Here is a 115,343-nt window from a genome sequence, read left to right as displayed (position 1 = left end):
TCGTCAGGCAATACAGGCATCGCATACTCGATGATATGTGCTGTCAGGGGATTCAGGTCAGCCATTGTAGTCCCGGGAAATGTCGGCAAGGAAAAACTTGAAATGCTGAGAGCATACGGATCCGAGGTGATACTCAGCGATCCAATGGAAGGAACGGATGGGGCTCAGCGGCTTGCGAAAAAGATGTATTCAGAAAATCCCGAACTCTATTATTATGCAGACCAGTATAACAACAGGAACAACTGGCTTGCACATTACAGGGGTACAGGGCAGGAAATAATCAGGCAGACAGGAGGGCATGTCGATTATTTTGTCGCTGGCTTGGGAACCGGAGGCACCTTTACCGGAACGAGCAGGATTCTCAAAGAGCGCATCCCTGGTGTAAAGACAATAGCGGTGGAACCGGACAGCCCTCTCCATGGAATAGAGGGTCTGAAGAGAATGGACTCGTCGATTAAACCGGGTATTTATGATGAAAGACTTGCAGACGAGCATATTTTCGTCAGAACAGAAGACGCGCAGAAAACAGTTATTGAGGCAGCAAGGAAGGAAGGACTCCTGATTGGTGTCAGTTCCGGAGCCGTCCTTAAGGCATGCATGGAACTGTCCGAGAGGGAAGGGCCGAGCAGCATTGTTACAATCTTTCCCGACAGCGGTCAGCGCTATCTGGCCGAGAGATTCTGGGAGGCGAGTTTATGAAAGTCAGGGTAATGATACCAACACCGCTCAGGCAGTACGTCGGAAACTCCGAATCAGTGGAGGTCGAGGGGTCAAATGTTGATGAAGTGCTGCAGAAGCTGGCAGGATCTAGCCCGCAGCTCAGGCATCACATTTTTGACGAAAACGGAAAGATGCGGAATTTCGTCAACGTGTATCTCAATGAAGAGGACATACGTTATCTGGAAAGAGGCAGGACGTCCGTCAAGGAAGGAGACATCGTTTCAATAATCCCCTCGATCGCGGGCGGCTCGAGCAGCGTGGCGAGCGAATTTACATATGAAGATATACAGCGATACAGCAGACACCTGCTTCTGCCGGAAGTAGGACTCGAAGGTCAGCTAAAACTGAAACGGGCTAAGGTTCTTGTTATAGGAGCTGGCGGCTTGGGTTCCCCGCTGCTGCTTTATCTCGCTGCGGCCGGCGTCGGAACACTGGGAATAGTGGATTTCGACACGGTTGATTTCAGCAATCTGCAGAGGCAGATTATTCATTCCCAGAAGGACGTCGGAAGAAAGAAGATTGACTCTGCCGAAGAGAAGATCAAGGGAATAAACCCAGGCATTAAAGTTGTGAAGCATGAGGTTCAGCTTAATTCACTGAATGCCATAGACATAATAGGCAAATACGACATCGTTATTGATGGAACCGATAATTTTCCAACCCGCTATCTCGTAAATGACGCATGTGTTCTGCTGGGAAAGCCAAATGTATACGGTTCAATTTACAGGTTTGAGGGGCAGGTATCTGTTTTTGATGCAAAGCAGGGGCCTTGCTACAGGTGCCTTTACGAAAGTCCACCGCCCCCGGGTCTCGTTCCGTCATGCGCAGAAGGCGGAGTTGTCGGCGTCCTTCCGGGGACCATCGGGACACTCCAAGCCATGGAGGCAATAAAACTCATACTGGGTGAAGGGGAACCTCTCATTGGCCGGCTTCTCCTGTTCGACGCAATGAAGATGCGCTTCAAGGAGCTCAAGCTCAGAAAAAATCCAGGCTGCCCCGTGTGCGGCGAAAATCCGACCATCAGAGAACTCATCGATTATGAACAATTCTGCGGTATTAGGCACGACGAACAGAACGAGCAGGACAGTATTTCCCCCGAAGAGCTGAGCAGAAGGATGAGGGAAGGAGAGCATATTGTGCTTGTCGATGTCAGGGAGCCGCAGGAATGGGAGATATGCCGCATCGAAGGGTCTAGACTGATTCCACTCAACGATATACCCACAAGGGTCAGCGAGCTTAGCACGGCCGATGAGATTGTTCTGTACTGCAAGGTGGGGCAGAGAAGTGCATATGCACTGAACTTCATGAAGGATATAGGGTTCCGAAAGGTAAAGAACTTGAAGGGAGGGATTAACGCATGGGCGGAGAAGGTGGACCCTGCGATGCCGCGTTATTAGGATCACTGTTTCAATTGTGTGACGATGAATGCTGAGGAGAAGAGATAAAATGGTAATAAATGAACAGGGAATGGATCGTGACTACAGCAGATACGGCTTCCATGATGAGGACGCAAAGTACGTATTTCAGACGCAGAAGGGCCTTAACAGAGAGGTAGTGGAGGCCATCTCCAGATTTAAAAAGGAACCTGAATGGATGAAAAATTTCAGGCTCAGATCTCTTGACATTTTCTACAAGAAACCGCTACCCCCCTGGGGCGAGGATCTAAAGGAGATTGATTTCAACGACATCTACTACTACATGGCACCGTCAGGGAAGAACAGTGACAGCTGGGACGACGTGCCCGACTATGTGAAGAGGACATTCGACAAGCTGGGAATACCCGAAGCTGAAAAGAAGTTTCTTGGCGGCGTCGGCGCTCAATATGACAGCGAAGTCGTCTATCACAAGATCAGGGAGGATTTAAGCAAGAAGGGCGTCATTTTTCTGGGCACGGACGAAGGACTCAGGGAATACCCGGAAATATTCAGAGAACATTTCGGAACGATAATACCGCCTGAGGATAATAAATTTGCAGCGCTGAACAGCGCAGTCTGGAGTGGAGGCAGTTTCATATATGTCCCTGAAGGAGTGGAAGTTGATATACCGCTGCAGGCATATTTCAGGATAAACGCGAAGAGCGTCGGTCAGTTTGAAAGAACGCTCATTATTGCGGAGAAGAACAGCCGGGTGCACTACATAGAGGGATGCACTGCGCCTGTATATTCCAAGGACTCGCTGCATTCTGCAGTTGTGGAGATCATAGCAAAGAAGGGTGCCTATGTACGCTACACAACGATACAGAACTGGTCCAACAACGTATATAATCTGGTGACAAAGAGGGCATTCGCACATGAGGATGCCACCGTGGAATGGATTGACGGTAACCTCGGGTCAAAACTTACGATGAAATATCCGTCTGTCTACCTTCTCGGCCCGAGGGCCAAGGGGGAAGTGATATCAGTCGCATTTGCAGGCAGGGATCAGCACCAGGATGCGGGCGCGAAGATACTGCATTTTGCACCTGAGACAACTTCAAGAATAACATCTAAGAGCGTCAGCAAGGACGGAGGAAGAACAACCTACCGCGGTCTCCTTCATATAGAGAAGGGCTCTACAAATGCAAAGAGCAGCGTAAGATGCGATGCACTCCTGCTTGATGAGAAGTCCAGGACAGATACCTACCCGTACAACACCATCAATGAGGAGACGGCTTCGACAACACATGAAGCAACCGTCGGAAAGATCAGCGAAGAGCAACTCTTCTATCTCATGTCAAGGGGGCTGAGCGAAGCAGATGCGCTTAATATGATTGTCATGGGATTCCTCGATGTGTTTTCAAAGGAGCTACCGATGGAATATGCTGTTGAGCTCAACAGGCTAATACAGCTTGAGATGACGGGATCAGTCGGGTGAATAACTCCCGCGGGTGAATCGTGCATGACCACAATCACACAGAATATACTGCAGACGGGAGAGGCGGATCTTCCCTCTCTGGCACATGAACCGGGCTGGCTATCAAACTACAGGAAGGAGGCAATTTCCGTATTCCGGAGTTCCAGAGCCGAGCCCAATCCGCTTTACACCAAATATGAGCAGCTGACAAAATTTGATCCGTCAGGCATTTCGCTCGCCCGCAATCCTGAACTTTCAGACAGGATCCCGGACAGATATGCCGAGATGGGTGACAGCAGCCTGTTCATGCTTCACTCAGGGGGTTCCGTCTTCAAAACAGGTTCAGTTCCTAACGGAGTAATATTCGAGGAACTTGGTGAAGCAGCCAGAAAATATCCTGATATTTTTGAGCGATATTTTAAGAGTAAGGGTCTGAGACCTCAGGACGACATATATGTGGCACTGAACAATTCGCTTTTCACCTCCGGCTTTTTCCTGAAGGTGGAAAAGAATACAGTACTTGACACTCCTGTTCACATAGTGCACATAGAGGATTCCCCCGGCAAAGCCCAGTTTCAGCAGAACATTATAATGATGAACGAGGGAAGCAGTGCAAACGTAACAGAGGAAATACTTTCGGTCGAAAATTTCAATGAAAAGTCGCTTTTCTCCACGGTGACCGATGTCATACTGTCCCAGGGAGCAGTGCTGCATCACGCATCTCTTGAAAATTTGTCTGCGGGCTCGATTTTCCTGAGCAATAAACGCGCTGTTGCGGGCAGAGACAGCAGAATACACTGGGTTTCAAGCTATATGGGAGCGGATATAACCAGGGCAAGGGCAGACACAGATTTTGCCGGCCAGGGAGCTTCAACGGAAGACTATGAAATACTGTTCGGCAACGGGAGCCAGAAGTTTGACGTCGTTACCGATCTGCATCACAATGTCGAATCAACGAGCGGAAGAATAACTGTCAGAAGTGTCCTGAAGGGAAAATCGCGAGCCCTGCTAAGGGGCATGATACGTATCGGCGAGAAGGCGGGCAATACAAGCGCCTATCTTGCCGAGCACGGAATGCTTCTCAGCAAAGATGCAAAATGCGATGCCATTCCCGGTCTGGAGATACTCACAAACGGTGTCAAGGCGACCCATTCGGCATCTGTTTCGCAGATGGACGAACAGCAGTTATATTATCTTCAGACAAGAGGTCTTGACAGAAATGAAGCTGAAAAGCTGCTTGTCCTTGGATTCTTTGATCCTGTAATCTCAAGGATACCCATCGACACTGTCAGGGACAAGATGCGATTTCAGATCGAGGACAAGTGGAACAATGTCATCTCCCTCCAGGCTTCCAGGCATCTTGATGAGCTGGAGTTTGAGAAGTATGTGAAGGACCAGATCAAGGGACCCGGAGAAAGCATATTCGAGGGCCACTACAAGTACAGGTGATTTACCGATGCCGTTTAAGCGCACTCTCTCTTTAAAGGATATGGATTCGGCGAAGATAATGAAGGTAGAGCTTGACGGCAACGATATAATGATAATTCGTCTGGGGGACAATTATCATGCTCTGGATGCTACCTGCACACATGAGGATGCAGACCTGTCAAGGGGTATACTTATGGGCAACGCAGTTGTATGCCCGCTTCACCTGTCTCGCTTCAATCTGGAAACAGGGGCAGTGGAAAGTCCTCCTGCGACGGAGCCGCTGAAAAAATATAATGTCAAGATTGAAGACGGGTATATCTATGTTGAAGTTTGAGGCTTTATCATGAAGCTCCCGGAAACACTTGGAGACGTGTCCCCTCTGATTGGTGATTTTCCTATATTCTCCGAAAGAAGGGAGAAGCTCATCTACCTGGACAGTGCCGCAACGAGCCAGAGGCCATTTCAGGTGATAGATGCGGTAAGTTCATTCGAAAGAATGCATAATGCGAATGTCCATAGGGGAATTTATCCGCTCGGGGAAGAAGCGACTGAGTTCTATGAAAATGCAAGAGGCAAGGTTGCCGGCTTCCTCCATGCAGGCTCTCCTGATGAAATAATCTTTCTTCGTGGAACGACTGAAGCGATAAACGTACTGGCATTGAGTCTTGGCATATGGAAACTCAAGCCGGGTGATGAAGTCCTCACGACCGTCATGGAGCATCATTCAAACGTTGTGCCATGGCAGATGCTCGCATGGAGGGGAATAAGGCTGAAGTTCGCGGATATTGACAGTGAGGGGCGCCTTGATATGGAGGATTTCAGGGCAAAGCTCACAGATAGGACGAAAGTAGTCTCGGTTGCACAGGTATCGAATGTTCTCGGAACCGTGAATCCTGTCAGAGAAATAGCCGATCTCGCTCATGATAATTCCTCTTTACTTATTGTAGACGGAGCGCAGTCTGCACCTCACATGCCAGTGGATGTAGAAAAACTGGACTGTGATTTTTTTGCGCTGTCCGGTCATAAAATGCTCGCACCAACCGGGATTGGCGCCCTATACGGGAAGTCGGAGCATCTCAGGGCAATTGAACCAGCCTTTGGCGGAGGTGAAATGATAAGCGAAGTACATCAGAACAGCTGCAGCTGGAATGTCCCGCCATATAAGTTTGAGGCCGGAACCCCTAATATCAGCGGTGCCGTCGGGCTCGGTGCCGCAGTGGACTATCTCAACTCCATTGGAATGGAAAATGTGGAGAAATACGACAAACTGTTGCTTTCTTATGCGCTGTCTAGACTCTCTGAAAGAAACGACATCGAAATTTACGGTCCGAAGGATGTCGAGGAGAGGAGCGGTGTCATAGCGTTCAACATCAATGGCATTCATGGTCATGACACAGCAGAGATACTTGGCAGACAGGGGGTATCCATCCGCTCCGGCCATCACTGCGCTCAGCCGCTGATGGACAGGCTCAATATATCTTCTGCCTCCCGTGCATCATTCTATCTTTACAATGGCAGGAAAGACATAGACGCCCTTGCAGAAGCACTCGACACGGTCAGAAAAGTTTTTGCATGATAGTGCATCCACCTTTACATGGGGGATAGATGATGACGCTCCGCATCAGGCAAAATCTTCTGGAAGAGGTATATGCACATGCGGTCCAGACATATCCCGAGGAGTGCTGCGGGTTCCTTTTAGGCAGAGGGGATCAGGACAGAATAATTTCTGCAACTCTTCCGGCAAAAAACTCATCGCATAATTCACGGAAAACCAGGTATGTAATAGATCCGGCGGAGATTATGAAATGCGAAAGGGACGCAAATGCAAAAGGTCTCAGTATTCTCGGCTATTACCATTCACATCCGGATCATCCGGCTGTTCCGTCGGAATTTGACAGGAAAAATGCGTGGCCTTCTTATTCATACCTTATAGTCAGTGTCATGCTCGGCAGCATAGCAGGAGTACGTTCCTGGCGCCTCTCCGAAGATGCTGCAAAATTCGTTAATGAGACTGTGGAGAATGAAGCCTGAAACTCAGTGGAACAGATATACCGAACTGCCCTTGTTCTTTCTCCTGTTTCGTCTTCTCCATATGATAAAAGAAAGTATTAGCAGCAGCACAATTATTGAAATAATCACCCCATCAAGCGGCGTAAGAGCAATAACAGATGCAACAGCATAGCCGGAATGATCAGAGCCTGGGCGCCTGCCATTTGCGGACCAGTACGTTGAAACAGACAATTTACTTCCCCTTCTTTGCCTCCACTCCGTAGTGGTACTTTCCGATCTGGAAGATCTTCTCGACCGTGAAACGTGATGAAGTGAGTATTTTTTCGGAGTCTTCCTGCGAAAGCCTTTCAGGAAGCGGAGGACCTATCGGCGACTTAATCTTTTCCCACTCAACCAGGGCTACTTTTCCGCCTTGCCTGAGTATTCTATGAACCTCCTTGAGAGTGCCCTCCCCCTCAAACTCATGAAGACTGGTCACTATTAGAGCTATATCTACAGAGTTATTGTCCAGCGGTATGTGATTTTCCCTGGAAATAAGGAATGAGACGTTTGAAAGATTTTTCTCCTCGGCGAGTCTCTTTGCCATATTTATGAACGGTTCCTGAATGTCAATCGCCATGACTTTGCCTTTCGAGCCAACACGCTCTGAAGCTGCCTGAAGAAACGCTCCCGGCCCGCAACCTATATCGGCAATTGTATTTCCGCTGCGGACACCGAATGAATCAAGGACGGATACAGGATCAATCAGCTTCAGCCTTTCCTCGCTCAACAGCGTGTCCCCTATTCCGACGGGGAATTTTCTCTTTCTCTTGCTGGACAAAAATTATACCCTCTCAGTAGGATGCATTGCGCAACTCTTTCATATTCATTCCCACTGCGGACATTATTACCAGAACAATTGCGAAAAGAATGTAGACAGCTTTGACCCCGACAAGTGATACCAGGAAGCCGCTTGATATCATTGAAAGCGATGCGCTCCCCAGCAGCAGCATTGATAGCGCTGCAAGAACGCTTCCAAGTCTGTCGTTCGGTGTCTTTGCCTGGATGAGAGTGACGAAAGGCACTATCGATATGCCTTCGACAAAACCAATCGCAGCTGCGGCTGCAGTTGCGAAAAGCGGTGAGGGAGAATAAGCAAACAATACATACAAAAGCGCATCAATCGCATTCGTTGCTATCAGTATCTTTCCGGCGACAAGACCTATCCTGAATCGTGTCACTGCGTAGTTGCCGGCAACTGTTCCAATGGCAAGAGAAACGAGAATGGAGACAAAGAGACTCGAACCGGAACTGAATACCGTTCTCGACATTATTGCCGGAAGGACTGTCATGCCTGCGCCGGTAAAATTTACAATTGAAAGAAAAATCACTATCTCAAAGAAGAGTTTCTCATTCCTGATGTAACGAAAACCGTCAAGGCTGCTTTTTCTGCGGTTGTTTTCCGGACTGCTTCTTATCTTCATCATACTCAGTATAAGTGAACTGAACAGGAAAATCGCGATCTCTATTGCTATTATGCCCTTAATGGAAACCAGAAGAAGGAGTACGCCTCCGGCAGCATAGCCGAATATCCTTGTAAGCTGGGTTGTAGCCTGTTGCAGGGAGTTGGCTGCAGTCAACTCCTCTCTGGGGACTGCAAGAGGAATGCTGCTGCTTCTGGATATGGAAACAAGCATGCCGAAGGTTGCTATTGCGAAAACAGATATAAATGAAAAATCGAGGATCATAAATTTCAGGGCAACTGAAGCGTAGAGCATTATGGCAAAAATGAACTGCATGAGTGTCGCAACGATCATGACTTTCTTCCTGCTGTATGTATCGACAATCCTGCCGAAATACGGTGCAAATATGAAATTTGGAATGTAGTAGAAGGCCGTTATCAGCCCGGCATAAAGAGGGTTGTGTGTCAGTATGCCGTAGACGAACCAGATCATTGCTATAGACAGCAGATAGTCGCCTGTTCTGGAAATCAGGGTTGCAGACCAGAGGAAGAAAAATCCCCTGTTTCCAAGGACTCTGATGTAACCAACTCTCTGGCTCATACTTTCAGAAGCCAAGTTATTATCAACCCACCGCGGACCATTACTTAATTGCCTATCGATATTAAACTGTGTTCCCTTTTTAATCGATATTCCTGGATCAGACATGGCAGCGCACTTTACGCTCGGTTAAGCAAGTTTTGGTTCAGGACGAGGAACTGTATATGATTGGATCATTCGGGCTTTTGCTTCATGCCTTTCATCTGTATGCAGCTGTCTGGATGGCGGAAAGGTTCAGTTACACAAGTTCCATCCCCTCCGGGGTAATATGGTGGTCACTGCAATTAGTTGACAAATTTTTGATGGTGTCTCGGATGAGATATTTGAAAGCACGATGATCGTCGATTCTTCTTCTGGTCTTATAGAAGCAATCGAGAAAGGAGGGTATGTGCAGTCCGGCAGCCGAGAGAATCCTATCGTAAAGAAAACAGAGGAACTCATGATGCCGGGATTAATCGATGCTCACATACACTTCACAAGAGCGAGAAAGTACGATCTGCTGGAATAGGTTGAACCTATCCGGTTATGTCAGCATTGAGATGCGTGAGAGACATGCTGAATCTTCTCAACGCCGGTATCACAAATGACAGAGATATGTGTTCGAACGCAGGCATATTCCTTCTCCAGTTTGTGGATGAGGATGATTTGGATGGTCAGGAGATTGTGACAGCGGTCGCTCTCTGTCTGAAACAGGCGTTAATGACGATCCGCATATTTTTTCCAAAGACATTGCCGAAAGACTGTCCTATTTAATTCATTGCGACAGCCCCTGGGAATGCCGAAAGGCTGTGAGGGAAGTTGGTCAGAGATGGAGCCAACGTAATCAAAGTCTATCCTCCGGCGGTTTCATACGGGTAGAAAAATCAGGCCCAGCTGTCTGAGGATGAGCCGAAGGCAATAGTCGCTGAACCGCATAAAATGGGAATCAGGATGGCCGCTCAAGCGTACGGTGAAGAAGCAATAGCAGCAGCTGTGGACCGTGATGTCGATTCCATAGAGCATGGAATTATGCGGTAAGGCACCGCCTGGATGTACTGAAATCAGCCACGTTTGAAGGCTCCAAATGCCTTGGCATCGAATATACCGGAATCCTAAAGGAGGGAGCGGTGGCAGACGTAATTACAGTAAGGGAGAGGGCTGAGAGAAATCCGTCCATGCTGGCTCCAGAAAATGTTGAGAGTGTCATACGGCATGGAAAGCTTATAAAGGATCATTTCAGAACATTTGGTGCCATCGATTCATAACCTCCAAAAGATTGACACCTTAAGTGATGAGCGTAAAACTGTCTTGTACTCCAATTTTTCTCATTAGTGTTTTTTCCGCAGGGCAGTACTTAAATTACTAAGCTGTAATACACCACTAAGCTGGCATATTTTACGGCATACGGGGCATGTGAGCTGTAGAGTGGATGTTCGATTGGCGTTCCGGAAGAAGGAAAGACAATCGTTTAAACAGCAGTCTGTAATACTGTGTCGGTGAATCAATCTGAAGGAAGTGGATTAATTGAAGGTTGAACTTGTAAGTTACACACCGAATCCGGTGGAGTCCTGTGGCAGGGCGGCTGGAATTTGTTATGACAAGGAGCAAAAGGAAGATTACGGCTCATTCATAAAAAGAATAATCAGTTACGGGCACATGGATGTCATTGAACATGCAAATTTTACGTTCAGGGTGGAGGGAATAAGCCGGGCATGCTCTCATCAACTTGTCCGGCACAGGCACAGCTCTTTCAGCCAGAGGAGCCAGAGGTATGTATCCGAGAAGGAAAGCAGTTTTATCTTACCTTCCCTTGAGTATGTAAGTCCGGAAAAAAGGGAAGAAGCTTCCTCTGTCATGAGAGAATACATCAAAAGGAGCTATGAAGTATACGCTTCTCTTATAAAACTCGGAGTAAAGAAGGAAGATGCCAGGTTTGTTCTCACAAATGCTGCTGAAACACGACTTTTCTGGACAACGAATGCAAGATCTCTCAGACATTTTTTTGTAATGCGGCTGGACATAAGTGCTCAGTGGGAAATCAGAGATCTGGCACGACTTGCATTTGACGAGGTCATAAAAGTGGCACCTGCCTTATTTGATGATCTGCTGGAGTTAAGGAACACTGGACATCTCGGCCATCCCATCTATGAGTAAGGCGAGCGTAATTCAACACATCAGGCCGATCAGGTTCGTGCAGCATTAGCTCAGCTGCTCACTGCGCCTCCTGCAGATGAAGCCGGATAAGCAGAGAATATGCCGGCAAGACGATACTGGAGGCGTGCTACTGTGCCGTATATGTTTTGTCAACAAATCCTGACCGCCCAGCTGCCTTAAGCCTAACCTGTCAGCTAAACACCAGCCCATCAAAAGTTCGAGTGTGAAGCGGTTATTTTTGCCCATTGTTAGCCGTCCCTCAATTAGGAATGTATTTTAATTCATCACATTTTCACACTCCATTATGTCTTCCTATAATCATGCCACCGAAGAGCCTAAATGGCAGCGAAGCTGGAAGGATTGGAAAATATATCATTTCGATCCATCAAGTGATGCAGAGATATACAGTATCGACAACCCGCCTCGTTACACGTCCGGCTCCCTTCACCTGGGTCACGCGACCGGCTATCCTATAATCGATTTTGCCGCAAGATACAGGAGGATGAGAGGATACAACGTTTTCTTTCCGCTCTGTTTCGACACGAACGGTATGCCGGTTGAGACAGCAACAGAGAAGAAATATGGCATTACGAAGTTCAGCGTCGACAGGAAGACCTATCTGCGACTCTGCTCCGAATATGCGAACCAGTTCATAGGAACGATGACACAGCAGTTCGAAATGCTTGGAATGAGCCTTGATTCCTCAATTTACTATCAAACTGACTCCCCCGACTATAGAAGGCTCACTCAGATAACATTTCTGAGAATGCTGAAGGGGGGTCTTGCCTACAGAGGAACATTTCCTGTCAACTGGTGTCCGCATTGTAATACTTCCCTTGCAGACGCCGAAGTTGAGAGGGAAGACAGGAAGTCGAAGCTGTATTATGTCGAATTTCCTGTCAGAGAGCGGGACAAAATAACAATCGCTACAAGCCGGCCTGAACTGATCGGTGCATGCCAGGCCATACTTTTCAAGACAGGAGATAAGAGGTACAGTGAACTGGAGGGAAGAAATGCAGTCCTCCCCATGTATTCCAGGGAGGTGCCTATAATTGCAGACGATGGTGTGGATGCGGCCTATGGAAGCGGCGCTGTCATGGTATGCTCATATGGGGACAAGGAGGATGTTGAATGGATACTCAGACACAGGCTCCCGGCAGTCGTTATAGTTGATGAATTTGGAAAGTTGAATTCCTATGCGGATTTCCTATCCGGACTTTCAGCAGAGGAAGCAAGGGAGAAAATGATCTCATTGCTGAAGGAAAGAGGTCTAATTACCCGGGAGGAGGAGATAGAGCAAAGCGTCGGAGTTTGCTGGCGCTGTTCCAATCCGGTAGAAATAATTGAAAAGAAGCAGTGGTTTCTGAAGAGTGTTGAATTCAGGAAACAGATTCTCCAGAAGGCAGACAGGCTGAACTGGTTTCCTGAATTCATGAAACAGAGACTTAAGGATTGGACAGAATCACTCAACTGGGACTGGGTCATTTCAAGACAGAGATTATTTGCAACTCCCATACCTGTCTGGGAATGTACGAAGTGCGACGATGTTGTAGCTGCTGATGAGAATGAATGCTATGTTGACCCGCAGGAGACCGAGACCGGGCGCATCTGTCCTCGCTGCAATTCAGAACTGAAGGGAAGCAGGGATGTGTTCGACACCTGGATGGATTCGAGCATAAGCGTGCTTTACAATACTTTCTGGGAAAGGAACAATAGCCTGTTCCACCGTCTCTTTCCGATGAGCCTGAGAGCCCAGGCGCACGAGATAATACGAACATGGACATATTACACACTTCTCAGAGTCTTTCTGCTTCTGGATGATATTCCATGGAAAGACATCATGATTACGGGTTTCATTATGGCCCCAGACAGGACGCCGATGCACACACACCTCGGTAACGTGATAGATCCTGTTCCTCTGATTAGGAAGTACGGCTCAGACGCTCTGCGCTATTATGCTGCCACCTGCAGCCTTGGAACGGATCAGGCATTCAGGGAGAGGGACGTCGTCCATGGGCAGAGGCTGTGCAACAAAATCTGGAACATTGCACTCTTCTCCTCATCGTTCAAAATTGCAGCACAATCCAGAAGACCCAGGCTTAGACAGACGGACATGTGGATTCTTTCCCTCTACAGTAAATCAGTCAAAGACGCAACCGGGCATATGGAGAAATATGAATTTGACAAAGCAATGAAAGTTATTGAGCAGTTTGCCTGGCATGATTTTGCCGATGACTACATCGAGATGGTCAAAAAAAGAGCAAGGGAAGGTGATGAAGCAGCAGCCTGGACGCTCAGGACTGTTTCAATCGGAATTGTAAAACTGCTCGCGCCATTCCTGCCGCATGTGACAGAAGCGGTATATCAGCAGTTATTCAAGTCCGTTGAAAGGAGTATACATGTTTCAGGATGGCCAATGCCTGTCAGGATCAAAAAAATGGACAGCAGCGGCGTCCAGAAGGCTGTGAACATAATACACGCTGTCAGGGACTGGCGTGCAAGGAACAATTTCAACGGCCCTCTGGCGAGCATAATTATTCCACTCGATTCGAATGAGACGGCAGATTCCGCCTCTGAAATCGCCTCTGCATGCAGGGCGTCTGAGGTAAATTTTGCACAAAAAGGGGATTACAGAAAGGTTATTTCCGCAATCAGGCCGAACTACCAGTACATAGGTCCGAGATACAGGGAGAAGGCAAAAGAAATCGTGGATGTTATCAAATCACTTCAGCCTTCAGCGGTTACCCTCAATGACGATGGAAGCATTTCATGCGGAGATATGATTATTGAGAAGGAGGCTTTCTTCCTCACTTATTCATATATGGCCGGAGGAGCTGAAGCCGATGCCGTCCAGTCCGGGGATGTATTGTTATTCATAAGAAAGTGAAGCCTGTGGAAGAAGCGGTTATTTCCAGGAAGACTGGTTCTTGTCATTTTGTGCAAAAACATCCTGTCGTTGAGAAATGGGCAAATGTTTATTCGAGCGGTATGGAAATTGGCGGCTGTCCCTTGAACGATTTTGCATCACGTGTCCTTCAAGCATACCTGGAGGACGGTATGAGCGTGCTTGACGTCGGATGCGGAACCGGCAGAACAATCCGGCATCTGCACTCCATGAAATTCTTCGCTGAAAGGAATATTCCTGAAGTAACCGGAGTGGACATCTGCATGGAAGCACTTCTTAGGTGCAAGAAGGGTATGCAGATCATATGTTCAGACATGTTTTCTCTACCCTTCCCATCAGGCAGCTTTAACGTGATTCTTACAAGGCAGATTATGGAAGGTTACATGAAGGAGGAGATTCAACAGCTCTCGCTGTCTTTCTCTGCAGTTTTAAGGGAAGGCGGTTTCCTCATAATCGAAGAAAGGGGCCCAATGGACTCAAGAGCGCGACATTCGTTCAGCGCATCTGAAACGGGCGACCTTTCCGCCTGCCGGTTTCTATCAAGACAGGATCTGACGGAACTTTTCGCTCCTTTTGCTTTGGTGGATTGGGAAGAGTGCCTGAGGCGCAGGAATACACCGGCCGGGAATAAGCTCGTGTCACACACGGTGTCGCTGCTCCTGAGGAAGCCCTCTTCTTCTGGTGTATTGTAAATGCCAGCGATAAAGAACATTGCTACTGGACAGATCCTTGCCTTAAATTGCAAAGTTTCTGTTTTGTGATGCTGGCTTTGACAAGTATCGAAGGACGCAAATGACAGCTGTTGTCTTATATATGGGTTTGAAGAAAATTAAGCCGAGAATTATGAAGAGCTTAAGCACCTCCATTAAGGCAGGATTATTGACGGCGCTGATTATTGTTTCAGCTTTAATTGTGACCCAGGGCGCGGTAACAACAGCATTCGCATCTCCGTATGCAGGCAACCCTCCAACGCCAACCAACCTTACCGTTTATTTCCACAATCTCTCCTCGCCCGTTACTGTGGGAGGTGCCCCGCATCTTCATATTGCGAACACACTCAATGACACTGTTGCCAAGTATGCCAATTCTGGAGACAATATTTCAGCGGTACATTACCTGTCTCTTAACTTCACGCTATATCCGCAACTGTCAGGTCCACTGCAGTTGAACGGCACAATGTTCACTTATTTGTATATGACGCAGAACGGTTCAGCCCCCACATCCGGGCATATAACAATGTCTCTTTACCTGGACGCTCCCAACGGAACATCTCAATTAGTAGCTACGGGGCCTGCAACTTCGACATCAGTCACCTATCCCGGCACGGCACCAACACTGATCAGAATAACCGGTCCCACTGTAAACATGACAGTTAAGACAAACTTCAGCCTCTCCTTCGTTATAGTGGTGAACGGCGGTACAAGCCAGACTTACAATGCGTTGTGGGGGCATGTAAAAAATACATACTATTATTCAGAAACGGTAGTTTCTGCCTCATCCTATCTTGAAGTCAGCAACATGTATGCGGTCAACAGCGCCGGCACACAAGTATATTCTCTGCCCAGCAATGCGACAAATAAGAATATTACTGTCTATGCAAACCTGACAGACCCTCTCGGGGCGTACGATTTCTACTCATGGCCCGTGGATTACACAATCAGCAATTCCACTGCCACCGTCGTAAGAGGTTTTATGACTGCAGTTACCGTTTTTTCAGTCAACAGCTACTACGAGTTGTATAAATTCGAATTCAATTACAGTGGCTTCGCCCTCGGTATTTACACGATAACCGTAAATGGCACCGACAACACAATGCACAATTATCTGGCCTCGCTTGGCGTGATCTATGGAAGGAACGCACACGGGAGCCTGCAACTGTCTGTCGGACTGCCACCGGTTAAGGCGGTTTTCACTGTTCAGGACACTCTTGGAAAAACACTGAACGGGGCTGTTGTCAGGGCATACTATTCAGCCTCCTTCATCGCATCCAATCGCACCAATGGCACCGGCGTGGCAGGTCTATTCCTGTTTGGTGGCAATTACACCGTTGAAGTATACTGGCAGCAAGTAAATGTAGGCGCATTTGCTGTTGCTGTCAACAACACCAGTTATGCTTTCACACTGAAGGCAAAGGTGTATTCGCCTACATACATATTTGAGGATCAGTCCGGAATGCCTCTCACGGATGCTTTCGTATATCTGACATCGCCAAACGGAACTGCCCTGCCTCTCCTTGTCACTTCAAGCAACGGTTCTTATCCGCTCGACGAAATGGCAGGCGGAAACTACTCCACGGTTGTCTACTGGCACAGCTCCCTTGTATTCAGCGGTTCTATTGACTTCAATGCCAACGGAAACATACCTGTGAATGTAAATGCATTCAGCCAGACATTCAAAGTAGTCAGTGCTTCGGGAACTGCGGTTCCGACAGCAAACGTGCTCGTTGTTAATACGACGACGGGAACCGACATAGGCTTCAACACTACAAACGCCTCAGGCCTTGCATCATCGGTGATACCTTACGGTTCATACTCCGTCTTTGTTTACTGGAAGGGCATTCTTGTCTACCAGAACAGACAGGTTCTGCTCAACAACCCGACTGCACCTGCTATGGTTCTCAACGCTTCAATATACACGGTGACTGTCAGAGCAGTCACGGCCGCCGGACAGCCTCTCGGGAATGTCGTTGTTAATATATACAGCAACGAAACAGGAACCATCCTGTCTGCAGTTACATCAAGCAGCGGCTATGCCACATTCGAAGTCGCCGGAGGCAGTTATGCAGTAACGGCATCGTTCTACACAACTTACGACCTTACACCGGTATCGCAGAAACTGGTGCAGTCACTGACTGTAACTGGTGCAACAACACTCACTATGAAATTCACGCAGGTTTATCCTCCAGTCACTGCCACGAATCTGTTCTACCTCATCATCGCGCTTGTTGTCATAATTGTCGTTGCAATAGCGGCTGTTGCATATATCGCAAAGAAATCCGGTCTGTTCGGCAAGTCAATAGAGAAGAAAAAGGAAGGGCAGTGAAAAACAGCTTCACTTCCCCTAAATTTATTTAATTTTTTCACATTTCCTCATTTTCTTTATACTGATCCTGGCTGATGCAAGCAATCCTGTCCCCTTCACCACAATTCCTTTTCCGTTCAAATCAATTTTCAATTCACCGTAGCCGCCAAAGGACAGTACTCTCTCTCTTATATCACCATAAATGGTGATTTTCAACGTTCCGAAAATGGTCTCATCCGTAAACTGCGGATAGCCTTCAGATGTCACAAGTATCGCACCGTCCCTTACGAAAACGGGAATCGTCTCCAGCGGTGCAAAATAGTCTATCACTGAAGGGCCTTCAATGCATCTACCTGTCCAGAAATCAAACCATTTGCCATCCGGCAGATAGACTTTTCTCTCCTTCCCGGAAACTATGGGCGCGACAAGCATGTAGTCGCCCAGCATGTATTCATCCTGTATATCTCTTGTAAAGGGATCGTCTACAAATTCAGAAACGATTGCCCTGACAAGCGTCTTGCCTTCGTTAAGTGACTTTGCCGATTGCCAGTAAAGATAAGGAATGAGGGAGTATCTCAATCTGTCATACTTGGTGAATATCTCCTGAGCCTTCTTTCCGAAATGCCAGGGCTCTCTCGGAGTGTTTCCATGTGCTCTGGAATGCGAAAAGAGAAGTCCCATCTCAGCCCATCTGATATAGAGTTCAGGCGATGGTTTTCCTGCGAAGCCGCCAATATCAAAGCTCATGAACGCACCCCCAGAGAGAGCATAGGACAGTGCACCTCTGAGAGATGCCAGCATGTCCCTCTCAAAACAACGTGGATCTCCTCCCCACTGCACTGGATACTGATGTATTCCCAGGCCGCCGCTTCTCCCCCATACCATCCCAACACCCTTCCTCCTGCTCACTGCTTCGAATACAGTCTCGTTGTAAAGCGTGGGATATATGTTATGCGCATCCTCTGCCTCCATTCCATTATATTTTCCGAAATACGGTGCCCCTTCGCCGTAATCTGTTTTCAATACGTCAACGCCAAGATCGAGGAGTTTGTCAATTTCATTTGCAAACCACTTCTTTGCATCCGGATTCGTGAAGTCTACAGCCCCGAAATCATGTGTTATGTGGTCAAACATCGTTATAGGAACCCCTCCTTCATCGCTTACCATGAGTCCATTGACGAGCAGTTCGTCAAATGCCTTCGATCCCCTGGGAATATACGGATTTATCCAGAGAGAGAGCTTGAAAGACAGTTTATGCAGTTCTTCGATCGTTTTGGATGGATTCGGAAATTTATCAGGGTCCCATTCAAAAGTGCATCCTTCTCCAGGATATCCCATCTCCTTGATCTCATCCGGATAGTCTGCCGCAATCCTGCTGAGCAGCACATCTTGGTTGCCGTAGTAATCTCCATATGCCGCATTATTGCCCCCTTTTTTCCTCATCATCTCCTTGATCGAATAAGGCACCGGTCTTCTGAGCCAGTCCGGATCGAGATGAATTACGTCACAGGGAATTTTCCTCCTTCTCATTTCCCTGGCTACTGAAACCAGTTCCCTGTGATTCTTATATGAGCAGCGGCTCATCCAGAGTCCGTAAGACCAGAGTGGGGGGAGTTTCGGTTTTCCTGTTGTTTTCCAGTACGCTGCGATAATTTCATTGGGTCTGCCGGCGTACAGAAAAAGTTCTGCAGTCTTTTGTCTGACACTAATCTCACCGATACCTTTGAAATTATGACCGAAATCAAAGTCAACAATCCTGGTCGAATTAACGAAAAGACCATACCCTCCTGTGCTCCAGAAGAACGGATACGTTACATAGGTTTCGTCATTCGGTAGTCCGAAAGCATCCTTGACATTCACGCTTAAATTCTGTCCATTTTTATTCAGGTCGCCAAAAAATTCACCCAGTCCATATATACCTTCGTTATCTGAAATTTCGAAAGGAATCTTAATGCTGTTTTCAGACGCGGAAAGATTTTCAGGGAAACCTCTCTTGCCGGGCGGGAGATTGCCAGGTATAATGAAAATCAACTTTCCTTCATAGGCTATCTGAAGCGAGCGATCGCCTGTTTCTTTGATCAGGAATTTGCCAAGTGTGGCTTTTACGGTTCTACCGCGTCTGGTAAAATTCTTTCGCCTTCCTATGCTCAACCTCAGTATGTTACTTCCGCCATGCCGGAATGCGAGGAATGTCATATTCCCGTCCGAATTTTCAAAATGAAATGTGGCTTCCGTGGAAATTTCGCTTCTTGCCAACAATTACCACCTCCGATTATCGACCTTCATGGTGTCCATCTATTTTGGGCGGTCTAATGCACTAAAATCCTTAAAGCTGCGTATTGGAAATTGTGGTTTTACATCATCAATTTTATCATTCTTGTTCACTGGGCACTGTATCGCCGAACTTGCTGTCAGTCAACGATTTGAAGGGATGAATTTCTTTGTGTATTGGAAATTGTGTATCTCCTTCCGCTTCTCAAAATTTAAATAGTTTGACCTCAATCAAATCACTGTGATATAAAATGGTCAGTTTAGTATTGACCGAAAAGGCAACAGACAAGGTCAAGTCTCTTATCGCCGAACAGGATAATAAGAACCTTCTACTCAGGGTGTATATGACTGCTGCTGACCACGGCTTCAGATACGGTATGGCGTTTGATGAAAATACCGATCCTTCCCAAGACATAGAACTTGTTCAGGATGGTGTCAAGATAGTCGTTGATAAGGAGAGCGCCAATCATCTGGAAGGCACTCAGATCGACTATGTAGAAACCATCGAAGGCGGCGGCTTCACGATAAATAATCCCAATGCCAGAGTGAGCAACGGCGCCGGCTGCAGTTGTGGCGGCGGAGGCTGCGGTTGCGGCTGCGGTTCCTGATCGACAGGTTTTGCTCGAATTAGTTTTGGCCGATATCTGTGCTTACAATCGCGTGCCAACCGCGTTAGTTCGCATTTAGCATACCAGTTATATATGGTCCGTCCCATGGTATGCAGTAATCACTGGTGATTTGACGAATAAGATCTGCAGGTACTGTGGCAGGGAAATGAAGTTACATACTCTACTCAGGAGTGCTGTTGTCAAGTATGTGTTTCACTGCCAATGCGGTGCAGCCTGCTATGAGTGTTGAATTTTCAGTGGTTATTTTTATTGCCGTCTCCGAAGTCGAGACTTATTGGGTTAAAATTTAATGGTTATGTGCAGGTATATATTTCATTGGTTTAAGTCCAACAGGTTTTACAGTTTAAATTAAATAACTGAAACAATTTGTTTTTTTGCTATGATAGAGCAGATAGACTCAGATACTTTCAGCGCCGTTGATATGAGGGTCGGCATTGTGAAGGAAGCCACTTATTTTAATGAGGCTAGGAAGCCCGCTTACAAGCTTCTCATTGACTTTGGATCTCTGGGACTAAAGCACAGCAGCGCACAGATTACTGCACTTTACAGGCCTGACGAACTTATCAACAGGAAGGTCATAGCGGTCGTAAATCTAAAGCCCAAGCAGATTGCAAACTACTTGTCAGAGGTCTTGGTTTTAGGTGTACATACCGGTGGAGGCGAGGTAGTTCTCCTTGAACCAGAAAGGGATGTTCAACCTGGACTCCGTATTTCCTGAACCGCTGAACCGCTATATTAGGTGAATATCGAATTACGATATTCCGGACTAATTTTGTCTATTTCCACTGACGGTGAAAGTCGTCATCAGGGGTGGTGTAGCCATCAGTATATATACTTTTTAATCAACAGGTCGGAGATTACTATTATTGCAAGCACAATAAGCGATGTGTAGATAAAATCTGTCGAATTATGTACTATGTAGGAAAAGATGGTCAGGGCAAGTGCTGGCGGATGACTGTATTTTGTAAACGAAATGAATGCAGAAACAACCAACATATTAAGCATAAGTGCAGTAAAGTCAATTCCCAAAATCAGGTGTATTGCCTCAGAACTTATGATGACGAATACGTACGAAACAGCAATATTTTCGGGTCTTGAAAATTTGCTTTCTCTTTCAAAAATCAGCAGATATGCCGAAACCGCATAAGGAGGTGCCAGAAGAAAACTCTTTTGGACTGTGATCACTATCATCATAATTGTGAAAACAACAAGAAAGAGAGAAAATTTTTTCAATCTTTCCTGTTTATGAACTTCTGGACTTTTTCCTTTAAATATCTCAGTTTTTGTATTCACCATAATTATGCCAGCTACATTCAATAATTTTAACGATAGCTGAAAATTGCAGTAAATTTCATCATAAAATAATCTTGTCGCCGAACAAACAAACAACATTCAGCATGTTAATATAAGAACCGTGCCAATCAGTCATAAGCGTTTTCCTCCCATCCATCCGGTCAAAAAGCGGAATGAGAATGTTCCCAAGTTCCTCACTCCTCCTGTGAGTGAAAATTCAGCAGACATATATCTCCGCCATTTACCTGTTTCGCAACGAGATTTAGCTTCTCCGATTCTTTACATTTGAGAGCCAGAAGATTTTCGCTCAGTATTCCTTTTCCACCTATTTTGGCCTTTATCCCGGCACAAAGTTTAGTGATCAGGTCTTTCCAACGAGGGCGCTTCTCCATTAGACAGCTATCTCATTCCCTGTCCCCTCCTCTTCAATCGTAAATGTGTTCCTCTTTCACCATATATTTGTGTGCTATGGCGCCACACCCGCACCGTTGCTCAGATATGCAACGAATGAAGGATGATTCTTCACGCCGTGCCGTAGCCTGCTGAGCGTCACAGCCAGTACTGTGCAGAGGTTGCGCGTCAGGAACAGGTCCACATTGCAGAAGCCGCAGACTATCAGTCTTAGCTGCAGCAACGTGTTTCTTCCAGTTGCTGAAATGCCCCTCCTTGCTGGTGTAAGTGCCGGTCCAGAATTTTCTCGCCTCCCGGGACACCAGGAAGGGTGCCCGGGTGGCAAATATTCACCGGCGATTCTGGAAACTATTCGTCGGCGAATCTGGCAAGTATTTCTCCGGAGAAAATGGCAAAAATTAGAACGGCGTTTCCAGATTGGGCACCGCCCTGCCGGTGTCGATAAGGTATTCGTTGAGCTTATGATGCGGTATGCGGTATCCGCGCCTCCTCAGCTCCCTGAACAGGAGGCGTGCGCCCAGCCGTATTTCGTTACAGACAGTGTCTGTTGCATTCCTCTCCTCTGCTGTGTGGGGTGCCGATGCATTCCTGCCAGGCTGTTTCAGCACAGGACAGATGCCTGTCCTCATGTACTGTGCAAACCAGCTGCCTCACCCTCCTTGCGGTAACGCCATACTGTATGGCGTCAGGTGAGACAGGCCAGTCTTTCCTGTGAACGATATGATTGCAGATGAAACGGATTTGTGTCTCATTGAGTTTGGCCACAGGGGTTATGGGGGGTGAAATAATTGTTGTACTCGACATAAGTGCGCTGATAATAGATCAATTCTTAAAGAGACGCCTGATTAAGTGATTGAAGCAGATTGCCTCAGCAACAAATGAAAACGATAAAGCTGATTTGCGGACCTTTGCCGGATTAAGAATGAACAGAGATGAATTTAGAATGAAATCAGTGACAGGAAAGAGAGTGACTCCATCAAAGGAGTTTCTGGAAGCTACATTGGCTGACAAAGGTGATGAGGAAAAATATTGCCTCGTCTGCGGTACAAAGGGAACGAAAGCTTTCCCTACCACAATAAGAAATCATGTGGATGTAAAATACTGGGCTCTCATAAATGACTCATATCGCTTTTCTTCAGAGTCTAGCTGCGATGTAATTTATTACAGCAACCGGGACGGGATATATTTCTTCAGTGATGAAGTGAAAACGCCTTACGCACTCAAGGAATTGGCTTCTCCCAGGCCTGTATGTTACTGTATTGGCATTACGGAGGACGACATAAAGAACGAGATACTTAACAAAGGATGTTGTGATTCTCTCGAGGATATTGAGGAATATACGAGGGCAGGTACCGGAAAATGGTGTTTTGTAACCAATCCAAGCGGTAAATGCTGCAGGGAATATCTTCCCGGAATTGTGGGAAAATTTCTTAAACAGGTAAAGGAACCTCGTGTTAAGTCTCAACTTTCCGTAGTAGCAAACAAACTCAAAGGCGACGACGTGGATTTTACCGACGTCACTCTCAAGATTGAAGGAATGACGTGCGACAGTTGTGTAACGACCGTAAAGTCGGCCCTTGAAGGAATTGGGGCCGAATCGGCCATGGTATCTCTGAAGGATAAAAGGGCGACCGCGAAGATTCCCAGAGCTATCAGACCGGAAGACGCGGCTAAAGCGGTATCTGATGCAGGTTATGAGAGCACAGTCGTAGACGGCAGATAGTCACTCATGAGCAAAATTGCAGAATTTTGATTTTGTTCATTACCCGAGCAATCGGAAAGAACCCTGAAGTTCAAGGCAATAGATTAAATCCAAAGCAGCTCTAATGTTTTGATGAGTATTCTGTGCCAATAATCACAGAATGTCGACGCGAGGGGAATTTGATGAATCTGTCTGTAACTGCCGTGCTTTCTGTAATGTATGTATTCGACGTAATTGCGAGTGTATTTGTGAAGAAACCGATTCAAGTGACTTTTGGATTTCTCACAATAATTTACTTATCATCCGTGATAGAGATAGTTGTCATCTCCTTTCTTTTCCACAAATCACGTATTGGGCGTGTACACAGATTCCTTCGTAGGACCTAATCGTGATATATCACGATTATGCAGGTCGAGTCAATAAGCCGGAGTGATCTGAATGAAAAATTGGACGCACACATCGGAAGGGTCTTGGTGGATTTCCGCATCGCTAATAGAATTCCTTCTTTAAATCAAAGATTCAACAACGGGATAAGTTTCGCGCCAGGTCAAAAAATATTGTACAGTTGCATGGGCATCTAATACTACCTTTTTTGATGGTAAAAACTTAAATTTGAGACATTATTTGTCGACCAAAACCAGTTTCGGTCTTTTGTTTATCAATCGCAACACCGAATTAACCTAACTCTTGTTGCTATACTCTAACTCAGAATTCATGATGCCTTATTGTGCAAAGACGTTTTATATTAAAGTGTCTTCGTTTAATAGGACACAGCCGCCTCCCCTGCCTTGTTTCGAAAGGAAAGTGATATTCATGGGTTCAGCAAAATTGTTCAACGATGGCAAAAATCTTTCAGGGTTGGCGAATCTCGGTCTTACAAGCCTTTCACATTTCATCAACGATGGCACTGTCATATTTGTTCCTCTTGTTGCAGATCTTCTCTCAGTGGAGAGGGATATGTCTCCGCTGCTTGTGACATTGATGTTGCTTCTGTTCTACGGTATCTCCTCACCTTCAAGTGCTTATGTTGGAAGGCTTGTCGACAGATCAGGAAGGAGTGGATTTTATATGGGACTTGGTCTCTTGCTTCTGGCAGCAGGCCTTTTCGGTTTTTTTATTTCTGTGCAGACGTTTGCGGAACCAATATATTATGATATTTCACTTGTTTCCTCTGCGGTTTCTGGTTTAGGAAGTGCATTCTATCACCCTATCGGCGCCACCATTTTGCAATCTTCATTTAAAGAAAAAAGTAGGGGGAAGGCGCTCGGCGTGAACGGTGCGGTGGGGAGTCTTGGCAGAGCAGTCTACCCGGTATTGTTTTTCATATTTTCGGCTTATATGGCAAAGTCTGGTTCCCTTCTTTCCTTTGGTATAATCGGATTTGCTGCCTCTATGATCGTTTTTGCTTTCATGTGGAGAGAACCAGGCGCAACAACAAAAAGCAAGGGGATTCAAGCCAGTCATGGATTCAAAAATGCGCTTACCAAAGGGATAATCATACTGACTGTGGTAGCGTTTGCGAGATCGGCCGTAACGCAAGGTATAATATCATGGGCGCCTGAATATTTTACTTATGGCAAATCTCTGGGTTTTTCGGCGTCTTTGGGTATTGCGCTCACAACTATGTATGCAGCCGGAATAATTGGTCAGCCGATGTTTGGATTGCTTGTTGGCAAAATGAACAAGAGAGTTCTTCTGGCCGTTAGTTTCATAGGCACTTCCTTAAGCCTGTTTGCCTATCTGTATGTTTCCGGATTGTTCACAACCCTTTTTCTTGCTTTATTTGGTTTGTTTACTTTCAGCGGTTTTCCTTTATTCTTTTCACTTACTTCGGACTACGTTCCTCGTGGATCCTCCACTACGGGGAACGCCCTTGTGTGGGGACTGGGAATGACAGGCGGCTCCGTTATTGGTCCTCTACTTCCTCCTCTGATTACAGGCGGATCGTTCGCCGGTCTGACATTTGCGTTCGCCGTTCTTGCTCTGATAAATCTTTTAATTATTGCAGGCATTTTCATGCTACCTGAAGTATCAGAAGTTGGCAAAGTTTCACTTTTTGGCTGAATTGAATTCCGCACTTTTCAGATGCCGCTGATAAAAGGAACGATACTAATCTTATTAATAGCCCCAGATTTTCAAATTCTTATATCAGAAGTTCGACAAAATGACTATTTTTCCTCGTGAAATTTCTGTTTTGTATGGCAATCTTTGTTTGTTGTAATTGCAACTCATGTATACATGCATCAGCATGCATCTTACGTGTTTCAGAAGAGGAGTGTCGCCAAAGGAATACCTACTATTCTCTCGTCGAATCCGTCAGCGTGGATAGAAGGGTAAAGACGAGGATCATAAAGGAGCAGGGAAGACTGAGCGAAGAAGAGTCAATGAAGTGGAATCTGCTTCTAAGGACAGAGCCACATGATGCCGGCAGATGAATACTCGATACCTCCGGCATAACGACACTGCACTCATACAGCCACGGCACGGCAGCACTGGCGCATTCGAAGTGAACGAGACTTGGCATGGATTCAGCTGTCTACGATGTCCTGCCGCATGTTAAGTGAAGGCCGCTAGGTGCAAAGTTCATTTAGGCAATGGTCTTCAACCGCATTGACGACACGTGGAGTAAGCTCACGATGCCAGAATGGATGATAGTGGCGTGATTCGATAAACGACTTCCGCCTTCACCGGCACATTACAAACGACGATTGAGCGACTACAATCAACAGACGTGCAGAGCGCTGCCCGCCACACCCCCCTTCAATGAAAGGGGAAGAGACCATCGAGTACTGCAGGAGCAAAATCGTTATCCGGAAATTCAGGACACAGAACTCAGTTATTGAAACACGGCACTAGACACCAATTAATAATTCTCTTTCGGCTTGGGCAAGAATATCACAAACAACTGATCCAAGTCTGTTATGTAAATGTTTAAATCAGACAGTGGTAGTCGTCTTTTTCCGAGGTGTAAATCTTCATCCAATGAATATGGTTCCTAATCGAAAAATTCCGGAGTTCGCATATTTGGCCGTTATATTGTCATTGATGACAATTGCGGTGAGGGCAACCAACAACATGATCACAACTACCGTTCCACCCCTTGCAAAAAGTACACTCGGTTTCAGCAATAATGGAGTAGGCATACTCGCTGCGCTTTCCTTCATGGCAACCTTTGCTGCAACATCATATTTGAATCCCCATCTACAGGGGCAAACTAGGAGGCGAGCTTTCATTCTGTCAAACCTCGCAATAGTCGCGGCATTGCTTCTTTTCTATTACTCGAATGCTGCTACAATCTGGCCCATCGTAATAATCGCGGGCCTGGCAAGCGGTATAATAATGCCGAATCTGATTACTTCAGCCTCCATGGTCAGAGACCTTAAGTCAACCGAACGTCTCCTTGCGATCTATACTACTAGTCTCAGCGCAAGCTTGATAATTGGTCCTTTCATAGAGATACAGATCTTAAAATATTTTAATTATAGGAGCGTGTTTCTTTTCTTTATTGCTCTGGCAGTTATTGCGTTTACTCTTTCTTATGCTGTGCAGTTCCCGGAGATCAAATCGGAGTTACATGGCAGAATTGTTCTCAGGAACACTGGTTTTCTCTCATCGCTTCTGGCGAATTCGACATACAGTGTACCTTTTGCTGCAATTACGACATTTCTTGTCATTTACGCTTCAGATAAATTCGCGGTCTCAAGAAGCGTCGCATACCTTTCATTTATTCCTTTCTTCACGATATCCTTCATAACACGGCTTACCATTGCCATTCTTCCGCGTAAATCCCTCTATCCGTTATTCATCTGCTCAGTCGTTATAACTTTAGTCGGACTGGCTGGTATGGTGTTTTCTCCATCATTCGTACTTTTCCTAATCCTAATGGCGTTGCTTGGTTTTCCCCATGGTTCTATATTTCCCTTATCAACAATACTTATAGCCCGCGGTTCAAGCAGGGAGGAGAGAAGCGCAGTAAATTCCTATTTCATGGCATTTAATAACCTGCTATTTGCCGGAGTACCTTTTGCGGTAGGCCTGTTATCCTCTTTTATAGGCCTTAATTATTCCTTTCTTTTCCTGACCGTTCCAGTGGCATTCTCTGCATCTCTGTTTTTGATTAAGTTCAGGAGGAATTCAATAATAACCGGCATCTCTTGAATTATTTTCAGCCATGTGCCCAATTATAGCTCTCCACAGAAGTTCTATGAGAAACATCAAATCTCGGGAATGCCACAAGCTCTCGCGACAGGTATGGGCACAATTCCAGAGCCTGATTCTTTCTTTCTCAACAAACTTGCAAGGAGTGCAAGGATCCAAGGGAAAGGGATCGTCTCCGTGCACTTTACATGCTCAGCATCATTTATTCAGTGAAAGATGCTTCAAGAGTGTTCTCTGTAGCCGAAGATGCCATTTACAGATGCGCACAGCGGTGGAATGGGGAAAGGAGTGTCAAATACGGGGACAGGAGCGGTATGCCTACGGTACCCGGTGAGAAGGAGAAGAAGGATATGAAGCACCTGCTCGACGAGAATGACCCCGGTAAGCATGGCATCAACTCGTTGACTTGGACGTGCATCGAACTCAGGCTCCACTTCCAGAAAAATGGCATCACTGTATTTGAAGAGTCTATCAGTTGCTGTCTGAGGGATAGGGGCACCCACTATGGCAGGGCAACGCTTGAATACGCCGAACATACAGTGCCGATGCAGTCAGGGAGAAGGAGGAGTTCGCCAGGCGGTTCATCAGGGACATTGATGCAAAGTCGGATGACCTTGTCGTCCTCTTCGAGGACGAAATGCCGATAGACCGTTCGCACAGCGGCGGCTACGGCTGGGCACTCGGTCAGAGGCTCACATTGAGGACACCACAGCGCACGTACGAGAAACGCATAAACGGCTTCGGTACAGTCAACCCGCTCAGGGGGATGGTGTTCAGTATGAACACCGCGGAGGCAAAGCCGAAGTCTCTGATAAGGTTCCCTGAAAAGCTGCTTGTCATGCACAGAGGAAAGAGGCCTGAGGATTTACCTTGACAATCCGACCGTGCATAGGTCGAAGGTGCTGTAGAAATGGATTGCAGACCATCAACGGGTTGTGCTCAAGCCACTCCCGAGATACTCGCCTGATATCAACTCGCAGGAACAGTGGTGGAACTATGAGAGGGCAAAACTGCTCAACAACCATTACTTCGGTTTGAACAGGAAACTGGTTGGCTCAGTAAGGCGATTTGTCAGGGAACACTTCACCAACAACAGTGAAGAACGTCTGCAACATATCAGCAATTGAGCAAATGCTCAAACAACCTTATCACTACTGAGGTTTGTTATAATTGTCGGACCGTTTTTTAGTGCATCGGGAATTTGATTCACGACGTTAGTTTTTCCTTGTAGAGAAGCGAGAACATTCTTGGTAATCCTACGAGGGATTCGACTGTTGTTAGGCGTCACTCCTCAACTCTCTTCAGGAGCTCAGCGACCCTTTTGACATTGAGTGTGAGGGAAATTATCAGGAAGGTTATCAAGGAGGAAGGCATCAGAGCCAGAAACCCCAATATGCAACCGCATGCCCTGAGACGTTTCTCTATGCGACATACGTAATAAGGCGCGGCGTTTAAATGCGGGAGGTCCAAATTGCAGCCGGTCGCGAGGATATCCGGAGTACACAGCATTACACACATCCTTGGATGGTAGAAACGGTGGAACGTTCAATCAGCGTATTGGAAAATCACTTTTGGAAAGATGAAAAAAATGAACGATGGGAAATCAGGGATTTCTGCAGATGCGGGGTGCGGGATTTGAACCCGCCTTACTAGCTTGGCAAGCTAATGTCCTAACCAGACTAGACTAACCTCGCTTCGGAAACCGCGTTATGATATCAGAGGTTCTTAAAGTATGTTACTGAAAGTTCCGGCTTTTTATACGTGCCCGGGTCTATTTCTTCCTATCCCGAACGCTCTTCTTTGGATACCCGCAATGCGTGGAAATGGGGCATTTGTAGCACAGTGGATGAAGTGGCTTGCATATTTTTTTGCCATGGATCACAAAGATATTGTTCAGTCTCATCCAGTATATTTCAGGTATCTTCTGCCTGAGTTGCTCTTCCGTTTCCTTCGGATCCCTACTTTCAACAATTCCAATTCTATTTGATATCCGGTGTACGTGAGTATCTACCGGAATCGCGCTCTTCCTGAAGGCATAAACCAGTACGCAGTTTGCCGTCTTCCGTCCAACGAGAGGCAGTTCCATCAGTTCTTCGATATTCTCCGGTACGTTACAATTATAATCCAATTCTATTCTTTTTGATATTTCGCTTATCGCTCTAGACTTCGTTCTATAGAAGTTGGACTGGCGAATGCATTTTGCAATGTCGCCGGGTGATGCTTTGGCCAGAAGGCTGATAGTAGGGTATTTTTTGAATAGCCTCCTGGATATTTTCTCTGTAATTTCGTCTCTGTTCCTCTGGGAAATAACAGTGGATATGAGAACATGGAAGGCATTCTCATTTTTTGATATATTTTCTAGAGCTGTTGTCAGACCAGGCTGGGCGTAATACCGTTCGAGGCTTTCGAACATGATCGCAAAATCAGTCATTTCTCCATAATCTCTCACCAAAACTATCAAACCACCATTTCATCGCTTCACCTACCGTTCTCAATGAGCCAGTAACAAGAACCTTTCTCCCACCTGCAGCCTCATCCGCAATATTCATTGCGTTGGGAACACTATTGGCTTTCACTGCTTTCTTTCCTGCCCTCACAACTGCTTTAATTATGTCGTCTACACTTCTTGCTCTGGATGTAACTGGCTCCGCACAAATGAAGTCATCCGATATTTGGGCAATGGATTCAATAATGCCGTCAAGATTCTTATCGGAGAGCACCCCTATAACACAGAGAAATTTTTCCCGAGTGACGTCTGAAACAGACTTGGACAGGGCGCGTGCTGCATCCGGATTGTGTGCAGAATCAAATATGTATACTCCCCCCCTGCTATTTTTGGCTATTTGCAATCTTCCGGGCCAGAACACTGATTCAATTCCATTCATTACAGCACGGTCTGATACATATGTACCCATACGCTGCATTTTTTCAATGATCGCAATTGCCAGCGTTACGTTTGGTATCTGATATTCTCCCCAGAGCCGGCACTTCAGGTTTTCATGGGCAGATATTCCGTAGGAGCTGAATTCGAGGTATCCGAATGTGTTCTCCTTCGTTATTATGTCAACAATTTCGTAGGCTTTTTCAAGAATTGTTTCTCTGTCATTTGATATCTTAACGAATTCCTCAATAGGCTCATTAAGAGTCTCCGCCGTCAAAACCGGAACATTTCTCTTAATTATGCCTGCTTTCTCTCTGGCAATCTCTCTGAGCGTCCCTCCAAGATATTCTGTATGCTCCAGCGCGATGTGTGTAATCGCCGATATTTCGGGGACTATGACATTCGTTGCATCGAGTCTACCTCCGAGCCCAACCTCAATGACGGCATAATCCACTCTCTTTTCCGAAAAATAGAGAAATGCAATTGCCGTCGTTATCTCGAAAAATGTTATCTGTCTTCGGTCGTTCCCGAATATCTTTTCAGAAATTTCCCTCACCTCCCCTGCGTATCGAAGCAATTCCTCTTCTCTTATGCACTTGCCATCGATCTTGATTCTCTCTTCGAAATCAACAAAGTGAGGAGATGTGTAAAGGCCGGTGACATAACCCTCACAGGAAAGCACCGAGGCGGTTATTGCACATACTGAACCTTTACCATTTGTGCCTGCAACATGTATGGTCCGGTAATTGTTCTGCGGATTTCCAAGGCCATCAAGGAGTCGTTTCATATTTTCCAGACCAAGTTTGATGCCAAAATTTTCCAGACCGTATAGCCAATCGAGCAATTCTTGTCTTTCATTTATGGTCATTTTTCGATCCTTCGTCAGTTGCGCGATATACATATATAATCTGGTTTTAGATAAACGAAACTGTCAGATCTGAATCATGTTTATGTCTATAGCTTCAGCAATTTAATGCAAGGGTTTCAGAAATGGCGTCGAGACGGATACTTTTTAATGCACACGTAATTATCTGTTTCTAACAGTGTATTCAATAAGCACGGAAGGAGACTTAAGCTCAATCAGGAAGCACATTGGCGCAAAGAGGAAAGAAGACGGTAGTGGCAATGGAAATACACAAAAAGTCTCTCGAAGAGATATGTCTGGAAACAGGACTTAAGTCAGATCAGTTTTTACTTGTTTGGCTTACAGGTCTAAACGGAAACAAAATTCTTACTTCCTTCAAAAACGCCGGATTCAACAACTTAACTGCAGTATCGGACGACAGCGCAATACTGAGTCAGGATTTCAGTACTCAGATAAAATGCTGGTTTTCGACTTCTGTGATGACACATCTTCCGGACGGAATGTACTCATTTGTAATCAGGATTATCAATAATGAGTGTGCGAAAATTCCCATCCGCGACATTTTAGACGAAATGGTCAGACTCACTGACACAGGCGGATTTATTGCGCTTTTGCTGCAGAATGCAGTGAAGAAGCTGGAAACCCCTTCAGGAACACACCAGCCTGTCCAGGATCTTCTGGTGAATTATTCGTGGCTATCTGATGAATTTGGAGCGGAAAACGCCTACATTATGGACTCGTCAATTCTGTTAGTCAAGAAGATAATAAAGGAGGACAGCAACAAGGCGCCACTGACTGAAGTCAATATAGTCTGTCCTTTCCTGGGTAAGAAGGATGGCCTCGGGGAATATGTTGCGGTGTTGTCAAAGCGATTTCAGAGCAGGAATGTGAAAGTAAATCTTTACAAGTCATTTGAAAACGTGAATCTCTCTATTCCGACAGTACTAGAATATGAGAGAAACATGGTAATAGACCTGCCGTCTGCATCGAATATTGTTGTAGAATGTCATTCGATTCCTGTCGATTCGCGCCTTGCAAGAAACCTGGAAGGAAAAATCCTGCTACTAAGACAGAATGTTGAAACCATGGACCTTTATCGAGGCAGCATTTTTGAGAGGGTCATAACAATATTCTACATATTCAAGAACGATCCTTTCAGGCACGCAATTACATTCTTAAGGATAGCGCTGCGCAGACTATCCTGTGTCTTTAACAGGTTGCCTGCTGCCCAGTACCGGTTCACAAAATATTACTTGATGCCGCACATAAACTATTCGGAAAATTCGGAAATGCCTCCTGAACGAACAATTGGGAATGCGAGGAGCATATGCATTGGAACATTTGGATTTGCCGCTCCGTACAAACGTGTCGAAAAGATATGCAAACTCTCCAGCAGGCTTGGGGTGCATGCAAAAATACTTTTGAGCATTTCTGATACTAATGAGAAGTACAGAAAGAGAACATCCAAGCATGCAAGGAGAATATCGAAAAAATGTTTTTCCCCGGGCGTAGACATTGAAACAGGTTATTTCACCCAAGAAGAGCTGATAAGCAAGCTGAGTTCCTGCTCGCATTTTCTATTTGCTCAGGTCAATATAATACAATCTTCGGGTTCAATGCGATTCGGTCCTCTTCTGGGCATCCCTGTAATATCTACGGATTGCTTCCAGGCTGCGGATGCACAGGCTTACATTGTGGATGGTTTGGGAAAAATAAGCATGGACTATCTTGAAAAAGTACGTTTGCCCAATAGACCGGCGGACGGCTTCCATTATCTGTACTCCATTTTAGCACGATCTACCAGCAAGAAAAATTAAACTCCGATTCGGTCCATTTTGCATAATCTGCTGCTAGAACCCAAGCTTTCCTACCATCTCATTCGAAGTCTTCAGCAACTCTGATAGTGCACATCGCATATATGTCCTGAGCTTTCTCAACTCCGCACGGATGTATTGAAAATGTCAGGGCAGATGTTATTGCAGGATAGGCATCTTAACAGATGTGAATTTTTCATAGAGAGATCTGCTTAAACTTGGATGAATTATGTACATCGTGGAGATGACCGCAGTCACGAAATTTTCAGCGATTTTGTATATGTGCATATGCCTCGTAAACTCGACCGTGAGTCTTAGCACTTCACGCTTTTGCGCTTCCTGCTTATGTATTGTGTTAATGAGCATAAAAAAAGCCAGCTGTCTTTCGAGCATCTTGATAAGATTCCTCTTGCCGTAGAAGTCGGCCATTGCGAGTAGCGTTCTGTACGTGACCGTCTGTCTTCCGGAGAAGCTCAGTGTAGGGGAGAATGATATGCTTCCCCCATTAATCCTGTAATGTGTCAACTCGCTATCATCTGCAAGGAAAGAGTAGCCGCTGATTGCTGTGCAATAGAACATGAAACTATCGAATGAGGATATGATACCGGGTGCAAAGTTTCTGTATCTAAGAAGTATCTCCTTTCTGATAGAAATTGAACTGCAGTTGAAATCGTAACGCCTGTTTACCGCGTGTGAAGCGAAGCGTTCCATCCTGCTGCCATCTACATATAAAGTGTGACCGTGCTCATTAAACTGGACAGGTCTGTATCGATAAGGATTCTCTATCACCCTGCCGTCATGGTTAATGAATTTTATTGAATTTCTATAGAAGCCAAGTCGGCGATACTTCCTGAACACCTCCAGAACATGTTCGAGTTTTCTTTTCTCCCATCTGTCATCATCATCGAGAAAACAGAGTATCTCTCCTCGGCATCTGTCAATGGCGGCATATCTGAAGAGTGTTACGTTGCTCTCTTCGCTGTTTATCATTTCAGCTCCAGTCTTAAGGCAAAGCTCATCTATTTCAGTATCATTGAAATTCTTGACAACAAATATCTCGAATTTGTCTCTGTCAATATCCTGTGACGCAACGGAGATAAGCGCATCCTTCAAAAACATCTTTCTCCCGTAAGCTGTTATTATTACACTTATCAGCGGTTTCTGCATGACTGTACCTGGTAGTGCGGACTAGGTTGATAACCTTTATATTAATAATTTATTAACGATTCTTTCATAGCGAAGGATGCTTCATGCCCCCTGCATCGCTTATTTTTAGCTGGCTTTGAGGTAAAATTGAGAGCAAATAATGCTTGTTTTCACGATGCTTTTTTATAATACCTTGTGAATGGACGCAAAAGGTGGAATCCACGCCTGATAAAGTCAAAGCATATTGTGTAAAGTGCAAGAAGTCGGTTGAAGTCAAGAACCCGGTTAAGACAAAGCTAAAGAATGGGAAGCCTGCAACAAAGGGCACATGTCCTAACTGCGGTACAAAGGTATTCAGAATTGGGAAATAAATTGTTTAACATTCATAAATTAAACCGGGTCCAAAGACCCCTTTCCATTTTTTTGCTGAAATGATGCCAGGTGGTTGTCAGCATGTTTGATTTCTGTTAAATAAAGTAGTTATACCATTGTGATGTGATCTGCATTTATGCTGAATCAGCTATATTCCGTTGTTCCCTCTATACCTCACTCAGTCTATCCTTATGTGGGTTTCATCGCCATAATAATAGGCCTTATTCTCGCCTTTGTTGGAGAAGAGCTCTGGAGGCCGCTTACTACCCTTATCGGAGCGGTTCTTGGCGGTGTCATAGGTCTCTCGTTTGGTACACTGATCGCTGGCCTTTTAGGCGGTCTCCTTGTAGGATTTATAGGCGCACTCATAGGCGCCATACTTTTCTACTACATAGCTGAAGCCGGCATCTCTCTGCTGATCGCATATTTCACTATGATTTTTGTGCTCTATCTTTTCGGTGTTTCGGGAGGAGTGTTCAGCAGCCGTTCTCAGGGAGCCACTTTTCCCTTTGCCGTTGCATTGATTGTTGCAATAGTGGTTTTCATAATCTGTATAATCTATTTCAAAGACCTGGTAGCTGTCTTTACCTCGATTGCCGGCGGTTTACTTGTGGATTATGGGCTGGTGGATATAAGATTCGGACAGTATGCAACGGAAATTTCTTTTGCAGTTGTTGTCATCGGTATAATTTCACAATTTATCCGCATATCCAGGAAAAAGAGGATGATAATGCAGGCCACACGCAGAGAGCCGCCGGCAACAACGCAAACGTCAACCGAAGAAGGAAACGCCTAGGTTTTACCACCTGAATATAAATAGGAGCGGCGGCAGAAGAAGCAGAAAACCAATCATCATAGGTATGTTGATCCTGTAATTTACCGCTCCCCCGAGTCTGCCAAACAGCAATGCTGCGATGAAAGCAAATGCGATTGTTATCACGCCGAATGCTACTAGTATCGTCATGTAGCTGTTGTTTAGGAGTCCGCCGTGTGAGATGTAATTCCCGGCAAGTATGGATGCATAGCCGAAAAGGTAAGTTGCACCCAGAAGGATTGTCTGGACTCCGGTGGAGACAATCGGTTTTGTAGGACTCAATCTTCCGGCAGATCTGTCTGCTGCCTCTGTTTTCATTTTACCACCGATCTTTGTGTCGTTTACCACTCCAGGGGCGAATTCTGCGCCACAATGCGGGCAAGAAGCATCCTCTAACGTAACTTCCTGGTTGCATACCGGACAGGCAATGATCTCTACCACTTCCTCCATATGGACACCAAACTTTCAGGAAATATTTGTGCCTGAATAAAGGGTAAATGAAGCTTCATTGTTCTTATATTTATCACTACGGGTTTTACTTCAGAGAAATCACTGAGAAATCACTCTTTCATTGCCCATATAAGGCCTGAGAACATCCGGTATCTCAATTCTCCCGTCTTCCAGCTGGTAATTCTCCACCACCCCGATGAAGGTCCTTGGCAGCGCAAGGCCTGAACCGTTCAGTGTGGCTACAAACTCGCTCTTTAGATGGGGCGCCTTCCTGTACTTTATATGTGCCCTCCTTGCCTGAAAATCCCCGAACGAACTGCAGGAAGAGACTTCAAGCCAGTTGTCAACACCAGGCGCATAAACTTCTATGTCAAAAGTCTCCTCGTTTGAGAAACCGAGATCGCCGGTACAGAGGTGCTTGATCCTGTATGGCAGATTCAATCCCTTTACCACTTCCTCTGCATCGTTCAGCAGTTTCCGCAATTCCTCCATCCTGGCTTCCGGTTCGACAAATTTTACGAGTTCAACTTTGTTAAACTCGTGCACCCTCCCTATGCCTTTGAGATCCACATGCTTTCCGGCCTCCTTTCTAAAGGAACGAAGATAAGCGGTATAGTATACCGGCAGCTCCTCCTTAGAGAGTATCTCCTCACTTAACAGATTGGTTACCGGTACTTCTGCAGTGGGATTCAGCAGGAGATCTTCACCTTCTACCCAGTACATGTCATCCTTCTTTTCAGGTAGCGTACCTGTACCAAGCGCGCATTTCGACCTCACAATTACGGGAACCTGAACCTCTGTATATCCCTGCCTTCTGTGCATGTCCATCATGTAATTGATAAGCGCCCGTTCCAGTCTAGCCCCTTCACCCTCCAGGACATAGAATCCACTTCCCGTTATTTTTGCACCCCTTTTCATATCAAGCATATTGAGTCGTTCACAAAGTTCATAATGGGGTAGCGGTTTGAAACTAAACCTCCTAGGCTCAATGGGCATGCCGACTATTACGTTCTCTTCTTCGCTTTTGCCTACAGGAGTATTTACTGCTGGTATATTTGGAAAATAGAGAAGCAGTTCTTCTCTCTCCTTTTCGAGTTTTTGAATTTCATCGCTGACATGCTTAAGCTCCGCTGCAATTCCTTTTGCTTCTTCAATCTCCTTTTCCCTCTCGATGCCAGTAAGTTTCGAAATCGCTATTGCGCTTTCATTTCTAATTCTATTAATCGCATTTCGCCTGTCAACCGCTTTTTTCCAGGCTCTGTCGATATCATCGAATCTGTCCAGAATTGATGTATCCCTGTTTCTGTTTATGAACGAGTCAATCACAAGCTTCCTGTTTTCTCTTATGAGTCGAGCATCTAACATCCTGATTACCTCATTTTTCTGAACACGATGGTTCTACCTCTTCTCATCACGAGAGTTGCATTTTCACTTATGGAATCGATGAACGAATCTATTTCTTCGGAACTGCTGTTGAATTTAACCTTTACCATCCCCCTCTTCTTTATCTGCGAAATCGTTTCCCTTATCGAGTCTTCTGTAACCCCTCTTTTGCCTACCTGTATCGTAGCTTTCAGACGGTGTGCCTCTGCACGTTCTTTTCTGTCTATCGTAATATCACTTGTCCTTTAACAGTCTCACAGGCATTAACTCTGTCATTCTTCTGTTTCCTGGAAAAGGGGAATCGGGAAATTTTACCACATTCCAGGCAGGTTATCGCAAGTCTTCTGTTTGAAATCCTAATCCTGCAGTTCCTGCCAGGCAGCAGATAACTGCTGCACTCTCTGCAAAATTCCTTCCTGTGTCCAACGGGTATGTCCAGTTTCATGCCTATCCTCCTCGCAAGAAGCACGTATTTCCTGCTTCTCTCCCTGTCTCCTTCCGAAGCTGTGCTTTCTGCGAGTGTGAAGAGTTTCTCAATTCTCTCCTTCGCTATTCTTCTGGCCTCAAGGGTTTCGCGCCTGTACACACACGTTGATTTTACTATTCCTTTAAAAAGTGTTCTCTTCAATCATCATTCGGGGGCAAAGGACAGCAAAACCATCATTATGACCGCTTCAACTGACGAAACCAGCGCTATTGACAGTCCTGCGAACATCTGGTTTCCGGAAAGAAGGAAGGCTGCCAGGAATGCTCCCGCAGGAACAGCAAAAACTGCAAGATTCGTAATGGCATAAACCATGTATGATGAAGGATTACTTATGCCGAATTTCGTCTCTCTCACAGCGTTCTGGAAATAGACAGATGTAAAAATAACAGACGCAAGCAGCGGAAAAAACAGTGTATAGATCGCTGTAATGTAGTTTTCCCCCTTTCCGGAAATAATCAATATCGTTGTCAGAACGACGGCCGATACAGCGTACAGCGCAAGCGACACCACAAGCTTTGCTGCAAGATTCAGATATTTAGACACAGAGAGCATCTTGAAGTATGCCAGTCCCTTAAGTTCTGTCATATAGAGAACATATGCTATGTAAGAACTGACCAGAGCCATTGGTAATATGTCTTCGGTATAGAACACGGGAAACGGTATAATGAAGCGCCCATTGAAAGATGATGTGAAGTAAAATACGACAACGACCATCAGGACAAACGGGATGAAAAAAAGGCCTGCCAGCCTGGGAGAGCGTAAAACCTGTCTCAAATCCGTGATTATGAGCGATACAAGAGGACTTCTTATTTTAAGTCTCAATCGTCCGGCTGTTTTTCCGACAAGTTCATTAGGCGAAATTAATTGAATCGCACTTCTTCCAAACAGGTGAGAACCATAAACTGTCAGTGCGATACCGAAAATGGACGACACTATTATGGAGCTGAAGTAGCCGTCCATAACACCTGCAAGGCTCAGTATCGGAATATACATTATTTCAGTACTGTCAAGGCTTATGTCAAGTCTGAAAAGTACGGTAGGAACTGCTATAAAGAAAATTATAGGAAGTGATGAAAGGAGCCTTACAAGCAGGCTTATCCTGTTATCCACATGTATGCTCCTGAAAATTTTTGTTGTGAGTGAGGCTGTTATCAGGAATACTGAGAAGCCGGTCATCAGTGCGAGGAATCCGGCAAGCATGCCGTAAAAGCCGAGTACGAAAAACGATAGCACAATTATCAGCAACGAAGAGGTCAGCGGCAAATCTATTGTCTTTATCATGGCTGTTGCCGCAAGTCTTGAAGCCACTTTCCTGCTCAATGGCATAGTCGAGAGAAAATTTCTGATGTTTCCGCTCCCTGAAGCACCATAAGAAAGTTGCATTGCCGTGACCAAAGATATAAGCATAGTCCAGACAAGTACGGACACGGGGAATATCGACTTGTTATAAGCACCGCCTATTGCAGCATATGCTACCAGCAGCGACATTGCAACAGCTACAAACACTGTCAAGACATACTTGTAAACGGCTGCACTTGCGATCATCTTTCCTGCATTTTTTACTGGCATCCCTGTAATGCCCATTCCTGTATATCCATGGAAAACAATTTCCCCGTAGATCCTAGAGACTATACGCCTTCTGACATTCGGCGATAATTCAATTTCAGGTCCTGCACCGATCAACCGGATCACTCCAGCCCACGCAAAATTGCTTCGATCTCCTCATCCATTTTTGTCGCCTTGAGAAACACATCCTCCAGGCTTGATCCTTTCAGTCTCCCTCTAAGTTCATCCACGGTTCCATGCTCAATCATCCTCCCCCCGTCAATAATTCCCACTTCGTCACACATCTTTTCAGCAACGTCGAGTATGTGAGTTGAAAAGAGCACTGAATTTCCCTTTCTGATATGGTTTATTATGAGTTCCCTGAATATCTTAACAGATCTGATATCAAGACCGTTGAACGGTTCATCAAGCAGGAGCAACTGTGGTTCAGACATCAATGCAGCTATTATGGTTGTCTTCTGTCTGTTGCCCATAGACAGACTGGCAATTGGCGTCTCCATGTATTCTTCCAGACCGAATGCATTTACAAGCTGCCTGATTCTGTTTTCATTACTCACCTTCCTTATTGATGCTACGAATTCCATGAATTCATTTGGTGTAAGTGAATCGAACAGTATCGGGCTTTCCAGAACGGTTCCTATTTTGTTTTTAACATATGTAGGGTCATCTGAAACATCCCGTCCATAAACAAGTGCCCTGCCCGCTTTCCTTTCCACTAGCCCAAGTACCGCTTTGAGCGTGGATGTTTTACCCGCGCCGTTTGGGCCGAGGAGGCCAAATATCTGTCCCTCCTTCACCTCGAATGACAAATCTTCGACAGCGGTTTTGTCTCCATATCTGATTGTCAGTGATTCTACTGAAAGTGGTGTCTCTTCCGGACTCACGAGTCAAAAAGCCATAACCTTCCTATTTAACCGTATGCAGTCCGTTATTGAAAGGGAACAAGTGATCACGAATGAAGCATCAGATATCCATATACCTGTAAACCTCATAGGGTGTTGTCCGTATGGATACATTGAGAAACTCTTCCATTTTCAGTTCAATGTGCCTCTCAATGAGATCCTTGGAGAAAACCGGCAACAGGAAGTCATGGTCAGATTCAAGCTCATCTAGGCTCTCCTTCAGGCTCCCTGGCAATTCCTTGATTCCGAGTTCCCTCCTGTCCATCTGAGTCAATTTGTAAATGTCCCTGTCCACAGGATTGCCCGGATCAATCTTCTTTTTTATGCCGTCGATACCAGCAGCAAGCATCGCCGCTTCTGCAAGGTAAATATTTGAACTTGGGTCAGGAGTCCTGTATTCGAGTCTTTTGCTCTTCTCTTCCCCTCTCTCATACATGGGTATCCTTATGTTGGCAGATCTGTTGCGCTTGCTCCAAGCAATAAATACAGGTGCCTCGTATCCCGGCACGAGCCTTCTGTATGAATTTGTAGTCGGATTTGTTATTGCACACAGAGCCCTGGCATGATCCATGAGTCCGCCGATATAGTATCTGCAACTCTGACTTATCTCTGCGTAATCGTCGGAAGGATCATAGAATGCATTTTTGCTTGAGCTCCACAGACTCTGGTGAACGTGCATTCCAGAGGCATTGTCACCGAATACCGGTTTTGGCATCCAGGTACAAATCATTCCCATATTCTTTGCAACGTTCTTGAGAACATATTTCATAGTTATTACGTTGTCCGCCATTCTGACGAGTTCATCAAAGTGCAGATTTAACTCGCATTGCCCTGCAGTCGCAACTTCGTGGTGGTGCGCATCAACCTCCATTCCGAAGGTATTTGTGAGTATTCCGGCAGCTTCGTTTCTGAAATCAACGAGCGTATCCTGCGGGGGCGCAGGATAATAGCCTTCTTTGAATCTAATCGGAAATTGCTTACCGCTGTCGTTGTACCACGGAGCTTCTTTGGATATGATCTCATACCCTGAACCTCCCCAGCCGTCTCTTGCGCTCAGAGGGGTAGGTGTTACTTTAATGCCGTCAAAAACAAAAAACTCAGGCTCCGGGCCCCAGTAAGTTGCGTCGTATCCGTTAATTCTTGCATAATCAACTGCTTTCTGGGCAACATACCTGGGATCCCTGCTGAATCTCTCATTTGAGCCACCTTCATAAATATCCACAAGGAGTCTTGCTGTTTTTTGATCATCCTTGAAGAAAGGCAGGACAGCATATGTCGATGGGTCAGGTCTCATTACCATGTCAGATTCGTGAATCTCCTTGAATCCCTTTATTGAAGAGCCGTCGAGTTTGTTTACCCCTTTCAAAAAGCTCTTGTCTGTCAGGGCAGAAGATGGTATTGTTATATGCTGCAGTCCGCCAAGAAGATCAGTGAACTGCAGATCTATCCATTTTACACCTTCTTTTGAAACAGACTCAATCACATTCTGCGCAGAAAATTCCCGTTTATTCAAACAACGACAGCCTCCGTCTACGGAATGGAACTTGATGAAATCATATTTAAGGTTTTCAGCAATAAAGTCAGTCAATTAATCAGTAATTAGTCAAAAATATACTCAAATGAATGTATTCCAAGGAATAAATCATTCATTCTGACTGCTGAGCTTCTCAAGGTGATTCCATTTGGATGATTCATATATACATCTGTCTACAGCTATGTTCGCTTTAAACTTGGAGCGACTCATGCCGCTAATAGAAAAGCGAAGATTTCTGCCTCTTGCGAACATGCCGAGATATGTCCCTGCCACAAGATATTTGATGCCATTCCACTTTCCTTTCACTGACGCAGCGGCCTGATTTTCCATACAATACAGACCCACGTTTCTGCCTGCGAGACGTGCATAACTCCGGGGATAGAAATCCGCCATCCAGCTGTTGTCCCTCAGTACCTCTTTGAAGTAGGGCATTCCTATGACAACTTTAGTGTTGAGGAAATCACTCGCAAAAAGGCGAGTCCGGTGCTTCTGTGCCTCTTTCCTGAACGGCGTGTCTTCCATGCAATAGCTCAGGCAGATTATGGGGCCGCCAGGAAATAGCTTTCTTTTCTTCCGCGCTTCAAGGAGAAGTTTCCAGAGTACTGTCCATAGGGTTCCATCCTTTGCAATTACCATGATGTCCACATCATCGTTTTCTCCAGCCGAATCATAGGATACCGATCCACTTATTCCAGCAGTCAGGACATCCGTAGAGCAAGACAGGACATTTTTCAGAAAGGACGATGCAAAATCGTATCTATACCTGGCACGATTACTGCTTTCCTTCCGGCTGCCAAGGATATCAAATCTTTCTGCTAGTGTTATTTCTTCTTCCCTTATTACAAGTTTGCCCTGTGCCACAAGTGAATTTATTGCGTCCCGGTAGACCTTCTTGAACTTTTCATCATCGGGGCCCAGCTTTTCCTGCAAAAAATCTACTGTTGAGCTGAATCCACAAAAAGCCGAGTTTTTCAGTTCCTGCATAACCTCATTCTTCGCCCGCTCAAGGTTGAATGTTGCCTCGGATGTCATTTTATCACTTCCAAGTGGCGCTTGAAACCCTTTTCCAGACTTTGTGTGGATTTTCCTTTCTCTTCATCTCTTTCAATGCGTGTTTTATTGCAATAAATTCAAAAAACAGGGCTGACGGAAGAAGAAGTGATTCAAGTGGTTTTCTCTTGGCAAAATCAACAAGAATTCTGGCCCCAGTCATGGGATTTTTCAAACTTGCGAACTCAGCGGTTCCTGGAAATTCTCCAATCAATTTGTTTACTTGAAGGTGACCATAAATTATCCTGATTCGCTGTTTAATGAAATCCTGAACAGTGCGGGGGATTGAAATCATAACGACGGCACTTTTTGAATACGACACCTTTTCTCCCCCAATCTGGCACAAAGTGCTGAGATAGGCTCCATCATTCACAGTACCTTCAGGTAGCATAGTTATGGTCTTGTCCGCTATTGCGATCATTTCGTCGGTGAGATGCATAATGCCGCCTCTGTCCTGGAGTGTTTCCATAGTTGAATTGTGAAGGGACCAGGTGAATCTTGATAATGCCCGGACAAAAGAACTGCATTCAGAATCAGCCGGCACCGGCATTGCGCACATCATCCCAACATTGGAAGCTGCAAATTCCTTCATTATTGATCCGATGGAACCCTTCATCGGCAGAGCATCTGCATTAATCAGAAGAAGGTTTTTCCCCTTCATGGCATCAATTATCCGATTAATTGCATCTGCTTTTCCCTTCCTCTCATGTTCAACAATAACCGTTTTCTGGAATCTGGATTTGGCATTCATTGCGACTGAGATAGTATCGGCAGAATCACCGCTAACCACAATCACGATGTCACTGATTATAGTGCTGTCTGGAAGAGTTTCCTCGTTGATGAGTGAAATGAGTCGTTCCAGCCCCGAAGACTCGTCAACGGAGCAAATCCCCAAAGTGAAAACGCGAACCATGTTGTCCGACCTTGGGATCAATCTTATGGATATATAGTATTACACCGTTATGCTGCCGCAAGGTCTTTACGTCGAATGTCATTTTTTAATGGACTGCGATTGCGTACTTTATCCCTCCAGTGAGAGCTGTAGAGGGCATACGGGTGCATGACGGAATGTGTCGGGTTGTGTCAGTCTATCATGTATGTGGAAATGCGGCATATATTTGCATAGCTCCTTATCAAATATGCCGCGATATTTCTCAATAATCTCATCCATGGTCTGTACCTGTCGAGAGACAGAGCCGCTGCCTCATCAGTTTCTCAAGCTCCTCGAACATGTTCATGTCCTTGAGTTTCCATGTTGAGAGGAGCGATGCTATGTACTGGTAGTTCTGTGATCCGTTCTCTGAACGGAATGTTCCTGTGATCTTGCGTATGAGGACATGCTCCCTTATTGCCTGCTCGCCCAGATTGTTCGTCGGCTCCATGCGCGGATAGAGGAGGCATGTGTACCAGTGTCCGAGGCCGTTGCGTATGTAAGTGACGGGTTTTGACAGTTCCGTGTATTCACTGTATTCCTCGACCAGTTTCTCTATGACGCCGTCGGGCTTCTGCTTCGCATCTTCCCCGGCATTCATTGGAGGATTGCTCTCCTGCAATTTCTTGAGTTCGGTTGAGTTCGGTGAACATGGTGTGCATGCGTTCTGAAAGCGCACTGCCATGCTCAGATGCCTCTTTGAATGCGCGACCTCCCTCAGCAGATGCGCCCAGCATCTCTGTATTGCAGTCTGATTACCGTATGTGCTCCATTCGTCAACAACTGCAGGACCATGAAAACCATCCCACATGTCTTCCCTGACGGCTTTCCTTCCCCTCGAATCCGTTATGACGGCGAGCACATCGTTCTCATTCGAACGGAATATCCAGAGACACCATTTTGTCGCCGCTGACTGCCATGCCGATCCCGTCAATGTGCACTCATTTCGCATTGCGGATGCGCTCCATTGCCGCATCATATTCGGAGCGGCATGCGTCGCCGACACGGAGGAGTGCGTTATTGATGCCCATGGTGCTTATGCTGAAGTTGTTGTTGACTGCGAGGAACTCCTGTATCTTCCTTATCGGCCCGCTGAGATGGTACTTGAGCATCGTTATGCAGGCGAGCATGTGGATGCCAAGCGTACCCTTCTGCGGGCAGTCCGTGTGTCTTGCTGTGAACTCCTTGCCGCAGCAGCTGCATCTGTACACATCGGGTATGAACTCGGTGATCTTCACCTTCTGCGGCGGCAGAATGTCTATTGTTGTCTTATTCTCTGTTCTCACAGGCTCTCCGAGATCGGTGTTGCCGCATTCGTTACACTTCTCTGCAGTGACTGTGACAGTCCCATCGTGTTCGGGAATCTTCCTGGTGGCGCCCATGTGTTCTTAGGGTGCGCCACGTTTCTTCTTCGCCTTTTCTTCCTGCTTCTTCTCATTCTTCTGCAGGGATGGAAGGGGTATGTGGTTTTCATGAAGCAGCAGCCTGTGCAGCAGCTGTTCCATCTCAGATCTCAGTTTTCCATTCTCCGACCTGAGAACATCGGCCCTCTTCAGCGCTTCATCACGCTCTGCAGTGAGATGTATTGTTGTTTTCTCAAGCTGCGAGACGTGCGATCTCAGTTCTTTCTTCCCTTCAGCAGCCATCGCTGAACGGAATTATCTGCCTAGCTATATAATTTTTGTAACTGCAATTGAATATAAACATGATTATAAATGAATTGTACCAAGAAGCTATACAAATACTGCGGCGTTATGCCGCCGATATTCAGATGCCATGTGTTTCCTGTGTGTTTCGAAGCAGCCATCCGTATAGGTGTCCTTAATTCCTGCCTATTTTATGTAGGAACGGTCTTCTCCGCCATCTGAAGACCGTGTTCAATGTCGTTTACGTTATCCAGTTTCTATCCTCTGATCCTTGTAACGCTCGGTTATATTTCGCACCGGTGTCGTCTTTCAAGGCGTTGACGGGTATGGACGGGTGTTCTGTCACAGGCACACCGTTAACCTGTTCTTGGTTACGCTGATTTTACTTCTTCGATTGCCTCGTCCGTGATTATTTCAAACAGCCTGTTTTACCGTCGGTTGATGTGTACACCTTGGAAATGCCGGAGCGTCTCTGTACTTGGCACTTTACGCTGGGGTATGGATGCGCGAACCGGCAACATGCTTATCTTTCTCCTCGCTATGCATGTTGCAAATAGTGGAGAACCAATCAACGGCAAACACTCTTTACGGCACCTTTTTTCCGTAGAAGGGTTATGCCGGTTACGATGCAGGCAGATTCATGTTGTAATGGGCCGTCATCCACATGTCCTGAAAACTGCCCCTCACAGACATCCAGGTAAGAGCCTGCACACATGCTGGAATATGGATTACGGGCCGTCAGTCCCTATAACCCTTTAGAAGTGTTGGCACTATTATCACAAATTTTCATGACAGTGACTGGTAATGTTTATTGCAAACAAGTTCGTTGACATGGCATGTGGTGTCAAATTGGTGAAATTCGCTGTTAGTGCTGAAGCCTATCCAACCGAAGATGTGGAAAAGATAAAAACAGCAATTCTCTCTATTTTTCCCAGTGTCGAGCTGATTACCGACGGCAATATTATCAGAGGGGAAGTAACCGACGTACAGAATTTGATCCAGCTTGTTACCGAGCAGAAGATCCGGTATTCATTCGTCGAAGAAATCAAAAGGAACTGTACTAACTCAGGTTTTTCAATACTTCTCAATAAACAGGCAGCCTTTGCCGGGAAAGTTAACACAGTGGATGAGCCTAAGCCCCTGGGAGAAATACTGTTTAGCGGCAATATTGATTATCCTCTTCTCTACTTTGAAAAACTGCTTGGTATACAGGGAAATTTATCAGGAAGGGGGAAGGAGGCTGATCCAGTGAATTCAAAAGATCGGGGAGGAATGCTTTGAGCACCAGCTTTCACTTATCTTCTCCCTCCCTCTGCTTTCTGCACCTCGGTGAATTCATGGATGAATTATCTGATCACTTTGACGGATGGCAGATAATTGCAGAAGGCAAGCATTCTGCTTCAAACATAGCAGGCGAATTTTCCGATATTTCAAATTCGTATGAATTGAAGTATTCGGTACATCTGCCTTTCAACGACGTCAATGTCGCGAGTCTGAACAGAAGTATCAGGATGGCTTCAATAAACGATTGTGCTGAAAATATTCGAAGATTCTCCGACCTTGGAGTTAAGGAATTTGTGATACATCCGGGAATTTTTTCAGTGCTTTCGATGCATGATAAGGAGAGAGCTATGTTGCTCTCAAGAGAAGCAATCACAGCGCTGTCGACTTTAGCTAGAAATCTTAATTCCGTACTTATGGTAGAGAACATGCCTTCAACCAGTGCCGCTGCATGTTCTTCACCATCCGACTTGGCGAAGCTTATTTCTGGAACTCAGGCGGAGTTCTGTTACGACATTTCCCACGCGGCTATGGATGGAGATTATACCTCCTTTCTTAGGTTCAGGAACGTCATCAAAATGGTCGACATCAGTGATAATGACGGGAAAACTGATTCTCACCTTCAAATCGGAAAGGGCGTTCTTCCAGTGGGGGAGATGATGAAGGTTGCGCTCCAGCTTGAAGTCCCTGTAGTAATAGAGGCGAAAAACATCAAAGAAGCTATCAGCGGTAAGGAATACCTGTCAAAACCTTGACGATTACCTGTCAGATTCGTGCCCGCAGTAGACGCAGACGAATTTTCCATTTTCATATTTTGCCTCGAGTCCGCCGCAACTGGAGCAGCTATATCCGAATGCAGGCTCGCCGGGAACACCCGGAATTCTTCCCCCGAACTGCTCTACATTGTGTACATCCTGTGTTCCGTGCGGTCTCTGTCCTCCTTCCAAGAATTGTCTGCTGTATTGATTGCCGCCCGGGTAAGGTGAAACTCTTTCTTCTCCCGTAATGCCGGAAATTCTCTGATCGGATACGGTCGCATTTCTCATCGCAGGTGAAGAATTTTCGGTTTCAGATGAAACTGTCGTTGAAGTGTACCTCAGCGACACAGACATGGGCAACGCGCTCTTCCCCCTTGCGAACCCATAGACAATTAAAATCCAGTAAATAAAAAAGATGAGCCCGATCGCAACCCATATCAAGAAGAAACCGTCGAATGCAGAGTTCAGCAAGACATTATTGTTTGCAGGAGATGTTACTATGCCTGTTGCATCCACACTGAAATGAAAAAGCATACTTGCCCAAAGTCCCTTCTTGACAAACAAATATGACAGCATCAGCCCTGCCACAAAGGCAGGGAAGATCTTCCAGAGCCCCCATCCTGAACCGGAACTCCAGTGTGCAACTCCGAATATTGTGGAGGATAGAAGCATGAGCACTATCACAGGTTTCGTAATCTGTATGTTACCCCCAGCCAGAAACCTCCAGAATTTCCTGTTGTTTCTTTTACCAGTTGCTAAAGAGTAGATGAGAAGAGGTATTCCTATGAGCATCATCCTGTAGACTGTTTCCTCCCATATTGGTGCAAAAACAAAATCAAATATCAGCATATAGTTCGGCAGGGCGCCAAAATCAGGAGTAGGCAGGGTTTGGCCAAGTGCTTCGGCGGCTATTGCGAGGACGTAACTCATAAAAAAATAGGCCATGAACAGACCGGCTATCAGGAAAAGCGTGCTCTTTGCATATCCCCTGAAGCCAAGCGATATCTCCTTTTTGAAATGACCTGATACTCTGAGTAAATAGATGACGCAAAGTGTAGCGATTATGGCGATTACCGGATACACTATGTAGTAACCCGTGGAATAAACTCCATTAATCAGGAGAGTCGGAAAAGGAGGTATTACGAAATAGAAGGGAAAGGGCTGCGGATATGCAGCCATAGATGGTATGTATTCAGTGTAAAGGTAGACCGCCGCGATCTCTATCACGAGAGCTACAACATAAATAAGCGCGCCAAACGCTCCTATGACTCTTGCGATATCTACCCAGGAAGTGTGTTTATTCAGTGCAGCCGGATGGTACCTCGGCATCTGCCCCCATCCAGCATCTGTTCTAATCTGCGTGTATCGATTGTATTGAGCGGGGGGGTAATAGTTGTTGGATGTAAATGAACCTGAAACACCTGCCTGGGGCACCTGGTGAGCCGCATCATTTGAATTAACTGCATTTGCAACACCTTTCTGCTCGGATATGAGTTTGAAGCCTGCCTTCTCAATCTGATCAAAACCGCAGAAAGGGCAGAATTTTGCATCTTCAGGAATGAGTCTCCAGCAATTGTAGCATTCCTTTTTTGGATTCTTTGTATTCTGCTCATCGACCATTTTTCAATCCACTGCCTCGATTCCAGCCTGTTTGAATAACATCTGGTTGGTTCTATTCAACTTTACGGTCTATTTGATAGTTAGTAAATCTCATCCTATTAGTAGATGATGACATTATTTCACCTGCCATTGTAAATTAACCAGTATTTGTCTATCGACCATCCTTTTCCTTTTCGATTGAAAAGAAATGGTTTTTTGCGGAATTTATCGTATGTATGTCGCCAGCATTAGAGAAATCAGGTCAGAATACTGCAGTTTGGGCATTGAAAATTGAAATGATGATGGATTTTTCATAACTATCCGGTTGAGGATACCTATATAATTACCAGCGATCGTAATCACGCTGCAAAAAAAAACGGCGAACAAAAAACAACAGCAAGAGGGTGAATTGAGGCTGACTTGTTCAAAAATTGGCCACATATTTCGGATATAATGGGAGCTTCAGCTGGTGTCTCAGATACGCTGGCGTGTCTTTAAAAGGGAAGCATGCATCTGTAAGTGTAAAGAGGGTCAAAGGGAAAGGGACATGCTTGACGAATAAGGTTCATATCTGCAGGATTGAATAGTGCAGGTGTCGTCTGCCTTCTCAATAGACAAATGTGCCGAAGTTCGGGGATCGAGGCCCTGCCGTGAGGCGTAAGATTCAGGAAACTCAACATCAAGCCGGTATTATTGGATTATAACCATCCCATTGCATACATTGCATAAAATCAATACGACTGCTATCAGAAATGCTCCCCGGACTCTTTCAGGAAGCTGAGTATTCGTGACAGTCTTTCATAATTGATTATCGCCATAAATGGAGTGTTCTCCATTGCAAGGGATAGGATTTTTCGTGATATGTATCTGTCTCTCTCGAGTTCAACGATTTCCACTCCTTTCGGATGCATGCTTATCCTATCGATTTCACATGCGACTTCCTCTGCGGTTCCTCTTAAGTTCCTTCTCCTCCTCCTGGACCTGAAGAGAGAACTGAAGAAGAGCGATGCAGGTGAAACATATTTCAGATAGGTAGCTGAGTATTCTTCCTCGTCCATGTCGAGTGGAAAGACAGGCAATCGTGCTTTACCTGCGAATTCGATTAAGAACGCCAGCGGTGGTGAAGGTAACCGTACTTCGCCAAATCTAGACATCTCCCTTATGTAGAATCTGTCGAAATCTGAATAAGGAGGCAATTCCGCATTTTCATTGCCATTCCATTTTCTAATTCCTTCAATTTCTTCTCCGGTAATTGAAAGACCTATGGCAGAGGGCCTGTACCGCTCTACCGCACTCCTGACTATCTCCACTTCAGAAGTCAGACCGCTGATTACACCTACTAGTATCAGTCTGACCTGCGATCTGTCCAGTACGAGCTCCCGCTGTGCCATCTGCATTGTAGCTATGGAGAACTCATTTTTGTATTTCTCTTATCCTGTGCATAGGCTGCAAGCTCTTCAGGAAACTGGAGTGTCATAAGATACTCCCTGTCAACAACAGGAATACCTTTCAATTCAACCTTTTCAGTGTTATGTTCGACAAATATCAGCGCATCCTTCTCTGTGATTCTCATAATGTTGTCAAGGACGCTGAGTTTGTCCCTGAATTCTTCTATTCCGCTTCCGAGCCATGCAATAAAGACGCTTCTGCTGTCCCTTGTCAGTGCGTCGAATACTGAGTGTCTGGTTGGAAGGACTGAATAGCCAATTTCTGAAAGCATCTTGTATACTGTTCCGTCGAATCCTGTGAATTTGTCAAATTCCCTGTCCCATTCGTCCCTCTGCCCCTCCTCGTTAATTCTCCAGTCTTCAAAAGGCAACACGAACGGTCTGTCAAAGAAATCTTCCAGCCGCTGGGCAACGTCAATCATGGCTTTCATTCCGCTTTCATACATCTGAATGGCTCTCCTCGAAACACCTGCAATCTCGGAGAGAGCGCCCAGTGAAATATTCATCTCCTCCCTCATTGTCCTGAGCATGTCCCCGTCAATCCTGACATAGAGTCCCCCTGGTTCGGCCATTATGAAGGGTGGTATGCCTTCAAGAAATTCATCTTCAAGAGTGGAAGGAGTTATTATCGGTATGTCAAATCGAGTATAGACTATACCGTCTTCGAGCAATCCTCCTCCTGAATGCAGGCCGATAATTATTGGTTTTCCATCAAGTGCATTGGCTACTCTTTTCATCTCCACTGCATTTTCCCTGCTGAAACCGTCTACGTTCCTGAGTATTTTGATAAGCAGCAGGTCCCTGTCCCTCCTGGCAACAATATCAAAGGTTATGCTCCTGAGGCCAGTGCACTCTGCCAGGTAGAATCCGGCTTTTGCAAGCACTTCTGCTGTGAGTGCTATGATTTCATCTCTCTTTGGAACTCCCTGTGACCTAGGCATAATTACCCCACATACTGGAACTCCCTGGCAATCTTAACGTACTTGTCGAGCTCTATTCTGGACGTCGGTCTTATCTTTTCTGTTGCAGCTTTGAAGTCATTCATGGCAATCTTGAGTTCCTTTATAGACGATTCTGTAAGTTTTCCTCCAGATTCTACATATCTCCTTATTCTCAATAATGCTGCCTCATTGCACAGTCCTGAAACGTCTGCTCCTGTAAAGCCGTCTGTCTTTGCCGCAAGCTCATCTAAATCCACATCCTTCTCAAGCGGCATCTCTCTTGTCTGTATTCTTATTATCTCTTTTCTGGCTTCTTCGTCGGGAAGCGGTATCGACACCACCCTGTCGAAACGCCCGGGCCGCAGAACTGCGTCATCTATAAGATCGGGCCTGTTTGTCGCCGCTATCACAACAACATTGTGAAGCGATTCCAGTCCGTCCATCTCTGTGAGCATCTGGCTTATTATCCTTTCAGTCACCCTGTTATCTCCATCTCCCCCTCTCTTTGGAACTATGCTGTCTATTTCATCAATAAAAATAATACAGGGTGAGGCCTGTCTTGCCTTTCTGAAAATTTCCCTGACTGCCTTCTCGCTTTCACCCACCCACTTGCTGAGGAATTCCGGTCCCTTCACATTGATGAAGTTAGCCTGACTTTCTGTCGCAACCGCCTTTGCCAGCATTGTCTTCCCGGTACCCGGAGGACCATACATTAGTACGCCTCTCGGAGTCCGTGCCTTCACCTGATAGAACAGTGAAGCATATTTCAGTGGCCATTCGACGGCCTCTTTCAATTCCTGTTTAGCGGATTGCAGTCCGCCAATGTCACTCCAGTGTACGTTGGGCTTTTCAATGAGAACCTCTCTCATTGAGGACGGCTGCAGATCTTTCAGTGCAGCAAAAAAATCGCTCTGCGTAACATTCATGGTGTTGAGTATTTCTGCCGGTATCGCGTCCAGCTCCAAGTCAAGGTGTGGCATAATCCTCCTCAGCGCCCTCATTGCTGCCTCCTTTGTAAGTGCAGACACATCTGCTCCAGCGTAACCATGCGTCAGATCGGCTATCTGCTCGAGATCGACATCCTTGTCAAGCGGCATACCTCTGGTATGAATGCTGAGTATCTCTGCCCTGCCTGTTCTGTCTGGTATGTTTATTTCTATCTCCCTGTCAAAACGGCCCGGTCTCCTCAGTGCTGCGTCGATTGCGTTGGGCCTGTTCGTTGCCCCTATTACGACGACCTTGCCTCTGCTCTCCAGCCCGTCCATGAGTGCGAGCAGCTGGGCAACCACTCTCCTCTCCGTCTCGCCTGTAACTTCGTCTCTCTTGGGTGCAATGCTGTCTATCTCATCGATGAATATGATGCTCGGGGCATTCTCCTCAGCCTGCTTGAATATCTCACGCAGCCGTTCCTCACTCTCGCCATAGAATTTGCTCATTATCTCCGGGCCGGTAATGCTGAGAAAGTTCGCGTTAGTCTCACTCACTACGGCCTTCGCCAGCAGTGTTTTTCCCGTTCCTGGGGGACCGTGCAGTAGAACGCCCTTCGGTGCCTCAACTCCAAGTCTCTCGAACAGCTCAGGATGTTTCAGCGGGAGTTCTATCATCTCCCTGACCTTCTTGACCTCATCCTTGAGGCCGCCTATATCTTCATATGTTACTCTGGGAAGCTTTGCCAGCTCCTCCTTTACCGGTTTTTCACTGAGTTTTATTTCGCTTTCCCTGTCGACAATTACAGCCTCTGCAGGAGGCTGGAACGACAGGATGACTAGATCTACCTTTCTCCCCATTATGTTTATCTCAATGATATCTCCTTTTGTAACAGCTCGTTCTTCCAGTATCTGGGAGAGATATTCATCGCCTCCCATTATCCTTAAGGGCTCAGTTGGTGCAAGAGTCAGCCTTGACGCTCTCTTGGCAGAAACTTTCTGGACTGAAACCTTATCGTCTATTGTTGCTCCCGCATTTCTCCTGGTGCTTCCGTCAATTCTGACTATTCCCCTGTTGGTATCTTCAGGGTAACCGGGCCATACGATTGCAACAGTGCTCTTCTTGCCCTCAATCTGAACGACGTCTCCTACCTGAATTCCAAGAATTTCTATTACTGCAGGATCTATGCGGGCGATTCCTCTGCCAACGTCTTTTGGTTTAGATTCGACAACCTTTAAAAATCTGTCTCCCTTTCCTGACGTTCCATCAATCTCCAGAATAATTATTGGAATAAATAGTAGAAAAGGTTTTTAGTTTATTTGATTTCCACTTTCTTCACTTTTCTCGCAGCCTCTTCCTTTTTAGGCAACCTTAGAAACAGAACACCATTTTCGACTTTTGCCTCAACCTTTTCACCGTCAATCTCTTCAGGCAGTGAGAAACTTCTGTGGAAGTTATAACTGCTTCGCTCCTGTCTGAGGTAGTTTGCGTTTCTTTCTTCTTTCTTCTCGTTTCTTTTCCCTGTTATCTCTATGGTGTTGTCCTCTGTTACCTTTACTTCAATGTCCTCCTTCATCACACCCGGAAGATCTACCGTAACATTGTATTCCTTGTCGGCTTCCTGAATATCCATGTAGGGCACCATACTATTCTCCGAAGTCCAGGGCTCAAAGAAACCAAGCGACGGAAAGTCCCTGAAGAACGGTCTCATCCATTCTGCGAATGTTCTCGGCATGTCCTCAAAGAAATCGTCGAAGTTTCTAGTTCTCAACCCGCTCTTTCTCGGATACGCCTTAATTACTGTGCTGTTGTCAACCAAATTTATCACCGAATGATATCTTATGTTAGCACTTCTATATAAATTTAACTACATACGCTGCCTTTGGACAGAAATTCCCATGTATCTGCTAAACCACTGGGATGCCATGGTGGATATGAGCATACGAATGTTCTCGAAAAGTAACGTCTGTGAATGAATCATTCATTGAGCAGAAAAAGGGAGTTGCGCATTTCTCATTCGATCGAAAAAGGGCAGTGATAAAAGTAAAGCTGAGCATCCTGTTTGAATGAACCAAGGTATATAGCACCATCTGTCGGGACGTGGCATATATGTGCATACGGTGAAATCCCGGACAAGTTTATAGAATCAGCATCATGCGATATTGCACAGCTCAATGATATTGCCGACCCGCTCAACTCCACCAGGTAGCTCGCGAATGCGGTATGCGTGTGAATTGACGTATGTTCACATCAACAGACGATCACAGCACGGTGGAATTTTCACGTTTTGCTAACACTCAAGGGCATGGTGATAATTAACTTCACGCCGATGGACGACACGCCCGGCAACGTCCTATATGCAGCCAGGACGACCTGTGTGGTCACCCAACAGTATAGCGTGACGTCATGCTTTCGAAATCAAACTCCACATTCAGGAGTCAAGGGGATTCCATCACGGGCGCACATCAAGCAGGCAGGCGCCCGTACTCGACTCGCAGCAGTGACCAAACATCTGCCAAATTTGTTCGAACCTGTAATCTGCAATGTACCTACTGAAGACAACCATCCTGCAAAGATATTGAAGAAGCTGCCAGGAAGAAAGGGGATCGAAGAATTTCTTAAGCCAAATGTCCACAATATCAGAGAGTGCTAGTAGCTCACATACTCTGAAGCGGAACTGATCGGCATAACTTGTGTTTGAATTTTGTCCCAAAGTGGCGCGGAACCCGAAGTTTTTATACTCCCTCTAAACTATGCATTCTTATGTTAGACAGTGATGCTAGCACTGCAAAAACGCTTACATTAATTGCTTTGATTCTTCAGGCGGTTTTCTTTGTTGTAGGGCTATTTTTAATTGCGGGCCTTATGATTTTTAGCAGTACCGTTACAACCACCTCTCCGGGCGGTACCACTACTGTGGGTCCTTCTGGATTTGGAATTGGCCTTTTCGGCCTCGTATTTGGAATAATTTTTCTTATAGGCCTTTTATGGATACTTCTTGATTATTTTCTTGTGTATAAGAATCTTGCCGAGGAAAAGGTGGAAGAAGCTGAAACACCATCACTTGTGCTGGGTATACTGCAATTGCTGTTTGGAGGTTTCATAACTGGGATATTACTTATTATCGCATACGTGAAGATACGAGACTCTACGAGGAATAGATGGCAGCCGTCGCAGGTAGTGGTTCAGCCGCCTTCAAATTGAATTTTGCCACTCCAGATTCCCTATCTTTTTAGATTTCCTGCATTACCTCAACAGGTTACAGCTTTCGCAGACAGGCTCAATAGTTACTTCAAGTGTAAATATCCATCCTGAATATAGACAAATTAGCGGACGTGGACTTGTTTTTCCGGATCGATATCCTTCACGAGATTCATGTTCTACTTCGTCAGTACGTCCCCTCTGCGTGACTGCAGATCCGCTGCCGATGACGCTTACCAGATAGATGCCCCCTCAGTTTCTCTATCTCCGTTGTCTTCTCTCTCCTGCCTCCCGGCTACAGCCCCCATTTCGCGACGTCATGCTGCAGATATGAGGGATGGTTAACAGCCTTCAGATATGTGCTGACTCTATTCCGGAACCTGTGAAGTATCCTTCTCATCGCATTCCTCTCCTTTACTTCCATGAACGCCTTCTCAGCTTCGTCATGCTGGAAGTATATCCTGACGACCTTTTCCGACGAGAAATACGCATCTATTGTGGACTTACGAATGATTATGATGAGTATGAGAAGTGAAAGGATCCGCCCGTACTAATTTGCAGATAGTCATATTTTCCACAGCCTACTGTGTACCTTGACGAGCAAATTTCTCAAATCTTTTCGGACTTACCGGTTTAATTCGAATGAATCTTCGTGTTTCTTAAGCCATTCTGTAATCCGAAATTGCCAATTCAAGGTGATGTTCGCTCAGATTGCAGGACTTGTTACGAATTTTTCTGAAGAGTCATTCAACCTGTATTCCTCATACCGGATGCAATTCCTTTAATGCTCAGCAGCAATATCCTTTCAAGGTCCTTGCTTTTGCGTCCTTCCTTTATTCTTTTCATTGTTTCCGCCTGAACTAGGTTTATTATATCAACATAGGGGTTTCTCAGAAAAATGCTCTCGCTCAGCATACTGTTGTGTTGGAGTAGTTTCTTCTCCCTTCTGAGACACGTTACTAACCCTGTTGTCTTTAGGTATTCCTTCTTTACATTGCTATAGATGCCCGAGTTCTCCTTTGAGGCAAATTCTGCATAAGTGGAAGCGACTCTCATATCTGTTTTGGCAAGCGTCATTTCAAGCATGTCGATTATTGAACGGAAGAAATACCACTCTGATAGCATTCCCTGCTGCGTATTTTTCCTGGACGTAGATCGGGTACAGAGACCCTCGCCGGCTCCGTACCATCCTGAAATTATGTGCCTGTTCTGTGTCCAGGCAAAAACCCAGGGTATTGCTCTCAGGTTTGAAAGAGTCATGCTTCCTCTCGAAGCCGGACGCGTTCCCATATTCAAAAGTGGCAGGTAGCTCAGTGGGGTCGTCTCTTCCAAGTATCCTGGCAGTCTCCTGTCATTTAGGAGGCTGCGATATGCCTCATGTGAACTTTCAGAAATTCGTTCCATTTCTCTGAACCAGTCATCGCGTGGCCGAATACCTTTCTTACTCAACTCTAGCAAAGCGCTTACTGTCTGCTCGTATTCTCTGAATGTTATGCTGCTGTCGAAGTATCTGCTCCAGAGCACCTCTCCCTGTTCGGTAAACTTGAGTCTGCACTCCGCAGATTCTATTGGCTGGGACAGGATAGCAAGACGTGCCGGGCCACCTCCTCTGCTTATGGAACCACCACGTCCATGGAAAAACTTCAAGCCTATCCCATGCTTTGCGGCTGTTTTGAGAAGTTCCATCTGGGAGCGGAATATCAGCCATCTGGATGTCATGTAGCCGGCATCTTTGTTGCTATCTGAATAACCAAGCATTATTTCCTGTATTTTCCCTTTACGCATCAGAAACTTCCTGTAGTGAGAATTTTCGAACGCCTCAGACATTATCACATTACATCGCTTCAGGTCCTCGTATGTTTCGAACAGCGGCACAATTGGGAGTGCTTCCGTTCCGTTTTCTCCAAGACCTGCGAAGTTCTGCAGAATCAGCGCTTCAAGAATCTGTATTACTGAATCAGTGTTGCTTACAATGTAGCTTCCAATTGCCTCTGGTCCAAATCTGAGCTGTGCCTCCTTCGCCGCCAAGAGCATGGAGGAAATTCTGTTTGGCCGCATCATGGCTTTCGTTCTGGTTGCACTGGCGACTCCTGAAGAAAGAACACTTTCGAGCAGTTCTTTCCTTTCCATCTCTTCAAGTTTGCTGTATTCAATATCAATTCCAATTCCTCTGATAACATCACAAACAGCTTCTTTCTGTTCAGTTGAATGAAAACGAAGATCAAGTGATGCAAGATGAATCGAAAACGTCTCAACCATTCTTATCAAATCTTCGAGCGCGCCCGCAGCAATTGCCTTGGCACCGCTGTCAGATAAGCTCTTTTGCATAATCAAAAGATCAGAAAGCATTTCTTCTCCAGAATGATAGCCATTCCGCGAACCCAGCTCAGTTTCTTCCATCCGAGCTATTATGAAACTGCACAACGCCCTGTAAGGTTCATTCTCGTTAACAGACGATATTTCGCTCCACGCTTGAGGGAACTGTTTCCTGTATCTTTCAGCGAGATCAAGCATAACCGGATCAACTTTCGAATATATTGTCGATATCGAAAGCCTTGAAATCAGATCTGTTACCTTCCTCTTGTATTTTGAAAAGAGGAGCCTCTGCTGCATTTTCAGCGCTGTCAGAAGTGTGTTTCCGCTGGTGTATGGATTACCGTCGGCATCAGAACCGATCCATGATGTATAGCGCAGAAATGTGGGAAAACGGTATTGTGTTCCCCGAAACACGCTCTCAAAGGCAAAAGCAAGACGCCTGTAAAAAAGCGGAATCATTTCGATTATGTTTATATCGAAAAAATAAAGCCCGTACTTCAGCTCATCTTCAATTCCCGGCTTGCGTTCCCTGAGCTCGTCAGTGAGCCAGAGACCCGTAATTTCCTCCCTGATATCCTCAAGCGCTCTGCTCCTTTGTCGTGCGGTTTCCGATTCATGCGATATCAGTAGCGCTTCCTCAACTCTCTTTATCTTCTCAACTACTGTTTTTCTTCTGACCTCGGTGGGATGAGGTGTGACTACAAATTCAAGGCTCAATGAGTTGAAAAAGTTTTGGACTTCAAGCGGTTTAAGACCTTCTTCTTTCAGTTTTGACAGTATTTCAACAACCGAACCTCTGTTTCTTTCCGTACCCGAATCGGCTCGGACTGAACGTATCCTGTATACATCCTCAGCAACATTGGTAATATGAAAATAGGCGGTGAACGCCCTTACAAGCAGTAGAAGTTTTCTTTCGTCGAATCCTTCTATGAGTCTCTGAAGTTCCGCTGCTGCGAATGAATTTCCGTGTCTTGCGTCTACCGAAAGTCTTCTGACCCTTTCTACTATTTCGAATGAATCTTTTCCTTCCAAGTGCCTTATTGTGTCACCGAGGATTTCGGCCAGAAGGCTGACGTTTCTTCTCAGCTCCGTTCTGCCGGACACGGGTTTACACCCTTTCAATTGCATTCTCCCTGATTTTTGGAGGATGCTAAAGAGTTTGCTACTTTTTATCATTTGCCCGGGTGGCAGCTATGCATGATCTGATGCCGCCACCTTCTCAGAACAGTATTACCCGCTCTGTCACAGCAATAAGCTTTGTCACTTCATCAGTGCTCAAACGCTCAACATCAGCTGGGAGCGGATGGCTTTCGGCCACATTCTCCACACACAATCTATACTGTGCCCGACAGGAATTGAGCGTATGCTGCAAATTACCGGCGGAAAATACTGCAGCGCCCCCGAGGACAATTGTTGTTTCCGTTCTCCTGCAGATTTCGGATACCACCTCTATAATTCCGGATTTCATTTGAATTCTTCTGTGCATGTGGATTAGCACCTGCATCAGAACACCAGCACTTTCTCTGAGAGAATCATTGATGCAATGTCTCTGGTCTCAAGCATGCTGTAAGTTGCTGGTATTTTCATATCAGGCAGTAATTTTCTGACGGAATCACCGTGAACACACAGATGAAGGCCGTCAGCACCATCCGCCCTTTTCAGTGTTTCGAGCCCGAATGAGGCTCCCATATTTTCCAGAAGCATGAATACTCCATCGTCAATTAGAACCAGAGATACGTCGTGCCCTAGAGCAGCGAGCATTAAGGAGACGCGCAATGCCTCCGTCACGTGTGCGGTGGATAGGGGAGGTCGTGTCAGCAAAACAGTAACTCTCATCATTCCTCCGCCGTGTAATTCAGTATGATATCCGCCTTTTCCATTTTATCCACAAGATCTTCCAGGCTCCCTTTCCTCGCCGTTCCAATGAGCCTGTTCACTCCCCTCATAGCCAAACATGTCGAACAGCAAACAATGTCTGCCTCTTCCATCTGAGCAAAAGATGAAACAACACCCGGATTGCCAGGCTGAATTAGCTCTTCAGAAGCATTGTAAACACCATCTCCCAGAAGGAATATTGACACCTTTTTGCCTGCCGCCATGAGTGACTGTGCCCTGTCCCTTGCCGATTCAGCTTCCCTGTGCTGCACTGGAGATGAAAAAAGAATTATAAGGAACTGTGACTCCATATTATTCCTCACATGCCCATCCGTACGAGGTGCACACATATCTCCGCCCGTCGATTTCCACAGTGCCTCCTTTATCCACTTCACCTTCAAAGAAGAGACTGTTTAGAATCTCAAGATGTTCCGGCGGCACAGTCTTTGCGGTCTTTCCTGTTACCCCGGAAAAGAATGGATTCCCGATTCTGGATATAACGCGTATTCTGGGCATTAGTCATCCCCTTCTTGTGTCCGGTGAAATGCGCAGAAGGCTGAATCTCAAATTCCTGATTATCCTGAAGAATTGACTGTTGCTGTAAAGTTCAATCTCCCCACGATCTGACAGCGCGCTAACGGCAGGATCGAGCTGAACAGATCCAATGTATGGAACACCAAACTCCTCAGCAACTTTTTTGCCTTCCTCTCTTCCAAATACATTTATGCGCGAACCGTCTGGAAGCCTGAGAAATGCCATATTCTCAACCACTCCTATAACAGGTACATGCATCTCACTCGCCATGGCTATTGAACGGGCAACTACGGATCTCGCAACTTCCATCGGACTGGTGACGAAAAGCACGCCATCCGGAGTCAACGACTGGAATACAGTCAGCGGTGCATCTGATGTGCCGGGAGGCAGATCTACCAGCAGGTAGTGTAAATCACCCCATTCAGTTTCCGAAAACAACCCTCTGATCGCGCTGTTTATCAGAGGTCCTCTCCACACCAGTGGTGTTTTGAATTTGTCCATTATCAGGTCAATGGACATCACCCTGATGCCCATTCTTGACACCAGCGGCTTCATTCTGTTATTTTCCCCGAGTTCAGGAAGGTCCCTCAGTCCAAGCATTCGAGAAATACACGGACCAGTGATGTCTGCGTCCAGTATGCCTGTCCTGTATCCCAGTGAGGTAAGATGCGTCGCTATCGCGGTCGTAATAAAGCTCTTTCCCACTCCTCCCTTGCCGGATGCCACGGCGATGATATTTCCTATGTCGTTCCGTGGAAGTGCGTCTATGCCTGTTCTTTCTCTGGTTCCTGTGACAATTATGGGAAGTTTCCTTGACTTCCTTTCATCCGGCACGGTCTTCCCTTTGATTGTGAATTCAACTGCGCAGTCGTATCCAGCATCCTTCAACACCGTTTCTATGTCTGATTTTATGATGTCTGCCAGTTGGTATCCTTCAGGTATGGAGGCAACGACCCTGACTCTTTTTCCTTCTGCATTAATCGAAGATATCATACCCAGCTCTATCAGGGAGGAACGCCTTTCAGGATGCGGAACTGTCGACAGAATTTCCCTCAGTTCGCTTTTCAAACTTTCAGCCTCTGTTTTCATTCGAAATTTCCGGATGCCTGGCGGCATCCATTATTGCAGATGCGAAATCTTCTGGCTCCGCGCCGAGCACTGTTACGCCATCCTGAGAAATCAAAGTGTCAACAATGGATTTGATATCTTCATGATTCAGAGGAGTTCCCTCAAGGCGTCTTTCAAGTCTTTCCAGCTTCCAGCTTACGGGCACGGTAAAAAAGTCCCCCGAAATGGCTATATTTTTAATCCTCCCTGACTCAACAAGCATTGTAACTCGTATCAGCTTCTGTGCTTTGTAGTCTGCCTTGCAAAGAAAAGTACCCTCATTGATCTTGACTATCCTGCGATCTGCAAATAGCTCGCTCCTATCACTGTCCCGAGAGAAAATCCACTCCTGTCTTTTCCTTTCCTCTACCAACAGGTCAAGACGCTTTTTCTCATGTTCTGTTATATCAGAACTTTTCACGCCGTCGTAGAGTCTTCCAAACTCCTCTGCAAGCAGTTTGTCAATTTCTCCCCGTTCGATTTCCCGTCCAAGAGTCTGTCTGATTCCCGTTAGATGCTCCATCATCGTTTTTGCTATTTTATCCCTGAATTTTTCTTCCGGGACCTTCAGTATGCCTGCCATGATGTCGATGTTCAGGTCTAGAAGAATATCGCCTGTAAGAACCCTTGCCCCTTCTATGTCCACAGCCCCGTTTGCGCTAATCTTTCTGCCATCCACTGCAAGGTCGTTCAGCCCCTGTCTGGTTGCGTTCAGCCCCAGTCTGTGCAATGCGGATGAAACTGGTTCAAGCATCCTGCCGTAATATTCCTTTAACGTTCCCCGTGTCGACTTAGAACCGATCCTGCTTATTAGGAAGTAATCTTCCTCCCATGGTCCGTCTGCTATCGCCCCCCCTCCGATAACCCTTCTGACAACGGGTATGGAATGTCTTGTGCAATAGTCAATGTCAATCTCCCTGAGCGTCTCCTGATGGAACCCTACGTTCGCAAATGGCTTTTCAGGGTGGCATAAGACAAGCACATCATTGCGCCTTTCCTCGCTGACTGCGTACGAAAGAGCAACAAACACGTTTGTCATTACATAACCGTCTACGGGACCGAGATTTATTATCTCAAGGTCCGTCATCTTCACCTCAAAAACTTAGAACCGAATCTGAGTCAAGTGCAAGATCAGCCAGTGTGGAGGAGCCGACAACTTTAACCCCTTCTATTACATCCTTCGGATCTATGTCGCAAAGATCGCGCAAGCTTTCCTCGCAGGCATAGAATTTCACTCCTCCCTCCAGCGCCATGTTAATGAACTGCTTCAGTGTTCCGCCTTTCTTCAGTCTGACCTGTTCCGCGGAGCCATTTTTCAGAAGCTTTGGCGCGTGCATGAGGAAGTACATTGATGTATCCACCTCCATCGCAGCAGAGAGTGCTGCTGTATAGAATGGGGCATATGTCTTCTCAGGATCTTCCGGGCCTGTTGTCATCACAATAAGCAACTTCTTTCCTTCAACTTCAACCATATTTGCCACCTCACTGCTGGCATCTGATGCAGCGTATGTTGTCCCTGCCTATCAGTTCTCTGTATTTTTCCATGGCCTGTTCACCCCGGAGGAGAGAACTGCTTTCCTCCCGATTGATCATTTTCACCCTGACAATCCATCCTTTACCGTAAGGATCGTTGTTAATCAGTTCAGGATGGGCGGTGAGTTCCTCATTGGGTTTCACGACTACGCCTGTTAACGGTGACAGAACAGCACCTGCCCACTTTCCGCTTTCAATTGTTGCCAGTGGCTTTCCCTTTGGTCTGCTTGTGCCCTCCCCCTTCACCCTGATAACAACTATCTTTCCGGCCCTTGTCTGGGCGGGATCCGTCAGTCCTATGACAGCCTCATCTTCTTCCAGTCTTATCCACGACATCTGGTTTCCTTCCACAAAGTAGAGCAGGTTGTCGGGCAGTTCACATCCATTTATGAACGTCATCATTCCTACCTCCCTTGACTAGAATCCCTTCTGGCGTAAAATCTTTCCACCATCGGAAAAATTGTCTCCAAGTCGCACATCTCTCCGGCTGTGGCCGAATGCAAGCGCCATTAGCTGAGTGAAATAAACGACCGGCCTCACTATCTGCTGACCATATTGCTTTACAATCATTGGTATGTTTGCCTCGATATTCATCTGCCCCAGAGGACACATTGTTACTACAAAATCAGCCCCTGCTCTTGCCGCTTCATTAAGTATTGAAGCGCTGAAGCCAACAGATACCTCACGATCGGCTATTGCATGGCCGCCACCGCAGCATACCGTTTTCAGAGGGTAGTCGACCACTTCTGCCCCTATTGCTTCCATGATGTCGTCCATGAAGTGGGGGTGTTCCGGGTTGTCTTTATCCCAGGAACCAGCTCCTGTGTAAATCTTTGGCCTGGTGTACAGGCAACCGTAGTAACAGGCAACTTTTATGCCTTTCAGTGGTCTCCTGACCATGTTGCGGATTGTATCGAGTCCGGCCTGCTGGTATATGACTTCTATTATGTGCTTTACCTCCACTTCACCATTATATGATGGTGCACCGGCCCTTTCAAGATATTCGTTAACCCTTTCTTTGGTCGCGGTGTCTTCAGCTATCGCTTTATTTGCTCTTCCCAGAGAAAAGACACATCCATTGCAAGGCGCAACGACTGTCTTTGAACCCATTTCTTTTGCAAGTGCGAGATTTCTTCCGGGGAGAAAAACGGACAGATCGTAGCTCACGGTCTTGACTTCCGCCGCTCCACAGCAGTTATAGTTCACAATCTCTTCCATCTGAATGCCCAGATCCTTTGTTACAAGCTCCGAGCTCTTCCTGTAAGCTTTTCCGAGTCCGTCTAGCGAACAGCCAGGGTAAAAAGCAATATCACCTTTTTGGTAGTTCATATCCATCCTTTTCCAGTATTTCTTCAGCGACTTTTTTGATCTTCTTCCAGCCTTTTGTCCTGTGCCTGACGGGACCGGTTCTCAGTCTACCAGTTCTGGCAAGGCGCATCCCCATCCTCATCATGTAGCCGGAGTCAAATTCCTTCAGTTCCTCCTTCTTGATATAGTTCCTGAGGAGCATTATTTCATCAAGTATTCCAGTCTCCAGGACATTGTTGACATACTCCCTGTCCCACCTGCTTGCGGGAGTATCAGTCATCCATCCCTTCTTCCTCATGTACCCGTCAATGGCATGTATGACCTCTTCAACCCTCACATCCTTCGGGCATCTTTCAACGCACTTGTTGCATGATAGGCAGCGCCAGATAACATCCTTCTGTTTCTTCAGTTCTTCCTCATCCCCAATCCTTGCAAGATAAATGAAGTATCGGGGATTGAACTCCCGAAGGCCGAAATCAGTATGCATACAGCAACCGGATGTGCAAGTACCGCATTGCCAGCATCTGTTGATGGTTCTCCCTTCATGCGTCGATGCAATATCCTCTGCAATGGACGGCTCATATTGTGACAGGATTCTCTGCTGTATGAAAATGTTCCACTGTCCTGAAACATCCCTCCCTTCAAGTTCTGCCCTGTCCTTCTGCAGTATTTTTTCTTTTGCAATCAAGTGCTTCTCATGGATTGGCATAACGTATCTCCTTCAGTCCGAGTATCATTATCGAAATCACTCCATGGTTCGGGAAAAGAGCCTCCATTCCACCAGCGTTCATTGAGTTGTCCTTTGCTCCTATGACATCCTGTGAATAATGGAGAGCGCTTATGAGGTCAAGTGGAAAAAAATCATGAAATCTGTATCCATGAACAATGAGAGACGAGTATATGTTTCTCATTACTTTCTGTATCTGGGTGAAATTCATTTCCATCCTATCGGCCATTATTGCCTCCCTAAGAGCACCAGTGCCTCGTGCAGGATTCCAGACCCATCTTGTCGCCAGTCCGTATTTTTCCGGAAATGAAAAGTGAATCATTTCAAAGGCAAGATCTCTTATCACTTCAGCAGGTGCACCATGCAGGCCGGCAAATATGGCAATGCATGCCTCCGGTTCATCGTCTGCCGACGCGAGGGACTCAATGGCCATATCAATCCCACCAGGCGTGTTGTGTGAGAGAATGGAGTCAGCATACCTCCTCGATGTGAAACACATTCTTATGAAGTCTTTCCTGAATTCTTCACTCCTGTCTCTTTCCCGTGTCATTGAAGTGACAATTTCGGATTTACGCCTGAGAAGTTCAACGTAAGCTCTGAGCTCCGCCTCCCATTCATGTCCTATTGTCGCATCCGCAATTTCACGCATGCGGTAACTATTCAGCATAAGCTCTGGCATTTGTTTTTATCGACCTCTTCCTCACGTAATTGAGTACCTTTATCGCGGCTGCCGAGCCCTCTGTTATGGCATCGGGTATCGCTTTTGGGCCCGTAGCTGTGCCGGCTACAAACACGTTTTCAACTGTAGTATGCACGGGAAGGCTGTCTGCCTGAAGCGGCCTAACAAAGCCATGCTCTTCCATTTCCAGTCCAAGCATTTTGGCCATTTCGACAGTTCCCTCGCTTGCCTCCATTCCTGTGGCAAGCACAAGCATGTCGAACGGAACTTCACTGGGTCTCTGTAGAATTGTATCTTCGGCCATTGCAATAAGACTGCCGTCTTCTCCCTTGCTGATGGCCCCTATACGTCCGCGTATGTATTTGACATTCATTTCCTCCATGGATTTCCAGTACAGCTGGTCTTCCCAAAAGCCATATGTCCTAATGTCCATGTAATAGATGTAAGTGTCAATTTCCGGATGCTTCTTCTTCACCTCCATTGCCTGTTTTATCGATACTGCGCAGCCAAGCCTGCAGCAGTAGAATTTTCCAACCTGCCTGTCCCGCGAACCTACGCAGAGAAGCCACCCTATCCGTTTAGGCATCTGACCATTGGATGGTCTGATGAGGCGGTCCTCCGAAAGCATCTGTTCAAAATCCTTGAAGTCAATGACATCTGGATAGAGGCCGTAGCCGTATTCGTACTTCTTATGCGGATCCCAGTGCGAGAATCCGGTGGCCAGCACGACCGCGTCAAAAGCGTCTTTTTCCTCCTTTCCGTCAGAGATTGATTTGAATGTTGCCTGTACACTCTTATCATGATTCCTGATGGATGAAACAATTGTGCCGAGTTTCGTCCTTATCCCTGAGGACTTTACCTCTTTTATCAAAGGGTCGAGTACTTCCTCCACAGGTTTGAGATCCGGTGCTATCAGGCTGTAGTGAAGGCGCTTTGGGGTCCCGCCAAGAAAAGATTCCTTTTCCACCAGAACCACCTCAGCTCCCGCACCGAAAAGATCCATCGACGCACTCAGTCCCGCTGGTCCTCCTCCTATGACAAGTATGCGTGCTGCGGTCAGAATATCACCTAACCCTGTCTGATTTTTGCCTCTTCGGGCCGGGGAACATCTTCGGGAAGAACCTGGCCTTTGTTGACTGCGAAATATTTTTCCATTTCTCTGTGAGGTTCGTAAAGATACTCGATCTTCCCTCCGCCCTTAATCTGCTCCAGGTAAGCCATGAAATCGTTTTTGTACGAGGTGTAGTCTATTCCCATTTTCTCCATCAGCTTCTCGGTTGGGGACGCATGCCAGTGTACCTGAACGATCTTATATGGGTGGGCTCCGGCTGCCAGCGCAGCAATCTGGACGTCGGCGAGTACCGGCACCATGAAATCCATTCCATGAACCTTGCCTATCCACTGGCTCTTGTCCAGTGTTGTCACGCAGCCGGTATCGGTGGTGATTGCAACATCAGAATGAGCCTCTTCCACCATCGGTTTAATTTTCCGCAGCGTGGCAAATGATCTTGTAAACTCCCTCTCTGTCAGAATATGCCGGAATCCGAAACCGCAGCAGTCATACCATGTGCTGTAATCCGCAACTTTTGCGCCGAGTGCAAGCATGAGCGCCGTTGGAGGTGCAGGCCGCTGTCCCCCGTTGACACCGAAATCGTAAATGGCATCCTCTGGAACCATTTTGTAATAATGGCAGGGTTCATGGACGGTTGCAATTATGTCTGACAGATTATACTTTTTCATGGATGCCATCCTGTCCCGCATAACATGCACCCACTCACTGTAATGCACTATTTCTTCGGGTATCACGAGTTCCTTTCCCATGTGATGCATTATGTCTCTTACCTTTTCCCTTGTTTCCTTGTTCTCAACGAGGAGTTTCCTCATTTCCTTGTAATCACCGTAGCTTGTACCGCAGTGTATGAGAGGGAATGTACCAGTTTCATATGCCCTGTACCAGTTTCTCACAGCGACAGCTGCCAGAGCTACCGGGTTCGATGTACCTGTGCCGTGATAGTTCCATGCAGTACAAGATGTCTGATGCGGTTCATTCAGATAGTGTGTTCCAAATTCATTCATGAACCAAAGGAGGGATGCGGGATAACCAGGTATGTTGCCGCATTGCCCGCATGATTTATGGTGCCAGAGGTAATCAGTCGGAATCTTTTTCTCCCAGCCAAATAATGTCTGAACCGGGATAGGCTTATTTTTACTTTCGATTGGTATTACAATAAGCTCCCCTTTATCGTGCAGGTTCCACATTTCTTCCCTTACGTCGGCTACCTTCTTATCAGAAACAGCTCTGTTTTCAGTTCTGGCCTTAACCACTTCTCTTATCTGATCCGCACTTAGCATCTTCATTTTCCATCATCGCTCTTCATGCCGAATTTTTCTTTCATATCTTCGAATTCATCTTTCCAGTCTGAAATTATATCAACAATCATTTCCACAAGGTCGGGATCAAGGGACCTGAGCATATCGAGCACTCCAGACTCTTCATAAATCTGGGCAAGCTCGAGTGCAGTTTGCATGGAAACCTCCCACGACGAGTCAGTTACCTGAAGAACATCTATCGGTATCGCTTTTCGGAGCAGTTGAAGATCACCAGATTTCGATACAGCCTTTGGATCCCAGTCAATAAAGAAATCTGGTTGTATCATGTCCGGCGACACTTGGGTTCCATGTGTCATAACTTTGAGGAGACTCCTGCTTGCGGGTTTCAGGACTTCCTTTGCGCTTTCAAGGCCATTTTTCACTGCAAGTTCTCTCATTACGCTTATTATTCCCGCTATATCATTTCCGAATCTGCATCTCATGTTGCATGTATAACACTGGCAGCAGGCCCATATTTTTTCCTGCATGGCGTCAAGCAGAACGTCGGGATCTTCAGACATCGCCACCTGAAGCATTTCTCTTGGGCTGAAATCGTAAAATCTGGCTGCCGGACAGCCTGTAGTGCATTCACCGCAGTTAAGGCAGCCTAAAACAAAATCTTTGTATCTAAAATCACTGCGCATTTCAGCGAAAATCCTTTTGGCTGTTTCATCAGACTGTTTGCCATGTCCCCTTGCTCCTGAAATAATCATAGATGGCGATTGCGAATCCTCTCTCTTTGGCAAATTTTTGAGGATTGACATCAGTCATTCTCCTTTATGTTCGTTTAAAATCATCAGCCTGACAATGTTAATCATTTAAGACATTCTAATGGACACTTTATTAATTATACTTTTGGTAGGACAATAGTACAACGAACTGAGCCGATGCAAAAAATGTCTGTCATTACACAACGAGGAGGGGTAAATGTACTAGATATCGATACCTCTCCCCCTCCATTCAGATCCATCCAGTTTGTTTTCTGATAGAGAAACTGTTCAAATGTCAGTGCGATCTCTTAATTGTAAAGCTCACAAAATCCTCTTTTTCCTCAAGATTCACGATCTCATGTCCCGTTCTCTTCGACCATGCCTGCAGATCAGGTTTTGCGGCCGGGTCGTTTGCCATAACAAGAATCGTTTCTCCGACATTTATCTGTTTGATAGCCTTGCTTGTCTCAAACACGGGGAGGGGGCACTGCAGTCCCCTGAAATCAAAAACTTTCGCTTCAGATGACATAATGGTGTAATCATGTCGTATTGATATATATTTAGTTCTACCCCTAATTTAGCGGATCTTCTTGACAATGTCTGTAAGTGGCTGGTAATTTACTTATAACGTGTAAGGAATAAGGTATCGGGGACAACAGTAAATGCAAAACGCGGTAGAGAAATCTGAATCAAAGAACAAGCTAGTACTAGTTGTGAGCAAAGGCACCATGGATGCCGCATATCCGGCCTTGATACTGGCCACGACTGCGGCGGCCCAGGGAATGGAAGTATACATGTACTTCACCTTTGGAGGAATGAAACTTCTGACCAAGGGTCAGGCGGATGCACTTGAACCTTCAAAGGACCTCGGACTAAATGCTGAACAGCTGAAGGGACTGATATCGAAAGGCGGAATGCCATCCGTGCAACAGATGCTTCAGATGGCGGCCGAATCAGGTGTTCACATAAATGCATGTTCGCCAACCATGAAGCTTTTTGGAACAACGAAGGAGAATCTCACACTGCCTGGTGCAGACGTTGTCGGAGCGGCCACATTTCTTCAATGGGCTTCCGATCCTTCTGCAATAACTCTCTTCATCTGAAATGCAGGTATTGATCTCGGTGCATTTCCGGTGAAAATCGTTTACGTGAAGTATTCGGATCCTAAACCTTTTTCTCCTCATGGCGGAAGAGGAGCGGATGCAACGGTTTACCGTGCTGTTTTCAGGGCAGGTGGAGTAGTCGTCAGGGAAGATGATGATGTTCTACTCATAGGTGAACAGGCGGCCAAGGAAGATAACGGTGCTATAGCGGAACGCTTCAGCTCAGACATGTTTCCTGCCTATAGGAACATTTTGCCAATCCGAAAGGAAGACATAATTGAAAGAATCGATTTCGAAATACCAGTCAAGGAATAAACTTGTCTGAAAACATAATCAGAAGGCTTGTTTTTGGCAAACCTGTTAAACGAATTCTGGTTGTAGGCAGTGCAAATGCTGATGCGAGCCCGATCATGGAATATTTGCTTAAGAAGGAAGCAGGTGAAAGGGATATGATCGTGTCATCAGCAGGTCTCTCCGCAGTCGAGGGACAACCCATGAGCTTGCGGGCTTCCTCTTTTCTTGCGGATAGAGCCTTCAACAAGGAAGAAATTCATGAGTTCAGGAGCCGAAAACTTTCAGACAGCATCGTGCGGCAATTCGAGTTGCTTCTTGCAACGAGCATGGCAGTAAAAGGTTTCCTTTTGTTCCTTTATCCGGACTCGACCATTTACACCTTTTCCGAGTATGCGTTGATCGGCAGTGACATGGGTGAGATGACAACGGTAGACGATCAGGCGTACAGACGCATGTGTGAAGAGATGGCCGAAATGTCAAAAAGGATAATTGCGAGAGCTTCAAAGAACACGACATTCTGAAAAGTACATGCAAGAATTCAACGTCGCTACTATTTTCCGGGTATGCTTATCGGGTGACGGGGCTCTTCCTTTATTGTGTCTATGACCATCGACGGTATGACTTCTTTTATTCCATCAACTGATGTGACATCCCTAATCATTGTGGAAAAATCCTTCTTGCTGATGGCGCTGCCAAGAGCTATTATGTCGTACAATCCGAGCGCCTGATAAGTGTAACAAATCCCCTTTATCTTTGAAACATTCCTGCCAACCTCTCTCGGGTCACATCCGTTACTTGCTTTGATGTAAAGTGCTGCGCAGAAAATTGGTCCAGATTTCTCAGGGTTAACAATGACGGTAAAGCTTCTTATCAGGCCCTCCTTAACCATCCTGTTTACTCTTTCGCTCACTGTCGTCACACTGACGCCGAAATTTCTGGCAATCTGCCTGTAGGATGTTCGGGAATTCTTCTGCAATTCCTTGATAATTCCGACATCCAGCAAATCAAGTCCTAGGCCACCGTTCGCATCTTTCTCGTCTTTTTTCCTGCTGTTCATTCCGGGCAGACCTTCAATTCTCGCTTTACGTTTACATGCGTATTAATCTTTCTCCCTTCCCGCAGATTCATAAATATTCTTTCAGTAAAGCCGCTTCCCGATGCAGTGTTTTCAATACGGAAGCGGTTCATTATTTACCCGGTCAGCAACGAAAATATATGTGCCTGACAATGTCAGTCGAAATCAGTCGTTATCGAATAAGTATAAGTAAAGAAAATTCATTGCCCTGAATGGTTCATAGAATGGCCGCTGTAAACATAGATGTGTTTTTCCCATCGGACTACTTTCGGTTGTTTGTACTGATTCTGGTTTTAGGAGCCATCCTCGGTGTTATGTATGACGCCCTCGTGCGGAAAAAAATCAGGGCATATGAACAGGAGAGGGCCTGGAAAAGGAGTTTTGGAAGGGTTTCTGGAGGTAAGCATGTATCCCACTCCTCGGTAATAATGCGGGTCCTTCTCAGAAATATCGCCTTTTCCGGTGAAATTGCTTCATGCAATGAAAAAGGAGTTGACATACCGAGACGTATCGCTCATCTGCTTCTGTTCTGGGGATTCATTGTATCGGCTCTATCGATGCTTTCCAAGGCGTTCGTTTACCCGACACTCAATGCGTCTCCAATCTCGAATCCGCTTGAAATTGCTACAAACACAGGTAACACTATGCTGCTCCTTGGCGGAATTCTGATGCTTTTTATGCGCGTGAATGTCAGATCAGAGAAGGACTCCATTTTCCGCTCTATTCGTGCTGACATGTTCCTTTTTTCAATCATGCTTGCCGTGGTTTTCCAATTCATACTGGAATTTGCCGATCTTAGCGGTTCGCTTGTGGCGACAGAAATAGCGCTTATATTTTATCTGCCTGTCACTGCTTTTCCCTTCCTCTCAATGGGATGGTCAAAGTTCCTTCATATCATCTACAAACCGGTTTATGCAATACACAGGGAAATTGATTCTGCCGATGGATATTCTCATTTGCCATCGCCTTCTAAAGTGAGTTTCATAAAAGAAGATTGAGGAGTCGTGAATCAGAATGCCAACATTTGTTTACATGACGATGTGTGACGGATGCGGTAAATGCGTCGAGCTCTGTCCTAGCGACATAATGCACATCGACCCAATCAACAGGCGCGCTTTCAATGTGGAACCCGACATGTGTTGGGAATGCTATACCTGTGTGAAATACTGCCCGGAACATGCCATCGATGTCAGGGGATACGCGGACTTTGCCCCGCTCGGGCACGGTGTCACCGTACTTCGCGAACCTGAAAAGGGAGCGGTATCATGGAAGATCAAATACAGGGACGGCCGCATAAAGGAATTCACTTTTCCTATCCGTACCACTAAGTGGGGATCAATCAAATCTGCAAGGAGCTACCCTGCTCCCGAGAAAGATTCTATTCACACGCCGCTGCTCTCGCATGAGCCTGATTATCTAAAAGTGGAAAGCCTTCCGAAACTTCATGCATTTGTGAACGACGGCAGTAAAAGTAAGAACTGAAAACGGGAGATGATATCTCTGTCAATTGGAAAGACAAAATCTGTAAAGCGCGTTGACTGTGACGTATTGATAGTGGGAGGAGGATTTGCAGGATGCGGGGCAGCCTACGAGGCCGGATACTGGGGTAGGGATCTTCGCATTGTTATCGTCGAAAAGGCAAATATTGAGAGAAGTGGAGCAGTGGCACACGGATTATCGGCTATTAACTGCTATATGGGAATGAGATGGAATGAAAACATGCCTGAAGATTTTGTCAGGTATGCAAGAGGCGATCTGATGGGACTCGTGAGGGAGGATCTGCTGTACGATATAGCGAGGCACGTCGATGCTACTGTCCATATGTTTGAGGAGTGGGGCCTTCCCATGATGTACAACAGGGAGAATGGTCACTACCAGAGGGAAGGAAGGTGGCAAATCATGATTCATGGCGAATCATATAAGCCAATAATTGCAGAAGCAGCTCAAAAATCGGTAGATGAAGTGTACAACAGGGTAATGATCACACATCTGCTTACAGATATGCGGAATCCCAGGCGTATAGCCGGCGCGGTGGGTCTGGATGTCAGGGAAGGCACATTCTACGTATTCAGGGCGAAAGCTGTCATAGTCTGTGCTGCAGGCGCCTCACACATATACAGACCGCGATCTGTGGGAGAGGGAGCGGGAAGAACTTGGTATCCACCCTGGAACAATGGATCTGCATATGCCCTACTGATGCAGGTCGGGGCCGACATGATACAGATGGAAAACAGAATTGTGGTCACACGTTTCAAGGACGGTTATGGTCCGGTCGGGGCATGGTTTCTCATGCTCAAATCAGTCGCGACAAATGCATATGGTGAGGAGTATGAGAAGGCGCACATCGATAATCTGAGGACATATGTTGGAACCAAGTATGCAGATGCAAAACCAATGCCGACGTGCCTGAGGAATCACCTGATGCTTGAAGAGATAAAGGCAGGAAAGGGTCCAATCTACATACACACTGAACGCTCTCTCGACACGCGCGAAAAGGAAGAGCTTGGCTGGGAGGATTTTCTGGACATGACAATAGGCCAGGCTGTAATGTGGGCTTCTCAGAATATAGACCCGAAGGTGGATCCGTCAGAACTCACCATGTCTGAACCGTATGTAATGGGATCGCATGCTGTCTGTGCAGGCGCCTGGGTGAGCGGGCCGGAGGACATGGCTCCATCGGATTATAACTGGGGATACAACAGGATGACGACCGTTGAGGGCCTCTTCGGAGCAGGTGATACTGTCGGCGGCAGCGCCCACAAGTTCTCATCTGGCTCTTTCACCGAAGGTCGTCTTGCAGCGAAGGCCGCAGTAAGGTTTCTGAGAGATCATGCTGATTACAAGCCGCAAATCGATTTATCTCAGATAGAAGCTTTGAGGGAGGAGTTGTACAAGCCACTGGAAAATTATGAAGTGGGGAAGCATGTAATTGTGAAGGGAAGCGTTTCCCCCTTCTTCATCACACCCAAGCAGGGTCTTCAACGACTCGAGAAGATAATGGACGAATACTGCGGGGGTGTTGGATCATACTACTCGACAAATGAGAAACTCCTTAACAAGGGATTAAACCTGCTTCTCATGCTTAAGGAGGACATGAAGAGCATTGGAGCGGAGGATCTTCACCAGCTGCAGAGAACGTGGGAGCTGAGCCACAGAATCTGGGTTGCTGAGGCGGTGATAAGACACACACTTCACAGAAAGGAAACGAGATGGCCGGGCTATTACTACCGGGCAGACTATCCGCACGTGGACGATGAGAACTGGCATGTCTTCGTTGATTCACACTATGACCCATTGACACGTCAGTGGGAGATGTCTGCAAAACCGGTGCATCACATTGTGCCCTGACGGGATGATGCTGAATGATACCGTCCCCTTATGGTGGAAAACTTGTCAACGGCATTCCCGGCGAAAACGAATTACTTAGGCGGAGAGAGGAAGCATCCGAGATCCCGGCGATAAAACCGTTGATAGACCAGATATATGATGCTGAAAAAATATGTACAGGAGCCTATAGTCCCCTGGAAGGCTTTATGGGGAGGGAAGATTTCAAAAACGTCTTGGACAGAAGCATGCTTTCGAACGGAATGCCCTGGACAATGCCCATATTTCTGGCGCCCGCAGGAAAGGACAATGAAGCTGTCCTGAAAGAAGCGGGCGAATCGGATATGCTGTCCATCCTGGATACGTCCGGAATTCCATTTGCTATTATCAGGGTTGGGGAGAAATTCACAATATCGCGGGAGGAGATTGCAAAGAAGATATATGGAACGACCGACAAAGCTCATCCGAACGTTTCTGATCTGTCACAGATGGGTGAAATCGCCATCTCAGGAAAAGTTCAGCTTATCAGAATGACTCGGCATACTAAATTTGAATACACGCCGCTTGAGACCCGGGAGCTCTTTCAGAAGAATGGCTGGAGGAATGTGGCTGGTTACCAGGCAAGGAACCCGCCGCATACCGCTCATGAATATATTCAGAGGGCAACACTTGAAAGGGATGATATAGATGCACTTTTCATACAGCCGGTAATAGGAAAGCTCAAGAAGGGTGATTACAGGCCAGAAGTCATAATGGAGGCATATGAAGTATTCGTCTCTCACTATTATCGGAGCGACAGGGTGCTGCTCGCTTCACTTTCGATATCAATGCGGTATGCAGGACCAAAAGCGGTTCTTTTCTATGCTATCGTGAGAAGAAATTTTGGGTGTTCCCATTATATTGTAGGCAGGGATCAGGCCGGTGTGGGCAGCTATTATGACCCTTACGCCGGGCATAGAATATTCGACAATTTCGACGTTGGTATTGTGCCGCTCAAGTATGAGGAAACATTCTACTGCAAAGTCTGCAATGGAATGGCTTCAAGAAAAGTATGCCCTCATGGAGATGAATTTCACGAGAACACGAGTCAAACAAGGATAAGAAAACTACTTTCAGAGGGGAAACCGCTTCCGTCTGAAATTCTCAGACCGGAAGTTGCTGAAGTGCTGAGGAAGGGCGATGTCATTAACATCTGATACCGGAATTTGTCCCCTGCGCTATTGCTCACATCGCATACACCAGTAAGATCATGAGTAATCCGGCGGTGGTTCAAACTGGCTAAGAAAAAAGGTGTAAAGGGCCTTCATTTCGATGCAAGGAGAGTCGCGATACTCTCAGACATACATGGAAACTCGGTTGCGCTCAATGCTGTTGTCGAGGAAATCAGCACAATGGGTGTTGATGTCATAATCAGCCTCGGGGATGTGGCAGCCACCGGTCCTGCTCCCATCAGCACACTCGCAATCCTCAGGAAACTGAATATCCCATCTGTCATGGGAAACACGGATGACAGAATGATAAACCCTGATTCAACCAAATTCAATCCGGAGAGAGGGTCTGAAATTCCTGAAATAGATGCCTGGTGCGCACGTATGCTTGGCAAGCAGGATATAGCCTATATTTTGTCATTCCTGCCGCTCCTGCACGTTAAATTCAAAGAACAGCGGATGCTCTGTTTCCATGGCTCTCCCGCATCAAATACAGAGGTTATAGATGCGCATACAGGCAGTGATAAACTGGAAGGAATTTTCAGGGATCATTCGGCGGATTTACTTGCAGGAGGGCACACGCATGTACAGATGCTCAGGAGGCATGGTTCGTCTTACATCGTGAATCCGGGAAGTGTGGGCCTTCCTTACAGGTTGGAGGCAGACGGAAAACATTATAGACCAGTCATTGCAGAATATGCAATAGTCGAGCTTAAGGGGAAAAACGTTTCGATCGACTTCAGATGTGTAGGCTATGACTTCGGTGAACTTGCAGACGTTGTGGAAAAGAGCGGGATGCCACATGCCGACTGGTGGATTTCAAAGTGGAAGCGAAGTTGATGCTCTAGATTGATGTAAACATCCGCCCTGTCGTGGCCGAGAATGAATGCATGCTATTTTCATAAGACGGCTGCCCGCTTTGAATTCATTCTTCGAATTCTTCCTGCAGATCAATTATGACCTGTTCCAGCACTTCTTCGAAGGTGCCGCTCTTGTATTCCCGAATACCTCCGAGCTGGCTCTGGACCCTTGCCAGGTAGCTGGAATCGGTCTTTAGAAATTCAACGTTGCAAAGCGATTCTTCCATCTCTACACATTCCTTGGCTAAAACTGCTCATAAAACAAAGGATATTTAAGCTTATTATAATGTTAATTCGAAATTCGCTTAACCTGGTCCGACGGTCTTCACTATATCTGTCATTCAATGTTTTTCGTCAGATAAAAAGCATCCTTTCCCTTGCCATAGTATTCGGTTATACGCTCGCATATGAGATATCCTTCCTTCTTGTACAGACCGATTGCCGACAGGTTATTCACGTCTACATGCAGCGTGAGCAGTTTGATTGCGTGTCGCCTGGCCATATCTTCTGCCTTCCTGAGCAGTACTGTGCCAAATCCCCTGCCACGCACTTCAGGCATGACTGCCAGCGATGCAACTTCCACTGATTTTCTATGCAAAAAAATTATTTCCGATGCAACAATCCGCTTTTCCATTTCTGCCACATAAGTTATGGAGAATGGATGAAGCAAAAAACCCCTCAAAACAGAAGAACTGTATCTTCCATATTCAAAACATGACCGTTCGATGTTCTCAAGTCCCTGAAGATCGCCTATGCTGGCCATTCTGACGTTAATGTCTGTATCCTGACAGACATCACAGGTGCTTTTGGCATCGTCTTCTGCCACTGTTCTCATGATGACCAGGTCAATTGCTTGCCGGCAACTTAAACTGTTTGATGTGAAGCGGGTTATGCGACTGCAATAACTGTAATAATGTAATGGACATTGGGTTTGTGTCACAGTCATGGGCGAAAACACACTTGTAAGGGACTGCTGCAATGCATTCGTGAATACGACTAAACTTCCTCCGTTTAAGAGCGGCAATCTTTCCGGACTCAGTTTTGCCGTTAAAGATAATATTTTTACCGGAGGCGTCAGGACGACTGCCTGCTCGAGAATCCTCCAGGATTTTATCCCAGATTATGATGCGTTCATAGTAAAGCAAATCAGACTCAGCGGCGGTGAAATAATAGGTAAGACAAACAACCATGAATTCGCAGTCGGCACAACCAACACCTCATCTATCTTCGGTGCAGTGCGCAATCCATGTTCCAGCGACTGCATCAGCGGAGGTTCCAGCGGCGGTTCTGCCGCTGCTGTAGCCTCCGGTGCAGTCGACATCGGAATCGGGACAGATACCGGCGGTTCTGTGCGGATTCCCTCAGCTCTCTGCGGTGTCGCGGGCTTCAAACCTTCGACGGGTCTGATACCGACTGAGGGTGTCATACCTCTGAGCCGAACAATGGATGCTATCGGCATTATTGCAAAGGATGTTGCCTCTATCAGAACTGTCTTTGAGTCTGTTCTTCCCCAAAATTCAAGAGCCATTGTCCGTCCCGAGAAGGATATTAAGAGTCTCGGGCTAATGCTGTTTGACGACGGTCCCGTTTCAAAAAAACTTCTTAAAAAGGTGGAATGCCTGGCAGGTGAATATGAGATCAGCGAAATTTCAATTCCTTCACTGGAAGAAAGAGGAGGCTCGTTGCGCAGAAAGATAACTTCGGCGGAGGGAGCCTCCTATCACAGAAAATGGCTTGAGACAAAAAGGGACCTTTATTTTCCTGACGTCAGAGAAGTTCTTTTGGCAGGACTTAAAACGGGAACTTCCGATTATATCGAAGCATGGAATTTATTGAAGGGTATAATCAAGGAATATGATGCCGTCTTTTCAAGAATCGGCGCAATACTTTCACCTACGACGAAAACAGTAGCTCCAAAAATATCCGATGTCATTGGAAGAGAACTTCATTTCCGTGACTCTCTTCTTGGAAATACGGAACTGTTCAATGCCGTTTTTGCACCTTCGGTTTCTATCAATGCGTGCGAGATGGATGGACTCCCGGCCGGACTGATGATCAGCGGCAGCAGAAACGACGATTTTGCCGTCCTGCGTCTGGCTGAAACAATCGGAAAAAAGCTGAAAAATCTGTAAAGCCTGTGTCACTGCATATGATATTCAACCGGAAGTTCAAAGCTGGAAATATCCAAGTATTGTAATGAAATACTGGAACACGGTAAGTGTATGATAGAAGTGAAGCAGATCAAGGTGGGCAGCATGCAGAACTTTTCATATCTCGTCTTCGACGCAGTCGAACTGGAAGGCGCGATTGTCGATCCTTCCTTCGACTCGAGCATGGCTGTTTCCGAGGCATCGCGTCGTGGAGTAAAACTGAAGTACATATTGCTAACACATCATCATTTCGACCATGTACAGGATGCAGAGAAACTTGCACTCCGAAAAGGCGCGAAAATAGTCGCACACTCCAGTTCCCCACACAGAAAGGACATTGCTGTCGATGATGGAAGCCATCTCAGCCTTGGAAACAGTACAATTCAGGTGATACACACTCCGGGACATACTGTAGACAGCTGCTGTTATCTGGTTGATGGAAAACTCTTTACCGGTGACACGCTGTTCGTCGGAGAGTGCGGCCGTGTGGATCTTGAAGACAGCAGTCCTGAAAGCATGTTTGAAAGCCTAATCGTTAAACTGCGCGCCCTTGACGACAGAACAGTTGTCTATCCTGGCCACGATTATGGCGTCACACCTTTCTCAACAATAGGCGATGAAAAGAAAAATAACTATACAATGGAGAAGCGGACAAAGGACGAATTTCTGAAATTCATTACATCATGAATCCTTTTCTTCAAGCAGTCTCTCTACCAGCGTGCGTTCAGCACGCCTGATTGCCTTGCTGACCGCTGGTGCTGTGACGCCCGCCATTCTGGCCACGTCCGCAGTAGAAGCTCTCCGCGGCACGTCGAAGTACCCCATTGCCTTCGCCAGTTTTACAATATACAGCTGGACAGAACTTATTCCCTCGAATTTAAGTTGGCCAGGTTTCCCTATTGAATGGATTTTATAATAAATTCCCTGCTGGCTGAGTTTTTCAGTCATTTCCTTTACCCTGCTCTCTTCCACGAAAACCGTCATCAGCGCCCTGTCACCAACTATTTTCAGCGGGGATGCAAGAAAGGTCGCCTCAGCGAGTTCCCTGAGTATTGGTGAAATCTTGTCCGGAGTTCTGTGTTTTACGATGACAGTATATTTCGCTGCAGTGCTGTCCATGCTTATGATTTCAAAATCTATCAGTCCGTACTTTTCAGAAATTTCCAGCCTTCTGTTTTCTATGTCCTCGGCAGATCGCATCCTTCCGGACCTCCTTATCTCCAGGAGCTCCACCATTATCTTTTCCGACGCAAAAAGTGTCTGAAGGACTGTGATGCTTTCATTGTTGATGAAAAACCTGCCAAGCAGGCTGTTCAACGGCTCTATCGACTTGAAATCCACCTCGATTTCCAATCTCTTTAGCGTCATTTTGTTCCACTTTCGCCGGATAGGGATTATCAGGGCATTGCTGAATAATCTTTCTTCCAATGCGTTTCGATGCGGATACATGCATTTCTTGCCATGGAAACATTGATAACAATAAGCTGTCTATTGAAAATTTGAAACTGCATGGATGCAATAAAACAGCCAGTCCAGCCGGAAAAATCACTGCTGCCGATGATGAAGCGAAGAGGTTTCATATGGCCATCGTTTGAAATTTACGGCGGATCTGCCGGTTTCTATGACTACGGTCCGCTCGGATTGCTTCTGAGGGAGAATATACGGGATATGTGGCGCTCGATTTATTTCAGAGAGGGTTTTTTTGAAATAGACACACCATGCATCAACCCTGAAAAGATTTTTCAGGCATCGGGCCACATCAAGTCATTCACGGACCTTGTTGTGGAATGCAATTCATGCCATGAGAACTTCAGGGCCGATCACCTGATAGATGCCGGTGAATCCGCAATATCTGCAGAATATGTGGAGAAGCTGGCTGCTGAAATGAAGCTGAAGTGCCCGAAATGCGGCTCGCACGATTTTTCAACACCTGTTCCTTTCAACCTGATGTTCAGAACGCAGATAGGTCCGAAGCAGGGTAAACCAGGATATCTGCGACCCGAAACTCCTCAGGGCATATTCATCAATTTTCAGAATCTCAAAAGATTTTACCGGGAGAAACTTCCGTTCGGTGTTTTTCAGTCAGGGAGGGCCTTCAGAAATGAAATTTCGCCGCGGCAGGGTATGCTTCGCCTCAGGGAGTTCAATCTGATGGAAGCTGAAGTATTTCTTGATCCGAGGAAAAAAGAGTGGGGATCCCTCAACTCGTTTCGCGGGCAGGAATACCTTTTCGTTCCCAGAGAAGGAACGGAAGTCGTCACAACATTGGATGATGCATTGAGAAGAAAGTTTCTCCTAAGCAAGGCACATGCCTATTTCATCGGCCTGACGTTTGAGTTTGCCCTCCGCATAGGGCTAGACCCTGAGCGTCTTCGTTTCAGGCAGCACAGGAAGGATGAACTGGCACATTATGCACTGGATTGCTGGGATCTGGAGGCTTTGTTGAGCAGCGGCTGGACAGAAATAACCGGTATCGCGGACAGATCCGATTACGATCTGAGATCGCATCAAACTGTCTCAGGTTCTGATCTGACTTGTTTCAGGAAAGTGGGCGATGAACATGTTGAAAAAACGCTTCGTGTCAGGGCTGAACGCTCCCGCCTGGGACCCGTTTTCAAGAACAGGAGTGAATCGGTTGCCAGGGCAATAGAAGCGCTCAGGCCGGATGACATACCGCGCGACGGTAGTTTTGAAATCGGTCTGGATGGAGACAGCATTACGATTTCAACCGACTATTTCAGAATTGTCGAAGGCGAAAGCATTCCAGCTGGAGAACATTTCTTTCCACATGTTATTGAACCCGCCACGGGTCTTGACAGGGTATTCTATTCTGTCCTTGAGCACAGCTTTGAAACTGATGGAAAGAAAAATGCTCTAAGGCTGAATCCCGCAATCGCGCCCATAAAAGTTGCAGTTTTTCCGTTGCTCAATGAACGGAAGATGACTGACGTCTCGAGGAAAATTTATCAGGAATTTGTAAATGCGGGGATTGAGGCGTATTATGATGATGCCGGCTCCATCGGCCGGAGATATGCAAGGATGGATGAGATAGGAACTCCTTACTGCATAACGGTCGATACTTTTGAGGGTAGCGTCTCTACTGTGACGGTAAGGGATCGCGATACAAAGAAACAAATACGAGTTGGGCGAAGGAATATCGTAGGGAAGGTGAGACATTTGATTTCTGGTAGAAAGCTGGAAGAAACAGGTACATTAATCGGAACTGGAATTGCTGATGAAGCTGCGGGAGGCGAGGACTACGAATGAAAATCTGTTTGCCGCTATGGGAAATGTGAGTGTGATCTCGGGGAAGCTGGGCAAGATTTCCATAGGGAAGCCACAGGCAAAGTGGCCCATACTGTTCGCGTCCCCTCAGGATGAGTTGACCGCCGTTGCTTCAAAAATGATTGAATTTGATCTTGATGAAATACCTGTTATGGACAGGAAGACTGTGGTGGGAGTTGTTTCGCTGAAATCGATACTCAAGGGAAGCATACAACCTGCGACAAAGGTGAAAAGCATTATGCTGAGCACTCCGGAACTTCACCCATGGAGCAATGTTTTTGATCTGGCGGAGGCAATAATCAATACCGGTTACAGGCAGATTCCAGTAGTCGATGACGGAAAACTTGCAGGCATCGCTGATAGAACTTTTCTTGTAAAACTGATTTCAGGCATTAAGGAGATCGGTGGAATCAGCGTCAGAGATGTGATGACCCCTTCCGTTATAACGCTTAATCAGAACGACTTTCTCGACAGTGCGTTCGAAACTTTCAGGTCCACTGGCGTGAGAGCCGTCCCCGTCGTAGACAATGATGGAAAGATGAACTCGCTCCTGAAAATATCGGATCTTGTCTCAGTTGTAATGCGCGGAAAATCAAGTGAAACAGCCGGTGAACTTGTGGGAAGGGCAAATCCTGTAGAAATAACAGTAAGCAGCATTGCTCGCCGGGAGTTCAGTTATCTAAAACAGGAGGACAGAATGAACAGAGCGCTGGCATTGATGTCCTCAGAGGAGGTGACATCCCTCCCCGTCCTTGATAACGGGGTACCTGTCGGAATACTTTCAAAATTCGATGTTGCCCAGCTTGTAATGTCGATGCTTGTCAGGGAGTCTGTTTACGTGCAGATTACAGGCATTTCAGATCCGGATGTTCTTGATATGATATACAATGAGGTACAGAAGACAATGAAGAAGATTGAGAATATATCAAGACCCATATCGCTGTATATTCATGTTCACTCGTACAACAGTGAGTTTGGCCGCATCAAGTATTCGCTCAGCGGGAAACTTCAGACTGTCGAGAGGCTCTTTGTAGCCAAATCGTTCGACTGGGAACCGGTTCGCACCACGCAGGATCTTCTTTCCAAGCTTGAAGGCATGGTAAAAGAGATGAAGTCTATCAAGATCAAGTCGAGAAAGAGAAGAAAGAGCCAGCGTCATGCTGTTTCCGAGGAGTATTGACAAATATGTCGGTTATCTGCATTTACTGAAAGAAGAAAAAGAGGAAAAACGTGAAATTTTTAGAAAATGTTTTTTTGGGGCAAACGCTGGTTTCTGCTGGAAAAGGCGATGCCTGCATTTTCTACAACAGAAGAGGCTAATTCAGCTTACGGTTTCCGCCACCACAGGAGTCATTGTGAATCCTGTGAAAGTTGAACCGTGGATTGCCTGAGCACTGTTGAAATCAAGCGTAACAGTGGTTGTTGAAGCAGATGATATCTTGAACTGGCCTGCTATGTCAATGTCCGGGCTCGTGAGTGATATCCTGTATGTCTTTCCATCATATACGCCAAATGAACCGCTGACCACAAGCCTGATCATCTGATAGTGTCCGTTAGGCAGCTTGAGACTTGTCAGGAATACCGATTTGTTTGTCGTGTTTGCCAGATTTATTTCAACCGGAGTGCTGAATGGCTTCGAATAACCGCCACTGCCGCCCGTAGTCGAGTTATGTACGGATACTTCTGTTATGTTTATGTAAACCGAACTCCAGCCGGCCGGTAAAGGATCCCTGATCTGTATGTTCAGGCTCCCGCCGCTGTTCAGCAGGTAGTATGCTCCAGCGCCTACAACAATGACTGCTATCGCAACTGCGATTATCGCTCTGCTCTTCATATCTATCAGTTTCATTCAGCCCCGGCCATATATAACTGTCTTACTTTACAAAAATCGAATAAACCGTATTTCCCTGAAATGCAAGGAGAGATTTTAACCGATGCTTCTAGCCGGTAAAATAGCGGACAGACTGAAAAATATTAAGTATGAGAGCTCAATGTTTCAGAGGTATTCCCTTTGAAAACCGATGGAATTCTGCTGCTCGAGGACGGAACAAGTTTTGAGGGCAGGATTTTCGGCTCTGCTACCGAATCATATGGCGAAGTCGTTTTCAGTACCTCCATGACAGGATATGAAGAGTCGATAACCGATCCTTCCTACCGGGGCCAGATACTTGTGTTCACCTACCCCCTCATCGGAAATTATCGCTTTACGGCACAACAGCTTCAGTCCGTCCGTGCCCAGGTCAAGGGCATCGTTGTATCTGAAAATACATCCTACCCGTCAGCGGACCTGCAGGAGTTGCTCAGCGCTTCAGCTGTCCCGGGCATCGAGATCCCGGAGACAAGAAGTATTGTCAGGCGCGTCAGGGAAAAGGGAACAATGAAAGGGCTCATCATACCTGGCCTGATGACAAATTCGTTGCTGGAGGAGAAACTCGGGTTACTGGCAAAAGAGAAAAATATCTGGGAAACAAATCTTGTTTCCGAAGTTAGCACTTCTGCTTCGGTTGGCCCGTTTGGCACGGGTAAGAAAATTGTCATTCTCGATTTCGGCGTCAAGAGAAATCTTATACGGGATCTTTCCAGGCATTTTTCTGTTTACCTCCTTCCATATTCATCGTCGTACGACGAAGTGATGAATTTCGAGCCTGAAGGGGTTGTTCTTTCAAGCGGACCCGGGGATCCGGACCATGCCGATATAAGGAAAAATGTTCTTCCTGTTGTCAAGCGCCTGTCTTCGGAGTTGCCTGTCCTCGGGGTATGTCTCGGACACCAGATACTCTCCCTCGCATACGGCGGTAAAACCTACAAGCTCAAGTTCGGTCACAGGGGTATAAATCATCCAGTAAGGCTTGGCGAGAAAGTCTACATCACCTCCCAGAATCATGGTTTCGCAGTCGACGAACAATCTCTTTCGGAAACAGATTTGAAACCCACCCAGTTCAGCCTCAATGACGGCACGGTGGAAGGACTGGAATTGCCGGGAGGCACAGTCTTAACTACACAGTATCATCCTGAGGGAGGTCCGGGTCCCCAGGACACAATCTTTGTGTACGATTATTTCAGAAAACTCGTTTCGGGCGGGAGGAGGTGAGTTTTTGCCAGCAAACACAAAGTTGAAAAAAGTGCTGGTCATCGGTTCTGGTCCGATTGTTATCGGACAGGCCGCCGAATTTCGACTTCTCCGGCAGCCAGGCATGTAAAGCCGCAAGGGAAGAGGGTTTCGAGGTAGTGCTGCTCAATTCAAATCCTGCCACGATACAGAGCGATCGCGAGATCGCGGACATTGTATACATAGAACCAATGACATCTGAGACTGTTGAGAGGATCATTGAGAAGGAGAAGATAGATGGCATATTCAGCGGGATGGGAGGTCAGACGGCACTGAACCTCTGTTCTGAACTCTCAGAAAAAGGCATACTCGCGAAGCACAATGTGAAACTGCTCGGTTCAAACGCGAAGGCTATCGCTTCATCAGAGGACCGGGAGCTGTTCAGGGAGGCGATGACCGGTGGCGGCCTTCCTGTTGCCAGGAGCTTCACATGCACCTCAATTCCGAGTTCCAGGGAATATGTGAAAAAACTCGGCGGTTTTCCTGTAATGATCCGTTCCGCCTACACACTGGGCGGTACTGGCAGCGGAATAGCCAGAAATGATGAGGAGCTGGAATATATTGTCGGGACGGGACTGGCAAGTTCCAGGATAGGTCAGGTTATAGTTGAAGAGAGTATACTCAACTGGGAAGAGTTCGAGTACGAGGTCATAAGGGATGCTGCAGGGAACAGCATCATAGTGTGCAGCATGGAAAACCTGGATCCAATGGGCGTCCACACGGGAGAAAGTATTGTGATAGCTCCTGCGCAGACGCTTAGCGACAGGGAACACCAGATGCTGCGCTCTGCCGCTCTCAGGATCGTGGAAATTCTTGGAATAGACGGTGCATGCAACGTGCAGTTCGCAGTCCACCCAAAGACGAGAGAGTTCAGGGTGGTCGAGGTTAACCCCAGGGTGTCCAGAAGTTCTGCACTGGCTTCGAAGGCTACCGGTTACCCTATCGCCAGGGTTGCAGCAAAGATTGCTCTTGGCCTCCATCTCGACGAGATTGAAAACATGATAACGAAGAAAACAAAGGCAGCATTTGAGCCTTCACTCGATTATGTTGTTGTGAAGATCCCGCGTTGGCCCTTCGACAAGTTCCGTCTAGCGGACAGGAAGATCGGAACCCAGATGAAAAGCACCGGCGAAACAATGGCAATCGGAAGGACATTTGAGGAAACAATCCTCAAGGCTCTACGTTCACTTGAACTTGGTCTCATTGACCTGGATTGCGGTGAAATATCTGAATGGACCGACAGCCGGCTCATGGAGGAAATAGAGATTCCCACCGACAGGAGGCTCTTTTGCCTGATCGAAGCATTCCGTCGCGGCTTTTCAGCAGCCGATATGCATGAAAAATGCCACTGGAATTTGTTCTTCCTCAACAAACTGAAGGGACTTGTTGACATTGAAAAACGCATACTTGCCGGCGATGAACAAGCTGTCCTCGAGGCAGCCAGGACTGGTTTTACCTCAACATACATAAGCCGTATATCAGAGAAGGCAATCAAGCCGAACAGGGTATTCAGAATGGTGGATACCTGCGGTGCTGAATTCGAGGCTGAAACACCGTACTATTACAGCACCGCTTTCGGCGAGGATGAGGTAAGCAAGGGAGAGCGCAGGACAGTTCTGATAATCGGCGGAGGTCCGATCAGGATAGGGCAGGGCATAGAGTTTGATTACTGCTGCGTACACGCTGCCATATCGACAAGGGAAGAAAATTACGATGCTGTTATAATAAATAACAATCCGGAGACCGTCTCAACGGACTTCGATCTGAGCAGCAGGCTTTATTTCGAGCCGCTTACCTCCGAGGATATACTGGCAGTGGTTGAGAGAGAAAAGCCGTTTGGCATAATGACACAGTTCGGAGGACAGACTGCGCTAAACGCAGCCATGTCGCTCAGCGGCGACAGCCGTGTCAGAATACTCGGAACGCCGCCGGAATCTCTTTCTCTGGCAGGCGACAGAAAGAATTTCTCTGATTTTGTCAGAAAACTCGGTCTGGAGCAGCCGGATTCCCTTTCAGTCACTTCAAGAACAGACGCAATCAGGGCCGCCGGAAAACTCGGATATCCCATCATTCTGCGCCCATCGCATATAATAGGCGGCAGGGGAATGGAAATCGTAAACGACGACGAACAGCTTGAGTGGTATCTCGATGGAATTAAGATGGGAGGCGGCAACAGCCTTCTGCTTGAAAGATATCTTTCAGATGCTGTGGAGGTAGACGTGGACGTTATTTCCGACGGCAGCAGGTGCTTTATAGCAGGTATAATGGAGCATGTGGAGCAGGCCGGTGTTCACTCCGGAGATGCCACGATGGTCCTGCCTCCGCACACTTTGCATGAGCAGGAGCTGAGAGAAATCGAAAGGCAGACTGAAATACTAACCTCTGCATTAAATGTGAGGGGACTGGCAAATTACCAGTTTGCCGTGAGGGATGGCAAGGTTTCAGTCCTTGAGGCAAATCCGAGAGGAAGCCGCACCATCCCCTTCGTGTCCAAGGCAACCGGAATACCTCTTTCCAAAATTGCCACGAAGGTAATCCTTGGCCACTCACTCGATGAATTCGATCTGAACGCGAAACGGGTTGGCAGAATTGCAGTGAAGGTCTCCGTTTTCCCGTTTCTGAAACTCAGAGGCGTTGACAGCGTCCTAGGTCCTGAAATGAAGAGTACCGGCGAAGTAATGGGCATCGGGAGGACATACGCCGAAGCATACTGGAAGGCATTCACATCCGCCGGAATGAAATTGCCTGCCGCAGGATCGGTTTACCTGACCGTGAGAGATGAAGACAAGAGAAAACTCCTCCCGGTGGCAAGGAAGCTGGCAGAAATGGGCTTCGGCATCTTTGCCACCAGGGGAACCCAGGAATTTCTTGAAGCCAACGGCGTCGGAGCCACCAGGGCGTACAGGATATCAGAGAATCTCAAGCCTGACGCTCTGGGACTGATGCGCTCCGGCAAGGTATCTCTTGTCATCAATACCCCCAGGGTAAGTTCCGGAAGCCTCCGGGACGGTGCAATGATGAGGCGACTCGCAGTCGAGACGAATATACCGCTTGTAACAACTATAAGCGGAGCAATGGCAATAACCGACGCCATCGAATTCAGCATCAGCGGAAAACCGGGTATAGAACGACTCTGACGCAGACACTGCTGCAAATATTAACAGGCAGCTGATTTCTGCCTGTCAGATTAAACAGTTTACTGATGTTTACCTCAGGCGATCGCTCACTGGGTGTTTTTTCCGACCCTGTTTATACCGGCTATTGAATAAAGCACGCAGTAGCCGCTTAGACCTGTAACAAGAGCAATCAGACCTATGACTGCCACAAGTATCTGCAACAGGCCACCAGTGTAGAAAATGGCCGCGAGTAAAAGCAGTCCTGCCACGATCCTGACCCCCCTGTCAGCAGGACCAACATTCTTTTGCATTTTGTTTCGCCTCAGTACATTTTCTGAAGTTCAAAGATCGTAACTTCAGTGGGTGGTCTTACCTGTGCCACGAGATCGGCGAGCGCTTTTCTGCTTGGCGCTTCCCAGGTACAGAATGCCCTGTTCTCGCCGCTAACCGCGTTTATGGATTTCAGTTTGAAACCCTGTGGCAGCTTGCCATCCTTTGCCATTCCCGCTATGGCCTTTACGGTTTTTACCGCATTTTCAGTATTCTCGCTCTTCCAGACATGCTGGATTAGGAAATCCGACATTTTTGTATCACCATGGATTGAAATAGCATCGTGCAGCATATACTTACTACCGTTGGGGACCGGTAGGTCTTATGGAAGAAATTATTCTCAGGATGAAACACACTTTGCCGTTCAACAATCTCTCCATCGCTTATCCCGATGCCTCGATCAGCAGATGGTGCAATTCGATGGTGGATTATCTGGAGATTGGCTCTCCTGACGGGGCAGTGCTCAACGATATCCGTGAGGGACTTCCGGCTGTTGTATCCGAACTGCATAGCGAGCTGATATAATGAATCTCTTTCCACTGGCAGACTGAGTGTAATGGTCAAATGCCGGTGCAGCCCGCTGAATTCAACCGCCAGGATGGCTGAGGAGTCCGACTGTCTCTGGAAAGCACCAGTCACATATGCAGGAGGAATGGAATCAATCATTGTTGTTGCCCTGGAGGGAAACAGTTTCAGGAGACTGTACGCAAAGCTTGAGAAGATTGCCGAGGTGGACATCCTGAGCAGAACTACTGTCGCGACCGACGCACTCCGCGATTCCTACACACTGTCATTATCCACTCTCTTCCAGGGTCTTACCAGGAAACAGCTGGAACATTTCTCGCGTGCCGTGGCTTCAGGATATTTCGATGTTCCGAAGAAAAGCTCAATTGAACGCCTTGCGAGATCAGCTGCATTGGGCGAATCCGTCCTGCAGGAACACATCAGCAAGGCGGAATCCAAAATAGTTTATGCGCTTTACCCGTACATCAGTCTGTACCTGACATCCATCTCCACGAAGCCGGAGACGATCGAACGACAGGATAAGGACAAAAAAGGTCAGTAGAGAAGAAAAAATCGCCATCAGGATGCGCTTTAACGGACAATAATCTATAGAAGAACGGCAATCAGTGATCGTTTGTACTGCGGCCGGATCTCAAGAGGGAGAAAATTGGACGATTACAGGAAAAGGGCCTATCTGTCTGCGTCGGAGGTTTCGAAGGTTCTTGGAATCGGTCTAGATACGATCTACGACTCTGTCAGGAATGGCACGCTCCGCAGCTACAGATCTGCGAGCGGACAGCACAGGTTCGACATGAGTGAAATTGAAAAATTCCGGAAACTGGTTGTGCCGGAAAGGATTGACACCGGTCCATCTGTCTCAGAATGCAAACACTTTTGCCATGCTGTAAACGGCACTGTTCAGGAAATAGTAGTGGGGAATTCACAAAATATGGATTATGTCCCAAGCGACAGTGTAAATCTGGTGATAACATCCCCGCCGTATTTTGACACAAAAATGTATTCGATTGACGGAGAATACGAGGGCGATCTTGGAAATATCCATGATCTTGGCTTATGGCTGAGCGAAATAGGAAAGGTCTGGTCTGAAGTGTACCGTGTTCTTCAACCGGGAAGGAAGTTTTTTTTGAACATAATGAACCTGCCGTTGAGGGAGAAGGGCAGCTTCAGGACGCTGAACCTGACGGGAAAGACAATAGATCTATGCGAGAGTATCGGTTTCGTTTTCCGGCGGGACATTGTCTGGCATAAAACAAATTCCTCCAGGGCGCACTTCGGAACATATCCGTATCCCGGCGGTATACTGATAAACCATGCCCATGAGTTTATACTTGAATTTGAGAAGCCGTCGCCCGGCAGATACAGAAAATATGCTCATGTCGACAGGGATTCCAGAGAGCGGTCGATATTGGAAAAGGATTTCTGGATAAATGTTAAGAAAAGCGATGTCTGGCTTATGAAACCTGAAAGGAGCGGCAGGGGAAGAAAACACATCTCTCCCTTCTCGGTTGAACTTCCGATGCGTATCGTCAGGGCGTTCAGCTACTACGGCGAAACTGTCCTCGACCCCTTTCTCGGTTCGGGAACAACACTTGTAGCCTCAGCCAGTCTGGGCCGGAATGGCATAGGCTTTGAACTCAACAGGACTTACGCGTCCGATGCATCTGAAAGGTTGATGCATTCGATGTCAACCCGGAATCTCTGAACAATCACTTCAGTGTGAGTTCGCTGACTCCCCTTGCCCTGCGCAGGAGCGGAATCAGCTCAAGCGGAACTTCGGAGGAAGTGACGACGTACAGCCTGGGATTCTCTGTGAGTTCCGGATCTTCCACAATTGCCTGTCTTATGCTTATTCCCGCATCGGCTATTATCCTTGATACATCGGCAAGTATGCCTGGTTTATCTGCGTCATCCGGCGTGATCTCTATGGTGCTCCATCCGATCTGGGGTCCTGCATCCTTGAGGTTGGCGACGGGCTTCAGGAAACCGAAGAATTTTGAAAGTTCGCTGCTCTCCGAGATTGTCTTTGCTGTCGCATGAACCACTCTCCTGTCAACGCCAAGCGCACGGGCTATCGCCGCGTCGCTGAGCCTGATTTCACCACAGTAGATACTCCCTTCCCTGACACTAAGTCCTAGTTGCAGCATAGCCCTTGCCACCTTTGACTGGCTGGGGTAAATTCCAAATTCTCTCACTATCTCTTCCCACATGCTCTTCAGTGTATGTCTTTATACAATAATGTATAAATATGTTGTCTGATTAAAAGTGTCTTACGGTATCTCCATGATAGGCAAAAGCATCAGGCTGGAACGAATATTCGACAGAAAGTCATCCGCAGCACTTGTTGTTCCGATGGACCATGGATTGTCTGAAGGGCCCCTGCCGGGGATAGTGGATATAAGGGATGCCATTGATAAAGTTTCGCAAGGTGGGGCGACCGCGATAGTCATTCACAAAGGACTGGTGGAATCCGGTCACAGAGGATACGGCCGTGACATAGGACTGATAGTGCATTTGTCGGCGAGCACGAAACTTTCGCCGACACCCAACACGAAGGTGCTGGTCGGAAGCGTTGAGGAAGGGATACAGCTCGGCGCAGACGGCATTTCCATTCATATCAATGTGGGCGCGGAAGATGATGCCCGGATGCTTGAGGATGCAGGAAGGATTGTTAGAGACTGCAGAAACTGGGGAATGCCGCTTCTCGCAATGATGTATCCGAGGGGAAGCGCTATCCGCGATCCATACAGTGTGGATTTGCTGAAGCATGTTGCACGTGTCGGTGCCGAACTTGGGGCTGACGTTGTTAAGGTCTATTACACTGGATCTGAGGAGACGTTCAGGGAAGTTGTAAAGGGATGTCCTGTGCCAATACTAATAGCAGGAGGTCCGAAATTAAACTCGGATATGGAGGTGCTGCGAATGGTGAAAGGCGCAATGAACAGCGGTGCAAGAGGCATATCCATCGGACGGAATATATGGCAACACAAGGATCCTACCGCAATGACACAGGCTATCTCAAGAATACTCTTTGACGGGGCGGAAGCAGAGGAAGCCGCCAAGCTGCTGGGATGACTTTGACTGAAGATAAGTTCTTCTGGATACTTGCGCAAGGGAAGGAAAAGAAGGCGCGGCAGAGACTTATTCTGGACGCAATTGAAAGTGGTTTCACAGATATTGTGATTTCAGATGAGGACAGGGAACTCCTCCAGGGTGCCTACTTCAGGCCACTCCAGTTGAAGGACGGATTCCTGTATGATGGCGAGGAAAAAATTGGCAGTTACGTCAGAATAGCCGAAGAAGGGGACATGCCTGACCTCTCCAGATTCAGACTGGATTTTCTTGTCGTGGAAGTGACAGACTGGAAGGTCATTCCTGTGGAAAATCTGATAGCAATGTGCTCGAAGAACAGTGCGAAACTTGTCGTAACTGCAAAAAGTGCCAGGGAAGCGGAGCTTTTTCTGAGCACACTGGAAAAAGGCGTGGACGGCATACTTGCAGTCGTATCAAACCATCATGAAATAGGTGAATTTGGCAGATTGCTCAGATCCGGAAATCCGGTTTACAAGCTGGAGGAGGCTGAGGTAACTTCCGTGAACCACGCGGGCATGGGAGACAGGGTTTGTATAGACACATGCTCCATCCTCTCTGAGGGGGAAGGAATGCTTGTCGGTTCACAGTCTTCGTGTCTCTTCCTGATACATTCCGAGTCGCTTGAAAGCAAATTTGTCAATGCGAGACCTTTTCGTGTCAACGCGGGCCCCGTCCACTCGTACATTCTTTCCCCCGGGGGACGGACCAGCTATCTTTCAGAGCTGAAGTCAGGCATGCAGCTGCCGGCGGTGAAAACCGACGGAACTTCAAGAAATGTGACTGTGGGAAGGGTGAAGATTGAGAGAAGACCTCTGTTGCTGATTCGTGCGGCAGTGGACGGAGAGGAATGCAGCATAATTCTTCAGAATGCAGAGACGGTTAATCTGTGCACTCTGTCCGGTCATATACCTGTTACAGGCATTAAGAAAGGTGACAGCGTAGTCATTTGCAGACAGGAAGGCGCCAGGCATTTCGGAATGAGAGTGAATGAGACTGTTTTTGAGAGGTAACGCCTTCCATGATATGTGTTTCTGTAGCCGGAAAGAATGCCGCTGAAATTATGGAGAAGGCCAGGGTGGCCGAATCATCCGGTGCGGACATTGTCGAGTTCAGGCTGGATTCAATAGGTGTGCTGTCAGAGCGGACGGTGAGGGAAATTTCCTCATCGGTAAAGATAATGAAGATAGCGACGCTGAAGGGTGACTCCATCAGGCTGCTTTCCCGCCCGGACGCGGAGCTGTTATTTTCCGATTTCGATTTCATTGACGTCGATGTGAGTGACGCTGAGTCGATGGATCTGCCGGAAAACCTGCGCAGGAAAATCATCGCTTCATTCCATGGGAAAATAAGGGACGAAAAGGAAGCTCTTTCGATTCTGCAAAGGGAATTACGGCGGTACGCAATTGCAAAGTGCATCTCGATCGTCGGTTCGATGAGGGAGGCATCGATAATTGCCAGATCTGTTCCGGCAGAGGAAAGGGACAGGGTAATTGCCTTCTCAATGGGCAGAGAAGGGGTGCTGACGAGAATCGTGTCGATGAAGGGCGGAAGCCCATGGGCTTATGCTTCACTCTCCCGGGCAGAGCAGACGGCAGAGGGCCAGCTGGTATTCGAAGACTTGAGGGATATAGAAAAAGGCATGCTTCTTCTTTTAATCGGCCGATCGGTGGAACACAGTCTTTCCCCGCTCATACAGAACCATGCGATGAAGAGATGCGGGATTCCCGGAAGATATGTTGCTGTAAGCGTGAAGGAAAGCACGGAACTCGAGTCTTTCTTTGAACTTGCAGTTGCCTCAGGCGCAAGGGGAATCAATGTTACGATGCCGTACAAGCAGGATGTCCTTCCTTTTCTTCATTCGCTTTCCGGCGAGGCTGAGCGAATACAGGCTGTCAACACAATTGTAAACAGGCAGGGAAAACTGGAAGGCCATAATACCGATTTTGACGCATTCAGAAGTGTGATCAGCGGAATGGAAGAGGGAAGCGCGCTGATATTCGGTGCAGGAGGCGCCGCGCGGGCAGCAGCCGCCGCGCTTGACGGCTGGGACATAACGGTTTATTCCCGGAGCAGCGAGAAAGTCGAGATGCTGCAGAAGAGTCTCAATGTAGACAGAAGAAACTTCAGTCCGGGATCCAAGTATGATCTGCTTGTCAACTGTACGCCTCTGGGAATGGATGGTGTATCAGACCAAATTCCGGATAAAGTAACAGGCTGTGCTTTTGATTTGATAATAGACTTTGTTTATTCGGGCGGGTGCAGATTGTTCGAACAGCTGGCACGCAGCAGAGGCATAGGCTACGTTGGCGGAGAAAAGCTTCTTGCCCTGCAGGCAGCAGAGTCTTTCCGGCTGTGGACAGGAGTCGAGCCGCCTGTCGAAGAAATGATTGAGCTGGTCGAACGGGGGAAGGATGCCTGATGTTTGATGCGGAAGCCACAGAATATTGTGCTGCTACAATAGTGAGCGGTATAGTTTCCTTCAGCGGCGTAACGCTGGGCACAAGCCTCAGCAGCAAGGCGAAGGTCAGGGTCGAGGGTGGCAGGGAGAGCAGCTTCGAGCTCAAAAACAGCGTTCCGGTGGACGGAAGACTGGTGAATGAGTGTGTCAGAGCTGTTGAGCCTTTCAATAAAACAGGTAAAGGCGGTCTGTACATCGAAGTGGAATCCGAAATTCCCCCTTCCAAGGGAATGAAGAGCAGCAGCAGCGTTTCACTGGCTGTAATTTCCGCGCTTCTTCGCGCATACGGCGCCGAAATTCCGGAATCAAGGCTGCTGCAGCTGTCGGCTGTCGCCTCGCTGAATGCGGGTGTTTCGCTGACCGGCGCATATGACGATGCCGCAGCCTGCCACTATGGCGGCATCATCTTCGCCGATAACAAAAAGATGACGGTAGAGAGGGAAATGAAAATGGGGAAGGAGTACAGCGTCGTTTACTCAATACCTGAACGGAGCACCGAGAAGAAAGCACTGCCATTTGCCGAATTGAAGAAGAATACGGCTGCGATGGAAAGTTTCTACGGAATTGCAAAACTTTCGCTCTACAGGGAGGCGGCCCTTGCGAATTCCCTCCTGCTCTGCCGCGTGCTTAACATCGATCCAGCACCGATATTCTCCTCGCTTGCCGGGGGTGCGGTAATCGCCGGCATAACCGGAACGGGTCCGGCGATCTTTGCACTTTCCGACAGGGATGAGTTGCCGGCGGTTGTAAACGCTTTGAAGGATTACGGTAAAACTGTCATATGCAGAAACAGGGGTGTATCCGCGGATGGAGTTGTTTTCTGAGAAATCCGGAGCTGTTCACGGGACAGTTGCCGCCCCACCTTCCAAGAGCATGACGCACAGGGCGATACTCTTCGGCCTCATGTCGGGCGGAGCCATGCGGATCATGAATGCGCTTGTGAGCGATGATACAGTGAGCACAATTTGTGCCGCGAGGCTAATGGGTTCGGATATTTCAGGCGGCAGCACGCTTACGATGGAAGGAGGAATGCATCAGCCTGAAGATGTGATCAATGCAAACAATTCCGGAACAACGGCCCGCCTTCTGAGCTCTATTTGTTCCCTGATGGCCGGCCATTCCGTAATTACAGGCGACAGTTCGCTTCGCTCCAGGCCTATGGAACCCGTGATCGATGCGATAAGGCAGCTTGGCGGTGAAGCATTCTCCACTCTGAATAATGGCAGGCTTCCTGCTGTCTTCGGCGGACCAATGAGAAATTCATCTGCAAGCCTGCGCGGAGACATAAGCTCACAGTTCGCCTCCTCACTTGCCATGTCATGTCCGATTAAGGACGGTGAGACAGAGGTTGCGATTGTGGGAGGAATGCAGTCCAGGCGGTACCTGGAGCTCACACTCCAGATGGTTGATTATTTTGGCGGAAGGGCCGGATTTGAAGGAAACACGATGTATTTTGAAGGAGGTGGAAGCTACGGGCCAAGGGACATAGTGATACCGGGTGACTATTCCTCCGCATCCTTTATCATCGCAGCATCGGCCATTACCGGGGGCAGTGTATCCGTCTCCTCCCTGAGCGATGATTTCGTTCAGGCGGATTCGGTGATTCTGCGTGTGGCGGAAAAATTCGGTTGCAATGTTGAAAGAAGCGGCGACAGGGTTGCGGTTTCGGCAACGGGACTCACCGGAACTGATATAGATTGCGCTGAGACGCCAGATATTTTCCCCATAACATGCGTGATTGCATCTGCTGCCCGTGGCAGAAGCACAATCAGCGGATCTGAGAATCTCAGGATGAAGGAGACTGACCGCATTAAAACCACATGCTCGATGTTGAAAAATATCGGCGTCAAGTTCATGGCAAAGGGAAACAGCATCCAAATCAATGGCGGAAAAATAAGGGGCGGAGTGGTTGATTCCTGCGGCGATCACAGGATAGCGATGTCAGCGGCTGTTGCGGGTCTGGCATCCGCGAAAGGCGTCCTGGTGAAGGACGCAGGTTGCTTCAGGGTCTCTTATCCGTCTTTCCTGAGGGATATAAAGAGGATTGGAGGGAAGGTGAGCAGGCGTTGAACACTATCGGAAGATCGCTCATGCTGACAATATTCGGCGAAAGTCATGGTGAAATGGTCGGTGCAGTGCTGGATGGGCTCCCGTCCGGCACGGTTATCGATACCGCTCGGATAATGGCGGAGATGGAACTGAGGAAGCCTGCCCCTCTGATAGGAACAGCCAGAACTGAACCGGACGATGTCAGGATTTCAGGAGGTTTGCGTGACGGCGTACTGACAGGAACCCCACTTGTTTTCCTTATATACAACAGGGACATCAGAAGTGCATCCTACGCAGAAACGCCATTTGTTCCCAGGCCGGGACATGCTGACTACACAGCCCATGTTAAATATTCCGGGTATTCTGATTTCAGAGGGGGCGGCCAGTTCAGCGGCAGGCTGACAGCTCCTATTGTGGCCGCGGGGGCTGCAGCAAGGCAGTTCCTAAGCACAGCGGGAATAAGAGTTGCCGGTCATGTTGTGAGCATAGGAAATGCGGAGGACAGCACGGCCTATGATTTCGAACAGGTGGAGAGGAACAGATTCTCAAATGAAATAAGATGCATAGACAGCACACTTGCAGAAAAAATGCGTACTGAGATACTCGAAGCGAGGAAGGACGGTGACAGCGTGGGAGGCATCGTGGAATGCATCTGCACGGGCATTCCTGCCGGCGTCGGAGAGCCATTCTTCGACAGTGTAGAGGGAGAACTTTCGAAATTCATTTTCTCTATCCCCGCCGTGAAGGGTATAGAATTCGGTTCTGGTTTCCGCGGTACAAAACTCAGAGGAAGCCTGAACAACGATCAGTTTGTCATCTCCGGCAGTGAAAGGAAGGTAGTAACGGAGACCAACAATTCCGGCGGCATCAACGGTGGAATAACCAACGGAATGCCAGTTGTCCTCAGGGTCGCATTCAAGCCCACCTCCTCCATCCCCAGAAAACAGAAGAGCATTGATCTGAGGAGGATGGAGGAGACGGAACTTGTGGTGAAGGGAAGGCATGACCCCTGTATCGTGCCCCGAGCAGTGATTGTTGTTGAAGCGGTTTGCTGCCTGACAATTGCTGATCTGTATTTGAGGAGTGGATTGAACTGCCGGAAGAAGAACTGAACACAATCAGGAACAGAATAAGCCAGATCGATGAAGAACTCATGTCCCTTGTATGCGAAAGGATCAGGGAAGCAGAGAAAATAGGAAGGCTGAAGAGAAACAGAAGGGTCCCTGTCAGAGATTTCACGGTAGAGGCCCAGGTCATAGAACGGGCTGAGAAGATATTTGAAAAAAACGGCATCGACCGTCACATAGGCAGAGAACTTGCAAAATCGCTCATAATGGCATCGATCTCAGTGCAGACATCCAGCGACGTCGTCGTCTACGAAGGCAAGTCAAAGAGCATACTGATAGTAGGCGGCAACGGAAAGATGGGACGGTGGTACGCAAACTTCTTCAGTACGCAGGGCCACGAGGTCGTAATAAACGATGTCAACGCTGAGCCGTCACCATATAAATTTGAGCCCGATATGCTGAAAGCCGCTTCGCAGGCTGACATAGTAATACTCTCAACCCCTATATCCGTAACAGCTCCGATACTCCAGCAACTCGTTGATGAAAACTGTCACGCAACACTTCTTGACGGCTGCAGCCTGAAATCCCCGCTCCTCGATGCTATCGGAATGGGTATCCGCAAAGAAATGCGGATAGCGAGCATTCATCCGATGTTCGGTCCGTCGACAAGGATGCTGGCAGACCAGAATCTGATTGTATGCAATTGCGGAAGCAAGGAGGCTGTCGATGATGCGATATCCCTTTTCAAGGACACAAGCCTCAACATAACCGTCCTGGATGTTTCTAAACATGACGAGATAATGGGATATGCACTAGGCGCAGCCCATGCCGTAAACATCGTTTTTTTCGATATGCTGGCAGGCAGCGGGCTTTCCGCAGCGGAGATACAGCGCTTTGCCAGCACTACGCTCAGGAAGCAGCTTTCAACTGCAATCGATGTCGCTTCAGAGAATCCTATATTGTACTACGAGATACAGAATCTCAACGAACACAGGGAAGTGATATTCTCTTCTCTGCGTTCTTCCCTGGAGAAAGTACGGCGCGCATCTTTCAGTTCCAGCGGAGACGATTTTGTTGAAATTATGCGAAGAGGAATGGAATATTTCGGAGGCAGGACAGATGTCTAAGCTCCGGACAGCGGTCCTTGGCGCGAGCGGACTCGTGGGACAGCGCTTTTGCGAGATGCTCTCAGGACATCCGTTTTTTGATGTTCCCGATCTGTATGCAACAGAAAGGAGTGAAGGAAAGACGGTGGCGGATGTCCTGCAGATCCCGGAGCACCGAATCGGGAGAGAATTGCTGGACAGCAGGATCATGGCGATCGACGTCAGGCATATCTGCATGGAGAGGTATGATGCAATATTCAGCGCCCTCCCGGCTAATGCGGCCGCGAAATTTGAGACGGAGCTGTCCGCATCTGGAAGCAGACTGTTTACAAATGCATCCCCAAACAGAATGAGGTCCGATGTGCCGCTTGTCGTTCCGGAAGTAAACCATGAACATCTTTCACTGGTTGCCGGAAAGAAGGGATTCATAGTCGCAAACGGAAACTGCAGTGCTATCGGCCTTGCGCTGGGATTGAAACCACTCGAAAAATACGGCATTGGCAATGTCGAAGTGACAACTCTTCAGGCTCTCAGCGGCGCCGGTTATCCCGGAATTCCATCCCTGGACTCAACAGCGAATGTCATACCCTACATCGAATCCGAAGAGGAGAAGTTATCACAGGAAATACCGAAGATGTTTGGCAGCATTTCCAACGGTGCGGTCATAAGCTCCGATATTGAAGTAAACGCAACATGCACCCGGGTACCGGTGCGGGAAGGGCATGTGGAATCTGTGACGGTTCTGCTCAGGCAAAGCGTAACTCTTGAGAAAGTTGTCGGCTCGTTCACATCCTTCCGCTCCCTCCCGCAGGAATTGTCACTGCCTTCAGCGCCTGTTATTCCAATAGTGGTGCGAAGCGAAGCAAACAGGCCTCAGCCGCTCTTTGATGTAAACGCTGGCGAACCCGAATCAGCCAGGGGAATGGCTGCATCCGTGGGAAGGGTGCGGGTGAACGGCAACACTGTGCGATTTGTGATTCTCACTCACAACACGATTCGCGGAGCCGCAGGCGGATCTGTCCTCAATGCCGAGATCATGCACGCCAGGGGAGACATGTAAGATGGCTGGGATAGCTGTAATGAAGTTCGGCGGTTCCTGTCTTAAAAACGCAGACGGGCTGTACAAAATGCTCAATCTCAGCAACGATGAAAAAAAATTGACAGTCGTTGTGAGTGCTCTGTCCGGCGTCACCGACCGCATACTGGAGACAGTCACCAATCGTCTGAGTGAAAAGAGCATCATCTCGCTTATTTCATTCCTGAGGGAAAGACACATCAGTCTTCTGTCCGAAATATCGTCGGGACCAGTGATGGAGGATGGAAGGAAGGCGATAGAACGGCTGCTCAAAAATATGGAACGGCTTCTGTATGGTGTATACTATACAAGGGAGCTGACACCCCGGACAAAGGCTCTGATCCTCAGTTTCGGGGAACGACTCTCCGCTCGCGTCATCTCCTCAGCGTTCAACTATTCTGGCCGCGACTCCCGCGTCTTTGACTCGGACGCACTCGGTGTCGTAACAAACACGGATTATGTAAGTGCAACCGCAGACCTGCAACAGTCAAAAAGGATCGCAGGAAGAAAGCTTCGCGCTTCCATATCCTCCGGCCATCTTCCGGTGGTAACGGGTTTCTTTGGCAGGGATCCCAGGGGTAACATAACACTGCTCGGAAGAAATGGGACCGACTACAGTGCTGCGATTGTAGCCTATGCGCTTGATTCGAGGAGGCTAGTGATATGGAAGGATGTCGACGGCTTCCTCACGGCCGATCCCACACTGGTTCCCCAGGCGAAGCTTATTGATGAAATATCTTATGATGAAGCAGCGGAGTTATCGTATTTTGGTGCCGAGGTTCTTCATCCGAAGGCAGTGGACCCTGTCCGTCTGGGAAACATAACAATCAGGATCAGGAATATCGCCAATCCTGATTCTGAAGGCACACTGATAACCTCGAGCAAGAGGCAGACGACGGGCATTGTGAAAAGTGTCTCCTGCCTCAAGGATCTTGGAATTATACGTGCATATGTAACCGGTGGAGGATATACGTCCGGGACGATTTCAGGCATTTCAGGACATCTTGGCAATGCCGGAATCAACATAATATCCGCGACAACATCCCAGACCTGTATTGCCTTCCTGCTGCGCTCAGAGGATATGGAGCTGTCGGCAGAAACACTCTCAGGCATCATTTCCAGGGGGCTGGATAAGATAGAGACGGAATACGATGTGGCCCTCCTCTGTGCGGTCGGAGAGGGGCTTGGAAAGACCAGGGGAATTGCCGCAAAGGTATTCGGTGCAATTGCAACAGCAGACGTCAATGTCGGAATGATGTCAGCAGGAGCCTCCACCGCGGCTTACCATTTCACTGTCTCGATGAGCGACCTTGCAGCGGCTGCAAAAGCCGTCCATCATGTTTTCTTCGGGGAGTGATACGGTGCTGTTCAGAGAGTGTGAGAGAAGAACGGAACCGCTCGAACTTTTTTCACGGCTCCTCTCCTCAAACAGCGAATGCTTCCTCCTTGAGAGTGCCACAGGGCCTGCGCATTCCGCGCGATACAGCCTTCTCGGTGCTTCGCCCGTTTCTAGGGCAACATACAGGAACGGGCACATCACATTTGACGGCAGGACGGCAAAGCAGAGAATAGATCATTTTCTAAATGAACATATTGGCAACGGCCATGTGCCCGGTAATTTCGCTCATCCCTATCTGGGCGGGTTCGTGGGATACTTCTCCTATGACACAATACGCTCGTTCGAAAAACTCCCTGATATACATGCCGAGTCGGCCTTTCCGGATGCTGAGCTGGGCCTCTTTGAAGACGGTTTCATTTATGATCACCGTAAAAACCGCCTATTCTATTTTTCGCATGGGGATGACAGAGAGAGGGACCTTGCTAATGCGGACGAAATCGACGATGCAATGGATTTTGGTAAAATAATCGCGCAACCCTCAAAGGAGGAGTATCTTCTGTCTGTTGAAAAAGCCAAGGAGTACATCATTGATGGCGACATATTCCAGGTCGTCCTTTCGAGGAGAATGTCCGTCGACAAGATGAGCGGATATCTCCATTTCTACGAATCTCTCAGGAACATCAATCCCTCCCCTTACATGTATTATGTTAAATTCGGGGACAGGATAGTCATCGGTTCAAGCCCGGAGACGCTTGTGCGTGTCAAGGGGAAAGTGGTTACCACTTATCCCATTGCAGGAACACGCCCCACCTCCCCATCAAGGAAAGAGAACGAGCAGCTCAGGAGGCAGCTGCTTGCAAGCGAGAAAGAAAAGGCGGAGCACAATATGCTCGTGGATCTTGCAAGGAATGATGTGGGCCGGGTCTGCAGGTTCGGCACCGTTTCAGTCCCGGAGTATATGAAAGTTGAAAAATACAGCCATGTGCAGCACATAGTTTCAAGGGTTGAGGGTATTCTGACCAAGGGAAGGACACCGGTAGACGCCCTTTTCTCAATTTTCCCGGCAGGGACTGTCAGCGGCGCACCGAAGATCAGGGCAATGGAAATTATCGAAGAGCTGGAAAAATTCAGGCGCGGTCCGTATGCTGGTGCAGTCGGATACTATTCCTTTACAGGCTGTCTCGACAGTGCAATATCGATAAGAACGCTTTTCTGCAATGGCAGGAAAGCATTCCTACAGGCGGGCGGCGGAATAGTATACGACTCGGTACCTGAAATGGAATATCAGGAAACTGAAAACAAGATGGGTGCCCTCATGTCCGTTTACGGGAGGGGAAAATGATGCTGCTGCTGATAGACAACTATGACTCCTTTTCATACAACCTGTATCAATTGCTGGGCGAAATGGGAATGGATGTTTCCGTGGAAAGGAACGACGATCTTACGCTGAAGAGTATCAGGCGTATCGATCCCGATGCGATTGTAATATCTCCCGGACCTGGAATACCGTCCAGCAGAAAGTATTTCGGCATAGGGCTCCAGGTCATACGGGAAATGGGAAAGGAGATACCTGTTCTTGGCGTATGCCTTGGCCATCAGGGCATCGCGTACGCATATGGTGGGCGGGTCGTGCATGCTAACAGGGTAATGCACGGTAAAACCTCTCTCATTTATCACGAAGGCTCAGGACTCTTCGAAAGCCTGCCGTCGCCAACCACGGGGGGACGCTATCACTCACTGATTGTTGAGGAGGAGACATTGCCGGCATGCATCAAAGTAACTGCCAGGAGCGAGTTCGGTGAGATAATGGCTCTGAAACACTCCAAATACGAAATGTATGGCATACAGTTCCATCCGGAATCGATACTGACGCCACGCGGGAGACAGATACTGAAAAATTTCAGGAAAATAGTCAGAGGAAGCCTATGAAGGAAATACTCAGGAAGCTGGCTGACGGCAGGAATCTGACGGACAGTGAGGCCAGGGACGCTGCAACGGAGATAATGGAGGGGAGAGCCACAGAGGCGGAAATGGCTTCCTTCCTTACTGCCCTGAGGATGAAGGGCGAGACAGCCGAGGAGATAGCATCAATCGCTTCGGTAATGAGAGAGAAGTGCAGCAGAGTCAGAGCGCCGCGGGGCACAATAGATCTCTGCGGCACCGGTGGCGCGCCCGTCAAAACATTCAATGTATCCACCATCAGCTCATTTGTTGTCGCCTCGGCGGGTATCCCGGTTGCAAAACATGGAAACAGATCTTTCACAAGCAGGTCCGGCAGCGCAGATCTTCTGGAAAAGCTTGGAGCCAACATCAACATTGAGCCGAAAACTGCTGAAAAGATGCTATCGCAGTGCGGCATCACGTTCCTTTTTGCGCCTGAATACCATCCTGCAACAAAAAATGTGGCTGCGGTACGCAGGGCGCTGAGTTTCAGAACGGTTTTCAACTTGATAGGCCCGCTTACAAACCCTGCCGGTGTGAGCAGACAGGTACTGGGAGTATTCTCCGATCAATACCAGGAGAAGCTGGCCACAGCCCTTATGCTGCTGGGCAGCGAGAGAGCAATGGTCGTACATGGCGGCATCGGCCTGGATGAAATTTCTCCGCGCGGCAGAACTGCAGTAATGGAAGTCAGGAATGGAGTCATCGAAAAATACGAAATCGAAGGAAGCGATTACAGCCGGTTCGGTACCGGCATATGGGAACCCGTTGCAGTAGCAGATTCCGCCGGGAGCGCGGATTTTGCAGCAAGGGTACTGGACAACCGTGCAGGCGAAGGCGAAAGGAGTATCGTCCTGCTGAACTCGGCTGCAGGACTCTATGTTTCCGGCAAATGCGGCTCGATTGAACAGGGTATGGAAAGGGCGCTCGAATCTATAGAGAGCGGAAGAGCACTCGCAAAGCTCCGGGAATTCATATCACTCAGCAGAGAAGCAACCGGGGGCGCCGGAAATGGATGAACTTGACGGTTTCATTGAAAACGCGTTTTCGCTCGTCATGTCGGGCTACTACATGGTACGCGGCGAGAGGACAAGAAAAATGCATTCACTGAAATCCTCCATGAAGGATCCGGGCAATATCCCCGTTATCACAGAATTCAAGAGAAAGACACCTTCCGTCAGGGAACTGTCGAGCGACGTGGATCTGAATCAGAGGCTTGCCGATTTTGTTTCCGCGGGTGTCTGCGGTCTTTCGATCCTCACAGAGCCGCACCGGTTTGACGGCTCTATTGATAATCTGAGGAAAGCATCATCATATGATCTGCCTGTGCTGATGAAAGACTTTGTAATAGCCACGGATCAGATTGATGCAGCGTACGCTTCCGGTGCGGATGCGGTGCTGCTCATCATGGAAATATTCGAACATACGAGATTCAATATTGACGTTCTCATGGAAAGCGCGCATTCCTACGGTATGGAAGTGGTCATCGAGGTAAATTCTACAGAACAGTTCGAGAAGGCCAAGGAAACGGATGCTGAAATTATAGGAATCAATAACAGGAACCTGCGTACCCTTCAGCTTGAGGAAGGCAGGAGTGAGAGAATACTCTCGTCATGCAGCAAGGACAGGCCAGTCATCGGCATGAGCGGAATAAGAAGTGCGGAAAGGGTGAAATCCATTCTTGCTGCGGGCGCAGACGCCGTGCTTGTCGGAACTTCCGTCATGGGCGGAGACACAGGGTTGCTCAAAAGCATCAGGGAGGTGTTACTGCAACGACGGAGGTGAAGATTTGCGGAAACCGATCAAGCGCCGATGTCGGCGCATGCAGAACTGCCGATTACATCGGCTTCATAATCGAGGTAAGCGATTCCCACAGGTCAGTCACCGTTGAAGAAGCGAAGCCTCTCTTCAAACTTGCATCAGACTTTGCAAAGACAGTCGCGGTTGTCCGTTCACCTGAGGCGAAGTTGCTGGAACGTATTGACCGGCTCCTTCATCCGGATTACATCCAGGTGCACACGCTTCTGTCCGGTGAGGAAATAATTCATCTGAGGAACACGATTTCGTCCGGCCTGATATGCCTAATTGCTCCGGACAGCAACCGGATTGATGAAGCAGCGGTTATAGCTTCCGCATCGGACATGGTTATTGCGGATACCTTTTCCGGCGGGACAAGCGGCGGAACGGGCAGAGTTCATGACTGGAACGTCACTTCTGCGATAAGGGAAAGAATACATCCTGCCAGGCTCATGCTTTCCGGCGGACTGAATGAGAAAAACGTCGCTAATGCAGTATCTATGGTGAAACCCGCTGCAGTAGATGTTTCGTCCGGCGTGGAAAGCCGGGGTGCAAAATCTAGAGATCTGGTCAGACGGTTTATTGCAAGGGCAAGGGAGAATTACAATGCCTAAAGGTTGGTTTGGTGAGTTCGGTGGAAGGTACGTGCCTGAAACGCTTGTAACTGCGCTCGATGAACTGGAAAAAGCATACCGCAAATTCAGGCATGACAGCGAATTTCGCTCGAAACTCAGCTACTATTATGCCAATTTCGGCGGAAGACCTACACCACTCTATTTTGCGGAAAGGATGACCGATTATGCCGGAGGCGCGAAGATATATCTCAAGAGGGAAGATCTGCTGCATGGGGGAGCCCATAAATTCAATAATGTCATGGGACAGGCACTGCTTACCCAGGCGATGGGAAAGACCAGAATAATTGCTGAAACCGGGGCGGGGCAGCATGGCGTTGCCGCTGCCATAGCCGGTGCCGCTCTCGGCATCAGAACCGAAATATACATGGGCAGAAAAGACACCGAAAGACAGAGACTGAATCTCATACGCATGAACATACTCGGTGCCAGGGTGCATACCGTCGAATCCGGTTCGATGACACTCAAAGATGCAATAAACGAAGCCCTTCGCGACTGGGTAACAAACATCGAGGATACGCACTATCTGCTTGGAAGCGCTGTCGGCCCTCATCCGTATCCGACGATAGTAAGAGATTTTCAGAGCGTAATAGGCAAAGAGATTAGGAAACAGTCGCTTTCTGCCGAAGGCCGTCTTCCCGACATGATTGTCGCATGCGTCGGCGGTGGCAGCAACGCTATCGGTGCGTTCTACCCGTTCCTGAAGGATAACAGTGTTTCCCTGCTTGGCGCCCAGGCGGGCGGAGAAGGCATCGGGACAGGAAAGCACTCCGCCCCCCTGATAGCCGGCAGCACGGGAGTCCTTCACGGTTCGAGAAGCAGAATCCTTCAGGATGAGGACGGGCAGATCATGGAAACTTCAAGCATAAGCGCCGGACTTGATTATCCTTCTGTAGGACCGGAACATGCATTTCTTCAGCAGACCGGCAGGGCAAGGTATGTTGCCGTCACAGATGCCCAGGCGCTCGAAGGCTTCAGCCTCCTTTCGAAGCTCGAAGGAATAATACCTGCGCTCGAATCCGCCCATGCTGTTTACGCGGGCGTCGAAGAAGCAAGACGCATGCCGAAGGATGCAGTCATTGTAATCAATCTGAGCGGCAGGGGTGACAAGGATGTCGAGACCGCGGCCGCCCGTCTGGGAGTGGTGCCATGACACTTATTTCAGAGACATTCTCCAGGGCGGGCGATGAAAACAGGTCGGTACTCATCTCATATGTGATGGGGGGCGACCCTGATCCCGTTTCATTCATTGAATATGCCAGGGCAGTTGCGTCCGTGTCTGATATAGTGGAAGTGGGAATACCATTTTCGGATCCCATAGCGGACGGTCCAACGATACAGGCCGCGTCAGTCAGGGCGCTAGGCAGCCACACAAGGGTGGGAACTGTCTTCGAGGCATGTTCCGAAATTTCAAAGCGGGCACCTGTCGCTGTCATGTGCTATTACAACACGATTCACCGGATGGGCGAAAAGATGTTCGTGTCCCAGATGCTGGCCGCAGGCGTAAGCGGTGTTATCGTTCCGGATCTGCCTTACGAAGAAGGCACCGCGCTCAGGCGGGAATGCCATTCAGGCGGAATAGACAGTATACTGCTTGCATCCCCGGCTACGGGCAACGTGAGAGCAGCGAAAATAGCCCGATATACATCCGGATTTCTCTATGTTATAAGCAGGTACGGTGTCACCGGAGAGCAGTCTTCGCTGTCCGGTCAGGTAATTCCGATGATTTCTAAATACAGAAAGATCTCAGACAAGCCGATCGCCATAGGTTTCGGCATATCCTCGCCGGATCAGGTGAAAACGATAGCGTCCGCCGGTGCAGACGGTGTGGTTGTCGGGAGCGCGATAGTTTCAAGGATCGGTAAGGGAGAGAAAGCGTCAGATATATCGGATTTCGTCGCATCTCTGAAAAAAGGAACGGTACGCTCATGATCAGCTTTCTGTGAAAGACTGCAGCACGGAAGTGAGCTCAGTGAGATCGGAAGCAATTATCTCGGCATCCTGATTCCTGAAATATCCGGCAAGTTCCACCGGATATGAACTGTAACCGCAGATGCCTGCGAACATGACACCTGAATCCAGTATTTTCGCCTTCTTCGCCATCTGTATGTCCTCGATACCGTTGCCGCAGTACAGCAGCGTATCGACACCGAAATACTTCATGCATCGTAACAGCGCATCAGGATTTGGCTTTCTGTATTTGAGCAGTCTTTTGTCATCGATGTCAAAGTCACCCAGGAAAATGGATGCGTCCATGTTGAAGTAGTTCATCGAATTGCCGAGTACTCTGGCTACAGACTGAAAAGGCCGTCCGGTGACCATCGCCATTCTGTTTTTTGAAATGGTCCTGAGTTTTGCGGCATTGTGGCCGTCGAGAACGTTCAGCTCGTTATTTATCAGTCCCTCTCCCCTGCTCATTTCCGGAGCCTTTCCATATATTTCTGTGTACATGCGATCGCCGTAATAGTAGGCGTCAAACGTTCTGGCAAGTCTGCTGTTCCTGTATTTTGATGCGTATTCAAGCGAATTCTCGAATTTCAGTACGCTGCTGCGCAGTTCTTCGTCTCCGAAGGTATGTATGAACCTGCGAATCCCGTCATCGAATATTGAGTATCCTGATGAGATGAAGATTTCAGTTAGATTACCTATTCTTTCCAGCACCTTCGTGTCCTCAGGAACCCGCTCCTTTCGCTCGGTTTCCGACAATGCTATTGAGGCGATCACAGTGATTGCGTAGGTACTGTCCCAGTCGTTATTGTATTCCCCTGTGAGACGCAGTCTGAAAAGGAGTCTTTCGACAATGTTTCCAATGCCGTAGAGGTTGCCGTATCGGTGCGAAAGAAGTTCATTGATTGTTTTGACTGCGGCTATATCGTAAGAGTTCCTTGTGTCAACAAGGACACCATCGCAGTCAAACGCTATCGCCACATCTTCCGGCAGTCTGAAATCAGGTGTGTCAGGCAGGCGACGGCAATGCTCCTGCCTGCCGTCAGTTTCATCCTGAAGTATCATTGAATTCAGCATCTTTTCAGGTCTCTCCGCAGGCATCACCATATCACCACTTTTGGGTCGAATGAACAGCCCAGTTTAACGGGATATCAGGCACTTTTGCGCAGGTAACGCAGCTGTGCTGGTAATTCACAATTGCTGCCATTTCTTCAGTTTTTTGATTATTCCTGCTGCAGGCACTGGTGTATGCTATGGAGCCGTCCATTCCGTTCAACCCAAGCCGTATTTCATGTCGCTCCGCAGCCTCCAGGAGTGCTTCTACACCATACCCGTTATCAGGTGCAGCCGCAATCATTCCATCAACGTTGTTGAAGTTCTGGCGGATGCAGTAAACCCCGGAAAAATATATGCTTCCGGGCATATTTTTTTCTCCTTCAAACGTTTCGTTGATGAATGCACTGTAAAACAAAATGGCCATACGAATATTTTCCTCAGATACCCCGATAAAAGCGAGATTGCCGCTGAAATCTGCGTTCATGTCCATAATGCAATGGTTCAGGTGCGTCAAGTAGATTTATTTTGGTACCGGGACAGGAGCATCAGCATGAAAAGGCGGTTGAATCACTTTTGGCATTCGCATCATCGCATTTTACGGTAGCATCGCAGGATTGCCTATTTTAATAAATCATAAATAAGCCAAATTCAATTCATTTATATGAATAGTTCGGGGGGAAGAATCACTGTACGCGGCTTCAATATCTATTTTAGATACTTCAAAGCGGATAATGCCGGCGGTAAGCGGAAGGGGACGGTAGTCTGTCTGCACGGCGGACCCGGTGCAACACACGATTATCTGCTTCCTATGACTGACCTTGTTTCAGAAGGATATGAAGTTTTGCTGTATGATCAGCTGGGATGCGGAAAATCAGAGCTCCCGAAAAATATCGCACTGTTTACAATCGAGAACGGTGTCGAGGAGCTTGAGGAGCTGAGACGTAAGTTGAAACTCGGCAAGATACATCTTATGGGTTCAAGTTACGGTGGACTTCTGGCCATCGCATACGCACTCAAGTATCAAAAAAATCTCAGGAGTATTATCACCGAAGGCGGGGTTGCCAGTGTACCACTTGCAAGCAGTGAAATGCAGCGTCTGAAGCGACTTCTCCCAGCCTCTATCAGAACGGTGCTTGAAAAATATGAAAACAGCGGTGAGTATACCAATCCAGAATATCTCAGGGCCGTGGAAGTGTTTTACAGGCGGCACGTATGCCGTCTCAAAGAATGGCCGGCCGAGCTTGTTTATTCGCTGGAGCACATAAGCGCTCCGGTTTACAATACTATGAACGGACCGAATGAATTTACAATAATAGGGAACATACGCTACTGGGACGTTTCGGGCAGCCTTCATGGCATCGGGGTGCCAGCATTTGTCACCGGCGGAAAGTACGACGAAGTAACTCCGGCGGTGGCGAAACACATACACGACGGCATACCCGATTCAGTCCTGAAAATATTTCCAAACAGTTCACATCTTCCAATGTGGGAAGAGAGAGAAAAATTCCTCTCAGCTGTATCCGGTTTCCTGGACTCCACGTGCTGAACGATACCTGCATCCCCTGCAAAGGCAAAAAAACATCTATTTCCTGTCAGAGCGAATAATATTCCTCGTTGCCTCTATACCGACAGCTATGCAGTTTTCCATCCCTGTTTCCGGGTCGATGACATCTTCGGTATAGTGCCAAGGTGCAACATCTGAAACAAGGCATACTCCTCCTCCACGGATCCCCCAGAGTGTGGTTAATGTCAGAACCGTCCCCATCTCCATCTCTATATTTTTCACACCCAGTTTTTTTGCATCCCCAAGACTGTTTTCGGTTCCTGAAAGAGCGAAACCGAGATGGGACATGGATTTTATGATGCCCTTATCAATTATTTTATTTTCAGAATAGAAACCGTCAACCGAAAGCGTAAGACCAGACTGATAACGCAGTCCTAATTTTTTTGCCGCTGCCGTCAGAGCTGATATAATATCCGTGTGTGCAAGAGCCGGGAAAGTGTCTGGAACATAGCTTCTGCTCGTTCCGTCCTTTCTGTAAGCTCCTGTTGTTATGACAAGATCTCCCTTTGTGAGTCCGTTGGCGATGCCACCCGAGGTCCCAACCCTGATGAAAGTGTCAGTGCCTGTATTGGCCAGTTCCTCCATCAGGATCGCGGTAGATGGCCCGCCAATCCCCGTGGATGCAACAACCGCCTTTTCACCTTCAAGCGTTCCTGCCATTATGTTGTACTCCCGTACGCGCATGATATTTTTCGCGGAAGAGAGTTTTGAAGCAATCTTCGGAACCCTCTCCGGGTCGCCGCAGATAAGCGCATATCTCGCTCCTTCTTTTTCCGTGATACCGGTTATTATCTGCCTTGCCATTTATTCACCAATTGCCTTCCTGTAGGCTGCAGGTGAAAGAAGTTCCGCGGAATCCGTTTCTGCGTCAGGTTCTATTATAACGAACCAGCCCTCCCCGTAGGGGTCCCTGTTGATGTTTTCGGGCGATTTTGTCAATTCCTCATTTAACTCAGTTACAGTTCCGCTTACCGGTGCATAAATTTCAGAAACTGTTTTGACAGATTCGACATTTGCGACAACATCGCCCTTCTTTACCTTTTTTCCTTTCTTTTCAAACTCAACAAAAACAACGTCAGTGAGCTCGGATTGGGCATGATCGGTTATGCCGATCTTATAGTTCTTTCCTTCCCTTTTCAGCCATTCGTGTGTTGCAGTGTAAAGCAGTTTTTCAGGAACATTGCTCATTTCATATCGCCTTCCTGTTCCGTTTCACGGCTCAGGACAATACCCCTATGCATTTGTGTCTATTATTTTTAATTAGCTGTTGCCGGAACTGGTCCTGTGTTCTCTCACCTACTTTCGTCTTGTACTCTGTGGAGGATGAACTCTGATGTAAGCGAATCTCTGAACTCTTTCAGTTCGCCTGATACAACCAGAATGGCCAGCGAAGCGATAATGGTGAGCGTCAGCAATATCAGTGAAATTTCAAGGTAGGTAAGCGGTGGTCTGGCCAGATCGTACCAGGCTGCCAGGGAATCTGTGAATCCAAGCGGCAGCACGACTAAGAATTTGCCGATCTTGCCGTATTTCACAGAAGCAAATGTCATGAAACCGAACATCAGATGTGCAACCATGGATGAGCCCCTGTCCAGAAGATGAGGCAATAACAAAGGAACGTAATTCAGCGAATACATATGTTGAATGGCCGGAGACAGTACTCCAGCAGGAAGCGTATAGACAAGGGCAAGGCTAAATAAGTTGTAAGGTTCCGCCAGAAGGCCGATATAGACTGCATTTTCCCAGAATGAAAGGCTGAATCCGTAGAAGAGTCCTGTCAGTCCATCGCGAAGTGTGACTTTCCTGAAGAGCCTGATGAGAAAATATGCAATTCCTATTTCAAAGGCAGAGGTGAGCAGTCCGTAGGCGATGTATGTCGCAATTTGGCCTGTTCCGAAGAAGCGGGAAAACGTCGTTTCAACAACAATTTTTGCAGTTATTGCAACGAAATATGCGGCAGATGCGATGCCAATCAGCGACCAGCTTTTCCTGAAGAAAATGATCGGAATTGAACCTACAATTATTGCAGTAACAGGATCAAGAAAGAGCGTTGAGTTTATATCCAGCCCTTACCACCCCGGTTACGCAGGCCATTTCAACCAGATCAGTTCACGACTGTAACCTGATTCCGGGACAATTTCCTCATTCCTCTGTCATACAGTTTTCCCATTATCGCCCCGAATATCAGAGATATGAGCAGTCCTGCAGTCACGCCCAGCACGTAGTATAGGAGACCATATCGCAGATCACCCAGTCCAAGGAGGACATTGAGCACGAGCCACATTATAACTCCAAAGACAAGTCCCTTCGACGTACTGCTGCTGCCCGGCAGATGACCATATACCGCACTGAATATCAGGCCGAGGATCAGACCTATTATGATGCCTCCGATGATTGCTGCCACAACGGCAAGTGACAGCGTGAGATCATACAGGGAAGCCGCACTTATCGGCGAGCCTGCCGGAAGGGAGGATTTCAGAACAGAAATTATTTCGCTTTTGAAAATTGTCAGAAAAAGGACACCTAATACTGAATCCAGTATGCCGTATACTATCCCCGCCAGCAGGCCGGCTTTTGCCCCCTCAGCTGTATTGCCCATAGTCAGGTAGCCTCAGGCGGTGAAAGAGCATACCGGTTATTAATCCTTCTTTTGCAACGCATAAAATGTTCCACCATTAATCACATCCGTTTATATTCCAAATCGATTGTACCGTTATGCCTTCAATAATTGACGAAGCGCGTGAGATCGAAGATGAACTAATTGAAACAAGGCGTAAACTTCATGAAAATCCGGAACTCTCTTATCATGAGGAGGAAACATCCTATCTCATTTCATCAAAACTCCGCTCCCTTGGAATTAAACACAAGACAGGCGTAGGCGGCTACGGTGTCGTAGGTCTAATAGAAGGACGTGAAAAGGGACCATGCATAGGCCTCAGGGCGGATATGGACGCACTCCCTCTAGAAGAGCTGGCTGACATACCCTTCAGATCGCGGAAGTCCGGAATAATGCATGCATGCGGTCATGATACCCACGTAGCCATGCTTCTCGGCGCTGCCGCACTTATCATGCGCCATCGTGACCATCTCAAGGGGACAGTTAAACTTATTTTCCAGCCGGCAGAAGAGCACGGCGGTTTAGGCGGAGCAGAACCAATGATAAGGGCGGGTACGATGGATAACCCGAAAGTGGATTATGTCTTCGGCCTCCATATAAGCTCGCAGTACCCCTCCGGCACCATAGCGCTCCGACCCGGGCCCATAATGGCAGCGCCGGACTCGTTCAGGATCAGGATTATCGGGAAGGGGGGCCACGGCTCCTCACCTCATGAAACGATTGATCCCTTGTATACAGCCGCCGAACTGGTTTCGGCTCTTTACGGGATTCGTTCACGAATGATAGACCCTGTCGAGCCATTTGCTCTCTCCGTATGCAGTTTCCATTCCGGAACAAAGGACAACATCATACCTGACGATGCACTTCTTGAAGGTACAGTGAGAACATTCGACAGGATTACCAGAAGAAGGGCAAAATCATTGGTGGAACACATCTCAAAGTCTGTCTGTACTTCAACAGGTGCAAAGTGCGAGGTGAAATTTATTGAAAATGCTTATCCAGTGACTGAGAACGACCCCTCCGCAACCAGGAGGGCGGAGGCAATACTCAGGGAGCTGAAGGGCATCCGTGTGGTTGAAGCGCGACAGATCATGGGAGGAGAGGATTTCTCCCGTTTCCTTCAGAGGGCCCCCGGAACCTTCTACTTTCTGGGTACGGGTAACAGGAAGAAGGGATGCGTCTATCCAAACCACAGCTCGATGTTCAAGGTCGATGAAGCGGTCCTGAAACTTGGAACTGCCTCGCTTGCACAGATTGCCATGACTTTTGGCTCAGGGTGAACATCCCATGTCAAACATTGGCCTTGTTTCTTCTACAAGTCGGGAATGAAAATGATTTATTCAACAAAATGTATGTGAATGGCATGTCCTTTGTCTCATACGAAGATCTTATAGTGGAAAAAACAGACGCCATTCTCTTGCTCAAACTGAACAGGCCGAACGTGCTCAACGCATTGAACTTCAGACTTGTGGGCCACATTGCTGAAACAATGAGGGCCGCTGACAAAGATGACGGAGTAAAGGTAATTGTGCTTAGCGGAAACGGAAAGGCATTTTCGGCAGGTGCGGACGTTGCCGACATGTCGGGCAAGAGTTTTGTCTCCTTCGAGCATGAAGATGATTTTTCGGTCTGGGATGATATGCTACGCTGCCGCAAGCCAGTCATAGCGGCTGTTGAGGGTTATGCACTTGGGGGCGGATGTGAACTCGCTATGTCATGCGATATCATAGTTTCATCCGAAGGTGCCAAGTTTGGCCAGCCTGAAATAAATCTCGGCATTATTCCCGGAGCTGGGGGTACCCAGCGTCTGACCAGGGCAATAGGAAGATACAGTGCCATGAGGTACATACTTACCGGGGAGCTTTTCACCGCCCAGGATGCACAGAAAATGGGACTCATAAGCTCCCTCGTTCCGGATGGGAAGGCGCTCGAAGAGGCAATCAGGATTGCAAAAGTCATATCGCAGAAATCACTGATACCTATTATGCTGGCCAAGGAGGCGGTCAATGCATCACAGGAGCAGGGACTTCAGCAGGGGCTGAGATATGAAAGACAGCTCTTTTACGCACTATTCTCCACTGAGGACAGAAAGGAAGGAATGGAAGCGTTCCTGAAAAAGAGAAAGGCCAGCTTCTCGGACAGGTGACAACCGTTAATTTCATTAAATGAAAGCATAATGAAATATATTTATCAATGATTGTTGCAATAGCTGAAGTGACATCGGCATCTAGGCAAGGGTGATTTGGCTGAACGAGGAAATTAAGACAAAGATTTGTCTGGTCGGGGACAACAATGTCGGCAAGACGAGTCTGATCAGGCGATTCGTACTGGATACATTTGACGACAAGTACACTTCCACAATAGGCACCAAGGTCACGAAGAAGGAGGTTACCGTCAAGAAGGACAACGGCCGGGATATAAATCTTTCAATGCTCATATGGGATATAATGGGTCAGAAGGGGTTCAGGGAACTCCTGCGCGAATCTTATTTCTATGGTGCTGAAGGGGCCATTTGTGTT

The 115,343-nt window shown here is 47.3% G+C and carries 121 protein-coding genes, 1 tRNA gene and 1 pseudogene (2 of these 123 running past the window's edge); 65 read left to right on the top strand and 58 right to left on the bottom strand.

Annotated elements, in window-relative coordinates:
* The 7 genes in view from KIS29_01125 to KIS29_01095 are tightly spaced (at most 49 nt apart) and all read left to right on the top strand, a layout consistent with a single transcriptional unit that may run on beyond the window.
* On the top strand, positions 1-699 hold the 3' portion of the coding sequence (locus KIS29_01125; GenBank protein MBX8638925.1) for a cysteine synthase family protein. 234 nt of this gene lie to the left of the window's left edge; only the last 699 of its 933 coding nucleotides appear in the window; its start codon lies beyond the left edge, outside the window; the stop codon is at positions 697-699.
* Positions 696-2,117 (top strand): molybdopterin-synthase adenylyltransferase MoeB, encoded by a 1,422-nt coding sequence (gene moeB / locus KIS29_01120; protein ID MBX8638924.1) that lies wholly within the window; start codon positions 696-698, stop codon positions 2,115-2,117. Before KIS29_01125 ends, moeB begins: the two co-directional genes overlap by 4 nt.
* A gap of 49 nt (positions 2,118-2,166) precedes the next feature.
* Entirely contained in the window at positions 2,167-3,573 is a 1,407-nt protein-coding gene (gene sufB / locus KIS29_01115) for a Fe-S cluster assembly protein SufB (GenBank protein MBX8638923.1), read from the top strand.
* Between the two features lie 24 nt (positions 3,574-3,597).
* Positions 3,598-5,001 (top strand): Fe-S cluster assembly protein SufD, encoded by a 1,404-nt coding sequence (sufD, locus tag KIS29_01110; GenBank protein MBX8638922.1) that lies wholly within the window; start codon positions 3,598-3,600, stop codon positions 4,999-5,001.
* Between the two features lie 7 nt (positions 5,002-5,008).
* Positions 5,009-5,314 carry a non-heme iron oxygenase ferredoxin subunit gene (locus KIS29_01105; protein MBX8638921.1) on the top strand — a complete coding sequence of 102 codons (306 nt, stop codon included), beginning with the start codon at positions 5,009-5,011 and terminating at the stop codon, positions 5,312-5,314.
* A 9-nt stretch (positions 5,315-5,323) separates the two neighbouring features.
* Positions 5,324-6,556: a cysteine desulfurase gene (locus tag KIS29_01100; protein MBX8638920.1), complete on the top strand. Its 1,233-nt coding sequence runs from the start codon at positions 5,324-5,326 to the stop codon at positions 6,554-6,556.
* A gap of 29 nt (positions 6,557-6,585) precedes the next feature.
* Positions 6,586-7,011 carry a M67 family metallopeptidase gene (locus tag KIS29_01095; GenBank protein MBX8638919.1) on the top strand — a complete coding sequence of 142 codons (426 nt, stop codon included), beginning with the start codon at positions 6,586-6,588 and terminating at the stop codon, positions 7,009-7,011.
* A gap of 3 nt (positions 7,012-7,014) precedes the next feature.
* Here the strand turns inward: KIS29_01095 and KIS29_01090 are convergent, their stop codons facing one another.
* The 3 genes from KIS29_01090 to KIS29_01080 are packed head-to-tail and all read right to left on the bottom strand — an operon-like array spanning position 7,015 to position 9,047.
* The gene (locus KIS29_01090) at positions 7,015-7,221 is read right to left on the bottom strand and encodes a hypothetical protein (GenBank protein ID MBX8638918.1); all 207 of its coding nucleotides are present in this window, start codon (positions 7,219-7,221) and stop codon (positions 7,015-7,017) included.
* Between the two features lies 1 nt (position 7,222).
* Positions 7,223-7,810, bottom strand: coding sequence for a methyltransferase domain-containing protein (locus KIS29_01085; protein ID MBX8638917.1), 588 nt, complete (start codon positions 7,808-7,810; stop codon positions 7,223-7,225).
* A 13-nt stretch (positions 7,811-7,823) separates the two neighbouring features.
* Positions 7,824-9,047: an MFS transporter gene (locus tag KIS29_01080; protein ID MBX8638916.1), complete on the bottom strand. Its 1,224-nt coding sequence runs from the start codon at positions 9,045-9,047 to the stop codon at positions 7,824-7,826.
* 316 nt (positions 9,048-9,363) lie between these two features.
* Here KIS29_01080 and KIS29_01075 point away from each other — a divergent pair, with 316 nt between their 5' ends.
* The 6 genes from KIS29_01075 to KIS29_01050 all read left to right on the top strand — a co-directional run bounded on the left by KIS29_01075 (position 9,364) and on the right by KIS29_01050 (position 17,109).
* Positions 9,364-9,537 (top strand): hypothetical protein, encoded by a 174-nt coding sequence (locus tag KIS29_01075; GenBank protein ID MBX8638915.1) that lies wholly within the window; start codon positions 9,364-9,366, stop codon positions 9,535-9,537.
* A 517-nt stretch (positions 9,538-10,054) separates the two neighbouring features.
* Positions 10,055-10,273 (top strand): amidohydrolase family protein, encoded by a 219-nt coding sequence (locus KIS29_01070; protein ID MBX8638914.1) that lies wholly within the window; start codon positions 10,055-10,057, stop codon positions 10,271-10,273.
* Between the two features lie 259 nt (positions 10,274-10,532).
* Positions 10,533-11,162, top strand: a complete 630-nt coding sequence (gene thyX, locus KIS29_01065; protein ID MBX8638913.1) for an FAD-dependent thymidylate synthase — start codon at positions 10,533-10,535, stop codon at positions 11,160-11,162.
* A gap of 304 nt (positions 11,163-11,466) precedes the next feature.
* Positions 11,467-14,049: a valine--tRNA ligase gene (locus tag KIS29_01060; protein ID MBX8638912.1), complete on the top strand. Its 2,583-nt coding sequence runs from the start codon at positions 11,467-11,469 to the stop codon at positions 14,047-14,049.
* A 50-nt stretch (positions 14,050-14,099) separates the two neighbouring features.
* A complete protein-coding gene (locus tag KIS29_01055) occupies positions 14,100-14,759 on the top strand; it encodes a methyltransferase domain-containing protein (GenBank protein ID MBX8638911.1) in 660 nt (219 codons plus the stop codon).
* A 151-nt stretch (positions 14,760-14,910) separates the two neighbouring features.
* Entirely contained in the window at positions 14,911-17,109 is a 2,199-nt protein-coding gene (locus KIS29_01050; GenBank protein MBX8638910.1) for a hypothetical protein, read from the top strand.
* Between the two features lie 24 nt (positions 17,110-17,133).
* Here KIS29_01050 and KIS29_01045 read toward each other — a convergent pair whose 3' ends face one another.
* Complete coding sequence (locus tag KIS29_01045; protein ID MBX8638909.1) at positions 17,134-19,344, bottom strand: hypothetical protein; 2,211 nt, start codon at positions 19,342-19,344, stop codon at positions 17,134-17,136.
* Between the two features lie 266 nt (positions 19,345-19,610).
* Between KIS29_01045 and KIS29_01040 the strand changes: the two genes are divergently transcribed.
* Positions 19,611-19,967, top strand: coding sequence for an iron-sulfur cluster assembly accessory protein (locus tag KIS29_01040; GenBank protein MBX8638908.1), 357 nt, complete (start codon positions 19,611-19,613; stop codon positions 19,965-19,967).
* A 400-nt stretch (positions 19,968-20,367) separates the two neighbouring features.
* The gene (locus tag KIS29_01035; GenBank protein ID MBX8638907.1) at positions 20,368-20,706 is read left to right on the top strand and encodes a tRNA-binding protein; all 339 of its coding nucleotides are present in this window, start codon (positions 20,368-20,370) and stop codon (positions 20,704-20,706) included.
* A gap of 104 nt (positions 20,707-20,810) precedes the next feature.
* Here the strand turns inward: KIS29_01035 and KIS29_01030 are convergent, their stop codons facing one another.
* The 3 genes from KIS29_01030 to KIS29_01020 all read right to left on the bottom strand — a co-directional run bounded on the left by KIS29_01030 (position 20,811) and on the right by KIS29_01020 (position 22,321).
* Complete coding sequence (locus KIS29_01030; protein MBX8638906.1) at positions 20,811-21,221, bottom strand: HPP family protein; 411 nt, start codon at positions 21,219-21,221, stop codon at positions 20,811-20,813.
* A gap of 526 nt (positions 21,222-21,747) precedes the next feature.
* On the bottom strand, positions 21,748-21,915 hold the full coding sequence (locus tag KIS29_01025) for a hypothetical protein (GenBank protein MBX8638905.1): 168 nt from the start codon (positions 21,913-21,915) through the stop codon (positions 21,748-21,750).
* 175 nt (positions 21,916-22,090) lie between these two features.
* Positions 22,091-22,321, bottom strand: coding sequence for a hypothetical protein (locus tag KIS29_01020; protein ID MBX8638904.1), 231 nt, complete (start codon positions 22,319-22,321; stop codon positions 22,091-22,093).
* Positions 22,322-22,545: 224 nt separating this feature from the next.
* On the opposite strand from KIS29_01020, the gene KIS29_01015 reads away from it, so the two are divergent.
* The 7 genes from KIS29_01015 (at position 22,546) to KIS29_00985 (ending at position 28,679) form a co-directional block, all read left to right on the top strand.
* The gene (locus tag KIS29_01015; protein MBX8638903.1) at positions 22,546-23,415 is read left to right on the top strand and encodes a cation transporter; all 870 of its coding nucleotides are present in this window, start codon (positions 22,546-22,548) and stop codon (positions 23,413-23,415) included.
* Between the two features lie 161 nt (positions 23,416-23,576).
* Positions 23,577-23,780: a hypothetical protein gene (locus tag KIS29_01010; protein MBX8638902.1), complete on the top strand. Its 204-nt coding sequence runs from the start codon at positions 23,577-23,579 to the stop codon at positions 23,778-23,780.
* 427 nt (positions 23,781-24,207) lie between these two features.
* A complete protein-coding gene (locus KIS29_01005; GenBank protein ID MBX8638901.1) occupies positions 24,208-25,458 on the top strand; it encodes an MFS transporter in 1,251 nt (416 codons plus the stop codon).
* Positions 25,459-26,382: 924 nt separating this feature from the next.
* Positions 26,383-27,552, top strand: a complete 1,170-nt coding sequence (locus KIS29_01000; protein MBX8638900.1) for an MFS transporter — start codon at positions 26,383-26,385, stop codon at positions 27,550-27,552.
* 209 nt (positions 27,553-27,761) lie between these two features.
* On the top strand, positions 27,762-28,199 hold the full coding sequence (locus KIS29_00995) for a hypothetical protein (protein ID MBX8638899.1): 438 nt from the start codon (positions 27,762-27,764) through the stop codon (positions 28,197-28,199).
* Positions 28,190-28,426 (top strand): hypothetical protein, encoded by a 237-nt coding sequence (locus KIS29_00990; GenBank protein ID MBX8638898.1) that lies wholly within the window; start codon positions 28,190-28,192, stop codon positions 28,424-28,426. The genes KIS29_00995 and KIS29_00990 overlap by 10 nt, the downstream gene beginning before the upstream one ends.
* Before the next feature lie 61 nt (positions 28,427-28,487).
* Positions 28,488-28,679: a hypothetical protein gene (locus KIS29_00985; GenBank protein ID MBX8638897.1), complete on the top strand. Its 192-nt coding sequence runs from the start codon at positions 28,488-28,490 to the stop codon at positions 28,677-28,679.
* Between the two features lie 493 nt (positions 28,680-29,172).
* Here KIS29_00985 and KIS29_00980 read toward each other — a convergent pair.
* From KIS29_00980 to KIS29_00970, 3 genes are all read right to left on the bottom strand, one after another.
* Positions 29,173-29,246 (bottom strand) — tRNA-Gly (locus KIS29_00980).
* Positions 29,247-29,323: 77 nt separating this feature from the next.
* The gene (locus tag KIS29_00975) at positions 29,324-29,965 is read right to left on the bottom strand and encodes an endonuclease III (GenBank protein ID MBX8638896.1); all 642 of its coding nucleotides are present in this window, start codon (positions 29,963-29,965) and stop codon (positions 29,324-29,326) included.
* A 10-nt stretch (positions 29,966-29,975) separates the two neighbouring features.
* Positions 29,976-31,301 carry a bifunctional folylpolyglutamate synthase/dihydrofolate synthase gene (locus tag KIS29_00970; GenBank protein MBX8638895.1) on the bottom strand — a complete coding sequence of 442 codons (1,326 nt, stop codon included), beginning with the start codon at positions 31,299-31,301 and terminating at the stop codon, positions 29,976-29,978.
* 224 nt (positions 31,302-31,525) lie between these two features.
* Here KIS29_00970 and KIS29_00965 point away from each other — a divergent pair, with 224 nt between their 5' ends.
* Positions 31,526-33,115: a hypothetical protein gene (locus KIS29_00965; protein MBX8638894.1), complete on the top strand. Its 1,590-nt coding sequence runs from the start codon at positions 31,526-31,528 to the stop codon at positions 33,113-33,115.
* A gap of 156 nt (positions 33,116-33,271) precedes the next feature.
* Here the strand turns inward: KIS29_00965 and KIS29_00960 are convergent, their stop codons facing one another.
* Positions 33,272-34,279, bottom strand: a complete 1,008-nt coding sequence (locus KIS29_00960) for a glycosyltransferase family 2 protein (GenBank protein ID MBX8638893.1) — start codon at positions 34,277-34,279, stop codon at positions 33,272-33,274.
* 487 nt (positions 34,280-34,766) lie between these two features.
* On the opposite strand from KIS29_00960, the gene KIS29_00955 reads away from it, so the two are divergent.
* Positions 34,767-35,426, top strand: a complete 660-nt coding sequence (locus KIS29_00955) for a hypothetical protein (protein ID MBX8638892.1) — start codon at positions 34,767-34,769, stop codon at positions 35,424-35,426.
* 3 nt (positions 35,427-35,429) lie between these two features.
* On the opposite strand, the gene KIS29_00950 is transcribed toward KIS29_00955, so the two are convergent.
* The 12 genes from KIS29_00950 to KIS29_00895 form a co-directional block, all read right to left on the bottom strand.
* Positions 35,430-35,894, bottom strand: coding sequence for a hypothetical protein (locus KIS29_00950; protein MBX8638891.1), 465 nt, complete (start codon positions 35,892-35,894; stop codon positions 35,430-35,432).
* A gap of 99 nt (positions 35,895-35,993) precedes the next feature.
* The gene (serS, locus tag KIS29_00945; GenBank protein ID MBX8638890.1) at positions 35,994-37,259 is read right to left on the bottom strand and encodes a serine--tRNA ligase; all 1,266 of its coding nucleotides are present in this window, start codon (positions 37,257-37,259) and stop codon (positions 35,994-35,996) included.
* Positions 37,260-37,264: 5 nt separating this feature from the next.
* Entirely contained in the window at positions 37,265-37,510 is a 246-nt protein-coding gene (locus tag KIS29_00940; protein MBX8638889.1) for a YhbY family RNA-binding protein, read from the bottom strand.
* Positions 37,501-37,881, bottom strand: coding sequence for a hypothetical protein (locus tag KIS29_00935; protein MBX8638888.1), 381 nt, complete (start codon positions 37,879-37,881; stop codon positions 37,501-37,503). The genes KIS29_00940 and KIS29_00935 overlap by 10 nt, the downstream gene beginning before the upstream one ends.
* A 27-nt stretch (positions 37,882-37,908) precedes the next feature.
* Positions 37,909-39,447 carry a hypothetical protein gene (locus tag KIS29_00930; protein MBX8638887.1) on the bottom strand — a complete coding sequence of 513 codons (1,539 nt, stop codon included), beginning with the start codon at positions 39,445-39,447 and terminating at the stop codon, positions 37,909-37,911.
* Between the two features lie 5 nt (positions 39,448-39,452).
* Positions 39,453-40,214, bottom strand: a complete 762-nt coding sequence (locus KIS29_00925) for an ABC transporter ATP-binding protein (protein ID MBX8638886.1) — start codon at positions 40,212-40,214, stop codon at positions 39,453-39,455.
* A 79-nt stretch (positions 40,215-40,293) separates the two neighbouring features.
* Positions 40,294-41,745, bottom strand: coding sequence for a type I glutamate--ammonia ligase (gene glnA, locus KIS29_00920; GenBank protein ID MBX8638885.1), 1,452 nt, complete (start codon positions 41,743-41,745; stop codon positions 40,294-40,296).
* A 129-nt stretch (positions 41,746-41,874) separates the two neighbouring features.
* Positions 41,875-42,798, bottom strand: a complete 924-nt coding sequence (locus KIS29_00915; GenBank protein MBX8638884.1) for a hypothetical protein — start codon at positions 42,796-42,798, stop codon at positions 41,875-41,877.
* Between the two features lie 4 nt (positions 42,799-42,802).
* Positions 42,803-43,729 carry a glycosyltransferase gene (locus KIS29_00910; protein ID MBX8638883.1) on the bottom strand — a complete coding sequence of 309 codons (927 nt, stop codon included), beginning with the start codon at positions 43,727-43,729 and terminating at the stop codon, positions 42,803-42,805.
* A 250-nt stretch (positions 43,730-43,979) separates the two neighbouring features.
* Positions 43,980-44,699, bottom strand: coding sequence for a transposase (locus KIS29_00905; GenBank protein MBX8638882.1), 720 nt, complete (start codon positions 44,697-44,699; stop codon positions 43,980-43,982).
* Positions 44,689-45,129 carry an IS66 family transposase zinc-finger binding domain-containing protein gene (locus KIS29_00900; GenBank protein MBX8638881.1) on the bottom strand — a complete coding sequence of 147 codons (441 nt, stop codon included), beginning with the start codon at positions 45,127-45,129 and terminating at the stop codon, positions 44,689-44,691. Before KIS29_00900 ends, KIS29_00905 begins: the two co-directional genes overlap by 11 nt.
* Before the next feature lie 6 nt (positions 45,130-45,135).
* Positions 45,136-45,393 (bottom strand): hypothetical protein, encoded by a 258-nt coding sequence (locus tag KIS29_00895; protein ID MBX8638880.1) that lies wholly within the window; start codon positions 45,391-45,393, stop codon positions 45,136-45,138.
* 804 nt (positions 45,394-46,197) lie between these two features.
* Between KIS29_00895 and KIS29_00890 the strand changes: the two genes are divergently transcribed.
* Positions 46,198-46,674: a hypothetical protein gene (locus tag KIS29_00890; protein ID MBX8638879.1), complete on the top strand. Its 477-nt coding sequence runs from the start codon at positions 46,198-46,200 to the stop codon at positions 46,672-46,674.
* 56 nt (positions 46,675-46,730) lie between these two features.
* Entirely contained in the window at positions 46,731-47,429 is a 699-nt protein-coding gene (locus tag KIS29_00885) for a sugar phosphate isomerase/epimerase (protein MBX8638878.1), read from the top strand.
* A gap of 3 nt (positions 47,430-47,432) precedes the next feature.
* Here KIS29_00885 and KIS29_00880 read toward each other — a convergent pair whose 3' ends face one another.
* From KIS29_00880 to KIS29_00860, 5 genes are all read right to left on the bottom strand, one after another.
* Positions 47,433-49,052, bottom strand: a complete 1,620-nt coding sequence (locus tag KIS29_00880) for a CPBP family intramembrane metalloprotease (protein ID MBX8638877.1) — start codon at positions 49,050-49,052, stop codon at positions 47,433-47,435.
* Between the two features lie 725 nt (positions 49,053-49,777).
* Complete coding sequence (locus tag KIS29_00875) at positions 49,778-50,422, bottom strand: hypothetical protein (protein MBX8638876.1); 645 nt, start codon at positions 50,420-50,422, stop codon at positions 49,778-49,780.
* A gap of 11 nt (positions 50,423-50,433) precedes the next feature.
* Entirely contained in the window at positions 50,434-51,420 is a 987-nt protein-coding gene (locus KIS29_00870; protein ID MBX8638875.1) for a transcriptional regulator, read from the bottom strand.
* Between the two features lie 2 nt (positions 51,421-51,422).
* Positions 51,423-53,618, bottom strand: coding sequence for a CDC48 family AAA ATPase (locus tag KIS29_00865; protein ID MBX8638874.1), 2,196 nt, complete (start codon positions 53,616-53,618; stop codon positions 51,423-51,425).
* 44 nt (positions 53,619-53,662) lie between these two features.
* A complete protein-coding gene (locus KIS29_00860) occupies positions 53,663-54,175 on the bottom strand; it encodes an Hsp20/alpha crystallin family protein (GenBank protein ID MBX8638873.1) in 513 nt (170 codons plus the stop codon).
* 935 nt (positions 54,176-55,110) lie between these two features.
* On the opposite strand from KIS29_00860, the gene KIS29_00855 reads away from it, so the two are divergent.
* Complete coding sequence (locus KIS29_00855) at positions 55,111-55,551, top strand: hypothetical protein (protein ID MBX8638872.1); 441 nt, start codon at positions 55,111-55,113, stop codon at positions 55,549-55,551.
* Between the two features lie 744 nt (positions 55,552-56,295).
* On the opposite strand, the gene KIS29_00850 is transcribed toward KIS29_00855, so the two are convergent.
* The 16 genes from KIS29_00850 to KIS29_00775 form a co-directional block, all read right to left on the bottom strand.
* A complete protein-coding gene (locus KIS29_00850; GenBank protein MBX8638871.1) occupies positions 56,296-58,968 on the bottom strand; it encodes a phosphoenolpyruvate carboxylase in 2,673 nt (890 codons plus the stop codon).
* Between the two features lie 115 nt (positions 58,969-59,083).
* The gene (locus KIS29_00845) at positions 59,084-59,332 is read right to left on the bottom strand and encodes a hypothetical protein (protein MBX8638870.1); all 249 of its coding nucleotides are present in this window, start codon (positions 59,330-59,332) and stop codon (positions 59,084-59,086) included.
* A 35-nt stretch (positions 59,333-59,367) separates the two neighbouring features.
* Entirely contained in the window at positions 59,368-59,703 is a 336-nt protein-coding gene (locus KIS29_00840) for a DsrE family protein (GenBank protein MBX8638869.1), read from the bottom strand.
* Entirely contained in the window at positions 59,700-60,050 is a 351-nt protein-coding gene (locus KIS29_00835) for a DsrE family protein (GenBank protein ID MBX8638868.1), read from the bottom strand. Before KIS29_00835 ends, KIS29_00840 begins: the two co-directional genes overlap by 4 nt.
* Before the next feature lies 1 nt (position 60,051).
* On the bottom strand, positions 60,052-60,255 hold the full coding sequence (locus KIS29_00830) for a hypothetical protein (protein MBX8638867.1): 204 nt from the start codon (positions 60,253-60,255) through the stop codon (positions 60,052-60,054).
* Between the two features lie 3 nt (positions 60,256-60,258).
* Positions 60,259-61,362: an ATP-binding protein gene (locus KIS29_00825; protein ID MBX8638866.1), complete on the bottom strand. Its 1,104-nt coding sequence runs from the start codon at positions 61,360-61,362 to the stop codon at positions 60,259-60,261.
* Positions 61,346-62,467: a lipoate--protein ligase family protein gene (locus KIS29_00820; GenBank protein ID MBX8638865.1), complete on the bottom strand. Its 1,122-nt coding sequence runs from the start codon at positions 62,465-62,467 to the stop codon at positions 61,346-61,348. The genes KIS29_00825 and KIS29_00820 overlap by 17 nt, the downstream gene beginning before the upstream one ends.
* Before the next feature lie 7 nt (positions 62,468-62,474).
* Positions 62,475-62,852, bottom strand: a complete 378-nt coding sequence (locus KIS29_00815) for a DsrE family protein (GenBank protein ID MBX8638864.1) — start codon at positions 62,850-62,852, stop codon at positions 62,475-62,477.
* 10 nt (positions 62,853-62,862) lie between these two features.
* The gene (locus tag KIS29_00810; protein MBX8638863.1) at positions 62,863-63,312 is read right to left on the bottom strand and encodes a glycine cleavage system protein H; all 450 of its coding nucleotides are present in this window, start codon (positions 63,310-63,312) and stop codon (positions 62,863-62,865) included.
* A gap of 18 nt (positions 63,313-63,330) precedes the next feature.
* Positions 63,331-64,242, bottom strand: a complete 912-nt coding sequence (locus KIS29_00805; GenBank protein MBX8638862.1) for a CoB--CoM heterodisulfide reductase iron-sulfur subunit B family protein — start codon at positions 64,240-64,242, stop codon at positions 63,331-63,333.
* Entirely contained in the window at positions 64,223-64,930 is a 708-nt protein-coding gene (locus KIS29_00800; protein ID MBX8638861.1) for a 4Fe-4S dicluster domain-containing protein, read from the bottom strand. The genes KIS29_00805 and KIS29_00800 overlap by 20 nt, the downstream gene beginning before the upstream one ends.
* Complete coding sequence (locus KIS29_00795; GenBank protein ID MBX8638860.1) at positions 64,917-65,597, bottom strand: hypothetical protein; 681 nt, start codon at positions 65,595-65,597, stop codon at positions 64,917-64,919. Before KIS29_00795 ends, KIS29_00800 begins: the two co-directional genes overlap by 14 nt.
* 7 nt (positions 65,598-65,604) lie before the next feature.
* Complete coding sequence (locus KIS29_00790) at positions 65,605-66,630, bottom strand: FAD-dependent oxidoreductase (protein ID MBX8638859.1); 1,026 nt, start codon at positions 66,628-66,630, stop codon at positions 65,605-65,607.
* Positions 66,631-66,695: 65 nt separating this feature from the next.
* Positions 66,696-67,979 (bottom strand): heterodisulfide reductase subunit B, encoded by a 1,284-nt coding sequence (locus KIS29_00785; GenBank protein MBX8638858.1) that lies wholly within the window; start codon positions 67,977-67,979, stop codon positions 66,696-66,698.
* A 2-nt stretch (positions 67,980-67,981) separates the two neighbouring features.
* A complete protein-coding gene (locus KIS29_00780; GenBank protein ID MBX8638857.1) occupies positions 67,982-68,710 on the bottom strand; it encodes a 4Fe-4S dicluster domain-containing protein in 729 nt (242 codons plus the stop codon).
* Positions 68,711-69,002: 292 nt separating this feature from the next.
* On the bottom strand, positions 69,003-69,236 hold the full coding sequence (locus tag KIS29_00775) for a sulfurtransferase TusA family protein (GenBank protein MBX8638856.1): 234 nt from the start codon (positions 69,234-69,236) through the stop codon (positions 69,003-69,005).
* A 133-nt stretch (positions 69,237-69,369) separates the two neighbouring features.
* Here KIS29_00775 and KIS29_00770 point away from each other — a divergent pair, with 133 nt between their 5' ends.
* Genes KIS29_00770 through KIS29_00760 form a run of 3 tightly spaced genes read left to right on the top strand, consistent with a single transcriptional unit; the run spans position 69,370 to position 70,625 of the window.
* Positions 69,370-69,810, top strand: coding sequence for a DsrE/DsrF/DrsH-like family protein (locus KIS29_00770; GenBank protein ID MBX8638855.1), 441 nt, complete (start codon positions 69,370-69,372; stop codon positions 69,808-69,810).
* A gap of 30 nt (positions 69,811-69,840) precedes the next feature.
* Positions 69,841-70,125 (top strand): hypothetical protein, encoded by a 285-nt coding sequence (locus KIS29_00765; protein MBX8638854.1) that lies wholly within the window; start codon positions 69,841-69,843, stop codon positions 70,123-70,125.
* Between the two features lie 2 nt (positions 70,126-70,127).
* A complete protein-coding gene (locus tag KIS29_00760; GenBank protein ID MBX8638853.1) occupies positions 70,128-70,625 on the top strand; it encodes a hypothetical protein in 498 nt (165 codons plus the stop codon).
* A gap of 29 nt (positions 70,626-70,654) precedes the next feature.
* On the opposite strand, the gene KIS29_00755 is transcribed toward KIS29_00760, so the two are convergent.
* Entirely contained in the window at positions 70,655-71,161 is a 507-nt protein-coding gene (locus KIS29_00755; GenBank protein ID MBX8638852.1) for an Lrp/AsnC family transcriptional regulator, read from the bottom strand.
* Positions 71,162-71,493: 332 nt separating this feature from the next.
* On the opposite strand from KIS29_00755, the gene KIS29_00750 reads away from it, so the two are divergent.
* Genes KIS29_00750 through KIS29_00730 form a run of 5 tightly spaced genes read left to right on the top strand, consistent with a single transcriptional unit; the run spans position 71,494 to position 76,551 of the window.
* Positions 71,494-72,177, top strand: a complete 684-nt coding sequence (locus tag KIS29_00750) for a hypothetical protein (protein MBX8638851.1) — start codon at positions 71,494-71,496, stop codon at positions 72,175-72,177.
* A gap of 16 nt (positions 72,178-72,193) precedes the next feature.
* Complete coding sequence (aprB, locus tag KIS29_00745) at positions 72,194-72,661, top strand: adenylyl-sulfate reductase subunit beta (protein ID MBX8638850.1); 468 nt, start codon at positions 72,194-72,196, stop codon at positions 72,659-72,661.
* Positions 72,662-72,670: 9 nt separating this feature from the next.
* Complete coding sequence (aprA, locus tag KIS29_00740; GenBank protein ID MBX8638849.1) at positions 72,671-74,527, top strand: adenylyl-sulfate reductase subunit alpha; 1,857 nt, start codon at positions 72,671-72,673, stop codon at positions 74,525-74,527.
* A gap of 14 nt (positions 74,528-74,541) precedes the next feature.
* Entirely contained in the window at positions 74,542-75,699 is a 1,158-nt protein-coding gene (gene sat, locus KIS29_00735; GenBank protein MBX8638848.1) for a sulfate adenylyltransferase, read from the top strand.
* Between the two features lie 60 nt (positions 75,700-75,759).
* Positions 75,760-76,551, top strand: a complete 792-nt coding sequence (locus KIS29_00730) for a metallophosphoesterase family protein (GenBank protein ID MBX8638847.1) — start codon at positions 75,760-75,762, stop codon at positions 76,549-76,551.
* Between the two features lie 85 nt (positions 76,552-76,636).
* On the opposite strand, the gene KIS29_00725 is transcribed toward KIS29_00730, so the two are convergent.
* Both KIS29_00725 and KIS29_00720 read right to left on the bottom strand, forming a co-directional pair.
* Entirely contained in the window at positions 76,637-76,798 is a 162-nt protein-coding gene (locus KIS29_00725; GenBank protein ID MBX8638846.1) for a hypothetical protein, read from the bottom strand.
* 110 nt (positions 76,799-76,908) lie between these two features.
* A complete protein-coding gene (locus tag KIS29_00720) occupies positions 76,909-77,406 on the bottom strand; it encodes a GNAT family N-acetyltransferase (GenBank protein MBX8638845.1) in 498 nt (165 codons plus the stop codon).
* Positions 77,407-77,515: 109 nt separating this feature from the next.
* Between KIS29_00720 and KIS29_00715 the strand changes: the two genes are divergently transcribed.
* Together KIS29_00715 and KIS29_00710 are read left to right on the top strand one after the other, a co-directional pair.
* On the top strand, positions 77,516-78,703 hold the full coding sequence (locus tag KIS29_00715) for an amidase (protein ID MBX8638844.1): 1,188 nt from the start codon (positions 77,516-77,518) through the stop codon (positions 78,701-78,703).
* Between the two features lie 90 nt (positions 78,704-78,793).
* Positions 78,794-79,408, top strand: coding sequence for an MBL fold metallo-hydrolase (locus KIS29_00710; GenBank protein MBX8638843.1), 615 nt, complete (start codon positions 78,794-78,796; stop codon positions 79,406-79,408).
* Here the strand turns inward: KIS29_00710 and KIS29_00705 are convergent.
* Entirely contained in the window at positions 79,403-80,089 is a 687-nt protein-coding gene (locus tag KIS29_00705; protein ID MBX8638842.1) for a helix-turn-helix domain-containing protein, read from the bottom strand. The two genes, KIS29_00710 and KIS29_00705, sit on opposite strands and share 6 nt — an antisense overlap.
* Positions 80,090-80,230: 141 nt before the next feature.
* Between KIS29_00705 and glyS the strand changes: the two genes are divergently transcribed.
* Positions 80,231-81,988: a glycine--tRNA ligase gene (gene glyS, locus KIS29_00700; GenBank protein ID MBX8638841.1), complete on the top strand. Its 1,758-nt coding sequence runs from the start codon at positions 80,231-80,233 to the stop codon at positions 81,986-81,988.
* Positions 81,957-83,186, top strand: a complete 1,230-nt coding sequence (locus KIS29_00695; GenBank protein ID MBX8638840.1) for a CBS domain-containing protein — start codon at positions 81,957-81,959, stop codon at positions 83,184-83,186. The genes glyS and KIS29_00695 overlap by 32 nt, the downstream gene beginning before the upstream one ends.
* Positions 83,187-83,327: 141 nt before the next feature.
* Here the strand turns inward: KIS29_00695 and KIS29_00690 are convergent, their stop codons facing one another.
* Positions 83,328-83,855: a DUF4382 domain-containing protein gene (locus tag KIS29_00690; protein MBX8638839.1), complete on the bottom strand. Its 528-nt coding sequence runs from the start codon at positions 83,853-83,855 to the stop codon at positions 83,328-83,330.
* 162 nt (positions 83,856-84,017) lie between these two features.
* Between KIS29_00690 and carA the strand changes: the two genes are divergently transcribed.
* Complete coding sequence (carA, locus tag KIS29_00685; protein MBX8638838.1) at positions 84,018-85,097, top strand: glutamine-hydrolyzing carbamoyl-phosphate synthase small subunit; 1,080 nt, start codon at positions 84,018-84,020, stop codon at positions 85,095-85,097.
* A 4-nt stretch (positions 85,098-85,101) separates the two neighbouring features.
* Positions 85,102-88,252, top strand: a pseudogene (gene carB, locus KIS29_00680) (carbamoyl-phosphate synthase large subunit).
* Between the two features lie 86 nt (positions 88,253-88,338).
* On the opposite strand, the gene KIS29_00675 reads toward carB, so the two are convergent.
* Both KIS29_00675 and KIS29_00670 read right to left on the bottom strand, forming a co-directional pair.
* On the bottom strand, positions 88,339-88,542 hold the full coding sequence (locus KIS29_00675) for a DUF2892 domain-containing protein (GenBank protein MBX8638837.1): 204 nt from the start codon (positions 88,540-88,542) through the stop codon (positions 88,339-88,341).
* Between the two features lie 11 nt (positions 88,543-88,553).
* Entirely contained in the window at positions 88,554-88,814 is a 261-nt protein-coding gene (locus KIS29_00670) for a hypothetical protein (GenBank protein ID MBX8638836.1), read from the bottom strand.
* A 71-nt stretch (positions 88,815-88,885) separates the two neighbouring features.
* Here KIS29_00670 and KIS29_00665 point away from each other — a divergent pair, with 71 nt between their 5' ends.
* From KIS29_00665 to KIS29_00655, 3 genes are all read left to right on the top strand, one after another.
* Positions 88,886-89,086 carry a hypothetical protein gene (locus KIS29_00665; protein ID MBX8638835.1) on the top strand — a complete coding sequence of 67 codons (201 nt, stop codon included), beginning with the start codon at positions 88,886-88,888 and terminating at the stop codon, positions 89,084-89,086.
* 127 nt (positions 89,087-89,213) lie between these two features.
* Positions 89,214-89,627, top strand: a complete 414-nt coding sequence (locus KIS29_00660) for a helix-turn-helix domain-containing protein (protein MBX8638834.1) — start codon at positions 89,214-89,216, stop codon at positions 89,625-89,627.
* A gap of 87 nt (positions 89,628-89,714) precedes the next feature.
* Positions 89,715-90,788, top strand: coding sequence for a helix-turn-helix domain-containing protein (locus KIS29_00655; protein MBX8638833.1), 1,074 nt, complete (start codon positions 89,715-89,717; stop codon positions 90,786-90,788).
* 4 nt (positions 90,789-90,792) lie between these two features.
* Here KIS29_00655 and KIS29_00650 read toward each other — a convergent pair whose 3' ends face one another.
* Positions 90,793-91,293 (bottom strand): ACT domain-containing protein, encoded by a 501-nt coding sequence (locus KIS29_00650; protein MBX8638832.1) that lies wholly within the window; start codon positions 91,291-91,293, stop codon positions 90,793-90,795.
* A 73-nt stretch (positions 91,294-91,366) separates the two neighbouring features.
* On the opposite strand from KIS29_00650, the gene KIS29_00645 reads away from it, so the two are divergent.
* Genes KIS29_00645 through trpA form a run of 16 tightly spaced genes read left to right on the top strand, consistent with a single transcriptional unit; the run spans position 91,367 to position 107,572 of the window.
* A complete protein-coding gene (locus KIS29_00645) occupies positions 91,367-92,158 on the top strand; it encodes a 2-amino-3,7-dideoxy-D-threo-hept-6-ulosonate synthase (protein ID MBX8638831.1) in 792 nt (263 codons plus the stop codon).
* 2 nt (positions 92,159-92,160) lie between these two features.
* Complete coding sequence (locus tag KIS29_00640) at positions 92,161-93,186, top strand: 3-dehydroquinate synthase II (GenBank protein MBX8638830.1); 1,026 nt, start codon at positions 92,161-92,163, stop codon at positions 93,184-93,186.
* Between the two features lie 8 nt (positions 93,187-93,194).
* Positions 93,195-94,595 (top strand): type I 3-dehydroquinate dehydratase, encoded by a 1,401-nt coding sequence (locus KIS29_00635; GenBank protein ID MBX8638829.1) that lies wholly within the window; start codon positions 93,195-93,197, stop codon positions 94,593-94,595.
* Positions 94,595-95,458, top strand: a complete 864-nt coding sequence (locus KIS29_00630; protein ID MBX8638828.1) for a shikimate kinase — start codon at positions 94,595-94,597, stop codon at positions 95,456-95,458. The genes KIS29_00635 and KIS29_00630 overlap by 1 nt, the downstream gene beginning before the upstream one ends.
* The gene (gene aroA, locus KIS29_00625; protein MBX8638827.1) at positions 95,442-96,704 is read left to right on the top strand and encodes a 3-phosphoshikimate 1-carboxyvinyltransferase; all 1,263 of its coding nucleotides are present in this window, start codon (positions 95,442-95,444) and stop codon (positions 96,702-96,704) included. Before KIS29_00630 ends, aroA begins: the two co-directional genes overlap by 17 nt.
* 20 nt (positions 96,705-96,724) lie before the next feature.
* On the top strand, positions 96,725-97,795 hold the full coding sequence (gene aroC, locus KIS29_00620; GenBank protein MBX8638826.1) for a chorismate synthase: 1,071 nt from the start codon (positions 96,725-96,727) through the stop codon (positions 97,793-97,795).
* A 41-nt stretch (positions 97,796-97,836) separates the two neighbouring features.
* A complete protein-coding gene (locus tag KIS29_00615) occupies positions 97,837-98,877 on the top strand; it encodes a prephenate dehydrogenase/arogenate dehydrogenase family protein (protein ID MBX8638825.1) in 1,041 nt (346 codons plus the stop codon).
* A complete protein-coding gene (gene asd / locus KIS29_00610; protein MBX8638824.1) occupies positions 98,870-99,916 on the top strand; it encodes an aspartate-semialdehyde dehydrogenase in 1,047 nt (348 codons plus the stop codon). The genes KIS29_00615 and asd overlap by 8 nt, the downstream gene beginning before the upstream one ends.
* Position 99,917: 1 nt before the next feature.
* On the top strand, positions 99,918-101,288 hold the full coding sequence (locus KIS29_00605; GenBank protein ID MBX8638823.1) for an aspartate kinase: 1,371 nt from the start codon (positions 99,918-99,920) through the stop codon (positions 101,286-101,288).
* A complete protein-coding gene (locus KIS29_00600) occupies positions 101,242-102,612 on the top strand; it encodes an anthranilate synthase component I family protein (protein MBX8638822.1) in 1,371 nt (456 codons plus the stop codon). The genes KIS29_00605 and KIS29_00600 overlap by 47 nt, the downstream gene beginning before the upstream one ends.
* On the top strand, positions 102,612-103,199 hold the full coding sequence (locus KIS29_00595) for an aminodeoxychorismate/anthranilate synthase component II (GenBank protein ID MBX8638821.1): 588 nt from the start codon (positions 102,612-102,614) through the stop codon (positions 103,197-103,199). Before KIS29_00600 ends, KIS29_00595 begins: the two co-directional genes overlap by 1 nt.
* Positions 103,196-104,230, top strand: coding sequence for an anthranilate phosphoribosyltransferase (trpD, locus tag KIS29_00590; protein MBX8638820.1), 1,035 nt, complete (start codon positions 103,196-103,198; stop codon positions 104,228-104,230). The genes KIS29_00595 and trpD overlap by 4 nt, the downstream gene beginning before the upstream one ends.
* Complete coding sequence (locus tag KIS29_00585; protein MBX8638819.1) at positions 104,223-104,996, top strand: indole-3-glycerol-phosphate synthase; 774 nt, start codon at positions 104,223-104,225, stop codon at positions 104,994-104,996. Before trpD ends, KIS29_00585 begins: the two co-directional genes overlap by 8 nt.
* A complete protein-coding gene (locus tag KIS29_00580) occupies positions 104,993-105,622 on the top strand; it encodes a phosphoribosylanthranilate isomerase (GenBank protein ID MBX8638818.1) in 630 nt (209 codons plus the stop codon). The genes KIS29_00585 and KIS29_00580 overlap by 4 nt, the downstream gene beginning before the upstream one ends.
* Positions 105,615-106,793 carry a tryptophan synthase subunit beta gene (gene trpB, locus KIS29_00575; protein MBX8638817.1) on the top strand — a complete coding sequence of 393 codons (1,179 nt, stop codon included), beginning with the start codon at positions 105,615-105,617 and terminating at the stop codon, positions 106,791-106,793. Before KIS29_00580 ends, trpB begins: the two co-directional genes overlap by 8 nt.
* Positions 106,790-107,572, top strand: a complete 783-nt coding sequence (gene trpA, locus KIS29_00570) for a tryptophan synthase subunit alpha (GenBank protein MBX8638816.1) — start codon at positions 106,790-106,792, stop codon at positions 107,570-107,572. Before trpB ends, trpA begins: the two co-directional genes overlap by 4 nt.
* Here trpA and KIS29_00565 read toward each other — a convergent pair whose 3' ends face one another.
* A complete protein-coding gene (locus KIS29_00565; GenBank protein MBX8638815.1) occupies positions 107,573-108,688 on the bottom strand; it encodes a hypothetical protein in 1,116 nt (371 codons plus the stop codon).
* A 7-nt stretch (positions 108,689-108,695) separates the two neighbouring features.
* Positions 108,696-109,133, bottom strand: a complete 438-nt coding sequence (locus KIS29_00560) for a hypothetical protein (protein MBX8638814.1) — start codon at positions 109,131-109,133, stop codon at positions 108,696-108,698.
* Between the two features lie 171 nt (positions 109,134-109,304).
* Between KIS29_00560 and KIS29_00555 the strand changes: the two genes are divergently transcribed.
* On the top strand, positions 109,305-110,189 hold the full coding sequence (locus KIS29_00555; protein ID MBX8638813.1) for a proline iminopeptidase-family hydrolase: 885 nt from the start codon (positions 109,305-109,307) through the stop codon (positions 110,187-110,189).
* 36 nt (positions 110,190-110,225) lie between these two features.
* Here the strand turns inward: KIS29_00555 and KIS29_00550 are convergent, their stop codons facing one another.
* The 3 genes from KIS29_00550 to KIS29_00540 form a co-directional block, all read right to left on the bottom strand.
* Positions 110,226-111,011: a nucleoside phosphorylase gene (locus tag KIS29_00550; protein MBX8638812.1), complete on the bottom strand. Its 786-nt coding sequence runs from the start codon at positions 111,009-111,011 to the stop codon at positions 110,226-110,228.
* A complete protein-coding gene (gcvH, locus tag KIS29_00545; GenBank protein ID MBX8638811.1) occupies positions 111,012-111,395 on the bottom strand; it encodes a glycine cleavage system protein GcvH in 384 nt (127 codons plus the stop codon).
* A 104-nt stretch (positions 111,396-111,499) separates the two neighbouring features.
* Positions 111,500-111,814, bottom strand: coding sequence for a hypothetical protein (locus KIS29_00540; protein MBX8638810.1), 315 nt, complete (start codon positions 111,812-111,814; stop codon positions 111,500-111,502).
* 262 nt (positions 111,815-112,076) lie between these two features.
* Here KIS29_00540 and KIS29_00535 point away from each other — a divergent pair, with 262 nt between their 5' ends.
* Positions 112,077-112,328, top strand: coding sequence for a hypothetical protein (locus KIS29_00535; protein ID MBX8638809.1), 252 nt, complete (start codon positions 112,077-112,079; stop codon positions 112,326-112,328).
* Here KIS29_00535 and KIS29_00530 read toward each other — a convergent pair.
* The gene (locus KIS29_00530; GenBank protein ID MBX8638808.1) at positions 112,312-112,806 is read right to left on the bottom strand and encodes a hypothetical protein; all 495 of its coding nucleotides are present in this window, start codon (positions 112,804-112,806) and stop codon (positions 112,312-112,314) included. The two genes, KIS29_00535 and KIS29_00530, sit on opposite strands and share 17 nt — an antisense overlap.
* A gap of 116 nt (positions 112,807-112,922) precedes the next feature.
* Between KIS29_00530 and KIS29_00525 the strand changes: the two genes are divergently transcribed.
* The 3 genes from KIS29_00525 to KIS29_00515 all read left to right on the top strand — a co-directional run.
* Entirely contained in the window at positions 112,923-114,104 is a 1,182-nt protein-coding gene (locus KIS29_00525) for an amidohydrolase (GenBank protein ID MBX8638807.1), read from the top strand.
* Positions 114,105-114,187: 83 nt separating this feature from the next.
* A complete protein-coding gene (locus KIS29_00520) occupies positions 114,188-114,970 on the top strand; it encodes an enoyl-CoA hydratase/isomerase family protein (protein MBX8638806.1) in 783 nt (260 codons plus the stop codon).
* A gap of 91 nt (positions 114,971-115,061) precedes the next feature.
* Positions 115,062-115,343, top strand: the 5' portion of a protein-coding gene (locus KIS29_00515; GenBank protein MBX8638805.1) for a GTP-binding protein. 258 nt of this gene lie beyond the right edge of the window; only the first 282 of its 540 coding nucleotides appear in the window; it begins with the start codon at positions 115,062-115,064; the stop codon falls past the right edge of the window.

It is taken from the genome of Candidatus Sysuiplasma jiujiangense, from assembly GCA_019721075.1.
Lineage (GTDB): Archaea > Thermoplasmatota > Thermoplasmata > Sysuiplasmatales > Sysuiplasmataceae > Sysuiplasma > Sysuiplasma jiujiangense.
Note: the sequence above shows the minus strand (reverse complement) of the source record. Positions and strands in the feature narration are given on the sequence as shown.

Excerpts from the sequence above, each read along its gene's own strand:
- KIS29_00725 (MBX8638846.1), bottom strand. The coding sequence starts at position 76,798 with ATGGAAGAATCGCTTTGCAACGTTGAATTTCTAAAGACCGATTCCAGC.
- KIS29_01000 (MBX8638900.1), top strand. The coding sequence starts at position 26,383 with ATGGTTCCTAATCGAAAAATTCCGGAGTTCGCATATTTGGCCGTTATA.
- KIS29_01010 (MBX8638902.1), top strand. The coding sequence starts at position 23,577 with ATGAATCTGTCTGTAACTGCCGTGCTTTCTGTAATGTATGTATTCGAC.
- KIS29_00820 (MBX8638865.1), bottom strand. The coding sequence starts at position 62,467 with ATGACGGACCTTGAGATAATAAATCTCGGTCCCGTAGACGGTTATGTA.
- KIS29_01095 (MBX8638919.1), top strand. The coding sequence starts at position 6,586 with ATGATGACGCTCCGCATCAGGCAAAATCTTCTGGAAGAGGTATATGCA.
- KIS29_00630 (MBX8638828.1), top strand. The coding sequence starts at position 94,595 with ATGTTTGATGCGGAAGCCACAGAATATTGTGCTGCTACAATAGTGAGC.
- KIS29_00660 (MBX8638834.1), top strand. The coding sequence starts at position 89,214 with ATGGAATCAATCATTGTTGTTGCCCTGGAGGGAAACAGTTTCAGGAGA.
- KIS29_01075 (MBX8638915.1), top strand. The coding sequence starts at position 9,364 with ATGATCGTCGATTCTTCTTCTGGTCTTATAGAAGCAATCGAGAAAGGA.
- KIS29_00790 (MBX8638859.1), bottom strand. The coding sequence starts at position 66,630 with ATGGATCTTTTCGGTGCGGGAGCTGAGGTGGTTCTGGTGGAAAAGGAA.
- KIS29_00615 (MBX8638825.1), top strand. The coding sequence starts at position 97,837 with ATGTCCCTTGTATGCGAAAGGATCAGGGAAGCAGAGAAAATAGGAAGG.
- KIS29_00805 (MBX8638862.1), bottom strand. The coding sequence starts at position 64,242 with ATGAACTACCAAAAAGGTGATATTGCTTTTTACCCTGGCTGTTCGCTA.
- asd (MBX8638824.1), top strand. The coding sequence starts at position 98,870 with ATGTCTAAGCTCCGGACAGCGGTCCTTGGCGCGAGCGGACTCGTGGGA.
- trpD (MBX8638820.1), top strand. The coding sequence starts at position 103,196 with ATGAAGGAAATACTCAGGAAGCTGGCTGACGGCAGGAATCTGACGGAC.
- KIS29_00720 (MBX8638845.1), bottom strand. The coding sequence starts at position 77,406 with ATGAGAACAGTGGCAGAAGACGATGCCAAAAGCACCTGTGATGTCTGT.
- KIS29_00670 (MBX8638836.1), bottom strand. The coding sequence starts at position 88,814 with ATGTCGGATTTCCTAATCCAGCATGTCTGGAAGAGCGAGAATACTGAA.
- KIS29_00775 (MBX8638856.1), bottom strand. The coding sequence starts at position 69,236 with ATGTCATCTGAAGCGAAAGTTTTTGATTTCAGGGGACTGCAGTGCCCC.
- KIS29_01100 (MBX8638920.1), top strand. The coding sequence starts at position 5,324 with ATGAAGCTCCCGGAAACACTTGGAGACGTGTCCCCTCTGATTGGTGAT.
- KIS29_00955 (MBX8638892.1), top strand. The coding sequence starts at position 34,767 with ATGCTGAATCAGCTATATTCCGTTGTTCCCTCTATACCTCACTCAGTC.
- KIS29_00830 (MBX8638867.1), bottom strand. The coding sequence starts at position 60,255 with ATGCCCAGAATACGCGTTATATCCAGAATCGGGAATCCATTCTTTTCC.
- aroC (MBX8638826.1), top strand. The coding sequence starts at position 96,725 with ATGCTGACAATATTCGGCGAAAGTCATGGTGAAATGGTCGGTGCAGTG.
- KIS29_01040 (MBX8638908.1), top strand. The coding sequence starts at position 19,611 with ATGGTCAGTTTAGTATTGACCGAAAAGGCAACAGACAAGGTCAAGTCT.
- KIS29_00810 (MBX8638863.1), bottom strand. The coding sequence starts at position 63,312 with ATGACGTTCATAAATGGATGTGAACTGCCCGACAACCTGCTCTACTTT.
- KIS29_00800 (MBX8638861.1), bottom strand. The coding sequence starts at position 64,930 with ATGCCAATCCATGAGAAGCACTTGATTGCAAAAGAAAAAATACTGCAG.
- KIS29_00535 (MBX8638809.1), top strand. The coding sequence starts at position 112,077 with ATGTATGTCGCAATTTGGCCTGTTCCGAAGAAGCGGGAAAACGTCGTT.
- KIS29_01105 (MBX8638921.1), top strand. The coding sequence starts at position 5,009 with ATGCCGTTTAAGCGCACTCTCTCTTTAAAGGATATGGATTCGGCGAAG.
- KIS29_00890 (MBX8638879.1), top strand. The coding sequence starts at position 46,198 with ATGTTTATTGCAAACAAGTTCGTTGACATGGCATGTGGTGTCAAATTG.
- KIS29_00520 (MBX8638806.1), top strand. The coding sequence starts at position 114,188 with ATGTCCTTTGTCTCATACGAAGATCTTATAGTGGAAAAAACAGACGCC.
- trpA (MBX8638816.1), top strand. The coding sequence starts at position 106,790 with ATGACACTTATTTCAGAGACATTCTCCAGGGCGGGCGATGAAAACAGG.
- KIS29_00855 (MBX8638872.1), top strand. The coding sequence starts at position 55,111 with ATGTTAGACAGTGATGCTAGCACTGCAAAAACGCTTACATTAATTGCT.
- KIS29_00550 (MBX8638812.1), bottom strand. The coding sequence starts at position 111,011 with ATGGCAAGGCAGATAATAACCGGTATCACGGAAAAAGAAGGAGCGAGA.
- KIS29_00780 (MBX8638857.1), bottom strand. The coding sequence starts at position 68,710 with ATGATTATTTCAGGAGCAAGGGGACATGGCAAACAGTCTGATGAAACA.
- KIS29_00650 (MBX8638832.1), bottom strand. The coding sequence starts at position 91,293 with ATGTGGGAAGAGATAGTGAGAGAATTTGGAATTTACCCCAGCCAGTCA.
- aroA (MBX8638827.1), top strand. The coding sequence starts at position 95,442 with ATGGAGTTGTTTTCTGAGAAATCCGGAGCTGTTCACGGGACAGTTGCC.
- KIS29_00635 (MBX8638829.1), top strand. The coding sequence starts at position 93,195 with ATGATATGTGTTTCTGTAGCCGGAAAGAATGCCGCTGAAATTATGGAG.
- KIS29_00755 (MBX8638852.1), bottom strand. The coding sequence starts at position 71,161 with ATGAACAGCAGGAAAAAAGACGAGAAAGATGCGAACGGTGGCCTAGGA.
- KIS29_00595 (MBX8638821.1), top strand. The coding sequence starts at position 102,612 with ATGCTGCTGCTGATAGACAACTATGACTCCTTTTCATACAACCTGTAT.
- KIS29_00840 (MBX8638869.1), bottom strand. The coding sequence starts at position 59,703 with ATGATGAGAGTTACTGTTTTGCTGACACGACCTCCCCTATCCACCGCA.
- KIS29_00870 (MBX8638875.1), bottom strand. The coding sequence starts at position 51,420 with ATGCCTAGGTCACAGGGAGTTCCAAAGAGAGATGAAATCATAGCACTC.
- KIS29_00690 (MBX8638839.1), bottom strand. The coding sequence starts at position 83,855 with ATGAAACTGATAGATATGAAGAGCAGAGCGATAATCGCAGTTGCGATA.
- trpB (MBX8638817.1), top strand. The coding sequence starts at position 105,615 with ATGCCTAAAGGTTGGTTTGGTGAGTTCGGTGGAAGGTACGTGCCTGAA.
- KIS29_00770 (MBX8638855.1), top strand. The coding sequence starts at position 69,370 with ATGCAAAACGCGGTAGAGAAATCTGAATCAAAGAACAAGCTAGTACTA.
- KIS29_00895 (MBX8638880.1), bottom strand. The coding sequence starts at position 45,393 with ATGGCTGCTGAAGGGAAGAAAGAACTGAGATCGCACGTCTCGCAGCTT.
- moeB (MBX8638924.1), top strand. The coding sequence starts at position 696 with ATGAAAGTCAGGGTAATGATACCAACACCGCTCAGGCAGTACGTCGGA.
- KIS29_00875 (MBX8638876.1), bottom strand. The coding sequence starts at position 50,422 with ATGGCACAGCGGGAGCTCGTACTGGACAGATCGCAGGTCAGACTGATA.
- KIS29_00750 (MBX8638851.1), top strand. The coding sequence starts at position 71,494 with ATGTATGACGCCCTCGTGCGGAAAAAAATCAGGGCATATGAACAGGAG.
- KIS29_00695 (MBX8638840.1), top strand. The coding sequence starts at position 81,957 with ATGAAGCTGCGGGAGGCGAGGACTACGAATGAAAATCTGTTTGCCGCT.
- KIS29_01020 (MBX8638904.1), bottom strand. The coding sequence starts at position 22,321 with ATGAGGACAGGCATCTGTCCTGTGCTGAAACAGCCTGGCAGGAATGCA.
- KIS29_00525 (MBX8638807.1), top strand. The coding sequence starts at position 112,923 with ATGCCTTCAATAATTGACGAAGCGCGTGAGATCGAAGATGAACTAATT.
- KIS29_00880 (MBX8638877.1), bottom strand. The coding sequence starts at position 49,052 with ATGGTCGATGAGCAGAATACAAAGAATCCAAAAAAGGAATGCTACAAT.
- KIS29_00645 (MBX8638831.1), top strand. The coding sequence starts at position 91,367 with ATGATAGGCAAAAGCATCAGGCTGGAACGAATATTCGACAGAAAGTCA.
- KIS29_00815 (MBX8638864.1), bottom strand. The coding sequence starts at position 62,852 with ATGGTTGAAGTTGAAGGAAAGAAGTTGCTTATTGTGATGACAACAGGC.
- KIS29_00585 (MBX8638819.1), top strand. The coding sequence starts at position 104,223 with ATGGATGAACTTGACGGTTTCATTGAAAACGCGTTTTCGCTCGTCATG.
- KIS29_00975 (MBX8638896.1), bottom strand. The coding sequence starts at position 29,965 with ATGTTCGAAAGCCTCGAACGGTATTACGCCCAGCCTGGTCTGACAACA.
- KIS29_00990 (MBX8638898.1), top strand. The coding sequence starts at position 28,190 with ATGCCGATAGACCGTTCGCACAGCGGCGGCTACGGCTGGGCACTCGGT.
- aprB (MBX8638850.1), top strand. The coding sequence starts at position 72,194 with ATGCCAACATTTGTTTACATGACGATGTGTGACGGATGCGGTAAATGC.
- KIS29_00710 (MBX8638843.1), top strand. The coding sequence starts at position 78,794 with ATGATAGAAGTGAAGCAGATCAAGGTGGGCAGCATGCAGAACTTTTCA.
- KIS29_00555 (MBX8638813.1), top strand. The coding sequence starts at position 109,305 with ATGAATAGTTCGGGGGGAAGAATCACTGTACGCGGCTTCAATATCTAT.
- KIS29_00530 (MBX8638808.1), bottom strand. The coding sequence starts at position 112,806 with ATGGGCAATACAGCTGAGGGGGCAAAAGCCGGCCTGCTGGCGGGGATA.
- KIS29_00825 (MBX8638866.1), bottom strand. The coding sequence starts at position 61,362 with ATGAAAACAGAGGCTGAAAGTTTGAAAAGCGAACTGAGGGAAATTCTG.
- sat (MBX8638848.1), top strand. The coding sequence starts at position 74,542 with ATGATACCGTCCCCTTATGGTGGAAAACTTGTCAACGGCATTCCCGGC.
- KIS29_00565 (MBX8638815.1), bottom strand. The coding sequence starts at position 108,688 with ATGCCTGCGGAGAGACCTGAAAAGATGCTGAATTCAATGATACTTCAG.
- KIS29_00905 (MBX8638882.1), bottom strand. The coding sequence starts at position 44,699 with ATGCGAAATGAGTGCACATTGACGGGATCGGCATGGCAGTCAGCGGCG.
- KIS29_01005 (MBX8638901.1), top strand. The coding sequence starts at position 24,208 with ATGGGTTCAGCAAAATTGTTCAACGATGGCAAAAATCTTTCAGGGTTG.
- KIS29_00795 (MBX8638860.1), bottom strand. The coding sequence starts at position 65,597 with ATGCGTGAAATTGCGGATGCGACAATAGGACATGAATGGGAGGCGGAG.
- KIS29_00950 (MBX8638891.1), bottom strand. The coding sequence starts at position 35,894 with ATGGAGGAAGTGGTAGAGATCATTGCCTGTCCGGTATGCAACCAGGAA.
- KIS29_00960 (MBX8638893.1), bottom strand. The coding sequence starts at position 34,279 with ATGCAGAAACCGCTGATAAGTGTAATAATAACAGCTTACGGGAGAAAG.
- KIS29_00915 (MBX8638884.1), bottom strand. The coding sequence starts at position 42,798 with ATGACATCCGAGGCAACATTCAACCTTGAGCGGGCGAAGAATGAGGTT.
- KIS29_00665 (MBX8638835.1), top strand. The coding sequence starts at position 88,886 with ATGGAAGAAATTATTCTCAGGATGAAACACACTTTGCCGTTCAACAAT.
- KIS29_00835 (MBX8638868.1), bottom strand. The coding sequence starts at position 60,050 with ATGGAGTCACAGTTCCTTATAATTCTTTTTTCATCTCCAGTGCAGCAC.
- KIS29_00900 (MBX8638881.1), bottom strand. The coding sequence starts at position 45,129 with ATGGGCGCCACCAGGAAGATTCCCGAACACGATGGGACTGTCACAGTC.
- aprA (MBX8638849.1), top strand. The coding sequence starts at position 72,671 with ATGATATCTCTGTCAATTGGAAAGACAAAATCTGTAAAGCGCGTTGAC.
- KIS29_00970 (MBX8638895.1), bottom strand. The coding sequence starts at position 31,301 with ATGACCATAAATGAAAGACAAGAATTGCTCGATTGGCTATACGGTCTG.
- sufB (MBX8638923.1), top strand. The coding sequence starts at position 2,167 with ATGGTAATAAATGAACAGGGAATGGATCGTGACTACAGCAGATACGGC.
- KIS29_00845 (MBX8638870.1), bottom strand. The coding sequence starts at position 59,332 with ATGAAATCCGGAATTATAGAGGTGGTATCCGAAATCTGCAGGAGAACG.
- KIS29_00715 (MBX8638844.1), top strand. The coding sequence starts at position 77,516 with ATGGGCGAAAACACACTTGTAAGGGACTGCTGCAATGCATTCGTGAAT.
- KIS29_00605 (MBX8638823.1), top strand. The coding sequence starts at position 99,918 with ATGGCTGGGATAGCTGTAATGAAGTTCGGCGGTTCCTGTCTTAAAAAC.
- serS (MBX8638890.1), bottom strand. The coding sequence starts at position 37,259 with ATGTTAGATGCTCGACTCATAAGAGAAAACAGGAAGCTTGTGATTGAC.
- KIS29_00885 (MBX8638878.1), top strand. The coding sequence starts at position 46,731 with ATGGATGAATTATCTGATCACTTTGACGGATGGCAGATAATTGCAGAA.
- gcvH (MBX8638811.1), bottom strand. The coding sequence starts at position 111,395 with ATGAGCAATGTTCCTGAAAAACTGCTTTACACTGCAACACACGAATGG.
- sufD (MBX8638922.1), top strand. The coding sequence starts at position 3,598 with ATGACCACAATCACACAGAATATACTGCAGACGGGAGAGGCGGATCTT.
- KIS29_00910 (MBX8638883.1), bottom strand. The coding sequence starts at position 43,729 with ATGGTTCGCGTTTTCACTTTGGGGATTTGCTCCGTTGACGAGTCTTCG.
- glyS (MBX8638841.1), top strand. The coding sequence starts at position 80,231 with ATGGATGCAATAAAACAGCCAGTCCAGCCGGAAAAATCACTGCTGCCG.
- KIS29_01035 (MBX8638907.1), top strand. The coding sequence starts at position 20,368 with ATGATAGAGCAGATAGACTCAGATACTTTCAGCGCCGTTGATATGAGG.
- KIS29_00675 (MBX8638837.1), bottom strand. The coding sequence starts at position 88,542 with ATGCAAAAGAATGTTGGTCCTGCTGACAGGGGGGTCAGGATCGTGGCA.
- KIS29_01050 (MBX8638910.1), top strand. The coding sequence starts at position 14,911 with ATGAAGAGCTTAAGCACCTCCATTAAGGCAGGATTATTGACGGCGCTG.
- KIS29_00560 (MBX8638814.1), bottom strand. The coding sequence starts at position 109,133 with ATGGACATGAACGCAGATTTCAGCGGCAATCTCGCTTTTATCGGGGTA.
- KIS29_00705 (MBX8638842.1), bottom strand. The coding sequence starts at position 80,089 with ATGACGCTAAAGAGATTGGAAATCGAGGTGGATTTCAAGTCGATAGAG.
- KIS29_01060 (MBX8638912.1), top strand. The coding sequence starts at position 11,467 with ATGTCTTCCTATAATCATGCCACCGAAGAGCCTAAATGGCAGCGAAGC.
- KIS29_00785 (MBX8638858.1), bottom strand. The coding sequence starts at position 67,979 with ATGCTAAGTGCGGATCAGATAAGAGAAGTGGTTAAGGCCAGAACTGAA.